Raw genomic sequence first — 88,719 nt, 5'->3', positions numbered from 1 at the left:
GTACAGCAGTGCGGATGTTCCGAGACCACCTCCAACGACTATCGTTGTCGTTGTCGTAATCGACGATCGGACTAGGATCAGGACAACGACAACGAACAGCCTCGGGATTTCTGAAGTGCTGCACTAGTGATCTACCGGACCGCGGTCCGCGCTCGGTCGCCCGCAAGCGGGCTCCCACGGCCCGAGCGAATGTAGCAGCCCCCTTGCGGGCGACCTGGCGTCCGCACGGCCGACCTCGCGCCCGCTTAGATCCGCGCGATCGCCGCCTCCATGTCGGTCTTGATCGCCGCGCCGGCGCGTTGCGGATCGGCGTCCTGGACGTCGAGCCAGTGGATGTACATGTCCTGGCCGTCCATCTCCAGCGTGATCGTGCCGGGCGTCAGCGTGATGCTGTTGGCGAGGATCAGGCGCTGGTAGGGTGCGGTCAGGTCGGTGCGGATCCGGACGATGCCGGGGTTGATCGGCAGGCGCGGGTCGAGCACGCGCCGCGCGACGTCCAGGTTCGCGAGGATCAGGTTCTTGAGGAAGATCGGCACATAGGCGATGAGCCGGGGGAGGCTCCAGGGCCGCTCGCCCGCTCGATTGCCGCCCGGGATGGCCAGCCAGACGACGGCGGCGGCGATCGCGGCGCCGGCCATGAGCTCCTGGATGTCGGCCGAGCCGGTCAGGCCGAGCCAGATGAGGAAGAGGACGAAGCCCCACTGGAGTCGTTGCATCGGTTTATCCCTGAGTCTTTATGGCGGGTCGCGAAGCCTCGGCTTCGCGAGTAGCCGTAGGTCGGGTTAGGCGCGCCAGCACGGCGCTTGCTAAACCAAGGACAGGCCCGTGCGCGCCGTAACCCGACAGCAGCCTCGCTGGGCGCCGCATTGCCGACCGTCGGGTTACGCCCTGAGGGGCTAACCCGACCTACGGCCGTGCCGATGGTCGCCTAACGCGACGGGCCGGTCCGCCGGTTCGCTCGCGCCGTCACTTGGCCTTCGGCATGTAGAGAAAGCTGTCGGCATCCGGGCTCGCGTAGATGCAGTCCGCCTCCAAGCGCAGCGAGTCTGGGCCGCAGACGTCGACGCACAGGCCGCACCAGCAGCAGCGGCCGTAGTCGATCCGCGGGACCAGGCCGCTCGCGTTCTTGCGGTTGATCTCGCCGAGGGCCTTGACCATGTCGATGGCCTCGTTCATGCAAATGTCTTGGCAGTTGCCGCAGCCGACGCAGGTCGCGAGGTCGTTGACGTGGAAGCCGCGGTAGCCGGTCACGGCCTGGCGCTTTTCGCGCGGGTAGTCGATCGTGTGCGGCGGGCGGACGCTGAACTTCAGCGCGCTGAAGGGGCCGATGATGCCTTTGATGTCGAGGCTCCAGGTCATGGCGATGTCCTCAGGGAAAGTGGGTGGTCGCGGCGCGCGGGGAGCCGTAGGGTCCGCTGCGCGGACCTCCTGCGATGGACTTCTTGGAACTACGAAAGACCGAAACACGCGAAAAGGTGGAATAGACAGCGGAGCACGTGCTGTTTTTCGCGTGTTTCGTGTATTTCGTAGTTTCTTATCGTCCGCGCGCTCGTGTCGGTTGTTTCCGAGCCGTTCCTTAGGGTCCGTTGTACGGACCGTTGCTAGTGGCCGCTGGCGAGCTCCATCGCGAAAGGTCCGCGCAGCGGACCCTACGCGTTCGGAAGGCCGTGGGTTGTCGCTGTGCGACATCAGCGCTCGATCTCCGGCGGGCAGATCCCGAGCGAGGTCATGATGAGGGCGACGTCGGCGAGCTGGGCGCCCTGGAGCAAGGGTTCGAGCAGCGTGAAGGCGTGCACGAGCGAGGGTCCGCGCACCTGCAGGCGGCGCAGCCGTTCGCTGCCGTCGCCGGCCATGAAGTAGGCGAAGGCGCCGCGCGCCGATTCGCTCTGGACATAGGTCTCGGCCTTCGGCAGCTTGAGCTTGCGGTGCGGCGGCAGCTTGCACTGGATGGGGCCGTCGGCCGGCATCCGCTCGGCGACCTGGCGCAGGATGCGCAGGCTCTGGTACATCTCGGCGCGCCGCACCAGGGCGCGGGCGTAGGCATCGCCGGCGGTCTCGGTCGGGATGTCGAACTCGAGCTGGTCATAGACCAGGTAGGGGGCGTCGCGGCGCACGTCGCGGGGGAGGCCGCAGGCGCGGATGACCGGCCCGGCGTAGCCGTGGCGCAGGGCCTCGTCGGGGTCGACCACGCCGACGCCCTGGAGGCGCTTCTTGACCGCGGTGTTGTCGAAGAAGATCCGATCGTACTCGGGCAGGCGCCGCTCCAGATCGTCGACGAGGTCGCGCAGCCGATCGAGGAAGCCCTCGGGGGGGTCGCGCTTGACCCCGCCGGGGTAGATGTACATGTGGTAGACGCGCCCGCCGGTCAGCTCCTCGAAGAGGTCGAGGATGTAGTCGCGCTCGCCGACGGCCCACTGGGGCACGACGCCGTGGCCGATGGACCCGCCCTGGCCGGCAAGCCACAGGTAGTGGGCCTGGAGCCGGGCGAGCTCCAGGACCATGACGCGGATGTACTTGGCCCGCTCGCTGATCCCCAGGCCGAGGAGCTCCTCGACGCCGCGGGCGAAGTTCTCCTCGTTCGGGTCCGGTTCGGGGACGCAGATCCGGCAGACGATCGTGAAGGCCTGGATGACGGTGCGCCGCTCGATCAGCTTCTCGAAGCCGCGGTGCAGGTAGCCGACATGGGTCTTGGCCGCGACGATCGTCTCGCCGTCGAGGTCGAGCTCCATGCTCATGTTGCCCGTGACCCCCGGGTGCTGGGGGCCGTGGAAGATCTTGATCGTGTCGGTCATCGCGTGTCCCCGGCGCCCGGCGGCGTCTGGGTCTCGGGTTGGGCTTCCGCGTTGGCTTGGGCCTTGGCCTGCGCCTCGGCGGCCTTCCTGGCCTCCTTGCGCTTGCGGATCTCGTCGCGGACGTCGAGGTTGTCGTCGCGTCCCTCGCGCATCACGAAGGTCTCCTCGACGAACTTCAGCGTGTCGAACTCGCGGCGCATCGGCGGCGTGTCGGTCCAGCCCTCGAGCATGAAGTCGCCGAGGCTCGGGTGGCCGTCGAACGGGATGCCGTACATCTCGTGCAGCTCGCGCTCGAAGATCTCGGCCTGCGACCAGAGCGGGATCGCGGTCGCGAGGCCCTCGCCGTCGCGCCCGATCCAGGTCTGCACACCGAGGCAACGCTCGCGTGCGGCGCCCTCGAGCAGGTAGGTGAGGCAGAAGACCCCGTCCTCGATCCAGTCGGTGCAGCCGATCGTCTGAAGCGTGACGAAGCCGTGCTGCTGGCGCAGCAGCCCGAGCAAGGAGAAGAGCTCCCCCTTCGGCACGCGCAGGAAGGCGAGGTCGGGGCGTCGCTGCACGGGGTCGAGGATCTCGAAGCCATGCAGCCGCGGAAGCAGCGCATCGAGCATCAGGCGATGCCTCCGGCGTGGTACCAGTCGTAGGTGTAGTCGGGGAGCATGTTGTCGCCCAGCACGCGGCGCTGGTTGGCCTTGTACCAATCGATCCGTTCGCGATAGCGCTGATAGCCGCCCGGCTCGCCACGCGCGATCCGCCCCTGGAGGGCGACGAAGCCCTCGATCAGGGCCTCGGGGCGCGGCATGCAGCCGTTGATGTACATGTCGACCGGCAGGTAGCGGTGGACCTGCTTGACCGTGTTGTAGGAGTCCCAGTACATGCCGCCGTTGATCGTGCAGCTGCCGAGCGCGATGACGTATTTGGGCTCCTGCATCTGCTCGTAGCTGCGGATGACCCGCTTGAGGGTCTTGATCGCGAGGTAGCCGCTGATGACCAGGACGTCGGCCTGGCGCGGCGTCGCCGCGTTGACGATGCCGAAGCGCTCGGCGTCGAAGCGGCTCGTCATCAGCGGGCGCATCTCGATCGCCCCGCAGCCGGTGCCGAAGGCGAGCACGAAGAGGCTGCGCTTGCGCATCCAGGCGACGAGCTGCTCGAGTGGCCCGAGCCCGCCCTCGGGTCCCGCGAGCCCGAGCTCCTGGGCCGTCGGGTCCTGCTGGAACCCTTCGCAATGACTGTGGCGATACATGATGCCCCCTATTGCAGCCAGACGGTGGCGACGACGCCGACGACCCCGAGGCCGAGCGGCACCTTCCAGAAGAAGTCGACGGCCTGCTCGGTCTTCAGGCGCGGGAAGACCGCGCTGATCGAGGTGATGAGCAGGAAGAGCGCGAAGGCCTTGGCAATCAGGATGAAGAGGTTGGTCGCCCCGCCGAGGAAGAGATCGACCAGCAGCACGAGCTTGCCGACCGAGAGCATCATGTTCTGCGTCATCAGGACGCCGAGGAAGCGCCCGCCGAACTCGACCCGCGGCCCCGCGTAGACCTCCTGCGGCGCACCGACGACGTCGAAGGGCGCGGCGTTCATGCTCGCGATGAAGGGCAGCAGGATGACCAGGAAGGCGATCGGGTTGGTGACCAGGGTCCACTCGCCGATGCTGCTCTGGGCGGCCATGATCGCGTGCACCGAGACGGTCTCGTACTGGAGCATGACCAGGGCCAGACCGAGGAAGAAGGGCACCTCGAGGCCCATCAGCCGGGTCAGGCCGCGGGTCACGCCCATGACGCCGAACGGGTTGCCGCTTGAGCCGACCGCCAGCGCGTTGCCGAGCGGCCCGAGGACGAACAGGTAGATGATCAGGATCAGGTTGCCGTGCTGCGAGAAGCCCTGGAGCCAGATCGAGTCCTTGAGGAACGGGATGAAGAGGACGGTCGTCACGGCCCCCGAGACGATGATCATCGGCCCGAAGAAGAACATGGGCCCGTGGCTCAGGGTCTCGGACTTGAATAGGAACTTCAGGTTGTCGTAGAGGTTCTGGAAGATCGACGGCCCCCAGCGGCGCTGGATGCGCGCGTTGTACTGGCGGTAGAAGCCGTAGAAGAGGAAGCCCAGCACGTAGCTGGTGGCGATCATCGCCGGGATGTCGAGGAGGTAGTGCATCAGATCCCCCCAGCCAGGAGCTGGACCGTCAGGGCGGCGGCGAAGACGAGCACCGCGAGCAGGATCCAGACCTGCGGGCGGCCCGAGTAGAGCCCGGCGAGGAGCCCGGCCGCGGCTTGGGTCTGGCGCACCAGGCCGGCGTAGAGGCCCTGCGTGCTGTGGCCGAGGATCCAGGCGACCAGCGGGATGCGGCGCAGCTCGCGGCCCATGCCGGCGCCATAGTGCAGCGGCGTGGTCTCGTCCGGGACCTCGCCGGCGTAGCTCAGGTCATAAGGGCTCGCCGCCTGGCGCATCCGCCCGCGCAGCAGGAAGAAGAGCGAGGTCACGACGACGAAGGCCCCGCCGAACACCGCCATCACGACGACCCCGTCATAGCCGCCGTAGGGCGTCGCGAGCTCGCCCCAGGACGGGCTGCCGAGCGGGGTCAGGCCGAGCGCGGTCAGCACCGGGTCGACGAACAGCCGCACGCCCAGACCCGGGAAGAGGCCGAGGGCGACCAGCAGGCCCATCAAGACGACCTCCGGGACCAGGTACTGCCAGGGCGCCTCGGTCGCGGTGCGCGCCTGCGGCGAGTTGGCGTGGCCGAGGAAGGGCGCATAGATCAGCCGGTAGCAGTAGAGGAAGGCCGCCGTGCTCGAGAGGATCATGGCCGCGAGCAGCAGCAGCCAGCGGGCGTCGATCAGCGAGACGAAGATCAGGTACTTGGACGCGAAGCCCGGCAGCGGCGGCATCCCGGCCAGGCCGATGATGCCGATCAGGACGCCGAAGAAGGAGATCGGCATCCGGTAGATGAGCCGGCCGAGGTCCTTGAACGAGCGCAGCCCGGTGCGCAGGACGATGCCGGCGATGGTCGTGAAGAGCAGCAGCTTGATCAGCGTGTGGACCAGCGCGTGGAACAGGGCGCCGCCGATCGCGAGCGAGCTGCCGACGCCGATCGCCGTGGTGATGTAGCCGACCTGGGCGATCGATGAGTAGGCCAACAGGCGCTTCATGTCCTCCTGCGCGATCGCCTTGAAGGTCGCGACGATCGAGGTGATGACGCCGATCCAGCCGAGCACGTAGCCGGCCGCCGGGCCGTCGAGCAGGTGGCCGTAGAGGCCCCCGAGTCCCCCGGAGAGCCCCCCGGCGAGCCCGCCGGGGAGCAGGGTCAGGAGCAGGATCAGGCCGTAGATGCCCATCTTCGAGAGGAGCGCCGAGAGGACCGCGCTGAAGGTGTCGGGTGCCTCGTCGTAGCTGCACGGCACCCAGAGGTGCAGCGGCACGGTGCCGACCTTGATCAGGAAGGCGAGGGCGAGTGGCCCGATCAGCGCGAGGCCCTGCCAGGGCCCCAGATCGGCGACGGCCTGGATCGCGAAGCCCCCGGTCAGGCTGTAGTAGACCAGGATCCCGCCGAGCAGGGCGAAGGCCGAGAGCAGGTTCAGCAGGATGTAGGATTGGGCCGTCGCGAGCGTCGTGCGCGGCGAGCGCAACAGGAGAAGATAGCTGCTCCAGGTCATGATCTCCCAGCCGACGAAGAGGCCGATGAAGTCCCCGGCGAGGAGCAGCACCTGCATGCCGACGAGCAGCAGGGCGTAGAGGGCGTAGGTCGGCCACTCGGCGTCGTCGCGCAGCATCGGGATCGCGGCGAGCGGGGCGCCGAGCGCGACCAGCAGCAGGAAGAAGGCCGACAGCGGCGCGAGGTCGAACAGGAGCGTGACGTCGCCGAAGAGCGGCCAGGCGAGGGCGCCGTCCCAGACGAGCAGGGTCGCGGCCGGGCTCAGCGAGGCGGCGAGGAAGAGGAGCTTGACGAGCGCGGTCATGGCTGAGCTCCGAGTACACGCGTAGGTCGGGTTAGCGCAGCGTAACCCGACATCGAAGTCCGAGTTGTACCGCTCGTTCTTGAATCGTTCCTAGGCGCGGTCATGGTTGAGCTCCGAGCACGCCCTCGATGGTCGCCGCGCGATCGAGGAGGGCCTGGGCCGCGCCGACCAGGTCGGCCTCGAGCAGGAAGGGGGCGGCGCCGAGCAGGAGCAGCAGGGCGGCGATGAGGAGGAGCGGCAGATAGGCCGAACGGGCCGGGGCCGGAGCCGGGCCGCGCGCGACCGGCGCATCGCCGGTGGCGTAGAGGGCCTTGACCCAGCGGAAGTAGTAGCCCGCCTCGAGCAGCGCGCCGAACAGGATCAGCGCGATCGGCCAGAACACCTGCGCCTCGGCGAAGCCCGTGAGGATCCAGAGCTTGCTCGCGAAGCCGGCGAGCGGTGGCAGACCCAGCACGCTCAGGCTCGCGAGGACGAAGAGCCCCGCGGCGAGCGGCATCTGCCGCCCGAGACCGGTCAGCGCCTCCAGCCGGGCCGAAGCGGCACGGCGGATCAGGAGCCCCGCGACCAGGAACAGGAGCAGCTTGGCCAGCGTGTGGTTGACCATGTGGAAGAGCGCACCGGCCGTCGTCGCCTCGCTCGTGAAGCCGAGCGCGAGGGCGATCAGACCGATCTGCCCGAGCGAGGAGTAGGCGAGCATGCGTCGCAGGTCCGGCTGGCGCAGCGCGACCGTCTCGGCGACGAGCAGGGTCGCCGCGCCGAGCCCCATCAGCCAGACCTGGGCGACGCGCGGGTCGGCGAGGAGCAGGAAGGCCAGATGGAAGAGGACGAACAGAAAGGCCTTGACCAGGACCCCGGAGAACAGCGAGGCGACCGCCGGGTCGCTGCCCTGGTAGATGTCCGGCACCCAGAAGTTGAACGGGAAGAGCTCGGCCTTGATCCCCAGGCCGACGAGCAGCGAGAGCCCGATCAGGACCTGCATCGGCGCCGGGATCGCGGCGAAGTCGGCGGCGACGGCGGCGATGTTGAGCTGGCCCGTCTGCAAGTAGATCAGGACCACGGCGAAGAGGAAGAAGACCGCGGCCACCGAGCCGATGACCACGTACTTGAGGCCGGCCTCCAGCCCCGCGCGGTCGCGATGCAGCGCGCTCAACGCGTAGGCGGTGACCCCGGCGATCTCCAGGAAGACGTAGAGGTTGAACAGGTCGCCGGTCAGGACCATGCCGTCGCAGCCGGCGACGAGCAGCAGGAGCAGGACGAAGGGGCGCGGGCCGCGCAGGTGCGCCACGCCCTCGTCGAGCCAGACGAACAGCGCGAGCAGGGCCGCGGCGCCGTGGAAGAGCGTCACCAGCAAGAGCGCCACGGCATCCAGATGCAGGTGGATGCCGAGCGGTGGGGCGATGACGATCGTCTCCAGGAGCGGCGCCTGGCGCACCGCCGGGACGAGCGCGGCGGCCAGCGCCAGCAGGACGACCTGTGCACCGAAGAGCAGCGGCAGCAACAGGCGCAGCCGCGCCCACAGGGGGGCGAGGAACGCGAGCAGCAGCGGCAGCGCGATGAACCAGATGGGGGTGAGCGGCAGGGCCATCGTCAATCCTTCAGCTCGGTCATCGCGTCGATGTCCCGGATGCCCGTCAGGCGGTGGTAGTGGATGGCGAGGGTCACGCCGAAGGCCAGCACCGCCATGCCGATGACGATGGCCGTCAGCGTCAGGGCCTGCGGCACCGGATCGGCCATCCCGGCGAAGCGCGTCAGGCCGTCGGCGAGGATCGGCGCCGTCTCGCCCGGCGAGGTCGCGAGCGCGATGAAGAGCAGGTACACCGAGAGTTCCATGATGGCGATGGCGATGAAGATCTTGATCAGGTGCCGCCTGGCCAAGAGCCCGTAGAGCCCGATCGAGAACAACGCCATGCTCCCCAGGACGTAGATGGTGTGCACCATCCCTGGGCTGTCGAGAAGGTCCAACATCGGGTCAGGTCTCCTGCTTGGGGTCTGGCTCGGGCGCTTGTTCGACCATGTCCTGGAAGATGGCCCCGACCTCGGCGCCGACCTTGATGCCGACGAGGATATAGATCAGCGGGATGACGCCGGCGCTCAGCAACTGGCCCATCGCCGCGACCGGGTGCGGCAGGAAGTTGCCGAGGAAGGTCCCCGTCGCGACCAGGGTCAGGCCCGCCAGCCCGAACAGCACGAAGCCGCTGCCCGAGAGGGATTCCAGGAGGCGTACCCAACCGTGGTCGAGGAGGAAGTCGGGATCGGCGAGCATGCGCAGGAAGAAGGCCGTGGCGATCACGACGCCACCCTGGAAGCCGCCACCCGGCGACAGGTGGCCGTGCACGACGATGTAGACGCCGAACAGCACCAGGACCGGGAACAGGAGGCGGATGCCGGTCACCATCATCTCGTTCGGCGGGCGGCGCCGGGCGCGCGGCTGGGCCGCGCGGCCGCCCGGGTGGGCGCCGAAGAAGAGCGCGATGCCGGTCGCGGCGAGGAAGAGGACGGTCACCTCGCCGAGCGTGTCGAAGCCGCGGTAGCTGACGACGACGGTCGTCACCGCGTTGGCCGAGGCCATCTCGGGGGCCTGGGCGAGGAGGGCGTCGCCAACCGTCCCGGAGAGGTCGTCCCGACCTTGGCCGAGGAGGATCGCGGCCTGCAGCGCGAACAGCCAGCCGCAGAGCAGGCTCAACAGCAGCGGGCGGACGCGGATGCGCTTGCGCAGTGGTGCGCCGTTCATTTGGAATCCTCGTCGCGCCCGAGCTGACGCACGCCCATCAGCAAAACGAAGCTGCTCGCGGCCACGCCGATCGCCGCCTCGGTCAGGGCCACGTCGGGGGCCTGGAGCAGGAAGAACTGGCCGACGGCGCCGAGGCTGACCAGCGACAGGCCGACGACGGCCTGGAGCAGGTCGCGCTGGAGGATCGCGAGCAGGGCGCCGCCGATCATCCAGGCGAAGAGCAGGATCGCGAGGAGCCCGGTCATGCGCGGGCCCCCTCGGCCGTCGGCGCCGGCGGTGCGGGCGGCTCGGCCGCGGCGTCGCGCTCGGCGAGGGCATCGTGCGTCATCGCCACCGTATCCGTGCCGCTGCGATGGGCCGCGCGCGCCAGCACCGAGGCGCTCAACGGGTTCGTTGCGAGCGTGAAGACGGCCAGGATCAGCAGCTTCGGCGCCCAGGCCGGGGCCAGGCAGGCGGCCCCGAGCAGCACCAGCAGCGAGCCGAGCGTCGTCGCCTTGGTGCCGGCGTGCATCCGCGTGAAGAGGTCCGGCATCCGGATCAGCCCGAGGCCGCTCACCCAAAAGAAGAACAGCCCGCCGGCCATCAGCAGGTAGCCGAGATAGGTCATTCAGACCCCCTTCTCGAGGAACCGGCCGAACAAGATCACCCCGGCGAAGCCGACCATCGCGAAGACCAGGGCGACGTCGAGATAGATGCTGCGCCCGAAGAAGAGGGCGAGCAGCGCGAGCAGCGCGATGACCAGGATCGTCAAGGCGTCGAGGGCGAGGATCCGATTGGCCGCGTCGGGACCCCGGAAGAACCGCCAGAGGATCATCAGGATCGGGGGGACGAGCAGGAGGAGGAACAGCGTGAGCATGGAACACAGACCTTGCGCCGAACAGATGGCGAGCGCGAGTGTACGGGAAGGTCGTTACAGGATCGTTGACAATTGTGGTGCCCAAAACCGCGGCGGGCGCAGGGAGATCGACCTCGGCAATGCAGGGTCCCGCACCATCCACCACGCCGCCGGGCGCCGTGCCCCGCCGGTGCGATCAGCGGCGACACGCCGGGTCACGGCCCAACGACGTAGGGCGGGTGAGGCGCCCCACCGAGCGCGTCCCGCACCATCCACCAGGCCGCTGGGCGCCGTAACCCGCCGGTGCGATCAGCGGCGATACGCCGGGTCACGGCCCAACGACGTAGGGCGGGTGAGGCGCCCCATCGAGCGGGTCTCGCACCATGCACCACGCCGCCGGGCGCCGTAACCCGCCGGTGCGATCAGCGGCGATACGCCGGGTCACGGCCCAACGACGTAGGGCGGGTGAGGCGCCCCACCGAGCCCGTCCCGCACCATGCACCACGCCGCTGGGCGCCGTAACCCGCCGGTGCGATCAGCGGCGATACGCCGGGTCACGGCCCAACGACGTAGGGCGGGTGAGGCGCCCCACCGAGCGCGTCCCGCACCATGCACCACGCCGCTGGGCGCCGTAACCCGCCGCTGGGATCAGCGTCGATACGCCGGGTCACGGCGCAGCGATGCAGGGTGCGCTACGCGCCCCATCGAGAGGGCCTGCGAACTGTGCCAGGGGTGGGCGTGTGCTAGGTCTCGGGAAACCAAGTGAAAGATAGGGTTATCGAGGCGACCCGGCCGGCCGAGCCTGGGGTGACCGATGGAACCAGGCAGAATCTGTCTATGCTCAGTGGAGCTGCATTCTGTCTGCCCAGCCGGAGTCTGTGAATACGGCCACACTTGGGGCGTTTGCCGCTGGAGTAACGAATGATGAAGATATCTTTCACCCACTGGAAGGCGTCGGATGGAAAATACCTGGGATACCTGAACGACTATCCGGATCATTGGGCGCAGGGAAATGACTTGAATGACCTGAAGGACCACTTGGCAGACCTTCATGATCTGTTTGCCTCCGAAAATGTTCCCGGCATCAAGCGGGTCGGTGAACTGGAAGTAGCGGCTCTTCGGCCTCGATCCCAAGCGTCTGCTCATCAGCCGGCCTCGTCCGGCGCTGATCTGCCCCGCCTGCGGCACACCGATGATCATCGTACAAACCCGCCTCCCACCACGGGCCGGGCCGCCACCAACGGCCACGGCCACGGGGCCCTCGCGATGTGACGCGCACCGACCAAGCCGCCTCCCTGCACTTCGGCTGTCGTGTGCCGAGGCCCACGCTCGCGCACAATCCGGGTATCAGGACCACTGGCGAGCGCCTCATGACGCAAAAAACCGCCGCTGCGGCTGTCTGGCACCAGGACCCTCGGGCCTCGATACACACCACGGGCCCGCGGCTCCCCGCACCTCGCGGGAGATATTTTCTAAGCCCCGCCGCCTCGCTTCCGCTCCCTCCCACGGGCTCGTCCAACAAACGGTTCAGATCGTCGCTCGCTTCGCTCGGACGATCTAACCTTATTCGTTAAGTGCTCTTCATTTGCTTTAACAGGGCATTGTAATCAGAATGTGAGCCTACCCAGAACCAAACTATCTTTTCATCTTTCAATATGCCGACAGCTCGATAATCCTTCGTGATACGCGCGGAATATACAGGAAGGCTAGAATGCACTCTTTTAAAATATAGACTCGGATACCAAGGATCATTCTAAAAAATCAGGTAAGCTTCCTTTGCTCTTTTCCTTACATCCGCCGGTAGCTCGCGATAGCTCTTCCAAAACTTGGCTGTTGCTTTGAAAATCACAATTTATCAGGATCCAGCTTTGTTGTCTTTCCTTGTTCTTCTTCGGACAAAGCTTCCAAAGCCAGTACCCTTAATGAATCTTCCGACTCAGCGAAAAGCGCATCCCATTTTCTATCCGATTCGATTTCTGCGAGCACCCACCTTGCAAGTGCATCTTGTTCAATATCCGGTAATTTCGATGCTTCGCTAAAAGCCTTTTCAAGCATGCTTGTCATATTTTGACACCTCTTGGTCTTGTCGCACTTAACGTTTCCGCTCAGCCGCCGCGAGCGAGCGTAGCGAGTGAAGCGTCGGCTGCAGCGGCTCGTTGGACGACCTAACCTTATTCGTTTTAGGCATCCTGGTCGCCCTTGAATCGGTTCAAGCCGCTAGCCGGCCTGCGATTTCAGCAGGGCGCGGAGAACGTCTTCATGCACGGAATCGCTGAGCCAAGTAAGTCGTTCAAGATTCACCGTAGAACCACAGGCCAATTCTGTAATCGCAACCCAGAAACATGCTGTCGATATACACGTTCAGACAGCCCTGGTCGTCTACAGTCCAATCTGTCCCGCCCTCCGAATGATAAGCCGGATGGAGCCAAGAGAAGATGTAATCACCGTCGGGAGAATGGCAGCGAAACTTGATGTCGATCAGAAATTCGCCGCTCGACAGTGCCTCTGAACAATAGTCGAGGCCACAACCGGGCTCACAACGCTCCCACCCGGAGTCGAAATCTGGGGCTGGCATCCTTTCCGGTCCCGCCGGCCCTTCCGGTCCTTGTTCCCCGGCGGGTCCGGTGAGATTCCAGGTCAGGTACGTTTCTCTGTTCTTGCACTCTGCCTGCGCCTCGACGATTCGCAGCCGGCCTGCCTTGCCGACGCACGCATGGATAGCACCGTTCTCCTCGGCAAGTGGCGATTCCACGCCAACAGCTAAAGCTATTGTCGTGCTGGCGCACAATACGAAGATCAAAGATTCGCGCTTCATCCTACGAAACTCCGTGCTTGACCCGGAGCTGGCGCAACCGGGAATAGAAATTCAACCGCCCCTTCGAATTTGGCACCCAGGGCTTGCCTGCGCCGTGGCACCCACGTGATCCCCCACGGCCGTGGGGCGCACGACAGAGCCGGGAGCTGCTGCCCCTCAGAACAGCCCATCGAACCAGGTCCCCAGCCAGCGTCGCACCCGATTGAGCTTGATTCCCTTCTCATGCAGCGGACACTTGTCCTCGAAGAAGGCGACGGACTTGCGCTCGGCGGCATCGAGCTGGACGGCGTACTTGTCCCACACTGCCTGACGCGCTTCGAAATACCAGGTGCACAATTGGCGATGTTCGGCGGGAGCCACAGGTAGACGTCCTGATCGCCCTTGGAGCGGTTCGAGACGTTGTAGACGGCGACGAGGTTGTTCGGATCGTTGAGGAAGGCGGTGCGCTCCCCGAGGGACCAGGCGCTGGCGCCGGCGACATCGACCTCGCCGAGGGCGAGCAGATGGTCGATGTCGCCCGGATCGGTCACGACGCGTCCCGTGTAGGGTCGCACCCGGAGACCCGTCTTGACCCAGCCGCGCTCGTCGAAGGTCACCGACACGCGGCTGTCGCGGACGAGGATCTCCTGGCGGGTGTCCTGGCCGTCGCCGTCGAGGTCGACCCAGTGCGGGTTGTCGTCGCGGTTGTAGGCGAAGGCGACGCCCCACAGGTATGCAGGAGCGAGCAGAGCCAGGCCAATCACCTCGGAACATGGCGCTCAGTCCCCTCCTTCTCCAGTGTTCGCTCGACCCAGCGCTCGATGCCTGCCCCAGAGGATTGCTGGGACTGCGGCCAGTGAACCGTCGGGCTGTCCCGCCGAGGGCATTCCGTCAGATTATAGGCGATGCCCTCGGCCGGTGGGATGGTGTGACGCCTAACGATCTCACACGGGCAGATGGCTCGCCGATTCTCAGCGCAGTTCGCTATTGCAAAAGCGGGGTCACGTGCAAAAGCGTGCAAAAGCGGGGTCAAGTCTTGCGATCGCGCATTGCGTGATTGCAAGACTTGACCCCGTATCCAAGGTTTGCGAGTCGCGGTTTCGAACAATCAGGAGCCCCCAGGGGTCACCCCTGTAACGCCATCGACTGCGGCCGCGTCCTCGTGCCGCTTGACCGCCCGACTGACGGTCATTCGACTGACGCCGAAATGCTCGGCGATGGCCTGCATGCTGTAGGCGCCCGCGCGATACGCCTCGACCATGGCGCGATCGCGGTCACGATAGCGGGCGGCGTATGCCCCGAGGGGCTTTGTTGAACCGCTCCCAGACATCGCCTAAGAGCTCCAGCCAAGCGCCGCGGTCCGCATCGTCACGATAGATGGCCTCACGCCGATCGCCGCGCGAGGTAACGTGGTAGAGCCCGCCGGCTAGCTCGATACGAAGGGGTCTGGCCATGGCCCAAGTGTAGTCGGGCGGTGCTGGATTGCAAGACCTGACCCTGGCGGGCTGGATGCCGCGCTCATCTAGGACAGGGAGCGACCAGAACCCGGCGAAGGCATCGTGGCCGTTGCGATTCAAATCGACATCCGGGAAGAGAACGAAGATGGGCCGGCCGTCTCGCGTGACGATGGACAGGCCTCCCGATTCGGCTTCTCGGATCAGGTCGTCGATCCGGTCCGGCAAGTCAAGGGTTTCAAAGGTTTGCGAGTCGCGGTTTCGAACAATCAGGAGCCCCCAGGGGTCACCCCTGTAACGCCATCGACTGCGGCCGCGTCCTCGTGTCGCTTGACCGCCCGACTGACGGTCATTCGACTGACGCCGAAATGCTCGGCGATGGCCTGCATGCTTTAGGCGCCCGCGCGATACGCCTCGACCATGGCGCGATCGCGGTCACGATAGCGGGCGGCGTATGCCCCGAGGGGCTTTGTTGAACCGCTCACAGACATCGCCTAAGAGCTCCAGCCAAGCGCCGCGGTCCGCATCGTCACGATAGATGGCCTCACGCCGATCGCCCCGCGAGGTAACGTGGTAGAGCCCGCCGGCTAGCTCGATACGAAGGGGTCTGGCCATGGCCCAAGTGTAGTCGGGCGGTGCTGGATTGCAAGACCTGACCCCCAGGATAAACATGCGCGCCGATACTGGAGAGGGTGAATGGGCGGCCCAACGTCAAGCACAGCTCGGCTGCGTGCGCCGGGCTGGTGCTCTAGTTAGGCGATTGCGCGTCGAAATCATGCACTCAATCATCGCTTCGCCTAGTGAGAATAGCCCCACCAACGAGAAGAAACGCCGTAAAAACAAGAAAGCCGAATTCTTCGTCTAAGCTCAACAGTTCGGAGATGAGCTCTGAAAGCCAGAAACTTACCATTACCAAACCGACGAGAAACACAACTCCTGTGAAGAAATTCTTCATTTGTTCGAACCATATATCGGTGTAAGCCCTAACCAATATAGCTTGTATCCGGCGCCAGATTTCCCGCGGCATCATCATCGCCAACGAACGCGTCGCGATTGCGTTGCAGCTCTGCCAACTCGGGAATTGCCGATGCCCAATGCTCAATCTGGTAAAGCTCCGGGTCGTCATAATGCGGGGGTGTCGCAAAGATGCAGATGCCCTTTCCGGTTTTACGGTGCAGAGTAGAGTTTTCGAGCAGGATAGATTGGGGATAGTGCGCCAAGGCGACGGGCTTACCGTTGATGCCTCTCCAAGCTCGCAACTCTCCGAAGTCAGTGAATATCGCTTCCATTTTTTGCCTTCACGTTGTTGATAAGTGTTGCTGATGACGAGCCTAACGTTCAGCACAGCCCGGCGCTTGGCCCGCCTGGCAGCGACGTGCAACAAAAGACGGAGCTCGACGCGGGGCAAGCGCTCGGGCTGGCGCACTCGTTAGCCCTTATTGAGGTTCTCAAACAATCGTTACGATGATGTGTAAGTGGCGTACGCCTAAGCCATTCTAATAAGTGCGCCATCGTCAGGATGCCATCCAACGTCCCGCGTCATCCTTTCTTCGAGTCGTTCCGCGTATGAAAGAAACACCCCAACAGTCCCAACCGAATAATACCAATGCGCTGCTGTTCTGCCGCTTTTGTTTTCCAGTTGTATTGGCCCAACGTGTATTGCATAGCGTGAAGAACCAGGAGGGATATGGACAAATATCAACCGAATATTCGGGTGGGGCTCTCCCTTAACAATGCTCTGCGCAAATTCGGTGACCGGAAGCGGTGCTCCATGCTCGACAGCAGTGCAGCCAAATAGCTTGGTAAAGAACAAATGTATGTTGCGGACCTGGGCTTCTGCGTTACCAGGAAAAAAGCAATCGATAGGAATTATCGCTCCTGGATATAGGGGCGGGTCAAGTTCGCGGATGCCGCGGGACATTATCTCCCAGGCTTTGTCGTGCGATTGGGTTCGCGAATTATTGCAGTGAGCACAAATGGAGCGAGAGAATCGCAAGTTTTCTGATCGGATGCCTGGAACGGCAAGATTGGGCTGATCGGATGAGTGACGAAAAATTGGGCTGTATTGGGTTATATGGCCGAATACTTGACGTACGTCAGACGCCTTCACCATATGCTCTGAGCTGTCTGCTGGGCGTCCGCAAATCCAGCACATGCAATGTGTATAGGGGGCGGTCGTGATCATTGGGGACCGGAAGATTTCGCCTGTTCCGCTTTGGCCCAGGCCCGTCCTGCATCAGTAATCTCCCAGACACCGAAGCGGCTATCTGATTTCAGAAGTTTTTCATCCTTCAGATTCTTGCGAGCCCACATCGCTGTGTTCCGCCACCGAGGCATATTCTGCGACTCCAAGATTTGGAGATCGGCTTCCTTGAGTCCGTGTTTCATCTTTTCGTAAACTTTGTCCAACACCTCGGCAACTGGAGCAGACCCATTCAATTCGATTAAACTTGTGAGAATAGAAAGGTAGAACTCTTCTTCACGAGTTCTTTGGCCGCGAGCGAGACGACGCGTAGGCAAGGGTTGCTGTGAAACGGGTTCCTCATTTCTTGGAGCGGCTGGGTGTTCCACCATCACGCCTTGAAGGGAGCGCCATTCCTTGCGTATCGCTGCTACTCTCATGCGGAAGTCAGAAATCTTTTCGGCATGCTCTAGGATTTTCCTAGCCTCGGCAAAGTTTCTTTCGGAGCTGGCAGGCCCTAAAGCATCCAGATACTTGCTGACATCCTCCTCGATTACTTCCAAAAGGATTTCGAAGGCTTCGTCTACGTCGCTAGGGATGGATTCCATCGGCCCTCCTAGAGAGGCTAACGAATAAGCGTTTGTCTGGTCTGCGCGCGACACCGAGGCGGCCTGTTGTCGCGGGGCTCCCGCGCGCAGACCAGATAAACGGTTGTTGGACTAATCCGCTCCCGGCACGGCGTGTCCGTCTGCTCGGGCACTCTCTAGAAAGAGGGGATTGTATTGTCGCGGCCGGTTCGCGCGGCAACGGCGCGTGGGCGTGGCCAGGGGTCGAGTAGGGGCAGACGACGGGGTGAAGGGCATCGGCATCGGTCCTTGAGGGGTGAAGGCCACGTCTCTGCGGGCAATCTTAGGCCATTTTCCGGATTTCAGGCGAGCACAAGCGCCGACCGTTGCGGGTCGGTCCAACGAGAGGAGGCGACGCCGCTGGTCTCAGGCGCGCAAGGCGGCACCTCCTCCCGGGTCGCGGCACCGGGCACTCAGGCGCGCGATCACGCGCAGCCGACCAGTGCGACACTTCGGGCACGGATAGCCGGCGAAGGGGGCCTTGATCATCGTTTGGTCCACCTAGCCGAACGGAGGAAGACGTCCCGGCGTAAGGCGCTGATTATCCAGCTAAGATGGCAGCTATCGTTACGCTCGCACTGGGTCTTGGACCAAGCGATGATCAAGGCCGCGAAGGGCGTACCCTCGCTCGGCTCAGTTGCCTGCGTCGGGGGCGGCGCGGCGGCGATCGCGGCGCGGATCTCGGGCAGGCGTCGGGCACGGCAGCGGTTGGCCAGAAAGCCGTAATGCCTGACGCGCATGAAGCCTTTCGGCAGCACATGCAGCAGGAAGCGGCGCAACAGCTCTTCCCCGCTGAGGCGCATGACCTTCCCGCGCGCGCCGTCGCGGTAGTCCTTGTAGCGCAGGGTCACCGATTCGCCGTCGAAGTCGACGAGGCGCGCATCGCTCAGCGCAATGCGGTGGCTGTGGCGCCCGCCGCCTTGGGATCAGGCTGTCGACGACCGTCTCGGTCTGGGTCAGACAGGGCTTGGAGTAGACCACCCAGTCGCGGGCCATCAGGTCGTCGAGGATCCGGTCGATCTCCGCGGCATCGAGTCGAGCCAAGCGCCCATCGTCGACGGCACGGCGCAGGCGGCTGACGAAGCCGCCACGAAAGTGCCGCGCGAGCGCCCGCACCGGGAACAGATAGGTGCTCTTCGCCGGACGCCAGCGGCCGTCGGCGCCGCGCGCCCCGCCGGGCACCAGGCAATGCAGATGAACGTGGCGCACCAGGGTCTCACCCCAGGTGTGCAGTACCGCGGTCATGCCGAGCTGTCCGTCGAGGCGCTTGGGGTCGGCGCCGAAGGCCGACAGGGTCGCCCAGACGGTCTCGAAGAGCCGATCGTAGAGCTCCTTGGGGTGCACCTCGACCCAGCCGTTGAGGACATCCGGCAGGGTGAAGACCAGGTGATGATAGGTGACCGGCAGGACCGCCGCGCGTTGGCGCGCGCACCAGGCGAGCGAGGCCAGGCGCTGGCAGCGCGGGCAGTGGCGATCGCGACAGGCGTAGTAGAGGAGCGCCGACTCCCCGCAGCCGTCGCATTCGAGCCGCAGGCCGCCGAGGGCCTCGGTGCGGCAGGTGCCGATGTGATGACAGACCTGCCACTGGCGGGGGCTCAGCGGCTGGCTCCTCGCCAGGTCAGCCAGGCAGGCGTGGATGACCGCTTGCAGGGACGGCTTAGCCATCGGCCACCTCCAACTGGGCGAGCAGATCGCGTTCGCCTTCGCCCTCGCTGGCGCTGGGCAGCCAGTGCAGGTAGCGCAGCGTGGTGTGGATGCTGGAGTGGCCCATCAGGCGCTGCAGGCGCTCCACCTTGAGGCCGGCGGCCAGCTGGTGGGTGGCGTAGGCATGCCTCAGCCCATGGACGCCGCCGACCTTGCTCACCCCGGCGCGGCGCTTGGCCGCCGTGAAGGCCTTCTGCAGGCCGGTCGGGCTCAACGGGGCACCGCCCCGCCCGGGGAACAGCCATTCCTGGGGGCGGTACAGGCGCCAGTAGGCGCGCAGCTGCTCGAGCAGGCTCGGTGAGAGCACCACCAGGCGGTCCTTCGCCCCCTTGCCCTGGGCGATGCGCAGGAGCTTGCGCTCCCCGTCGATGTCGGCGACCCGAAGCCTGAGCACCTCGCTCAGGCGTAGCCCGGCCCCGTAACACAGCCCGAGCATGGTGCGATAGCGCCGATCGCCACAGGCGCCCAGGATGGCCCCCACCTCAGCGCGCGTGAGCAGCTCCGGGATGCGCTGGGCGCGCTTGGGCAGCGTCACCTCCAGGTCCACCGCCGGCCAGGCGAGGACCTGCAGGTAAAAGAAGCGGATCCCGTTGTAGGCCAGGCGCACGCTGGCCGGGGCCAGCCCACGCTCGCGCACCAGGTACTCGAAGTAGCGCTTTAGATCCTCAGTCTGAAGGGTGTCCGGCGATCGGCCGGTGTACTTGGCCAGGCCGCGCACGGCGGCCAGATAGCTCTCATGGGTGCGGGCAGAGAAGCCATGCATCTGCATGGCCGCGATCATGCGTTGGCGCAACGCGCTCATCGTCGCATCCTCGGTCAACGACCCCGATTGGGTCATGATCGAGTGTGGTCGATGGCACGGAACAGGCGGTGGACAGGGACTTCGGCGTGACGCCGGCTGCCCGGCTTTGCCGGTCGAGAGACGGCGTATCGGGGGGCACTTCTCCGAGCCCCGCGGAGCGGATTAGTTCAACGTTGCAAATCAGGCGACCCAAATGCGCGCTTACACAGAAGCAGGAAGAAAACTGCGAGCTCGACGCGCGCTTTTGGGGTCGGCTGCATTTGCCTTGTTAGCTGAGTTCATTCTTTCGTATAATCCAATAATCTGGTTTACGATGACTATGTGAGATAGCAAGAATCCATAATATTTCTTCGTGAATCATATACGCAATATAGTAAGGAAATGTTTTCAGATTTACTCGGCGATACCCGCCCTCTCGAAGCCGAGGAAGTGTAGGATTTTTTGTAATCCATCTGACATGATTATCAACCTCTTCCATCATGCGCAATCCTAACCCGTCTTGTTCCCCTTCATAGTAATCTACAGCGTCCTCTAATTCTCTATACGCTTGCTGAAGAATTGTTACTTTCATTATGCAAAGCGATTTGTTATTTGTTTTATTGCTTTTTCGTAATCAATACCAACAGCTGTTCCATCTTCTACGGCATGAACTCTATCTCTGATTTCTTGTTCCCATTCAGAGCTGACACTAGTGGAATCAGAAGAGCGATTATCCAATAAAAGAAGAAATCTGGCTATTTCCAGCCTTTCTCTTCTGGGCAGTCGGATTAATTCTGCCGTAATTTCTTCTATTGATCTTTGCATGAGTTCTTTAGCCTTTCGTTGCAAGGTAAAGGATTGGGGTTTGTCCAACGGTTGACTAGGCTGTCTCCTATGGCTTGCGTGCTACACTGTAGACAGCCTAGCACATTATTCGAGCTTTCCAATGTCGACCAAGAAGTCAACGAGCTCGCCAGGTTCCGCGTCGTCTGCCGGACCTTGGGCCAGGAGAGAGCAGACAGGGCGAGTTATCGCATTGTTGCATTCGCAGACAGGGACGCCGCCATTCCTGGGGCTGGAGGGACCGGAGCCTTCGCCTATCGCGGGATCGACGGGGGCTTCGACCAGTGATCGTCGCACCCCCCTTGGCCTTGGCCTTGGCCTGGCGCATCTACGCGGTGGGCTTGCTGCAGCGTACCACGAGGTCGGCCGGACGCTAGGGAGTTCAATCTGACGGCTTTCACGCACTTTTCGGCCCCTCGATCTTTTGACGGAGAAATCATGCCATGAGATCGGCAAGACATTGAACTGTATAGCGAATCAGTCCGTGCAGGACCGGACGAAAACTGCATGAGCGAAACGAGGGTGAGACCAGCCAGATTGAACACCCTAGCCGGACGCCCGAGGCGGCGCTCCAGCTCCGCACGCAACGTCTGGCGAGGGAGGAGCAGGTTCTCCGGAAGCGGGCCGGCGGGTTCGATGTAGATGTCGATGTCACCGCCCCGGGTATCGTCGTCGAGTCGCGAGCCAAGCAGCCACACTTGGCTCCCAGCGCCGAGATGCGTTTGAACGGCGTTGCGGATGCCGGCGATGTCGTCGGTGGTCTGGCGCATGGCTGGGCTCCGGTACGGCGGTCGCGCACATCGTGGCCGGTGAGGTCCACTGGGCCTTGCGGTCGGATCCCGCGATCCCGCAGACCACTCGCTAACGCATCCCAAACGACGGAGACTGCGAAGGGATCTCCGAACGGGGTCGACCGCTGAGGTATCCCCGGAAAAATGGCCTAAACCGCAGTGGCTCAGGTCGACATCCCGACGGAAGCCGGCTCTCGCGATCTGAGCCATCTCGCCTTCGCGCGGCTGACTGGGAGCGCCGGCTTTCCAGCCGGCTCGTCGCCGTCGCGGCTCGATGCCGCGTTGGCGGCGTCTGGGCCGGGAGAAGGGCACGTGCGCAGCGGCCATCCAGCGGCGCTTATGGGTGATCTCCTGGCTCCAGTGCCGAAGGTCGTGCGCCGGGTCATCGAGCCCCTCGCGCGCGAAGCCGGCTGAAAGCCGGCGCTCCCAGTTCGTACCGACTCGCCGTCGAGGCCGATTTTGTGGGGATACCTCAGGCTCGACCGAGGTGCGGACCGGGTCGGGTTACCGCGAAACATGCGGTCGCCTGTCGGGTTATGCTGTGCCCACGAGCATGCAGGCGGTACGGCACGCCGAGCGATTCTTCAGGGGGCTGGCGCAGGCGGGTGTATTCGAGGTCGGTCGCCAGGCGATGGGTTCGGTCGGTGGCGACCATCGAGTGTGATCCGCCGTGAGCCGACCACTGGTCGAGACGATGGGGGAGAGCGACACGTGAAGGCAGCGACCCAATCAGGCCCGGCGGTCCGCGTCTTGCTGGCCAGCCTGGCCATTCTGGGCCTCGGGGCGTGCGGATCGGCGGATCAGAGCGGCGAATTCTACACCGATTGGGATGAGGCCGGCGGCTGCACGAGCGATCGGGGGGCCGGCCCCGCCCGCATCGCGGCATCCGGGGAGGAGATCGATGTATGCGCATACCCGGGCGACTTCGTCTGGATCAGCTATGTTGCACCCTGGTGTTCGGCGAGCGCCGCACAGGCACCCCACTTCCGCGCGGCGGCGCAGGTGCCCCTGACGCGGACGCGCTTCGTGATGAGCCTGACGAGCGGTCGCGAGCCCTTCACGGCGGCCACGCGACAGGATGCCCTGGCCTGGGCGGACCGCTACGGCCTGGACCGGCGCATAGTGGCCGCCGAGGGGCATTCGGTGCGCACCATTCCCCAGCACGCGTTGATCGGGCCGGACGGCCGCACCTGGTACCGCTACATCGGCCTGCTGAACGAGGACGAGATCTATGCGCTCCTCACCGATTTTCAGAACGGGGCACGCGAGCCAAGGCGTTTCGACTGACCGGCGCCGGCGATCGCACCGATGGCCCCATCGCACGGCCAGCCTCGGGCTCGAGACCGGCAGAGGGTGGCCGCGGGGTCATGCATCATCCTAGAAGCGGCCGTTGGACGGTGCCCGACGTGCATCGGGCGTCGCAGCGGGCTTTGCCTAGCTGTGAGCAGAACTCGGGTAAAGTGCTTCTTTATGGCGTTTCTCCCTTCCTGGGAGGGGGGCGGCTCCGTTCTCCGGCCTTTTCGAGATGCTTGGACGGTTGACGGTCGATCCGTGTTGGGGGGCGCTGGGGGATCCCGCCTTACCCGGGGGAATCGAGTCGGCATTGGCCGCCTCCTGCCCGGAGCGCCGCGAGCGGGCTCCGGCGCTGGCGACGCCCGCGGAGACGGCTGTCGGGTTACGGCGCGCGCGGGCCTGTTGCTGCTCGGCGACCGCCGTGCCGGCGCGCCTCACCCGACCTACTGGCCGTGCCACAGACGCGGCCGTGCCGGTCTACGCCGGGGCCGTAGGTCGGGTTAGCCCCCTGGGGGCGTAACCCGACGGCCTATACCCCGACGACTTGACTCGAAAGACGCTATCTCCGGGCTCGCGCAGAGACGCAGAGGCGCAAAGTGAAGAGAGGGCATTGGTCGATGTCACCGGTACGCTCCTCTTCTCCTTCTCTGCGCCTTGGCGTCTCTGCGCGAGATCTCTTTTTCGGGTGCGAGAACGTAGGGCGGGAAAGCGCAGCGCATCCCGCCGTGTCCTCGGGGCGTAACCCGACGGCCGCCAAAGCGGCCCCACCGAGGCCGCTGTCGGGTTACGGCGCGCGCAAGCCTTCGCTTTCATTTGTCCGCCCTGCCGGCGCGCCTAACCCGACGTGGGGCTGCCGTAGGAGGCGGCTTGTCGACGATCGGTCGTCGCTCTGCCGAGTGGACAGCCGGGGCAGGAGAACCCTTGGCCTCTGCTCGACGAGTCCCTTGTTTTCTCCCGCTTGTGTCGGTCGTTTCGACGTCGCCGTCAGTCGCGCAAGGCCTTGGGGCGGGTGAGGGCGATCAACTGGCCGCAGCCGCGCTCGAGGCCGTCCCATGCCTTGGGCATCTCGATGCGGGCGACGGCGGCGGTCGGGAGGAGCTTGCCGTCGTCGGGCTCTTCGAGTTCGTCGCCGATCAGGTAGCGCAGCAGGTCTTCGAGGCCCGGGTTGTGGCCGATCAGGAGCACCAGACGGGCCGTCGCCGGGCAGTCGGCGAGGACCGCGAGCAGGCGCGCCACGTCGGCCTCGTAGATGCGTTCGTCCCATGCGACGTTGCGGGCCTTGAGCTCCATGGCCTTGCAGATCCGGGTCGCCGTCTGGCGGGCGCGCTGTGCGGGGGAACTCACGACATGGTCCGGCACCAGCCCCTCGCGGTAGAGCCAGGCGCCGACCCGCGGCGCATCGGCCTTGCCGCGCTTGGCCAACGGGCGGTCGAAATCCTTGGCGCCGTCTACCCCCCAGTCGGACTTGGCGTGGCGCAGCAGCAGCAGCTCGCGGGGGGTCTGACTGACGAGATCGAGGTGGTTCAAACGCATGCCATCAGCGGGGAAGCGGTGATGGAACCGGTTTGTAACACATCGGCAAGAAAAGCGTCACCGCGCCGCCTTCGCGATGGGGCGTCGGCGTTCGGTCGGGGCTGGGCAGGGCGTCGATCGCCCAGGGCGCCGGGTCGCCCCGGGTCGATCGCTCAGCCGATCTCGGCCAGGAGCCGCTCGATCATGCCCTCGGCCTGGGCGAGGTAGCCGCCGCCGAAGAGGTTCAGGTGATTGAGGATGTGATAGAGGTTGTAGAGGGTTTTGCGCACCGCGTAGCCCGGCGCGAGCGGCCACGCCTCGCGGTAGGCGGCATAGAAGTCGCTGCCGAAGCCACCGAAGAGCTCGGTCATCGCCAGGTCCGCCTCGCGGTCGCCGTAGTAGACGGCCGGGTCGAAGATGACGGGCCGGCCTGCCGCATCGAACCCGAGGTTGCCGCCCCACAGGTCGCCATGGAGGAGCGAGGGGCGAGGGGCGTGGTCTATCAGTGCCCCGAAGCCTTCGAGCAGGCGGGCGCCGCGTTCCTGCACGCGGCCGCGGTAGCCGCTGGCCGCCGCCAGGCGCAGCTGATGCCCGAGGCGTCGCTCGCGCCAGAAGACGACCCAGTCCGGTTCCGGGGCATTCGGCTGCGGGGTCGAGCCGATCGTGTTGTCGCGCTCCCAGCCGAATGCCGGGGCGCTCGCCCGGTGCAGCGTGGCGAGCAGGCGGCCGGCGGCGGCCTTGCCGTCCGCGCCGGGACGCCCGCCGAGTGGGATATACTCCATCGCCAGGAAGGCCTCGCCGGCGCTGACGCCGGTGCACAGGGGGCGCGGCACGCGCAGGGTCGCGGTCGCCGCGAGTGCCGCGAGACCGGCCGCCTCGGCCTCGAACATCGCCAGTTGACTGGCGTCGTTGAGCTTGACGAAGTAGTCGCGACGCCCGTCGCCGAGGCGCACCGCCCGGTTGATGCAGCCCCCGCCGACGTGTTGCGGGGGGCGCAGCGCGAACGGCTCGCCGGTCGCGGCCGCGATGCGCGCGGCGATGTCCTGCCAATCGGGCATCGGTGCGTGGACCTACGCGGAACGGGGGCGGCGCTTCAGCAATGGACTGGTGCGCGGGAAGTGGGCGTGGAGAAAGGCCATCTGATCGGCGAGCACATGGCGACCCATCAAGAAGATGTATTCGGCGTGGGTCGGGATGAAGGGCACCGCGAGCAGCTCCATCCCGGCCGCCTCCGGGGTGCGGCCGGCCTTGAAGTTGTTGCAGCGCACGCAGGCGGTGACGACATTGGTCCAGCAGTCGGCGCCGCCCTGACTGATCGGGCGAACATGGTCGCGCGAGAGGTTGCGCGCCGAGAAGCGCCCGCCGCAGTAGAGGCAGAGGTGGTCGTCGCGCTGGAAGAGGGCGCGGTTCGTCAGCGGCGGGACATAGTCGCCGCGCTGCCTGTGCAGCGCCTGGTGGGTGCCCTGGGTGGCGATGATCGAGTGGATCTCCAGCATGCTGCGCTGGTGGGTCGCCGAGTTGATGCCGCCGCGCAGCCGAAGGAGGGTGTCGCCGCAGGCGTAGGCGACCTGCCCGAGCACATAAAGGCGGGCCGCTGCCCGGTAATCCACCCACTCGAGGGGCATACCGGCCAGATCCGTGCGCAAGACCTGCTGGCTGATCTGCAACATGTTTGGCTACGGCGTCGATGACCGCAGCCATAATACATAACTACTTGGGTGGCGCAAGCGGCAATCGTACCGGGTATGCGCCCGCGCGGGGCCGACCAGGGCGCTCCGGGGACGGCGCGTGAGCGGGGCCTCCCCCGTCTTGCGGGTGGCCGTCGCGGCCCCGGTGCCGGAGCCGTTCGACTACCTGCCGCCGAGTGCGCCGGGCGCGCCGTTGCCAGGTCCGGGCCAGCGGGTCCTCGTCCCCTTCGGGCGCGGCCGGCGCGTCGGTCTGATCGTCGCGCTGGCCGAGGTCGCGAGCGTCCCGCCCGAGCGGCTCAAGCCGGTCATCGAGGTCCTCGACGAGCGCCCGTTGCTCGCCGAGGCCGATCTGGCCTTCCTGTGCTGGGCCGCGGACTACTACCAGCACGCGCTCGGCGAGGCGCTCTTCAGCGCGCTGCCGGCGCGGCTGCGCCGATCCGCGCCCTGTTCGGGGTCCGCTGCGGCGCCCGGCGAGCGCGGCTGGCGGCTGACCGAGGCCGGCACCGCGGTCGTCCTCGACGACATCAAACGCGCCCCGCGCCAGGCCCAGGTCCTGACCCACCTGCGCGCGCTCGGCGGTGAGGCGCCCGCGGCCGACCTCGCCCGCGACCTCGGTGAGTGCGCGGCAGTGCTGCGCGCGCTCGCGCGCCGCGGCTGGGTCGCGCCCTGCCGGATCGAGGCGGGGACCCCGCCGCCGATGCTCGGTGCTGGGCCGACGCTGAACGCCGACCAGCAGGCGGCCGTGGACCAGGTGGGCGGCGCCTTCGGTAGCTTCGCGCCCTTCCTCCTCGAGGGGGTCACCGCGAGCGGCAAGACCGAGGTCTATATCCGCCTGCTCGAGGCGGCCATCGCCGCGGGCCGGCAGGCCCTGGTGCTGGTGCCGGAGATCGGGCTCACGCCGCAGCTGGAGCGGCGCTTCGCCGCGCGCCTGGGCGGCACGATGGCGGTCCTGCACTCGGGCCTTGCCGAGGGCGAGCGCGAGCGGGTCTGGCGGCGCGCCGCGGCCGGCGAGGTCGACCTGCTGCTCGGCACCCGCTCGGCGGTCTTCGTGCCGCTGCCGCGCCTCGGCCTGATCCTGGTCGACGAGGAGCATGATCTGTCGCTCAAGCAGCAGGAGGGGTTTCGCTATTCCGGGCGCGACCTCGCCGTGCGTCGCGCCCAGCAGGCCGCCTGCCCGGTCGTGCTCGGCTCGGCGACCCCGTCGCTCGAGAGCCTGGCCAACGCCCATGCCGGGCGCTACCGCTGGCTGCGGCTGCACCGCCGGGCGAGCGGCGCCGCCGCCCCGAGCGTGACCCTGATCGACATCCGCGCCCAGCCGCTCGAGGCCGGCCTCTCGCCGCCGTTGATGCAGCTCGCCGCGGAGCAGCTCGCCGCCGGCAACCAGGTGCTCCTGTTCCTCAACCGCCGCGGCTTCGCGCCCGTGCTGACCTGCCACGATTGCGGCTGGGTCGGCGAGTGCCCGCGCTGCGATGCGCGCCTGACGCTGCATCGGGCGAGCGGCGAGTTGCGCTGCCACCACTGCGGCCTCATCCGCCCGGCGCCGGGGCGCTGTCCGAGCTGCGGCCGGCCGGATCTGCGCCCCCTCGGTCAGGGGACCGAGCGCGTCGAGGAGATCCTGGCGCGGCGCTTCCCCGGCCTGCCGCTGGCCCGCGTCGATCGCGACAGCACCCGGCGCAAGGGCGAGCTGACGCGGCTCCTGAGCGCCGCGCGGCGCGGCGAGTACCGGCTGCTGCTCGGCACCCAGATGCTGACCAAGGGCCACCACTTCCCGGGCGTCACCCTGGTCGGCGTGCTGGATGCCGACGCTGGCCTCTACGGCGCCGACTACCGCGCCCCGGAGCGGATGGCCCAACTGCTGGTCCAGGTGACCGGCCGCGCCGGTCGCGCCGAGCGGCCTGGGCGGGTCGTCGTGCAGACCCGCCACCCCGAACACCCGCTCCTCGTGTCGCTGCTGCGCGAGGGCTACCCGGCCTTCGCCGAGGCGGCCCTGGCCGAGCGCCGCGCCGCCGGGCTGCCGCCGTTCAGCCATCAGGCCCTGCTGCGGGCCGAGGCCGGGGCGGCCGACGAGGCGTTGGCCTTCCTGCGCGCGGCTGCGGCCGCTGGCGCACCGGACGCCGGCGAGGTCGTCCTCTGGGGGCCGGCCCCGGCGCCGATGGAGCGACGCGCCGGGCGCTGGCGCGCCCAGCTGCTCGTCCAGGCGCCGCGGCGCGCGGCGCTGCGCCGGTTCCTTGCCGACTGGTTGCCCAGGGTGCGGCAGGTCGAGGGGGCCGGGCGGGTGCGCTGGTCGATCGACGTCGATCCGCAGGAGATGGCCTGAGCGGGGGCCGGGCTTGCGCGGGACGGGGCTTTTTTGCTCCCATGCCGGGCATGCCCAAGCCGATCCGCCTGCTCTCTTCCCAACTCGTCGACCAGATCGCCGCCGGCGAGGTCGTCGAGCGTCCGGCCTCGGTCGCCAAGGAGCTGATCGAGAACAGCCTGGATGCCGGGGCGCGGCGAATCGAGATCGACCTGGAGCAGGGCGGGGTGAAGCTGCTGCGGATCCGCGACGACGGCCACGGCATCCCGGTCGAGGAGTTGGCGCTGGCGCTGGCGCGCCATGCGACCAGCAAGATCGGCGGGCTGGCCGACCTGGAGGCGGTCGCGAGCCTGGGGTTTCGCGGCGAGGCGCTGCCGAGCATCGCCTCGGTCTCGCGCCTGACCCTGACCTCGCGCGCCGCCGGCGCCGAGCGCGCCTGGCAGGTGCGGGTCGATGGCGAGGGCCGGGTCGGCGAGCCGCAGCCGGCCGCCCACCCCACGGGCACGACGGTCGAGGTCCGCGACCTCTTCTTCAACGTGCCGGCGCGGCGCAAGTTCCTGCGCACCGAAAAGACCGAGCTCGGCCACCTCGAGCAGGTCGTGCAGCGCATGGCGCTGGTGCGCCCCGATGTCGCCCTGCGCCTGACGCATGCCGGCCGCGGCCTGCTCGATCTGCCGGCCGCGGCCGACCCGCCCGGCATCGAACGCCGCCTCGAGGCGCTGCTCGGCGCGGCCTTCCTCGAACACGCGCTGCGCCTGGACGCCGCGGCCGTCGGCCTGCGTCTGCACGGCTGGTTGGTGCGCCCGGCCTTCTCGCGCAGCCAGGCGGACCGGCAGTTCTTCTTCGTCAACGGCCGGGCCGTGCGCGACAGGCTCGTCACCCACGCCGTGCGTCAGGCCTTCCAGGACGTCCTGCACCAGGCCCGCCATCCGGCCTACCTCCTCTATCTGGAGCTGCCGGCCGGGCTCGTCGACGTCAACGTCCACCCCGCCAAGCACGAGGTCCGCTTCCGCGAGGGCCGTCAGGTCCATGACTTCATCTTTCGGACCCTCCAGCGGCGCCTGGCCGAGGGTGGCCTCGCCGGCACCGAGGCCGAGCCGGGCGCGCCGTCGCCCACGATCGACCAGCGGCCGCTGGTCGGCGGGGCGCCGCCGCCGGCTGGGACGCCGCGCCAAGCGGCGATGCCGCTGCGGCTCGGTGATGAGCGGGCCGGCTACCGGTTCAGCTTCGCCGCCCAGCGGCCGCCGGCCGCGCGCGCGGACGCCGCGCCGCCCCCGGTGGCCGAGGAGTCCACCGCCGAGGGCGGGGCACTGCCGCCGCTCGGGCTCGCGATCGGCCAGCTGAGCGGGATCTACGTCCTCGCCCAGGCCGAGGACGGCCTGGTCATCGTCGATATGCACGCGGCCCACGAGCGCATCGGTTACGAACGCCTGAAGGCGGCCTGGGCGGCCGGGCGGGTCACGAGCCAGCCGCTCCTGGTGCCGGTGGTCGTCGCCGTGAGCGCCGCCGAGGTGGCGCTGGTCGAGACCCACCAGGCCCTGCTCCAGGGGCTGGGGCTCGCCGTCGATCCGCTCGGCCGCGACCGGGTCGCGGTGCGAGCGATCCCGGCCCTGCTCCAGGGTGCCGACGCCGAGCGCCTGTTGCGCGACCTGCTCGCGGATCTCGCGGTCCACGGCGATGCCGGGCGGATCGCGGCCGAGATCGACCGGGTCCTCGCGACGCTCGCCTGCCATCGGGCGGTGCGCGCCCATCACCGGCTCGGCCTGGAGGAGATGAACGCGCTGCTGCGCGACATGGAGCGTACCGCGCGGGCCGATCAGTGCAATCACGGTCGCCCGACCTGGGTTCGGCTGACCCAGCAGGACCTCGATCGGCTCTTCTCCCGTGGCCGCTGACGACCCGACAGCACCGGCGGCGGACGCGTCCGAACGGCCGCTCGCGGTCTTCCTGATGGGGCCGACGGCGGCGCGCAAGACCGAACTCGCGGTGCAACTCGTCGAGCGCCTCCCGTGCGAGATCGTCAGCGTCGACTCGGCGATGATCTACCGCGGCATGGACATCGGCACCGCGAAGCCGGGGCCCGAGGTCCTCGCGCGCGCGCCGCACCGGCTGGTCGACATCGCCGAGCCGAGCGAGGCCTATTCGGCAGCGCGCTTTCGCGAGGACGCCTTGCGCGAGATGGCTGCCATCGTCGCGGCCGGGCGCATCCCGCTGCTGGTCGGTGGCACCCGGCTCTACTTTCACGCCCTCCAGCACGGCCTGTCGGTGTTGCCGCAGGCCGATGCGGCGGTGCGCGCGCGCCTCGACGAGGAGGCTCGGGCGCTCGGCTGGGAGGCCCTGCACCGGCGCCTCGCCGAGGTCGACCCGGTCACCGCCGCCCAGGTGCACCCGAACGATCCCCAACGCATCCAGCGGGCGTTAGAGGTCTGGGTGCTCGCCGGCCAGCCGATGAGCGCCCTGCTCGCGGCCGGTGAGGCCCGCGTCGTGCTACCCTATCGCCTGGTGAAGCTGGTCAGGGCGCCGCGTGAGCGGGCCGTCCTGCACGCCCGGATCGCGACGCGTTTCGAGGCGATGCTCGCCGCCGGATTCGAGGACGAGGTGCGCGGGCTGCTGGAGCGGGGCGATCTGACGCCGGAACTCCCGGCGATGCGCTGCGTCGGCTACCGGCAAATGTTGAAATATCTCGACGGTGATTATAATTACGAGGAAATGGTGCAGCGCGGCATCGCTGCGACCCGCCAGCTCGCCCGGCGGCAGCTGACCTGGCTGAGGGCCGAGTCGAGCTGTGAATGGATCTTCGACGAGGCCGATCCCCTCGCGACCGCATTGACGATGATCGAGCGCGGACGCCGCAACGCGGCGCCCGCCGGCTGAACCTCCCGGGGCGGGTGAGGTCTTCCAATAGCGGCTCGATCCGCGTCCGCCTTCCCGACCATAATAACGATTGCAGAACAACAAGGAGCTACTCCATGTCCAAGGGTCAAAGTCTCCAGGACCCGTTCCTCAATGCCTTGCGTAAGGAGCGGGTGCCCGTCTCCATCTTCCTCGTGAACGGAATCAAGTTGCAGGGGCAGATCGAGTCGTTCGATCAGTTCGTCGTGCTGTTGAAGAACAACGTGAGCCAGATGATCTACAAGCACGCGATCTCGACGGTCGTGCCGGCGCGCAACGTCAAGCTGCCGTCGGCGGCCGAGGCCGGCCAGCCGGAGCCCGGCAACGTCTAAGCCGATTCTCGATCCGCAAGCGCGCGTGCTGCGCCCCCGGTCCCTGGCCGGGGCGCGCGGCCCCTCTGCGCCCGCGCAGGTCTGCCCGTGATGCTCGAGCGCCCCCCGAACGGCGAGCGCGCCCTGCTCGTGAGTCTCACGATCGGCCCGAACGACGGCGAGGCGGCCGCCGAGGAGTTGCGCCAACTCGCCGGCGCGGCCGGGGCGCTCTGCGTCGGCACGCTCGGTGGCACCCGCGTGGCGCCGGACGCGCGGCTCTTCATCGGCTCGGGCAAGGCCGAGGAGCTCAAGGGCCTGGTCGCCGCCGCGGGGGCCGACCTCGTGATCTTCAATCACATCCTGTCGCCGGCGCAGCAGCGCAACCTCGAGCGCGAGCTCGGCTGCCGGGTCGTCGACCGCACCGGGCTCATCCTCGACATCTTCGCCCAGCGGGCGCGCTCGTTCGAGGGCAAGCTCCAGGTCGAACTGGCCCAGCTTCAGCACCTGGCGACCCGCCTGGTGCGCGGCTGGACGCACCTGGAGCGGCAGAAGGGCGGTATCGGTCTGCGCGGGCCGGGCGAGACGCAGCTGGAGACGGATCGTCGCCTCCTGGACAAGCGCATCGCGGTCCTCAAGCGCCGCCTGGAGCGCATCGGCGCCCAGCGTGACCAGGGCCGGCGGGCGCGGCGCAAGGCCGAGCTGCCGGCCGTGGCCCTGGTCGGCTACACCAACGCCGGCAAGTCGACCCTCTTCAATCGCCTGACCGGGGCCGGCGTCTACCAGGCCGATCAGCTCTTCGCGACCCTGGACCCGACGCTGCGCCGGCTGCCGTTGCCGAGCGGGCAGGTGGTGACGGTGGCCGACACGGTCGGCTTCGTCAGCGATCTGCCGCACGAGCTGGTCGCCGCCTTCCGTGCGACCTTGGAGGAGACGCGCAGCGCCGATCTCCTGCTGCACGTGATCGATGCCTCGGCGCCGGGCCGCGATCGGCAGATCGAGGACGTGACGGCGGTCCTCGCCGCGATCGGCGCCGACGCGGTGCCGCAGCTCGAGGTCATGAACAAGATCGACCTGCTCCCCGACAGTGCGCCGCGCGTCGAGCACGATGCCGAGGGGCGCCCGGTGCGGGTCTGGGTCAGCGCCGGCGATGGGGGCGGGCTCGACCTGCTGATCGCGGCGATTGCCGAGCGCTGCCGCGGGGCCGATACCCGTCGGCGCCTGTGCCTCGGACCGCAGGACGGGCGCGTGCGGGCCTGGTTGTTCAGCCACGCCGAGGTCCTCGTCGATGCCGAGCGGCCCGACGGCGGCTGGGAGATGGAGGTGCGGATCCCGGCGCTCGCGCTGTACCGGCTGCGCGGACGCGATCCGGTCGCCGCCGCGGCCCTGGAGGCGGCGCCGGATGGGGCGGCGGGCGATCGGTCAGCCCAGTGGATCGGTTGACTGGCGCGCTGCGCGATGGCCTGCGGTTTGCCCCGATCGATCGGCCTCCCTACAATAGGCGGCCCGCCTGTTTCGTGTGCCGGCGCGTCGCGTGCCCGGCGGGGCACCGCGTCGAGAGGGTCGCCGAAGTGGCTTCGGCACCTGAACGATGCGTGTCTTGGGCGCCGCGCGCCCGCCTCTCCCGCGTGGAGGGGCTCGGGCGACGGAGACCCGGCGCGGCGCGGCGCGGCGCGCGCGTTGCGCCGTGCCGGTTGACATGGGCGTCGTGCCGGGTCAGGGAATGGTTTCGAGACCTGGCTGTCAACACTCGTGGTGCCCGCTCGCGGGCCGCGCTGGAAGTTCATCGCGGTGGCGCCCGCGCGACGGCTCGCCCTCGCGCGGGCGCCACCGCACCGACCAACGATCCTTATCGGTCACTGACGGCAACGGAGTAGATATGGCCTGGAACGAACCAGGTGGAGGCAATCGAGACCCCTGGGGCAATAAGGGCGGCGAGCAAGGGCCGCCCGACCTCGACGAGGTCGTGCGCAAGCTCCAGGACAAGCTGGGTGGACTCTTCGGCGGCAGGCGTTCCGGCGGCACCGGCGGCGGTGGCGGAAGCGCCGGAGGCTTCAACGCCCGGCTCATCGGCATCATCGGCGGCATCCTGCTGGCGATCTGGTTGGCGACGGGCATCTACATCGTCGGTCCCGCCGAGCGCGGCGTCGAGCTGCGTTTCGGCGCCTACACGACGACGACCGGCCCGGGTCCGCATTGGCACATCCCGTATCCGGTGGAGTCGGTGGTCAAGGTGAACGTCGACGAGGTCTCGACCTTCACGCACCAGGCGGCGATGCTGACCAAGGACGAGAACATCGTCGAGCTCGAGCTCACCGTGCAATCGCGCATCCAGGACGCGGCCGACTTCCTGTTCCAGGATCAGGATCCGAACAAGACGCTGCGCGACGCGACCGAGACGGTCGTGCGCACGACGATCGGCGCGAGTCGGCTGGACTTCATCCTGACCGAGGGCCGCGGGGCGATCGCCGTGCAGATTCAGGAGCGCGTCCAAGATCTGATGAACGGCTACCGGACCGGGTTGCTCGTGACCTCCGTCAACATGCAGCCGGCGCGCCCGCCGGAGCAGGTCAAGGACGCCTTCGATGACGCGATCAAGGCGCGCGAGGACAAGGAGCGCATCGAGAACACGGCCGAGGCCTACGCCAACGAGATCCTGCCCAAGGCGCGCGGCGAGGCGGCGCGCATCGTCGCCGATGCCAAGGCCTATCGCGATCGCGTGGTCGCCGAGGCCGAGGGCCAGACGGCTCGCTTCCTCGCGGTCCTGACCGAGTACCGCAAGGCGCCCGACGTGACCCGCGAGCGCCTCTATCTGGAGACCATGCAGGAGGTCTTGGGCCGCAGCAGCAAGGTCGTCGTCGACGTCGCCGATGGCGATAGCGTCATGTACCTGCCCCTCGACCAACTCCTGCGTCAGTCGCGTGACAAGGCGGCCTCGGCCTCGACATCGTCGGACGGCCAGGTCCAGCCGTCGGTCCAGGGCACGTCCGCCCTCACCCCGAGCCGGGCGGTCAATCGCGAGCGGAGCGTACGTTGATGAATCAAGCGAAAGCCTTTGTCCCGGTCGCCGTCGCGGCCCTCGGGCTGCTCCTCTACACCGCGACCTTCATCGTCAACGAGTGGCAGTTGGCCATCAAGCTGCGCCTCGGCGAGATCATCCGCACCTACGATGAGCCCGGGCTGCACTTCAAGGTGCCGTTCATCAATAACGTCGTGACCTTCGATCAGCGCATCCAGACGCTCGATGCGCGTCCGCAGCGCTTCCTGACGATCGAGAAGAAGGACGTCATCGTCGACTCCTATGCGAAGTGGCGCATCGCGGATGCGGCCCAGTTCTACCGCTCGACAGGCGGCGACAGTGCGCGCATCGCGCGACTGCTGTCCGAGCGCATCAACACCAGTCTGCGGGACGAATTCGGCAAGCGCACGATCCAGGAGGTCGTCTCCGAGGACCGCAAGGAACTGATGATCCAGCTCACCCGGGACATCGACCGGCGCGCGGCCGACCTGGGCGTCGAGATCGTCGACGTGCGCGTGAAGAAGATCGACCTGCCGGCCGAGGTCAGCGAGTCCGTCTACGCCCGCATGCGCGCCGAGCGCGAGCGGGTGGCCCGCGACCTGCGCGCCCTTGGTTCCGAGGCGGCCGAGCGCATCCGCGCCGACGCCGACCGACAGCGTACGGTGACGATCGCCGATGCCTACCGCGAGTCCGAGATGCTGCGCGGCGAGGGCGACGCCCAGGCGGCGGAGATCTACGCGCTCGCCTACACCCAGGACGCGGACTTCTATTCCTTCTATCGCAGCCTGGATGCCTACCGCGGCGCGTTCGGTCAGGGCGATGGCCTGATGGTCCTCGAGCCGGACTCGGATTTCTTTAAATACTTCAAGCAGATGACGGCCCCTTGAGGCCGGGCGCGCGGCGCCCGGATCGAATCCGCCCGCCGCCGGGCGGGTTCGGTCCTCAGCGGTCCCGCCGCGCCCTCGATCCTCCCGTCCCGTATCCGAATCGCTATCATGTGGCACGCCTTGCTGGTCGCGCTCGCGCTCTTGTTCGTGATCGAGGGGATCCTGCCGTTCCTGAGCCCCGGGCGCTTCCGCCGGGCGCTGTTGGAGGTCGCCGGGGCCGACGATCGGACGCTGCGCATCACCGGTCTCGTCAGTATGCTGATCGGCGTCGGCTTGCTGTATCTCGTCAACTGAGGGGGAGGGATGGACGCTGAGCGCTGGCTGTTGCCGGTCGGGATCGAAGAGATCCTGCCACCCCGGGCGGAGGCCGTCGAGGGCCTGCGCCGTGAGCTCCTCGACCTCTATCGTGGCTGGGGCTACGAGCTCGTCTTCCCGCCCTTCATCGACTATCTGGATTCGCTGCTGACGGGCACCGGGCACGATCTCGACCTCCAGACCTTCAAGCTGACCGATCAGGTCACCGGCCGGATGCTCGGCGTGCGTGCCGACATGACGCCCCAGGTGGCCCGAATCGACGCCCACGAGCTGCGCCGCGAGGGTCCCGCTCGGCTCTGCTATCTGGGGACGGTGCTGCGGACCCGCCCGGACGGTTTCGCCGGGACCCGCAGTCCGCTGCAGGTCGGCGCCGAGGTCTACGGCCACGCCGGGCCCGAGAGCGATGTCGAGATCCTGCGCCTGGTGATGCTGACGCTCGGCGCCGCCGGCATCGACTCGGCCTATCTGGATCTCGGTCATGTCGGCATCTTCCGCGGTCTGGCGCGCCAGGCGGGGCTCTCCCCCGAGCAGGAGACGGCCTTGTTCTCGGTCTTGCAGCGCAAGGCGTTGCCCGAGATCGAGGCCCTGATCGCGACGCTCGGCGTCGCCGAGCCCTCGGCCTCGATGCTGCTGGCGCTCGCGGAGCTGTGCGGCGATGATGCGTTGGAGCGGGCCGCGGGTATCCTCCGGGCGGCCGATCCCGGGGTGCGCGAGGCGCTCGATTATCTGCGCCGGGTCGCCGACGAACTGCGCGGCTGGCTGCCGGAGGTGCCGATCCACTTCGACCTGGCCGAGCTGCGCGGCTATCGCTACAAGACGGGCGTGGTGTTCGCCGCCTTCGTCCCGGGTTGGGGTCAGGAGATCGCGCGCGGCGGGCGCTACGACGACATCGGCCGGGTCTTCGGCCGGGCGCGTCCGGCCGTCGGCTTCAGCGCCGATCTGAAGGATCTGCTGCGCCACGGTGCACCGGCGCCCGCGCAGGCGGGTGGGGCGGTCTTCGCCCCCTGGTCGACCGATGCGGCGCTCCAGGCCGAGATCGTCCGGCTGCGCCGCGCCGGGCGACGGGTGGTGACGGAGCTGCCGGGGCAGGCGGTGACGCCGGCGCAGCTCGGGTGCGAAGAACGACTGGTCCGCGAAGACGGACTCTGGATATTAACTCCCTGTGATTGACGGACGGGACGAGAGCATGGGCAAGAACGTTGTAATCATCGGCACCCAGTGGGGTGACGAGGGCAAGGGGAAGATCGTCGACCTGTTGACCGATCAGGCGGCGGCTGTCGTGCGCTTCCAGGGGGGGCACAATGCCGGCCATACCCTGGTCATCAACGGTCACAAGACGATCCTCCACCTGATCCCGTCCGGGGTGCTGCGCGACGACGTCCAGTGTCTGATCGGCAATGGCGTCGTGCTCTCTCCGACGGCCCTGTTCGAGGAGCTGCTGATGCTCGAGCAGGGGGGCGTCCCGGTGCGCGAGCGGCTGCGCATCAGCGCCGCCTGTCCGCTCATCCTCCCTTACCACATCGCCCTCGACCAGGCGCGCGAAAAGGCCCGCGGCCAGCGCGCCATCGGCACCACCGGGCGCGGCATCGGCCCCGCCTACGAGGACAAGGTCTCGCGGCGCGGGATCCGCCTCGGTGAACTGCTCGATACCGAGCACTTCAAGGAGCGGCTGCGCGAGGTCCTCGACTATCACAACTTCACGCTGGCGCATTACTACCGCGCCGACGAACTCGACTACGAGCGGGTCCTCGACGAGACCCTCGCCGAGGTGCCGGCGTTGGCGCCCCTCGTGGCCGACATCCCCGGGATCCTCCACGGGCTGCGCGCCGCCGGCAAGAACGTCCTGTTCGAGGGGGCGCAGGGCTCGCTGCTCGACATCGACCACGGCACCTACCCCTTCGTGACCTCCTCGACGACGACCGCCGGCGGGGCGGCGAGCGGCAGCGGCGTCGGCCCGCGCGACCTCGACTATATCCTCGGCATCGTCAAGGCCTACGCGACCCGTGTCGGCGGCGGCCCGTTCCCGACCGAGCTCTTCGATGCCGCCGGAGATCACCTCGGGACCCGCGGTCACGAGTTCGGCGCGACGACCGGGCGCAAGCGGCGTTGTGGCTGGATCGACATGGTCGCACTCAAGCGTTCGCTCGCGATCAACAGCGTCTCGGGTATCTGCATCACCAAGCTCGATGTCCTCGACGGCATGGAGGCCGTCAAACTCTGCGTCAGCTACGACCTGGACGGCGAGGAACTCACGGCGCCGCCGGTCGGGGCCGACCTGCTCGCCGAGTGTCGGCCGCAGTTCATCGAGATGCCCGGCTGGCAGACCTCGACCGTCGGCATCCGTCGCCTGGAGGACCTGCCCGAGAACGCCAGGGCCTATCTGCGCAAGTTCGAGGAACTCACCGAGCGCCCCATCGACCTGATCTCGACCGGGCCGGATCGCGAGGAGACCGTCGTCCTGCGCCACCCGTTCCTCGATTGACGAGACCGGTCGAGCGGGCCTGCGGCCCACGCGCGACGCGGACCCGTTCCGGCCCGGCGGTTTGACCGAGGGGCACCGGCGGACTCCGCGGCCGCGCAGGTCGGGTTGGGCGCGCTGGCACGGCGTTCCATGCGACCGGGCGGGTTGCGCGCGCCGTAACCGACATGGGCCTCGCTGGGTGCGCGTCGCCGGCCGTCGGGTTACGCCCTGAGGGGCTAACCCGACCTACGGCCCGACGAATGCCGGCACGGCGGTCGCCGGGCAAGGACAGGCCGGTGCCTACCGCAGCCCGATACCTCGGACGATTCCGTACAGAGGCCGGAGAGGAGATCGCCGTGGCGGCCAAGGCCCTGAAGCTTGACAAAAATGACGCGAAATAAGTAAGCTGCGCTGCTTATGTTTGTCGCGCTGCCTGATCGAGTCGACTTTTGGCGTGCCGTCTCCGGGGGGGCGTCGTTCCGTGGCGAGTTGGCCCTCGGCGAGTTGCCGCGGCTGCGTACGCTCCTGATGGAACCGCATGGGGTCGTGCGCTTCGGGTTCGATTTCGGTCGCGACCCGGACGGTCGGGGCGTCGCGCGTGCCACCTTGGAGGCGGTCCTGCGGCTGCAATGCCAGCGTTGCCTCGAGGTGATGGACTACCCGGTGAGCGCGACGCTGACGATGGCCGCGGTGGCGAGCCTCGATGAGGTCGACAGACTGCCCGAGGGCTATGATCCGCTGCTCCTCGACGACCGCCACGTGCGTCCGCGCGATCTGATCGAGGACGAGCTGCTGCTCGCCCTCCCGCTGATCCCGCGCCACGCCTCGCCGGACTGCCTCGACGCTGGGCTGCTCGGCGACGCCCAGATCGAGGGTGAGGCGCTCGGTGGACCCTTCGCGGCGCTGGCCGATTGGCGACAGCCCCATTCACACTGACATGATCGAACGGAGGCCCAGATGGCAGTCCAACAGAATCGCAAGACCCCTTCGAAGCGCGGCATGCGGCGCTCGCACGATGCCCTGACCGGTCCGACCCTGTCGACCGAGCCGACGACCGGGGAGACCCATCGTCGTCACCACGTGTCCCCGGACGGCTTCTATCGCGGCCGCAAGGTCATCGACAAGAGCGACGTCTGAGCGTTGGCCGGCCCGCATCCTGCAAAGCCGGTGCTAGCCGTGCCGATGCGCCCCTCCTGCGCGCGGGTGCCCCGGTGAGTGCCCCTCTGACCATCGCCCTCGATGCCATGGGGGGGGACTTCGGGCCCAGCGTCGTCGTCCCGGCCGCGCTCGATTTTCTCGGCGAGCGCCGCGACCTCGCGCTGATACTCGTCGGCAACGAGGGGGCCATCCGCGAGCAGCTGCAGGGGGCTGCGAGCGACGAGCGGGTGACCATCCGTCACGCCTCCCAGATCGTCGCGATGGACGAGTCGCCGTCGCGGGCGCTGCGCAACAAGAAGGACTCCTCGATGCGGGTCGCCATCGAGCTGGTCAAGGACGGCGTCGCCCAGGCCTGCGTCAGCGCCGGCAATACGGGCGCCTTGATGGCGACCGCGCGCTTCGTGCTGAAGACACTGCCCGGCGTCGATCGCCCGGCGATCATCACGGCCGTGCCGTCGCAGCACGGCTCGACGCACCTGCTCGACCTCGGCGCCAACGTCGACTGCTCGGCGATCCACCTCTTTCAATTCGCCGTCATGGGCAGCGAGCTCATCACCGCCGTCGAGGGTGTGACGGCCCCGAAGGTGGGGCTGCTCAACATCGGCGAGGAAGAGATCAAGGGCAACGAGCAGGTCAAGCAGGCGCACGAACTCCTGGTCGCGAGCGACCTGAACTATGTCGGCTATGTCGAAGGGGACGACATCTATCTCGGCGACGTCGACCTGGTCGTCATGGACGGCTTCGTCGGCAACGTGGCCCTGAAGACGAGCGAGGGGCTGGCCAAACTGCTCGGTCGCCTGCTGAGTCGCAGCTTCAAGCAGAACTGGCTGACCCGCATCTCCGGCCTCGCCGCGCTGCCGATCATCAACCGCTTCCGACGGACCTACGATCCGCGCCAATACAACGGCGCGAGCCTCCTCGGTCTGCGCGGCATCGTGATCAAGAGCCACGGGGGGGCGGACCGCCTCTCCTTCAAGAACGCGATCCGCATCGCCGAGAAGGAGATCCACAGCAACGTGCCCGAGCGCATCGCCCAGCAGGTGGCCGTGCATCTCGACCAAGAGCGAAGAAGGGCAGCCGGATGACGGTCTACTCGCGCATCCTGGGTACGGGCGGCTGTCTGCCCGAGCGGGTGGTGACGAACTTCGATCTCGAGAAGACGCTCGATACGTCCAATGACTGGATCGTCGAGCGCACCGGGATCCACACCCGCCGCGTCGCCGCGGAGGGCGAGACCTGCTGTGACCTGGCCGAGCAGGCGGCTCGCCGGGCCATGGCGGCGGCCGGGTTGGGGCCCGAGGCGATCGATCTGATCGTCGTCGCGACCACGACCCCCGACCAGATCTTCCCGAGCACCGCCTGCCTGCTCCAGCAGCGCCTGGGCATCCACGGTTGTCCGGCGTTCGACGTGCAGGCCGTCTGTACCGGCTTCATCTACGCCCTGACCGTCGCCGACAAGTTCGTCCGCACCGGCAGCGCCCGTCGCGCGCTCGTGGTCGGCGCCGACACCACCTCGCGGATCCTCAACTGGGAGGATCGCGGCACGGCCATCCTGTTCGGCGACGGTGCCGGCGCGGTCGTCATCGAGGCCTCGTCGGACCCCGGCATCCTCTCCACCAAGCTCCACGCCGACGGCGCCTACAAGGACCTGCTCCAGGTCCCTGGCGGGATCGGCAACGGCGGGGCCGGCGCACCCTACATGGAGATGCGTGGCAACGAGGTCTTTCGGATGGCCGTGACCATCCTCGGGCGCATCGTCGACGAGGCGCTCGAGGCGGCCTCGATGACGCGCGCCGATCTCGACTGGCTCGTGCCGCATCAGGCCAATATCCGCATCATCCAGGCCACCGCGCGTAAGTTGGACCTGCCGATGGAGCGGGTCGTCGTCACCGTCGGCCAGCATGGCAACACCTCGGCGGCCTCGGTGCCGCTCGCGCTCGACGTCGCGGTGCGCGACGGGCGCATCCAGCGCGGTCAGACGCTCCTGATGGAGGCCTTCGGCGGCGGCCTGACTTGGGGTTCGATCCTGCTGCGCTATTGATTCCGGGAGCATCCTGACCATGTCTGCCGCGCTCGCTTTTCTGTTTCCCGGCCAGGGGTCGCAGGCCGTCGGCATGCTGCGCGACCTGGCCCAGGCCCATCCGCTCGTCGGCGAGACCTTCGCCGAGGCCTCGGAGGTGCTGGGTCGCGATCTGTGGCGTCTCGTCGACGAGGGGCCGAAGGAGGAGCTCGACCGCACGGAGAACACCCAGCCGGCGATGCTTGCCGCCGGGGTCGCCGTCTGGCGGGTCTGGCAGGCCGCAGGCGGCCCCGAGCCGCAGGCCGTCGCCGGCCACAGCCTCGGCGAGTACGGTGCGCTGGTCGCCGCCGGTGCGCTCAGCTTCGTCGATGCCGTCGCGGTCGTCGCCGAGCGCGGCCGCCTGATGCAGGCCGCGGTACCGCCGGGGGCGGGGGCGATGGCGGCCATCATCGGGGCGGCCGATGCCGACGTCGTCGCGCTCTGCGAGGCCCAGGCCCAGGGCGAGGTGCTGGAGGCGGTCAATTTCAACGCCCCAGGTCAGGTCGTGATCGCCGGCGCGCGCGCCGCGGTCGAGCGGGCCTCGGAGGCGGCCAAGGATGCCGGGGCGAAGGGCGTGGTGGCGCTGCCGGTCAGCGTGCCGGCCCACTCGTCGTTGATGCGCCCGGCCGCCGAGCGGCTCGCTGAACGGCTCGCCGGCGTCGCGCTGGCGGCCCCCCAGATCCCAATACTGCATAACGCGAGCGTCGCCCCCGAGCCGGACCCGGTGCGGATGCGCGAGCTGCTCGTGCGCCAACTCTACAGCCCGGTCCGTTGGGTCGAGACGGTGCAGCGCCTGGCCGGCGAGGGCGCCGGGCTCGCGATCGAGTGCGGTCCGGGCCGCGTCCTGACCGGCCTTGGTAAACGCATCGATAAGCGATTCAAGACCTTGCCGGTCTTCGATCCGGACACACTTGCTACCGCACTGGAGGCTGCCAATGCTGCTTGAAGGGGAGATCGCCCTGGTTACGGGGGCGAGCCGGGGGATCGGTCGCGCCATCGCGCTGGAACTCGCCGCCCAGGGCGCAGCCGTCGCCGGGACCGCAACCACCGAGGCGGGCGCCGCCGGGATCGGCGAGGCGCTGAGCGCCGCGGGCGGTCGCGGCCTGGGGCTGGTGCTCGATGTCGCCGACCAGGCCTCGATCGATGCGGCCCTCGCCCGCATCGGCGCCGAACTCGGCGCCCCGACCATCCTCGTCAATAATGCGGGGATCACCCGTGACAATCTGCTGATGCGGATGAAGGACGAAGAATGGGCCTCGGTCATCGAGACCAATCTCACGTCGATCTATCGGCTCAGTAAGGCCTGCCTGCGGGCGATGCTGAAGGCGCGCAAGGGGCGCATCGTCAATATCGCCTCGGTCGTCGGGCTGAGCGGCAATGGGGGGCAGGCGAACTACGCCGCCGCCAAGGCCGGGATGCTGGGCTTCTCGAAGTCGCTCGCGCGCGAGGTCGGCTCGCGCGGCATTACCGTCAATTGCGTCGCCCCGGGGTTCATCGACACGGACATGACGCGGGCGCTCGGCGAGCCCGAGCGTGAGGCGCTCCTCGCGGGGATCCCGCTGGGGCGCCTCGGACGGGCCGAGGAGATCGCTGCGGCCGTCGCCTTCCTTGTCTCCCCGGCGGCCGGCTACATCACCGGCGAGACCCTGAGCGTCAATGGCGGGATGCATATGGCCTGAGTCTGAGCGGGCGTTTGGTCTTTCTGTTAAAAAGTCTGCAAAACAAGGGCTTGGGCTCTGGCGCCGGCGGTCTCGGTGCCTTTCATCGACAAGCGATTGTCACTAAAATACGCCGGACCCCGGGGTTTGGGGTTCGGCTATCAAACCGATGAGGATTCAATACAATGAGCAGCGTTGAAGAGCGGGTTCGCAAGATCGTCGTGGAGCAGTTGGGGGCGAAGGAAGAGGACGTGACCCCCGAGGCCTCCTTCGTCGACGACCTGGGGGCCGATTCCCTCGATACCGTCGAACTGGTGATGGCCCTCGAGGAGGAGTTCGAGACCGAGATCCCGGACGAGGACGCCGAGAAGATCACCACGGTGCAGCAGGCGATCGACTACGTCAACGCCCACCTCGGCTGAGGCAAACCCGGACTGGGCAGGGGTGCGATTCTGCCCAAGCCTGCCGTCGACCGGGGGCGCGGCAGGGGTCGCCTCCCACCGTTCTTCACGGGCACGCAATGCAGAGGCTGGGGCGGGGAGGCGACTCGCCGGCCCTGGGCCTCGACCCACTGCGCCGACCGGGGATGTCCGGTCGTCCACGCATCTATCTGAGCGAAGGGGTGTATCCCAATGGCAATGAGAAGGGTAGTGGTCACGGGGTTGGGTCTCGTGGCTCCCGTCGGCACCGACGTGAAGTCTGCTTGGGAGGGCATTCTCGCAGGCAGGAGTGGTATCCAGCCCATTACCCATTTCGACATTGGGTCCTTCAGCACCCGCTTCGGCGGCCCGATCTACGGCTTCGATCCGCTGCAGTACATCGCGAAGAAGGACATTCGCAAGATGGACAAGTTCATCCACTACGGGATGGCGGCGGGGATCCAGGCGATCGAGGACTCCGGCATCGAGGTCACCGAGGCCAACGCGCGGCGCATCGGTGTCGCCGTCGGCTCCGGGATCGGCGGTATCGGCGGCATCGAAAGCAACTACGAGGCCTACCGCACCGGCGGGCCGCGCAAGATCTCGCCCTTCTTCGTACCGGCCAACATCGTCAACATGGTGGCCGGCAACCTCTCGATCAAGTACGGCCTCAAGGGCCCGAACTACTCGATCGTCTCGGCCTGTAGCACCGGCACCCACAACATCGGCGAGGCCGCCCTGATGATCCGCCACGGCATGGTCGACGTCATGCTCGCCGGCGGCGCCGAGATGGCGACGACACCGGTTGGTCTCGGTGGTTTCGCCGCGGCCCGCGCGCTTTCGACCCGCAATGACGACCCGGCCGGCGCCAGCCGTCCGTTCGACAAGGAGCGCGATGGCTTCGTGCTGAGCGACGGGGCCGGCATCGTCGTCCTCGAAGAGTACGAGATGGCCAAGGCGCGCGGCGCCAAGATCTATGCCGAGTTGGTCGGTTTCGGCATGAACTCCGACGCCTACCACATGACGGCCCCGTCCGAGAACGGCGAGGGGGCCTGCGATTGCATGCGCCAGGCATTGGCCGACGCCGGCCTGAACCCGACGGACGTCGACTACATCAATGCCCACGGCACCTCGACCCCGGCCGGCGACATCGCCGAGACACGCGCGGTCAAGGCGGCCTTCGGCGACCACGCCTACCGGCTCGCCGTCAGCTCGACCAAGTCGATGACCGGGCACATGCTCGGCGCCGCCGGCAGCGCCGAGGCGATCTTCTCCCTGCTGGCGCTGCGCGATCAGGTCGCCCCGCCGACGATCAACTACACGACGCCGGACCCCGATTGCGACCTGGACTATGTGCCCAACGAGGCGCGGCAGATGAAGCTCGACGTCGTGCTGAGCAACTCCTTCGGCTTCGGCGGGACCAACGGGACCCTGGTCTTCCGGCGCGTCTGACCCGCCCGTGCCCGCCTCGACGAGCGGCGGGCCGAGCAACGGCCGTGGTCCGCTGCGCGCGCTGATCGATGGCGCCCGCGGCGACCGACTCCCGATCGGCGACCGCGGGCTCCAGTACGGCGACGGCCTGTTCGAGACCATCGCCTTGCGCGGCGGGCGTCCCTGCCTCTGGGACCTGCACCTCGCACGGCTGCGCGAGGGTGCCGCGCGCCTCGGCCTGCCGCTACCCGACCCTGCGTGCCTGCATCGCGAATGCCTGGCGCTCGGTGCCGAGCTGCCCGACGGGGTGGTCAAGCTGATCGTGACGCGCGGCGACGGTGGGCGCGGCTACCGGCCGCCGGCGATGCCGCACCCGCGGCGGATCCTGACGCTGCATGCCCGGCCCGCGCACCCGCGGTCCTGGGGCGATGACGGGGTCGCGGTCGTCCTCTGTCGCACGCCGGTCGGGCAGAGCCCGGCCCTGGCCGGTCTCAAACACCTCAACCGCTTGGAACAGGTCCTCGCCCGCGCCGAGTGGGACGACCCGCAGATCGCCGAGGGCCTGATGGCCGATGCCGACGGCCATCTGGTCGGGGGCACGATGAGCAACCTCTTTCTGCTTCGCGGCCGCGCGCTGCTGACCCCGCCGCTCGACCGGGCCGGGATCGCCGGTACGGTCCGCGCGGCGCTCGTGCGGCTCGCCCCGGGGCTCGGCCACCGGGTCGTCGAGACGCGCCTGCGCCGCGCCGATCTGGCGGACGCCGACGGCGCCTTCCTGACCAATGCCGTCATCGGCCTCTGGCCGATCCGCCGCTTCGACGGCCGCGACCTGGGACACGACCCGCTGCCCGGCGCGCTCGTCGCCGCGGTGCGCCGGGCGGTGGCCGACCCCGACTGGAGATGACATCCCGATGAAGCGGCGCCTGCTCTTCCTCGCCATCCTGACGCCGCTGTTCGTCGCCGGTCTCGTCGGCGGGGCCCTCTGGCTCGACTACCGCGCCTTCCTCGACGAGCCGCTGCCGGCGCGCGAGGCCGAGCCCTATTTCGTGATCCCCAAGGGCACCTCGCTGCGCGGGGTCGCCGAGCGACTGGTCGCCGACGGGCATCTGCGCCAGCCCTATTACTTCCTCGCGCTGGCCCACCTCTCCGACCGGGCGGCCCGCATCCAGGCCGGCGAGTACGGCTGGCCGCCGGGGACGAGACCGGCCGAGCTCCTCGAACGCTTCGCGAGCGGGCGGGTCGTGCAGCACTCGATCACCCTCGTCGAGGGTTGGACCTTCCGTGAGGCCGTGGCCGCGCTCGTCGCCGAGGAACGCCTCGCCGGCGACCTCGCCGGCCTCGATGACGGCGAGATCATGGCACGCCTCGGGCGCCCGGACGACCACCCGGAGGGGCGCTTCTTCCCGGACACCTACAGCTTCCCGCGCGCCACCGAGCGTCTCGCGGTGTTGCGCCGCGCGCTCGCGCGGATGGACGAGGTCCTGGCCGCCGAATGGGCCGAGCGGGCCGGGGGAGGGCCGCTCGCGACACCGTACGAGGCCCTGATCCTCGCCTCGATCATCGAGAAGGAGACCGGGGTGGCCGGCGAGCGGGCCGAGATCGCCGGCGTCTTCGTCCGGCGCCTGCGCCGAGGCATGCGCTTGCAGACCGACCCGACCGTGATCTACGGTCTGGGCGAGGACTACGACGGGCGGCTGCGGAAGGTGGACCTGCGCACCGACACCCCGTACAACACCTATGTCCGCGACGGCCTGCCGCCGACCCCGATCGCGCTGCCCGGGCGCGCCGCCCTCCACGCGGCCCTGCACCCGGCCGACGGCGAGGCGCTCTACTTCGTCGCCAAGGGGGATGGCAGCCACCAGTTCTCGGCGACCCTGAGCGAGCACAACCGCGCCGTCAGGCGCTACATCCTCGGTCAGGGCGAGGGCGAGCCGGCGACGGGAGGAGACGAATGACCGGAAGAGGGCGCTTCATCACGCTCGAGGGCATCGAGGGGGCCGGCAAGACGACCCAGATCGAGGCGGTCTGCACGCTCCTCGCCGAGCATGGTCGGGCGGTCGTGCGCACCCGTGAGCCGGGCGGGGCACCACTCGCCGAGCGGATCCGTGCGCTGCTGCTCGATCCGGAGGCGACCGGCATGGCCGAGGACACCGAACTCCTGCTGATGTTCGCCGCCCGCGCCGAGCACCTGGCCCGCACCATCCGCCCGGCCCTCGCCGAGGGCGCCTGGGTCGTCTGCGATCGCTTCACCGATGCGACCTATGCCTACCAGGGCGGCGGGCGGGGCCTGCCCGCGGCCCGGATCGCCGTCCTCGAAGAGTTCGTCCAGGGGCCGCTGCGCCCCGATCTGACCCTGTTCTTCGACGTGCCGGTCGCGGTCGGCCTGGCGCGGGCCGCGCGCCGTTCGGCCGTCGATCGTTTCGAGGCCGAGACGATCGACTTCTTCGAACGGGCGCGCGCGGCCTACCTGGCGCGGGCAGTCGCCGACCCCGGGCGGATCCGCCGCATCGATGCGAGCGGCGATCCGACGGGGGTCGGCGCCGCGGTACGCGCCATCGTCGCCGACTTCAGCGCCCGGCATCCGGGATGATGGAGAGGCGCCGATGAGCCCCGCGAGTCCGTCACCGGCCGACGCGCGCCGTCCGCCGCCCTGGTTGCAGCCGGCCTGGGAGGCCTTGACCCGGGCGCGCGCCGCCGGGCGTCTGCCCCAGGCGCTGCTCGTCAGCGGTCCGGCCGGGATCGGCAAGCGCCGCCTGGTCGTCGCACTGGCCGACGCCCTGCTATGCAGCGCGCCTGGATCGGATCGCGGATTCGATCGCGGCTCGGGCGCGGCCGGTCTCGCCTGCGGCGCCTGCACCGATTGCCACCTGCTCGAGATCGGCAACCACCCCGATTGTGTCACCGTCGGGCCAGACCCCGAGGCCAAGAGCGGCGAGATCCGCATCGATGCGATCCGCGATCTGATCGAACGCGAAGGGCTCACGCCACATCGCGGGCGGCGCAAGATCGTCATCATCGATCCGGCCCACCAGCTGAACCGGGCCGCCGCCAACGGCCTGCTGAAGACCCTCGAGGAGCCCTCGCCGACGACTCTGCTGATCCTGATCAGCGAGGAGCCCAGCCGACTGCCCGCGACGATTCGCAGTCGCTGCCAGCGCCTGGCGCTCGCGCCGCCGGGGGAGGCGATGGCCCTCGATTGGCTGGCGGGACGGGTCGCCGAGCAGGAGCCGCGGCGGCTGCTGCACCTGGCCCACGGGGCACCGTTGCGGGCCTTGACCTATCTCGTCGACGGGCGGCTCGAGCGGCATGAGACCCTCTTCGTCAGCTTCCGCGGGGTGCTGGCCGGGGTACGCGATCCGGTCACCGAGGCCAAGGGTTGGAGCGAGCCGGAGCCGCGACTATCATGTGAATGGTTGGCCGGTTGGGTCAGCGACCTGCTGCGCCTGACGGTCGATCCCGCCTGCCGTTGGCTGGTCGACCTCGACAGGCGGCAGCCCCTGCTGGAGCTCGCGCAGGGGGTTGCGCTGGAGCCGGCGCACCATTATATGAGGCGGGTGTTCGAGGCCCGCGCGCGGGTCGAGTCGACCCTCAACAAGCAACTGCTCTTCGAATCGCTCCTCATCGGGCTGGCGCGGTTGCGCCGTACGGGACCCTAGCGAGATCGCCCAGATGGAAACACCCTCACTCGGCGGACAGCAGCGGATCCTGAGCTTCGCGATCCGCGACAAGAACGCCCTCTACCAGGCCTTCATGCCGTTCGTCGACAATGGTGGGCTGTTCATACCGACGACCAAGCGCTACCAACTCGGCGACGAGATCTTCCTGCTGCTCCAGTTGATGGACGAGCCCGATCGCATCCCGGTCGCCGCCAAGGTCGTTTGGGTGACGCCGCCGGGGGCCGAGGGCAACCGCGTCGTCGGCGTCGGCGTCCAGTTCAACGCGCAGGACAAAGGCATGGCCCGCGCCAAGATCGAGCAGTATCTCGTCGGCATGCTGAACAGCGAGCGGCCGACCCACACGATGTGAGCGGCCCGGCGCCTCACCCCCATCCGCATTGCCGATAGTCACCGATGCTCGTCGACTCCCACTGCCACCTCGACCGGGTGGACCTCGACCCCTACGACGGCGATTTCGCCCGCCTGATGCAGACGACCCGCGCCGCGGGCGTCGCCCGGCTCCTGTGCGTCGCGATCGACCTGGAACGCTATCCGGCGATGCGCGCCCTCATCGAGCCCTTCCCCGAGGTCTCGGTGTCGGTCGGCGTGCACCCGAACGAGCGCGACGGTCATGAACCGAGCGCCGACGAACTGGTCGCGCTGGCCGGCGATCCGCGCGTCGTCGCGATCGGCGAGACCGGCCTCGACTACTACCGCAGCACCGGCGACCCGGGTTGGCAGCAGCAACGCTTCCGCCGGCACATCGCCGCTGCGCGCACCGCCCGGCGGCCGCTGATCGTCCACTCGCGGGCTGCGCGTGCCGACACGATCCGCATCCTCGCCGAGGAACGGGCGGGCGAGGTCGGCGGGGTCCTGCACTGCTTCACCGAGGACTGGGAGACGGCCCGCCGGGCCTTGGATCTCGGCTTCCACATCTCCTTCTCCGGCATCGTCACCTTCAAGGCGGCCGACGAACTGCGCGAGGTCGCCCGGCGGGTGCCGCTCGATCGGCTGCTGATCGAGACCGACTCCCCGTACCTCGCGCCGGTGCCTCACCGCGGTCGCTCGAACGAGCCCAGGTACGTCGCCGCCGTCGCCGACTGCCTCGCCGGGCTGCGCGGCTTGGCGCCCGACGCGCTGGCCGCCGCGACGGGGGAGAACTTCTTCCGCCTGTTCGAGCGCGTGCCCCGCGTCCTGCCGGGCGAGGCCGCCCCGAGCTGACCGCCGCCGCCCGGTCCGGTCGCTCCGCCGGCGGCGTTCTCGGGTATCATCGCGGGGACAGTCCCGCCGCCAGGGCGCCAGCGCCATCGCGGCCCGCGCGCCAGCCGATGGGCGGCCAGTCCGCAGATCGATATCGAGTCCAGGAAGAGATCACCATGCCCCAGTACCGCTCCCGCACCACGACCCATGGTCGCAACATGGCCGGCGCCCGCGCCCTGTGGCGCGCCACCGGCATGAAGGACGGCGATTTCGACAAGCCGATCATCGCGGTGGCCAACTCGTTCACGCAGTTCGTCCCCGGCCACGTCCACCTGAAGGACCTCGGCCAGTTGATCGCGCGCGAGATCGAGGCGGCCGGCGGCGTGGCCAAGGAGTTCAACACCATCGCGATCGACGACGGCATCGCGATGGGCCACGACGGCATGCTCTACTCGCTGCCCTCGCGCGACCTGATCGCCGACTCGGTCGAGTACATGGCCAACGCCCACTGCGCCGACGCCCTCGTGTGCCTGTCGAACTGCGACAAGATCACCCCGGGCATGCTGATGGCGGCCCTGCGCCTGAATATCCCGACCGTCTTCGTCTCGGGCGGGCCGATGGAGGCTGGCAAGGTGATCCGCCAGGGGGCCGAGCAGCACCTGGACCTGATCGATGCGATGATCGCGGCGGCCAATCCGAACGAGAGCGACGCGGCGGTCGCCGAGCTGGAGCGCTCGGCCTGTCCGACCTGCGGTTCCTGTTCGGGCATGTTCACGGCCAACTCGATGAACTGTCTGACCGAGGCCTTGGGCCTGAGCCTGCCGGGCAACGGCTCGCTGCTCGCGACCCACCGGCGCCGCCAAGACCTGTTCTTGGAGGCCGGGCGGCTGATCGTCGCCCTGGCGCGGCGCTGGTACGAGGAGGACGACGCGCGCGCGCTGCCGCGCTCGATCGCCTCCCGGGCGGCCTTCGAGAACGCGATGAGCCTCGACATCGCGATGGGCGGCTCGACCAATACGGTCCTGCACCTGCTCGCCGCCGCCCACGAGGCCGAGGTCGACTTCACGATGGCCGACATCGATCGTCTGAGCCGCCAGGTGCCGAACCTCTGCAAGGTCGCCCCCGCGACCCAGCGTTACCACATGGAGGATGTGCACCGCGCCGGCGGCGTCATCGGCATCCTCGGCGAGCTCGAGCGCGCCGGCCTGATCCACCGCGACGTGCCGACCGTGCACGCCGCGACGCTCGGCGACGCGATCGACCGCTGGGACGTCACGCGCAGCGACGACAGCGCCGCGCGCCAGCGCTACCTGGCCGCGCCCGGCGGCGTCCCGACCCAGGTCGCCTTCAGCCAGGAGCGCTACTGGTCGACTCCGGACCTCGATCGGGCCGCCGGCTGCATCCGCGACCTCGAGCACGCCTACAGCCGCGACGGCGGCCTCGCGGTGCTGTTCGGCAACCTGGCCGAGCAGGGCTGCATCGTCAAGACCGCCGGCGTCGAGGCCGAGAGCCTGGTCTTCAGCGGCCCGGCGCGGGTCTTCGAGAGCCAGGACGCGGCCGTCGCGGCCATCCTCGGCGATCGGGTCCGGGCGGGCGACGTCGTCGTCATCCGCTACGAGGGGCCGAAGGGCGGGCCGGGCATGCAGGAGATGCTCTACCCGACCAGCTATCTGAAGTCCAAGGGGCTGGGCAAGGCCTGCGCGCTGATCACCGACGGGCGCTTCTCCGGCGGCACCTCGGGCCTGTCGATCGGTCACGTCTCGCCGGAGGCGGCCGAGGGCGGGCTCATCGCGTTGGTCGAGGACGGCGATCCGATCGCGATCGACATCCCGCAGCGGCGCATCGCGCTGGAGGTCGCCGACGAGGTCCTGGCCGAGCGGCGCCGGGCGATGCAGGCCCGGGGCGCCGCGGCCTGGCGGCCCGTCGCCCGCGCGCGGACGGTCTCGAAGGCCCTGCAGGCCTATGCCGCCTTTACGACGAGCGCCGCGCGCGGCGCGATCCGCGACCTGTCCGTGCCCCGTTGAGGCGATGGTGACGACAGGCGGTGCGGACAACGCGCGGTTGATCTGCGCCGCGCTCTTGTCCAGACTGGGAATCCCCTCTTTGCCGAACCCCTCCCGAGTCTCACGATGCCGACACCGCCGATGACGGACTGCCGCGCCCCGGGCGCCGCCCTGCGGTGCCTCGAGGAGTGGTACGCGACGCCGCTCGGACGGGAGCTCGCGGCCAAGGAGGGCGCCTGTCTGGAGCGGATGCTCTGCGACACCTTCGGCTACTACCTGCTCCAGGTCGGCCTGGTCGATGCCCTCGACGGCGTCCTCGCCGGCTGCCGCATCCGCAACCGCATCCTGCTGCCCGACGGCCCGGCCTCCGGGCGCGCTGGCCAAGGGGGGCGGGTCCAGGTCATCGTCGACCCCGGTCGGCTACCGATCGCCTCAGACAGCATCGATGCCGTGGTCCTCCCGCACGTGCTCGAATTCGCCGACGATGCGCGCCAGGTCCTGCGCGAGGCCGAGCGCGTCCTGATCCCGGAGGGGCGCGTCATCATCCTCGGGTTCAACAACCTCAGCCTCTGGGGCCTGCGCCGCCAGCTCGCCCGCGGGCAACGCCAGCGGCGCGTGCCCTGGTGCGGCAGCTTCCTGACCCCGTTTCGCGTCGCCGACTGGCTGTCGCTGCTCGGCTTCGACGTCGAGATCGAGGAGCGGATGATGTATCGCCCGCCGTGGCGACGCACGCTATTTCCGGATTCGACCCTCTTCGATGCCATTGGCGAGCGGCTCTGGCCGACCTTCGCCGGGGTCTTCGCGATCCGTGCCGTCAAGCGGGTCTCGACACTCACACCGCTGAAGCCCTCCTGGCGCCAGCGCCGGGCACTCCTCTCCGGGCGCCGACCGGTCCGCCCGACGGTACGGCTCGTGCGCCGCCCAGGTGGTGCGGCGGCGCCGCGCACGACCGAACGCGGCCCGGCGCGCTGAGGGTGCGATCAACCGCTTCGACGACTGAACCGATGACCGACCTGATCGAGATCTACACCGACGGGGCCTGCAAGGGCAATCCGGGTCGCGGCGGCTGGGGCGCCTTGCTGCGCGCCGGCCCGCACGAGAAGGAACTCTGTGGCGGCGAGTTGGAGACGACCAACAACCGCATGGAGCTGATGGCCGTGATCCGCGCGCTGGAGGCGCTGAAGCGCCCGAGCGGGGTGCGCATCACGACCGACTCGCAGTACGTCAAGCGCGGCGTGACCGAATGGATGGCGCGCTGGAAGCGCAACGGCTGGCGTACCGCCGCGCGCGAGCCGGTCAAGAACCGCGACCTCTGGGAGCGCCTCGACGAGGCCCTCGGCCGCCACCAGGTCGAATGGCAATGGGTGCGCGGGCACAACGGCCATCCCGACAACGAGCGCGCCGACCGACTGGCCAATCGGGGGATCCCGACGACCGGGCGCTGACCGAGCCGCCCGTCGGGTTACGGCGCGCACCAGGCTTGTCTTTGTCGGCTGCGCGGCGCTCCTTCTCTGCGCCTTTGCGTCTCTGCGCGAGATCTCCTTTTTGGGTGCGAGAGCGTAGGGCGGGAAAGCGCAGCGCATCCCGCCGTGCCCTCGGGGCGTAACCCGACGACCGCCAACGCGGCCTCCACCGAGGCCGCTGTCGGGTCACGGCGCGCACCTGGCTCGTCTTTGTCGGCTGCGCGGTGCTCCTGCTCTGCGCCATTGCGTCTCTGCGCGAGATCTCTTTGTTCGGGTGCGAGAGCGTAGGGCGGGAAAGCGCAGCGCATCCCGCCGTGCCCTCGGGGTGTAACCCGACGACCGCCAACGCAGCCTCCACCGAGGCCGCTGTCGGGTTACGGCGCGCGCAAGTCCTTCTTGCTAGAGACCGCTGTGCCGGCGTGCCTCACCCGACGGGCCGCGCCGATCTGCGCCGGGGCCGTAGGTCGGGTTAGCCCCGCGGGGCGTAACCCGACGGCCAGCGACGCGGCCCCCGCCGAGGCCGCTGTCGGGTTACGGCGCGCTTGTCTTTGTCGGCTGCGCGGCGCTCCTTCTCTGCGCCCTTGCGTCTCTGCGCGAGATCTCTTTGTTCGGGTGCGAGAACGTAGGGCGGGAAAGCGCAGCGCATCCCGCCGTGCCCTCGGGGCGTAACCCGATATCGGGGTGCGCCTCTCCAACGCCGGGCGAGGCCCCGGCTTCGTCATCGGGCTCGCACCACATAAGGGCAGTTCTTCGGATCGAGGCGCGCCGCGACGGTTCGCGGCCGCGGCGCCGGCGTCCCTTCGCGCCCGCCCGGGCGATTTCGGCGGCCTCCGCTGGCCCAATCCCGGCGCTCGAAGCACGTCGCGTGCCGGCCCTGCTTGCCTCGCCGCGGCAAAACGCCTTACTCTTCGCCGCACCGTTTTAAATCCTAATAATAGGGAAGCGCATGCCAGAGGTTAGCCGTAGCGATCGCGCACGCTTCAACATGGTGCAGCAGCAGATTCGTCCCTGGGGCGTCATCGACGAACGGGTCCTGACGGCCCTCACCGAGGTGCCGCGCGAGTCCTTCGTCCCCGATGCCTATCGCAGCCTGGCCTATGCCGACATCGAGGTGCCGATCGCGGCTGGGCGCCAAATGCTCGCGCCCAAGATCATCGGACGGCTGCTCCAGGCCGTGCAGGCGCAGCCTGGCGACAAGGCCCTCGTGATCGGCGCCGAGAACGGCTATCTAGCCGCCTGCCTGGCCCACCTCGGGGCGCGCGTCGTCGGCCTGGAGGACGATCCGGCCCTGGCGCAGGAGGCCGAGGCCCGTCTCGCCGCGAGCGCCGTCCCGGGCGTCGAGGTGCGGGTCGGCGACGGGTTGATCGACCCGGTCCCCGGCGGGCCGTTCGATGTCATCGTCGTCACGGGTTCGCTGCCGACGGATGCGCCCCTCGCCGCGTTGCAGACGCAACTGGCCGCGCGCGGCCGCCTGTTCGCCGTCGTCGGCCGACCACCGCTGATGGAGGCGCTCCTCGTGACCCGCACGGCGATGGGTGACTTCCGCCGCGAGGCCCTGTTCGAGACCCGCTCGGCGCCGCTCGCCCGGGCGCCCGAGTCGGACGTCTTCGTCTTCTGACCCGGGGCGGGCGATGCGCCAATGGACCCCGGTCGAGCTCGAGGCGCGGCTCCGGGCGGCCGAGCCCCCGCCGCTGCTGCTCGATGTCCGCGAACCCTGGGAGTACGCGATCTGCCATATCGACGGCGCCGTGCTGCTGCCGATGCATCGGCTCACCGAACGACTCGACGCCCTCGACCCGGAGCGCGAGACGGTCGTCATCTGTCATCACGGCATCCGCAGTTACCAGGTGACCCACTATCTGACGCAGTTGGGCTTTCGTCGGGTCATCAACCTCCAGGGCGGGCTCGCGGCCTGGGCCAGGGACGTCGACGCGACCATGCCGACCTATTGAACGGCCGGCCGTGCTGGCCGGCCGTCTCCTTTGCGATCCCGCTTCGCCTGAGGCTGCGCGGCGAGCGAGGCGCGCGGGCGCCAAGACCAATCGACGCTAGTGACACCACGAACCGGAGGACACGATGAATACCCATCAGGCCGACTTCCCGCTCTGTCAGAGCCGCTTATCGATGCTGCTGATCATCGACGCCCAAGAGCGGATCGCCGCCGCGATGCCCGAAGAGGACCTCGCCGAGACGGTGACCAACATCAACCGGCTGTCGCAAGCGGCCCAATTCCTCGACATCCCGATCATCTGGGCCGAGCAGAACCCGAAGGGCCTCGGGCGGACCGTCGAGGCGATCCGCCGCCACCTGCCGGCCGATGCCGCGCCGACCGAGAAGAACTACTTCTCCAGCTGCACGGCGCCCGGCTTCGAGCGGGCACTGACCCAGGAGCCGGATCGCAAGCAGGTCATCCTGGTCGGTATGGACGCCCATATCGGCGTCGCCCAGACCGCCTCCGGGTTGCGCCGCTGGGGCTACCAGGTCTTCATCGCCGAGGACGCGATCTGCTGCCGCCGGCGCGCCCTCAAGGTCAACGCCCTGGAGCGGATGCGCCACTGTGGTCTGCAGGTGACGAACGCCGAGTCGATCGCCTTCGAGTGGCTCGGGGACTCCTCGCACGCGCGCTTCAAGGAAGTCCTCGCACTCTTCAAATAGCCCTGCCATGCTCGGCGGCCCGGCCCGAGGCCGGGCCGACGCAGCTCGCCGTAGGAACGCTCGCACCTCAGCGTGCAGGCGGTGCGCGTCGCACCACGCAAGGACAAGGTCGTAGTGGCCTCTGGAATCGGGACAACACCTGAGGTATCCCCACAAGATCGACCGCGACGGCGAGTCGGTACGAACTGGGAGCGCCGGCTTTCAGCCGGCTTCGCGCGCAGGGGGCTCGATGCCCTCGGCGCGCGACCTTCGGCGCTGGAACCAGGAGATCACCGATAAGCGCCGCTGGATGCCGCTGCGCACATGCCCTTCTACCGGCCCAGACGCCGCCGACGCGGCATCGAGCCGCGACGGCGACGAGCCGGCTGGAAAGCCGGCGCTCCCAGTCAGTCGCGCGACGGCGAGATGGCTCGGATCGCGAGCGCCGGCTTCCGTCGGTCAGTCGACCTAAGCCACTGCGGTTTAGACCTTTTATCCGGGGATACCTCAGGGACAACACCCGTTGAAAGACCCGGGAGCCGCTCGCCCATGGACCCGATGCGCGTCATATCCGACGACGCACCGGCCCTCATTCCGGTCCCGGGTGGAATGCGGCAGCGTCGGACCGAGGTCATTTTCTGGACGTCAAAACGCAGCTGCGGCGATGCCTACCCGTGGGGGCCAGCGCCGAAGTTCCCCGCTGGCCACTCCTGCGGGGAAGGTTGGCGAAATCAGCGACCTCATGTGCGGGGTCCAGTCAAGCTAAGATTGTGGGTGCCTCCTCCGAGAGGGACCACGAAGAAGGCAACGGCTGCGAAAAGCTCAGTACATCAACAAGCGCACTGACCAGTGCATGGCAGTCGACGGAGAATTCCAGCCGCCTTCTCGTGGCAGCGTGAAGCGCGCTATCATTCTCCCGTGATCGAATCGTTACTCGACCAGGCTACCGAAGACATATTCAACGGCGTCAACTCTAAGGCCGCCAGGAAGACCTGCCCCGCGATTCTGTGGCCGATCGCGGCCAGAGAGCTCGACCAGCTCGACTCGGTGACATCGCTCGAAGAGCTGAAAGCTCCGCCCGGGAATCGTTTAGAGATGCTCTCAGGTAATCGCAGAGGGCAATATAGCATTCGCATTAACGATCAGTACCGTATCTGCTTCTCCTGGGGGAACGCCGGGCCGACCGGAGTCGAGGTTACCGACTACCACTGAAGGTGCAGACGATGTTGAGAATACCAACCGACCGGGCACCCACTCATCCCGGCGAGATGCTCCGGGAGGAGTTCCTCGCGCCTTTGAATATCACCCAGCGTGAGCTGGCGCGAGCCATTCATGTGCCCTATCGACAAGTAAACGATCTGGTCAATCGCAAGAGGGGCGTTTCTCCCAGTACAGCGCTACGTTTGGCTAAATTTTTCGGTGTATCGGCGGACTTTTGGCTGAATCTCCAGATGCGCTGGGACCTTTTTCGGGTGGCCGCATCGGAAGCGGACGCATTGAAGGCCATAGAGGATTTCCATCATCTCTAGAGGACTGCCTGACGCCGGCAGCCCGTGCTTTCCTCGCGTGGTCGAGCCACGCAAGTCGAGCGCGATAAATGCCCCTGACTCAGCTCCCTTTTTCGTGTGTGTTGAAGTTCCCGCCGCGCTTCGCACACCAGTTCGTGGAGGTCACGCTCTATCAGGCCCAAGAAGGGGGTCACCCAAGAAGGGGGTCAAGTCTTGCAATCACGCATATGCTCGATCTCAAGACTTGACCCCTTTCCCCGACGCATCAAGGCCGCACCAGACTGCAACGCGCCGGTAGCCGCAAGCAAGCAGGGTGCTTGAATGCAAGACTTGACCCTATTGTGCTATTGTGCGGAGCCCCGCGGACCCGCATTAGTTCAACAACTTTTCCGCTAACAGTAACCATCCCCCGGCAGAGCCGGGGGATGGTTATTGCCATAGCTTGGGGATGAGTTGGATGGTTACTGTGACGGGTTCCGTCACTTCACAACCATTCTTATTGCTTACATTGTCATTTCCTATGACAACATTGCCAGACGAAATAAATACTTCGCCATCCCGGGCTCCATTCACACGAATGGTTCCGGTCTGGCTGTAGCGAACATCCGCTGTAGCGCCAGATCCGTCCGAGCAACGGTAGCGGTATATTGCTCGTCCGTGAGGAATGACGTGTATTTTCCATTTTCCCGGAGCAAGCGTGTACGTTTTCGTCTTGTTGAATGCGACGGTGTATGCTACTTGCTGCGGGGTCCGCCCGTCGATAAGTTTTATCGCGAGTTCTTCGTTGAGAAGGAGAATGGCAATAAAACCCCCGGCGAGAAGAAGGATTACAATGCCGGCAATCCACGGTGTCGCCTTAGTCTTCCCTCCGAGTAAGGCCAGCAAGAAAACCACCGCCAACGCAATGCCGCCGATCCACACTCCACGCTTGTCCCCCGCGAGCCCTTGCTGGACTTGCGACGCGCCACTGCTGGCTATCGTCGGAAGCGAACTCCACTTCCCATCGCGGCCGGCGAAATAGGCGTCCAGGTCGTCCTGACTGTAGCCGTATCGGCCGGTATTGGCCCGAAGGACATCATCCGTGACCGCACCATGCTGTGAGAGCTTCTCGATCCCTCGACTGACTCGCTCGATCGATTGCGCCAGGGCTCTCGCCGAACTCTTTTCTTGACGGGCCTGCGCGACGGCGATCTGCTTGTAGGCCTCGCCCGACCAGAACGCCCGCCCGGTGAGGAATTTCGCCACGTCCGGGGACAGCGAAACGGCCAGCGCGCCGAGCGAGACGGCCACCAGCACGAAGAAGGCCGCCTGGCGAGGCCAGCGCAACGAGCCGGGAAACACGAGGGCGTACTGTCCCCAGGCGAGCAGCAGCAGGCCCACGAACAGGTAGGTCGCGATGTTGAACTGATAGTCCAGCAGGAACAGCGACAGGATCATCAGCGTCACGGCGTGGGAGATGCCCTGCGAGATGCGGATGTACCCGGCAACGGCGGAGGCGGCGCCCGAGCCGCCGTTCTGTCCGGTCTGTGGCGCCGCGCCCGCGGCATAGCCGCCGATCGCCAACGAGAGGATCGGCAGCAGATTGAGCAGGACGGCGTAAGCGAACCCCAGGTGCAGCAGCAGGGCGAGGCCGATCAGCAGATCGCTGCCGACCTTGCCGAGCCAGGCGATGAGCAGGAAGATGACCTCGACCGCCAGGAAGAGCAGCACCCCGCCCGCCGAGCCCAAGAACAGACGTTGCAAGCCTTTCATATCACCCACCGACCCCGTGCCGGGGACGGGCCTCCTTGAACGGCGGTCAATAGGGGGCGAAGAGGTACGTGGCGATCACGGCCAACACGAGCAGGCCGGCCGCCGCCCCGCCAAGCGCCAGCCAAGTCCGCCGCTGGAACAGCGCCTCGGGCAGGATCCCGCCGCCGGTTAGGCTCTGGACCGTCCGATCGACGGTTGCGGCCATGGCCTCACGGCCCTGGCAGGCACCGGTCGCCACAAGCGAATCGACGATCGCGCGCAGTGCGTCCGGATCGTCGCCGAGCGACGCGACACGAGACGCAAGCTGGCCAAGGTATCGGGCCTGCATCGAGGCATCGATGTGCACGACCGTTCGGCGAAATTGCGCCTGCTGCTGTGGCGGCAGTTGCCCCAGCAGACGCTCGATGGCGGCCTGTTCAGCGGCCGGCAAGCCGGACAGGATGCCGAGGAAGGCGCCGCTGTCAGCGCGCGATTGGCCGGGCCAGCGCAGCGAGTCCCTGGTCAGATCCGTCGCGACATTCGCGATGGTGCTGCCCAGTGCCGATTCCATCACTCCCTTCTTCGTAACCATGTCGCATCTCCCTCGTGTGCACGGACTGGAGGTTACATTCTCGAAATCCCGGTCACAGTTTACCCTTCTCCAATCTGCCCGTGACTCGTTGCGAAGTAGCGCTCGACGCCCAAAAGCGCCGAGCTTCGAAGCGCTTCGCGGTCCGTGGGCAATAGCCGCCCCCAGAGCGCTGGGGCGAATCTGACTCGCGAAAGGTCGCGCGCATAATGGACGAATCCCCGCTGCGCGAACTTCCTGAACGGCATCTCCAGGATCAGCCGTTGGATCTCGGAGTCCGTCAGATCGGCGACCCGCGACATGCGGGCCGCCGGCTTCTCGGCGGGCAGTCCGCGGGCGAGGCGATCCAGATAGAAATCGCGGAAGGCGAGGGTGAGTGTGGCGATCGGTACGGAGCCGTCTTCGTCGACGGTGTCTAGCAGGCACCGCAGCAGCACTGGCTTGTAGGACGCCGACATGTCCATCTCCTTGCAGAAGGCGAGGAAGCGGTCGCGGATGTTGGCGGCGGTGACGGGCTTGAGGCCGAACTGTTTGGCGATCTCGGCTTGGCGGTCCTTGCGGAAGTAATGGTAGGTGCGGGTGCCGATCTGGAAGCTGTGGTCCGGGGCCAGCTCGCCCCGCTGGACCTTGCCGCGCAGATAGCCCTCGGAGGCCGCGAGCGCCAGCTCCAGGTCGGCCACGGAGAGCATGCCCTTGACCTCCGACTGCCAGTCGAAGATGTCGATCTCTTCGAACCGGTCGGCCCAGACGCCGATGTTGAGGACGACGGGTGCCGGCGCCCCGCGGGCCTGCTCGTCGGCGACGCGCTCATCGGGCGCGAAGACGTAGCCGCCGGGGCGGTAGGTGCGGGTCTTGGCGAGGCGGTGTAGGCTCCAGCTCTGGCCGTAGCGGCCCGCGTTGTCCACGAAGTCGAAGACGATCAGCGACTCCTTGCCTGGGGCCTTGCGGGTGCCGCGGCCAAGCTGTTGCATGTAGACGATCTTGGACAGGGTCGGGCGGGCCATGAGCAGGACCTCGACGTCCGGGCAGTCCCAGCCCTCGTTCAAGATGTCGCAGGCGCAGAGCATCTTGAGCTGGCCAGCGGCGAAGCCCCTCAGAATCGCCTCCCGCTCGTCGGCGCGCATCGCCCCCGAGACCGACCGCGCCGGGATCCCGTGGGCGCGAAAGCGCTCGGCCATCTCGTCGGCGTGCTGGACGTTGACGCAGAAGGTGACGCCCTTGCGGCCGGGGACGTGGCGCAGGTAGGCGTCGACGATCAGATCGTTGCGCGCCGGCACCCGGATGCGCTGCTCCAGGTCGTGCCGATTGTACTGGACCTCGTTGAAGCGGACCTTGGTCAGGTCGATGTTGGTCTTCACCCGCACGCAGCGGATCGGGACCAGCTCGCCGCGACGGATGGCCTCTTCCAGCGTGAGCCGATGCGCCGCGTCGCGGAAGATCTCCAGGATGGGACGACCGTCGGGCCGGTCCGGCGTAGCGGTGAGTCCGAGGGTGAATCGGGGCGTGAAGTGGCCGAGCAGCGCCTGGTATCCGGGCGCGGCGGCGTGGTGCGCCTCGTCGACGATGATGTACCGGAAGGCGTCCGGCGGCAGGTCGGCCAAGCGCTTGCCGATTGACTGGATGGAGGCGCAGACGACATCCCGGTCGGGCTCCCAGATGCCACCGGCGATTCGGCCGAGGCTCGCCTCGGGCCAATGGTGCTGGAACTCCCGCGCGGTCTGCTCGACCAGCGGCTTGCGGTGGGCGACGTAGAGGACGCGGGGACCGATGCGCTGGGCGTCCCGGATGGCGGTGACCGTCTTGCCCGAGCCGGTCGCGTGCTCCAGGAGCGCGATGGTCTTGCCGTCCGCGCGGATCTTCTCCAGCCAGTCCAGGGCGTATTGCTGGTGGGTGCGGAGGTTGAATTGGGCCGAGGCGCCGGATTGCTTCGGTAGAAAGTCCGCCAGCTCCAGCAGACCGGGCACCCGCTCCAGGAAGAGCGCGAGCTGATCCTTGACCCGCTCCGGCTCGCGGGCGAGCTGGCGGTCGGACCAGCGGAAGACCTGCCAGCCCTGGTGGATGAGGCTGTTCTGGCGGCCGAGGTCATCCTCGAATTTGTCGAGATCGAAGTCCGGTGGGGCATAGTGGCTGGGGCCGTCGATCTCGAAGGCGATGAGGTGCCCGGCGCACTTGAGCGCAAAGTCGATGAAGCGCGTGGCGCCGTCGATGTCCTGAACGGGGTACTCCGGGGCCAGGAGCTGGGTCTTCTCGATGCCGAAGACCTGGGCGAACAGCTCGACGAAGGCGTCTTCGGGCCGGCTGGACTCGGCGGCGCGCGGATTGACCGCCGGGCCGGTCACTCGGGCCTCGGCGTCCAGTAGTCGGCCAGCTCGGGGAAGATGCGCCGGATGCCGCCGCGCGGATCGGGCTGGTCGCCGCGGTAGCGGGGGATGAGATGGACGTGCAGGTGCATCACCGTCTGGCCGGCGGCGTAGCCGACATTGACCCCGACGTTGAACCCGTCCGGGGCCTGCTCGCCGGTCAGCTCGGCGGCGGCCGTGCGCAGGGCCTGCCAGATCTCGGCGGCCTCGGCGTCGGTGGCCTCGAAGAAATCGGCGAAGTGGCGCTTGGGGATGACCAAGGTATGACCGGGCGAGACGGGGAACCCGTCGCGGATGGTCTGCGTCAGCGCCGTCTCGGCAACGATGCGCGCGGGGTCGATGCGGCAGAATGGGCAGTCGTCCATGGGGCGTGCGTTAGGACTCGGGATTGGCCAGCCGGTGGCGCATACACTGCCCCAATGGAGGAAGTGGGGCAAGTCGGAGGTTGACTGTCCCTGTTGGATCGAGGGTCCCCTATACTTGAGTCCAACCCGCGAGCCCGGTCGCGACCGGCGTTCGGTGCCAACGGAGTACCTGCCATGCCCCAGCTCGCCCTCGAAGGCGACCGCTTTACTTACGGCGACTACCGCCGCTGGCCGGATGACGAGCGGTGGGAGCTCATCGACGGGCGGGCCTACGACATGTGTCCCGCCCCGACGCGCAACCACCAGCAAATGGTGCTGGAGATCGCCGCGCAGGCCCACGCCTTCCTGCGCGGCGGTCCCTGCGAGGTCAATGTCGCTCCCTTCGATGTCCGCCTGCCCAAGACCGACGAGGCCGACGACCGGGTGGACACCGTGGTTCAGCCCGACATCGCCGTGATCTGCGATCCCCAGAAGCTCGACGACGCCGGCTGCCGGGGTGCCCCTGACTGGGTGGTGGAGGTCTTGTCCCCGCGCACCGCCGCCAAGGACCAGCGCGAGAAGCGCGATGCCTACGAGCGCGCCGGGGTGCGGGAATACTGGCTGGTTCACCCGACGGATCGGACCCTGATGATCTATCGGCTCACCGAGGGTGCCTACGGCCGCCCCGAGGTGCAGCCACTGGTTGGCGAGACCGCGGTCTCTGCCATCGCGGGGCTGGGCATCGCCTGGCCGTCGGCAACGACCGAGGTCGATGGGCCGGTCGGCCCGTGAGCCTGGAGTCCGTGGGGCGAATGCCTGCCTCGGGGATCCGCTTCATCCGGGCCCGGTCGACCCTCTGGTGTCGGTCGATTCGGAGCAGCGACGCGATTGCTGCCAATCATCGTCGGGTCGACGTCGGCCGAACGAGGGACGTGATGCGACTCACCAAAGACCAGATCGCTGCGATCTTGGAAGTGAACACCGGCATCGCTGGTCGGGGCGCGGCGGTGCTGCTCTTCGGCTCGTGCCTCGACGATGCGGCGCGCGGGGGCGACGTGGACTTGGTGATCGAGACCGAGGCCGGCCTGTCGGTGCGGCAACGGGCGGAGCTCAGGACGAGGCTCGAGGCCAGACGGGGTTGCCGGTGGACATCGTCGCCGTGGCGCGCGGGGCGGCGCTCAGGCCCTTCCAGCCCGTCGCGAGATCCCGCGCCGTGCGCATCGAGGCTGCCACGTGAAATCGGATAGCACTTCAGCGGTTGAGGTGACCAATGTCTCCAGGCATGGTCTATGGCTTTTCGCCGAAGGGCGCGAGATCTTCCTCGCCTACGCCGAGTTTCCGTGGTTCAAGGATGCCCCACTCTCTTCGGTCTTCAACGTGCAAGAGCCGAGTCCCGGACACTTCTACTGGCCGGATCTGGATGTAGACCTAGGCATCGAAACCATTGAGCATCCGGAGCGCTTCCCGCTGAAGTATCGACGAATCTAATTGAGGTCACGCCCGCAGAAAAGGGCGCTGTGCATCGTGCGCCGTCACGGCGCATCAGGCACTTGCAACGTCGAGCGACCCAGAACCAAAGAGACATGGGTAATGGCACGGGGCCGTCATGGGATCCGCAGTGACCGCCGGCTCGGCGGCGTCCGCATCCATGATCCCGACATACCGCAAGACAGTCGTCTATTGCGGATCACGACGACTTCAAAGCCAGTGCCGAGCATCAATTTCGAGGGTTCCGACAATGAGCTATGCGGAAAGAATCGGCGTAGAGCCGGGAAAACGCGGGGGGCGCCCCGTCATCCGCGGTCTGCGCATCACTGTCTACGATGTGTTGGGCTGGCTTGCAGACGGCATGACGCCGGATGAGATCCTGGAGGACTTTCCAGAATTGGAGAGGGCCGACATCCAGACTTGTCTCGCCTATGCGGCGAACCGGGAGCGCCACGCGACCGTTTTGCCGGCCTCCTCATGAAGCTGCTGCTTGACGAGAACCTGTCGCGCCGTATTGTCGACAATCGAAACGATGTTGGCCGACGCCGAAGTTGGCTGCATAGAGATCGAGTAGCGGTCGCCCCGACGCGATGCGGCTGCCTCTCATGACGTCGCGCGACTGGTTGGGGTGGACGGGACTCGCGATTTCCCTATGACTCGCACTCTCGGCAAGGCGGTCGCCGATCGCCTTTATCTACACGCCGACTATCTCGGCGATGCGGAGCCCGAGGTCCGCGGCCGAGTGGATTCCGCGGCCGCGCTTGCCGGCCTGAGCCGCGCGGCGTTCAATCTCGCGCGGCTCGATTCGGCTTGCCCGTCTGTCGCCCTGCTCCATTACCCGAGCTTCTTCGACGACGCCTTCCCGGCCCTGGCCGCGAGTTGGCTCGTCGACCCGGACGCGGGTAGCGTCGCTTTCCGGACCTACGCCGACTCGCTGAATCCCCCGATCCTGCACCGCAAAGAGCTGCTATTGCCGGCGGACCACCCGCGGCGGGCGGAGTTCGCGGCCTTGACCGAGGCCTGCGAGTCGATCGGCCTCTTCGACCAGCCCACCCGCATCGGCTATCAGTGCCAGTGGGAGCAGTTGGTGCGGGAGAAGGGTTACCGCATCGTCGGGCATCAGTTGGTCCCGCTCGGGAACGACGACTCGCAGGAGGCCGCCGGCGAACTCGCCCCGCTACATGCTGGCTGGAAGGCGGCGCGGCAGCTCACCGCCTTGCAGCGCTACGGGTTTTCAGCGCCGGTGCAGTCGTTGGCTCGCTACGGGTTCCTGGACGGCAAGCGGAGCGTCTTCGATTACGGCTGCGGTCGGGGGGACGACGTCCGGGGGCTACGGGAGAACGGACTGGTGGCGGCCGGCTGGGACCCCTATTACGCGCCGAATAGCCCGATCCGGTCCGCCCAGATCGTCAACCTCGGGTTCGTCGTCAACGTGATCGAGGACTTCGACGAGCGGCTGGAGGCGCTGACCCGCGCCTGGTCCCTGGCGGAGCAGCTCCTGGTCGTCTCGGTGATGCTCGCCAACCAGAATGACCCAGGTGGGGAGCGCTTCCGCGATGGGGTCATGACCCGCCGCCGGACCTTCCAGAAGTATTACACCCAGGCGGAGATCCGGGCATTCCTGGCCTCGGCGCTGGACGAGGAGCCGATTCCGGTCGCGCCCGGGGTCCTTTACGTCTTCCGCGACAAGGACGAGGAGCAACGCTTCCTGATGGACCGGTATCGCAGCCGGCGTAATCGGCTGCGGGAGCCGTCGCTGCGGGCGCGGGTACGCGAGCCGCGGGTGCGTCGGGACCGGGCCGCGGAGCGCTACGCGGCCTACCGGGAGCCGTTGGACCGGCTGTGGGAGCTGTGGCTTGGGCTTGGCCGGCGGCCGGATCCGTCCGAGGTGGCCGACCTTGAGACCCTGACCGAGGGCTTCGGCTCCCTGCCAAAGGCGTTGCGCTTTCTGGCCGAGCGGCACGATGCGGAGGAGCTGGAGTCCGCCGCCGCCCGACGCTCGGCGGATCTCGGCGTCTATCTGGCGCTGACTCAGTTCGAGCGCCGCCGGGCCTATCGGCATCTGGAGCCGGGCCTACAGCGGGACATCAAGGCCTTCTTCGGCGACTACGGCGCTGCCCAGGCCGAGGCGCGCGAGCTGCTGTTCCGCATCGGCGACACCCAGGCCATCGCGGATGCCTGTCGCGGCGCGGCCGAGCGTGGGCTGGGCTGGCTGGAGCCGGGCGAATCGTTGCAGCTGCATACGAGCCTGATCGAGCAGCTTCCGCCGCTGCTGCGGATCTATATCGGCTGCGCGGCGGTGCTGTACGGGGATCTGCGCCATGCGGATCTCGTGAAGGTGCACATCGGATCCGGCAAGTTGAGCCTGATGCGCTATGACGACTTTGCTGGCCGCGCCCTGCCGCGGATGATCGAGCGGGTGAAGATCAAGCTGCGCGAGCAGGACATCGATTGGTTCGCCTACGGTGAGGGCACGGGCTATGCGCCGCCCTATCTGTTCCGCAAATCCCGCTACCTGAACGAGGAGTTTCCCGGCTATCCGGAGCAGCTGGCCTTCGACGAGGCGTTGGAGGGCCTCGGGCTCTTCGATCTCTCGGGCTATGGGCCGGACCCCGAGACCTTCGACCGGACCCTGGCACGCCACCGTTGGCAGGTCGATGGCTTCAAGCTGGTGCGTCCGGCGACGCCCCCCGCGCTCGATGACCCTTGCGGGCGCTTTCTCACCTTCCGCCAGCTCATCGAATGCGGCGAGACGCAGGCGCGCACCGGGCTCGCGAACCGGCCGCGCGAGGCGGAGAGCTGGAATGCCCTGCAAGACCTGGCCGAGCAGGTGCTCGATCCGGTCATCGATTGGTTCGGCATGATTCGCCTGACCTACGGCTTCTGCTCGCCGGAGCTCGCGCGGGAGATCCCCGGCCGCATCGACCCAAAGCTCGACCAGCACGCTGCCCACGAGCGTAACCGACGCGGCGCGCCGATCTGCGCGCGATTGGGCGCGGCGGTGGATTTCGTCGTCGACGACGAGGACATGATCGAGGTGGCCCGCTGGCTGGCTGCCAACACGCCCTTCGACCGGCTCTATGTCTACGGCCCAAATCTGCCGATCCACGTGAGCTACGGACCGGCTCACAGTCGGCAGGTGGTGCGGATGGTGCCTGGCGGGAATGGCCGTCGCATGCCGCGTTGCGTCTCGGTGGAAGAGTTCACGTCCGAATTGTCCCGTCATCTACGGCGCGATACCGGCCCGATCAGCCAGCGGTGATCGGATTGTCTTGTGCCTCGGAGCTGGGGGCGGTCTGTGGCATGCAGGTTTCGTAGGATCCACATCGGCTAGTGCATGCCGAACGCAACGGGCAGCGACTACCGCGCTCGGTCCCCTCGGTGACGACGACCACCTTTCCCGATAAGTCTTGCCCCCACAATCGTCTTTTTCATGAGGGAGAGGGGTGGGCCTCCCTCCGACGGATCTTCCAGCCACAGAACAGGCGTCTTACGCCATAACCAGGCGCCGGCTGGGCTCGTGCCACGCCCGGGGCGGGCGACTGGGCGCCGTAGGAGCCGGCTTGCCGGCGGTGGCTGCCAGTAGGCTTCTCGTCTCGCCCGGAGCGGATCCGTCCTGTGGGCCCGGCCCGTGGTGGGATGGCGGCAGGGTGGTGTCCTTCGTTACCATCGGCGGTCCGATGAGCGACACGACCCGATGAGCGTCTGATCCCGAGCCAATGCGCATCCTCCATGTCATCTGGCAGCCCGCTGCCGACGCCGACGCCTTCGTCCAGGGCGGTGCGATGCGCCTGTGGGCCGAGGCGGCCCCGGTGCGTCGGGCGAAGGCGGGGCGGGGCGAGGCCGTGCATCCGTTCGGGCTGTCGGCGGACGCCTGGCCCGATCTGCTCGGTACCCTGGGGCTGTCGCAGCCCGCGTCGGGGCGCATCGGGCGCTGGCCGGTGGCGCTACCGAGCACGGCCGACGGCCCGTTGCCGTCGCCGGAGCTGGTGCGGTCCCTCGGCGATGCGCCGCCGGCCGTCGAGTCGGCGGGGCTGGCGACCTGGCAGGTCGAGGGTTGCGACCTGACCGATCCAATCGGGCAGTTGAACGCCATCCACTACTTGATCGACCAGCAGGACGGGACGCTCCGCCCCGGCCACGATCTCCTCTTCTGGTACTGGTTCACCCAGTCGCTCCGGCGCCTGCTGTTGCGCGATCAGTACCTGCCGGCCTTCGTCTATCGCACGCCGCCGAAGGGCAAGGGCCGCCGCCGGCCGCCGCCGGCCGAGGTCCACGGCGGCTGGCAGTGGGCCTCGCCGGACTACGAGTCCCTGATCGCGCGGGCCGCCGCCTGCCTACCGGCCTCGGCCGCGGCCGGGGTCGCCGGGCTGGCCCACCCCGAGACGCTGGTGCGCCACTGCGCCGAGGTGCTGCTCGACCGCGCGGTGCGCGGCGCCCGCTGGCCGGCCGCGTTCACGAAACGCGTCGAGGGCACGCCGCTGGCGGCCTGTCTGGCGCCCGAGCCGGAACCGGCCACCGCGCCGGGCGGGGCCGAGACGCTCTATCGACAGTGGCGGGGCTGGCGGCGGCGCCTGGCCGGCGGCGACCACGAGGCGCCCTTCACGCTCGGCCTGCGCCTCGCCGAGGCGGCACCGGATGCACCGGACGAGTGGTCGCTGCGCTTCGTCGCAGTGCCCAAGGACGACCCCTCGCAGCGCCTGGAGCTCGCCACCTACTGGGCGCGCCCCGAGGCCGAGCGGCAGGCGCTGGAGCCCTGGCTCGGCGCCGACTTCGAGCGGGCGCTGCTGCTGAACCTGGGGCTCGCCGCGCGGATCTACCCCAGGCTCTGGGACGGGTTGGAGACGGCGACGCCGCACGGCGTCGCGCTGGACCTGGACGAGGCCTTCGCGTTCCTGAAGGAGACGGCCTGGGTGCTGGAGGATGCCGGCTTCAAGGTCATCGTCCCGGCCTGGTGGACGCCGCAGGGGCGGCGGCGCATCAAGATCCGTCTGCGCACGAGCGGCAGCGCGAGCACCTCGGGGACCGCGACGCCGACCAAGAGCGGCCTCGGCCTCGAGCAGCTCGTCCAGTACCGCTACGAACTCGCGATCGGCGACCAGGTGGTCACCGAGGAGGAATGGCGCCGCCTCGTCGAGGCCAAGACGCCGCTGGTGCTGTTCCGCGGCCAGTGGATCGAGCTCGACCGCGACAAGATGCAGGAGATGCTGGCCTTCTGGCGGCAGCAGGGCGGTGAGACGGCGCAGATGGGCCTCCCCGAGCTGCTCCAGAAGACGGCCACCGACGAGGACTTCGAGATCGACCGCGGCGAGGCCCTGGCCGAGATGCTGGCGCGGCTGCGCGACCAGCGCCGCCTGGAGCCGATCGCCGACCCTGCCGGGCTGCGCGCGACGCTGCGCGACTATCAGCGCCGCGGGGTCGCCTGGCTCGGGCTCTTGGAGGACCTCGGCCTGAACGGCATCCTCGCCGACGACATGGGCCTCGGCAAGACGATGCAGGTCATCGCCCGCCTGGTCCAGGAGCGCGAGGCCGAGCGCAGCGCGGGCGGCGGCCCGGGACCGACCCTGCTCGTCGCGCCGACCTCGGTCATCGGCAACTGGGCCAAGGAGATCCGCACCTTCGCCCCCAGTCTACGTACCCTGATCCACCACGGCCCGGGGCGCGAGTGCGACGCGGCGGCCTTCCGCGCCCGTGCCGCCGAGCAGGATATCGTGATCACGTCGTTCGCGCTGGTGCGCAGCGACCAGGCACTGCTCGGCGGTTGCGACTGGCACCGGGTCGTCCTCGACGAGGCCCAGAACATCAAGAACCCGAAGGCCGCCCAGACCAAGGCGATCGGTAAGCTCGCCGCCCGCCACCGCCTGGCGCTGACCGGCACCCCGGTCGAGAATCGCCTGATGGACCTCTGGTCGATCTTCCACTTCGTCCAGCCGGGCTACCTCGACACCCAGGCACGCTTCCGCAAGGCCTTCGAGCTGCCGGTGCAGCGCGATGCCGACCCGGTCAGGACGGCGATGCTCAAGCGCCTCGTCGAGCCCTTCATCCTGCGCCGGGTCAAGACCGACAAGGCGATCATCGCGGACCTGCCGGAGAAGGTCGAGGCGCGCCAGTACTGCAATCTGAGCAAGGAGCAGGCGGCCCTCTACGAGTCGGTGGTGCGCGACGTCGAGCACCAGCTCGAGGCGAAGGAAGGCATCGAGCGCCAGGGCCTGATGCTCTCGACCCTGATGCGCCTCAAGCAGATCTGCAACCACCCGGCGCAGTTCCTCCAGGACGGCAGCCCCTTCTCGCCGGAGCGCTCGCACAAGCTCGAGCGCCTCGATGCGATGCTCGAAGAGGTCACGGCCGCCGGCGACAGCGTGCTCATCTTCTCCCAGTTCACCGAGATCGGCGCCCAGCTCGAGCAGTTCCTGCGCCGCACGCGCCACTACAAGACCTACTATCTGCATGGCGGGACGTCGCGCGCGCGGCGCGAGGCGATGATCGCCGACTTCCAGGACCCGGAGGGTGAGCCGGCGGTCTTCGTCCTGTCGCTCAAGGCCGGTGGCGTCGGCATCACGCTGACGAAGGCCAACCACGTCTTCCACTTCGACCGTTGGTGGAACCCGGCCGTCGAGGACCAGGCCAGCGACCGGGCCTTCCGCATCGGCCAGCGCAAGACGGTCTTCGTCCATAAGATGGTGACGCTCGGCACGCTGGAGGAGCGCATCGACGAGATGATCGAGCAGAAGAAGGCGGTCGCCGGGGCCATCGTCGGCAACGACGAGTCCTGGCTCGCGCAACTCGACAACGAGCACTTCAAGGCCCTGATCCGGCTGAACCGCGAGGCGGTGGTGGACTGATGACCAGACGACCGGCACGGACCTGGTGGGGGCAGCGCTTCCTCGCGGCGCTGGAGGGCTGTACCGACGCGGGACGGCTCCAGCGCGGGCGCGGCTATGCCGGGCCGAGCCGCATCTTGGCGTTCGCGATCGATGAGACGGGCGTGAGCGCCACCGTGCGCGGCAACGTCAACCCTTACTTTGGCGTCTACGAGGAACCGCGCTACGAGACCCGCATCGAGTTGACGCCGATCCCACCCGCGGGCTGGGACCAGGCGATCGCCTACCTCGGCGAGCGGGCCGGCTTCGTCGCCCAACTGCTGATGGGCGAGATGCCGGACGACATCGAGGCGGCCTTCGCCGACCTGAGGCTCGCGCTGCTGCCGAGCAGCCGACGCGACTTCCGCCTGACCGACTGTTCCTGTCCCGACTATGCGAACCCGTGCAAGCACATCGCCGGGGTCTACTACCGCCTCGCCGCCGAGCTCGATCAGGACCCCTTCCTGCTCTTCGAGCTGCGTGGGCTGCCGCGCGAGCGATTGCTCGAGGGTCTGGGGCGAACGCCGCTCGGTCGCGCCCTCGTTGGCCTGATCGCCGAGGAGGACGGGCCGATCGAGCCGGCCGACGCCTTCTTCACGCGGCCGCTGCCGGCCCCGGCGACCCCGGACTACGGGACCTTCTGGAGCGGCCACCGCCGCCTGCCCACCGACCTCGCCCCGGCCAGCCCGGCCGCGGTGCCGGCCCTGCTGATCAAGAAGGGCGGGGACTATCCGCCGTTCTGGGACAGGGATGGCTCCTTCCTCGCGCTGATGGAGGAGCTGTACCTACGCGTGCGCAGCGGGGGGCGGCGCCCCCGTTGATGCGCGCGGTTTACCCTTCGAAACGGTTCAGAAACGGCGGACACAAGCGCGCGGGGGACAAGAAACTACGAAATACGCGAAAGTCGCGAAAATCCAGGGCAAAGCGGATGTTCCTGTGTATATTCAGCCCTTTCGCGTTTTTCGCGTGTTTCGTAGTTGTTAGAAGCTGTGCCGGTTGTTCTTGAATCGTCACTCGCCATCACCTCGCCCGCTGGAGCCCTTGCCGATGTCCGCTACCCTCGATCTCGCGTGCGATCTGATCGCCCGCCGTTCGGTCACCCCGGCCGATGCCGGCTGCCAGGAACGGCTCGCCGAGCGGCTCGCGGCGCTCGGCTTCCGCATCGAGCCGCTGCCGTTCGGACCCGTCACCAACCTCTGGGCGCGGCGCGGCGAGGCCGGGCCGCTCTTCTGCTTCGCCGGGCACACGGACGTGGTGCCGCCGGGGCCGCTCGATCAGTGGCATTCCGAGCCGTTCGCCCCCGAGGTCCGCGACGGGCTGCTCTACGGCCGCGGCGCCTGCGACATGAAGGGCTCGGTCGCGGCCATGGTCACCGCCGTCGCCGACTTCCTCGCCGAGCACCCGCAGCCGCGCGGCTCGATCGCCTTTCTGATCACGAGCGACGAGGAGGGGGCGGCGGTCGATGGCACCGTGAAGGTCGTCGAAACGCTGACCGCGCGCGGCGAGCGCATCGACTATTGCCTGGTCGGCGAGCCCTCGTGCCGCGAACGGCTCGGCGACACGATCAAGGTAGGCCGCCGCGGCAGCCTCAACGGCTACCTCACCGTCCACGGCCGGCAGGGTCACGTCGCCTATCCGCAGCGCGCCGAGAACCCGCTCCACGCCTGCGTCGCCCAGCTCGCGCGGCTGTGCGCCGAGACCTGGGACCAGGGCAACGACCACTTCCCGCCGACGAGCTTCCAGATCGCCAACCTGGCGATGGGCACCGGCGCCGAGAACGTCATCCCCGATCGGCTCGAGGCCCAGTTCAACCTGCGCTTCTCGACCGAGCTCGACGTGCCGACGATCGAGCGTCGGGTCCGGGCGATCCTGGATGAGGGTGGGTTCCGCTACGACCTGCGCTGGGCCTCCTCGGGCGACCCCTTCCTCACCGCCTCGGGCGAGCTGGTCGCGGCCACTCGGGCGGCGATCGCCGCCGTCACCGGCGTCGACGCCGAGCTCTCGACGGCGGGCGGCACCTCGGACGGGCGCTTCATCGCCCCGACCGGTGCCCAGGTCGTCGAGTTCGGGCCGATCAACGCGACCATCCACCAGGCGAACGAGTGCGTCGGCGTTGCCGAGCTCGACGAGCTGGCGGCCATCTATCGGAAGATCCTGGTCGGCCTGCTGGGTGCCGATTCCTGACGTGCGCACGCGACGCCGGCGGAGGCCGCTGTCGGGTTACGGCGCGCGCGGACCTATTCCTTCTCGGCGACCGCCGTGGCGGCGCGCCTAACCCGACCACGGGCCGTGCCGATGTCGCCGGGGCCGTAGGTCGGGTTAGCCCTCGGGGCGTAACCCGACGGTGGGCGACGCGGCGCCGGCGGGGCAGCCGGTACGCCGCGTCGGCACGCTCCTGCCGATCAGGCGGTCGCCGGCGATTCCGTCCGCTCGAGGAGCTCATCCATGAGCAGCGGCGGCGAGATGCCGAAGCCTTGGCCGAAGTCGACCCCGATCTCGGTGACGCAGCGCAGGATCTCGCTGTCGGCGACGTATTCGGCGATGGTCCGTTTGCCGAGGATATGGCCCATATCGTTGATCGACTTGACGACTGCGAAGTCGTTGCGGTCGGCGCCGATCCGCCGCACGAATGCCCCATCGATCTTGACCCAATCGACGGGCAACGCGCGCAGGTACGAGTAGGAGGCGAGGCCGCTGCCGAAATCGTCGAGCGCGGTGTGGCACCCCAGGGCCTTGAGATCGCGAAGGATCCCGGAGCTGACCGACAGGTCGGCGACGGCAGCCGTTTCGGTGATCTCGAAGCTCACCCAGGCGGGATCGACCGCGTGGCGCCGGAAGTGCTCGCGGACGAAGTCGACGAAGGTTGGGTCGCTCGCAGTCTGCCCGGACAGGTTGACGGCGAAGTTGTGGAATCTGGTCATGAACGCGCGGTGTTCGGCGATCCATTCGATGACAGTCCGGGCGACCCAGCGATCGACTGCGCGCATCCGCTTGTAGCGTTCCGCCGCCGAGATGAAATGGGCGATCGACAGGGGCTCGTGGAGGGTGTTCGTCACACCCAGCAGGACCTCGTAGTGCGGTCTCAGGTCGTGCGCCGTTTGGAGCGGCACGATCGGCTGACAGCGCAGCCGCAACTGGCCGCCATCGAGCGCCCGATCGACCTCGGCGACCCAGTGGATCGATTCGCGGTGCTCGATCATGTCGGGGTCGTCGTCGCGGTAGGTATAGACCTGATCTCCGCCGCGGTGCTTGGCCGCCCGCGTCGCCTGCTCCGCCGCCTGCCACAGGGTGCTGAGGCCCTGCTGCGCCAGCGCAGTGCCCACCAGTCCGATCGATATGCTGAGCCGCCCCCCGTCGCCGGGCCAGTCGAACGGCATGTCGCGGACGGATACGCAGAGCCGCTCGGCCAATCGCTCGCCGTCGGGGACTGCGATCTCAGGCAGCAGCACTGCGAAGCGGTCGCCGCCGAGGTGCCCGAAGGTGCCGGCACCGATGCTCTGGCGCAGCACCTGTGCGAGAGCGATCAGCAGGCGATCGCCGGTCTCGTAGCCGTGGATCGCGTTGATGAGGCGAAAATGGTCGACGTCGACCATCAGCATGACGCCCCCCTCCCAGGAGCGATCCGACCCGGCGAGCGCCTGGTCGAGCGCCGCGTGAAAACCGCGCCGGTTGGCCAGGCCGGTGAAGGATGCCTCCGGGGAGAGATGCGGGAGCCGTGCCTCCATGTCTTCGAGCATCGCGTCCAGCATCCGATTGGTCATCGGTCGGCCGTCGAGGGAACTGACCAGGATGCGTCCTCGATGCAGGCCGAGCGCCAGGTCTGCCCGTGCGAGGTCGCAGGCCTTCAGGCCCCGAGGGTCGACGAGCACGAACAGGCCGCGGTCCTCGCGTACCCAGGCGACGCGCAGATCGCATCGTTCCTGCGGCTCGTCGAGCAGGCGCAGCCGGTCGCCGGGACGGATCGCCGCGCAACGCGCCAGGGCCTGTGCCCACGCCTCGTCGGACAGCCCATCCGGGCACCCGGTGGCGTCGGGCGCATCGCGGCCATCCTCCTGGATGGGCATCGTGACGAGGGTCGGCGCCGGGCCGTCGCCAGGGGCGAGCAACGCGCGTCGCAGCCGCGCCTCCATCGCCGTGCGGCGGAAGGGGTCGAACGCGGCGGCGCCCAGGGTATCCAGGACCCGCTCGAGCAGATCGGCCGGAGGCGGCGGCGGGGCGGTCTCGACGGCGCGGCCCCCCAAGGCGCCGATCAGGGCGTCGAGCAGCGCCAGCCTCGCCTCGAGCGGCCCGCTCCCGCCTCGGCCATTGAGCCAATCGCGCTCCAGCAGGGCGCGCCAGCCCATGTCGAGGAGCTCGGGGACCATGGCAGGCACCGGGGCGTCGGCGTACCGTCGGTTGAGCTCGTCGGCCACTGCCTGGCGGGCGCGCCGCGTGAGGTCGCGGGCCTCGCAGGCGGCGTTGAGGAGCTCCACGCGGCGCTGATACCGACGGCTGAGCTCCATGGTCAGGGCCGCGATCGCGGCCACCATCGAATGCAACGCGGCGCTATCCGCGCGGCCGTCGCGCACTGGCTCGAGCAGCGCCGCGAGGCGCTGGCGCAGCCCCTGCTCGGCGGGGCTCGCGTCGGCCGAGTTGCGAAAGAGTTGGAGATGCGCCAGCCCGTCGATGATGGCCCGCAGCGGGTGGTCGTGGTCCTGGAAGAACCCCGGATTCGCCCTGGTCTCCGCGATCAGCGGCCCTTCGAGCTGGGCGAGCCAGTCGGGACGACCGGCGGGGAGACCGATCGTGTCACCAATGCGGGCCATCATTTCGTGCACGAGGTTGGAGCCGGGCTCGGAGATCGCCGCATCCTGGTCCCGCGTTGGCTGGTCGGCCGAGGGTCGCGATGGGAGATGAGCCGCGCGTCCTTTGCGAGGCCTGTCGCCGGTCCGCCTGACCGGACTGCGGCGGGCCGCGTTCGGACAACCGGTGGCCAGGCGTTCACGCGGGGGCGAGGCCGCGGGGATGCCGAGGATGTCGAGTTCGGCGTCTAGGGCTCGGTACAGCGGCGGCAGCCGGTCGCACATGACCCGGAGGCTGCTCTCGAACAGGACCTGCCGAGTCGGCGTGCAGAGTTCCAACTGCCTGGCGAACTCGTCGATGGCGCTGGCGAGAAGCTGCGGCGCGACCAGGGCTGGGAGGCGATCGGTTTCGCGACCGCCGTCGGCCCCCAGGAGGCGTGCACCGATGGTCGTATGGGCGAACTCGACCCGACTGGCGAGCAGGGCGGTGATGCGCGACACCTCCAGCCACCGTTCGAAATCGTCTAGTTCGACCAACGCGAACCCCCCCGAGGAGGGCTCCGGCTCCGGCTGCGGTGGGCGGCAGCAGGCATCGAAGGCCCGGGTCAGGAGGACCTGGGCCAGCAGTTCTCGCGCCTCGGCGCCCTCGAGCGTCTGCGACTCCGTCCAGATGCGCTGCCGGGCGGCGATGGACTCCTCGCCGTCGGCGGCCGCCGGCAGGCCGGCGAGCGTGTCGTTCAGGATCTCCTGCGCGAGGTCGGGCAGGGCGCTCGCCGTGATGTAGCGCAGCCTCGCCAGGCAATTGGTCAGATCCATCCGGCGCGGGGCGCCCCTGTCCGTGAGGCCTGTGTTCTTCTCGCGGTCATAGGCCTGCAAGGCGGTGGTGATGGTCGTCGACGGATTGGTGAAGGCGATGCCGGCATAGAGCCCGCGTGCCCAGGCGATCTGCCCCTCGATGCGAAGCCGGCGGGGGCCACCGACATCGAGCAGTTGGATGTCGAGCCGGACCTTCCCCCCGACCGCGGCGCCCGGTTCGTCGTTCCCTGGCTCACCGAGTTGAAGGAGTGCCCCGCCGTTGCAGTAGTCGCGGACCATGCAGGCGCGCGACATGCCATCCGCGGCCTTGACGCGGCCGGGGATTTGGATCTGATGACGTGGGAAGACCCTGCGCTCCGCGGGGTCAGCCGTCCCGTGCCCTGAACCGATCTTGGGTCTGTCCACAGCCACTTCCCTACTGCTTTCCATCGATAGGCCGTTCGGCCCCAATCCTATCCGGGGGCGTCCTACGGTGCCCCGGTCGGACCCCGCCCCGCACCTGCGCTACGGCGGTTACGCTGGGGGCTAGAATCCCTCGTCATTTCACCGGTCCCGAAGGCCCCGTGCCACTTATCCTAAGGCGTTGTCGAGGTCGAGGGCCAGGCCTGGGCGGCCCGGATCGGGACCACGCCTATTCGGCCCGGCCCACCCCCCGAGGGTCCGCCCGGGGGGCGCTCAAGGGTGTCGTCCGGCGCGCGTGGTCTCGAAACGGAAGGGGGCGATCCAGAGTCCATCGGGCATATGCAGCATCACCTTCGCCTCCCACTCCATCCGCGCCCGTGCGCAGACTGGCAGCATCGCCCGACCCGTGTAGACCTCGGGGGCGGCCGCCGCCAGCGCCACGCGGTTGAACCCCATGTCCATGTCGGTGCCGGCGAAGTCGACCTCGATGAGGGTCGGCGCGAGGCCCTCGGTCTCGACCCTCAGCGTCAAGGGCTCGGCCGCAGGCAGCGTGGGTGGCGCGATGGCGAGGCGCACCAGGCCGCCGCCGGGGAACCGGGCCAGGCAGGGGCCGGCGCGTAGGTCGCAGCCCGGATCGAGCGGCGCGAGCCGCTCGCCCGACGGGAAGAGCAGCGGCCAGCCGCGGTGCAGCGCGAGGGCGATCAGGGCGGCGATCAGCAGGCCGGTCACGGCCCAGATGATTCTAAGCTTCATGATCGTCGATCCGAAACGGTGGGCACCCCGCGAGCGCGTGGTGGCCGATGATGGCGCCGGCCGCGCTCCAACCTTGGTGGCGGGTGCCGCCAGGCGTCAGGGCTTGACCGTGGACGTATTCCGGGAAGGCCCAGGGCTGCCCCTCCATCGCCAGCGCATTGGCCTGATGGATCGCGCGCAGGTGGCGCCGGGCGGCCTCCTCGCGACCCCGGGCGGCGAGGTCGGCGACGTAGAAGCCGGTCACCATCGGCCAAAGCCCGCCGTTGTGGAACTCGTAGGGCCGATTCTTGAACGTGTAGGAGAACATGACCTGGAGGTCCTTCCAGTCCTCGTCGACGGGTTGGATGACCGGATGGAACGCGGGCAGCAGGGGCAGGGCGTCGAGGGTCGCCCGGGTCGCGATGAAGTCGTCGACCTCGCGACGCTGGTCGTCGTCGGCCACCTCCAGGAGCGAGACCAACACGTTGGCGAAGGCATCGAAGCGATAACCGTAACCGCTGGGGGAGAAGGAGGCCATCCAGTGCTGGCCGCCACAATGGTCGGCTGCCTGAAGACCCTTGCGGTAGAGGACCTCGTGATAGGCGTCGTCGGGGATCCGGTCGCCGTCGAACCAGTAGTTGGCGCGGATCAGGTGGCGTAGTCGGCCGATGCGCTCCTTCAAGCCGTGGTCCGGCGAGCCGTGCAGGTCGCAGTGGATGGCGGCCAGCGTCCGCTGCGCCTGCAGATACAGGACCTGGTCGTAGAGGACGTAGCCGCTCTGCAGGTACTCATCGGCCCAGTCGCCGGTCAGCGGGACGTAGAGGAGCCCCCGGTTATTGAACTCCCAGGCCCCGAGCAGGAAGCGGACCTTCTCGATCGCCGGCAGCAGGTGTGCGAGGAAGGCCTGGTCGCCGGTCGCCCGCCAGTATTCGCCGCACCCGATCAGGAACCAGAGGTCGGCGTCGATGCGCCCGGTCGTGCCGCCGTAGCTGACCCGCTGCGTCAGCGGATCGACATTGCTCGGGATCTCGCCGTGCGGGCCCTGGTGATTGGCCAGCGTCACGAAGGTGCGTCGGGCGGTCGCGATCAGTTCCTCGTCGTCGGTGAGGAGCGCGGCGAGGGCGAGGATGGCGCCGTCGCGGCCCCAGATGCGGCGGTAGTTGTCGTTGTCGGTCGGCGAGGCGAGGAATCCGTCCGGGGTGCTGCACGCATGGAGCAGGGCGAGGGCCTCCGGGAGCCCGCGCTCGGCGGCCTCGTCCGCCTCCACCCGCGGCGGGGCGGAGTCCTGGGTCATGATTCGCCTCCGTGAACGGTGCATCGCGCCTCAAGAATCGGCTTCACGACAGGGTCAGCAGCGATGAGAATATAGGCATCGGGACGCCGCTGCCAGAGGGCAGGTCAATGCACCGGATCGACGAGCGGATCGCCGAGGGGCCACGCCGTTTGCTGCTCGATCTGCTGGTGGCGGCCTTGGCCGCCGTCGACGGACGCGCCTGCGTGGCCCGTGCCCTCGCTGCCCGACCGATCGGCGGCCCCGTTCGGCTGGTTGCCCTCGGCAAGGCCGCCCAGGCGATGACCGAGGGGGCCGTCGCCGCGCTCGGGCCGGCCGTGCGGAATGGGCTCGTCGTCTCCAAGGCAGGCCACCTCGACGAGCCCTGGCTCCGCGCACGAGGTCTCGCGGTGGTCGTCGGCGGCCATCCCGTGCCGAGCGCCGGTAGCCTGGCGGCGGGCGAGGCGCTCGGCGCGACGCTCGCGGCGCCGGGCGAGGGCAGTTGGCTCTTTCTCCTCTCGGGCGGTACCTCGAGCCTGGTCGAGGCGCCGGCCGCCGGGCTCGGCCTGGCCGAGCTGCAACGGGCCAACGACTGGCTGCTCGGGAGCGGGCTGCCGATCGCGGCAGTGAACCGGGTGCGCAAGGCCCTGTCGCGGATCAAGGGTGGCGGGCTGTTGTCCCGGCTCGGCGGGCGGCCCGTGCGGGCGCTCGCGATCTCCGATGTCCCGGGCGATGACCCGGCCGTGATCGGCTCGGGCCTGCTCGTGCCCGAGCCCGGACTCGCCGAGCGGCTCGCCGCGCTCGACCTGCCGGCCTGGTTGGCCGACTGGGGCCGGCGAGGGCTGGCCGAGCGCGGGGCGTCGCTCGGCGAGGCCCCGCCGATCGAGCTGGTCGCGACCCTCGATCAGGCCTGCGCCGGTGCGGCGGCCGCCGCCCGGGTGCGCGGCCTCACCGTGCATCGCCACCCGGTCTTCATCGCCGGCGATGCGGCGGCACGCGGCGTGGAACTCGGTCGCTGGCTCGCCGGCGCGCCGCCCGGCGTGCACATCTGGGGTGGCGAGACGACGGTGCGGCTGCCCGAGCGGCCCGGGCGCGGTGGGCGCAATCAGCATCTGGCGTTGGCGGCGGCCACGGCGCTCGCCGGGCGCGTGGACTGCTGGCTGCTCGCGGCCGGGACCGACGGCAGCGACGGGCCGACCGACGCCGCCGGGGCATTGGTCGATGGTGCGACGCTGGCGCGGGCGGCCGACTGCGGCCTGGCGGCAGCGACGGCCTTGCGCCGCGCCGATGCCGGTACCCTGCTCGAGGCGAGCGGCGACCTCGTCGATACCGGCCCGACCGGCACCAACGTCATGGACCTGGTCCTGGCCTTCAAGCGCTGAGGCGCCCGCGGGCCGGATCGCCCGCAAGCAGGTCCCCATCGAGCGCAGGCGACGCTTGCGGAGGCCGCCGTCGGGTTACGGCGCGCGCTGGGCTGTTGCTGCTCGGCGACCGCCGTGCCGGCGCGCCTGACCCGACGCGGATAGGCGGTGAAGGGCGCCGCCGCCGCGATCACCCACGAGGTCGGTAACGGCTTGACCCGGTCCGGCTCTGGCTCTAGCCTTCGGGCGTCGCCCCGCCACCCCCGTGGACCCCGCCCTGTGTATTTGAAGTATTTCGGCCTCAAGGAACCGAGCTTCTCGATCGCACCGGATCCGGAGTTCCTCTACCTCAGCGAGCAGCATCGCGAGGCGCTCGCCCATCTGCTCTACGGGGCCAGCGCGAGCGGCGGCTTCGTGTTGCTGACCGGCGAGGTCGGGACCGGCAAGACGACCGTCTGTCGCGCCCTGCTGGAGCAGATCCCGGCCGAGGTCGAGATCGCCCTGGTGCTCAACCCGGCGATGGACGGGCCCGAGTTGCTGCGGACCATCTGCGAGGAGTTCCACATCGAGGTCCCGCCCCGGGAGCAGTCGACGAAACGGCTGATCGATCGCCTCAACCAGTATCTGCTGGAGGCCCATGCCAAGGGTCGCCGGCCGGTGCTGATGATCGACGAGGCCCAGACGCTCGGCCCGCGGGAGTTGGAGCTCGTGCGGCTGCTGACGAATCTGGAGACCAACAAGCACAAGCTGTTGCAGATCTTCCTCGTCGGTCAACCGGAGCTGCGCGCGCTGATCGACAGCGACGAGCTGCGTCAGCTCAGCCAGCGCATCACGGCGCGCTTCCACCTCGGGGCGCTGACGGCCGCCGAGACTGCTGCCTATGTCCGCCACCGCCTGGCCGTGGCCGGCGTCGAGCGGCCCTTGTTCTCCCGCCAGGCCCTGCAGCGGATCCACGCCCTCTCGGGCGGGGTGCCGCGCCTGGTCAACATCCTCTGCGATCGCGCCTTGCTCGGGGCCTGCGTCGGGCGCGACCTCCAGGTGACGCGCAGTCTCGTCGAGCGCGCCGCGAAGGAGCTGCGCGGCTCCGAGACGCCACGGGGCCGATCGTCGCGCCCGCCACGCCGGGCCTTCATCGCGGGCCTCCTCCTGACCCTGCTGCTCGCCGCGGGCTGGACGGGCTGGCAGTGGCTCGCGGGCAGCGGTCCGGAGGATCTGCGCCGCTGGCTGGTTGTGCGTCTTGGCGGGGCGTCGGAGCCGGCTTCGCCACCGGCAGTGGTCGCGCCACCGCCCGAGGCCCCGCCGGCCGAGGGGGTGGCCGATGAGCCGGCCGGCGCAGCGACCGGGCTGGAGGGCGAGTCGGTCACGGCGGTGGGGGCCATCAGGCCGCTGCCCTCCGAGGCGACGGAGTCGTTGTCGCCGCCCGTTGAGGCAGCGGCCGCTATCGAGACCTTGGGGCGCACCGAGGCCCTGCGCGTGCTGCTGCGCCGCTGGGGGGTCCAGGTTGCCGACCTGGATGCCGCCGACCCCTGCGGCCGGATCGCCGCCTTCGGGCTGCGCTGTCAGGTCGAGGAGGCCGGGACTTGGGGCAATCTCAGGTTCTTCGATCGGCCAGCGCTCCTGGAGCTCGATGCCGGCCGTGGGTCCGAGGGCTTCGTCGCCCTGGGCGCCCTGGCCGGGGAGACCGCGACCCTCGATCTCCCCGACGGGCGGTCGGCGCAGATCCCCGTCGCGGACCTGGCCCGTCGCTGGTCGGGTCGCTACCTGCTGCTGTGGCAGCCGCCGCCAGTCGGCACGCCCCTGATCGGCCCGAGTTCCTCGGCCGAGGCCGTCCGCTGGTTGCGCCAACTGCTCGCCCAGGCGCCGGGCCTTGGGTTCGCGGGGGGCGACTCGGGGCGCTTCGATGCCGACCTGGATGCGGCCCTGCGGCGCTTCCAGGAGGGGCGGGGCCTGGCGCCCGATGGCCTCGCCGGCTACCGGACCCTGATCCAGCTCCACAATGTCGTCGGGATGCCCGGCATCCCGAAGCTTCTCGAGGCCAGCTGAGCCATGTCCTTCATCCTCGAGGCACTGAAACGCTCCGAGCAGGAGCGGGCCCTCGGGCAGGTCCCGCGGATCCATACCAACCTCCTGATCGAGGAACCGCCCGCGTCGCGGCCGAATCCCTGGGTCCTGCTGGCCGTCGGGCTGGCCTTCCTGGCGGTCGCGATCGCCCTCTATGCGGCCCTGCGTGCGCCGGTGCCCAGCCCGGCGATCTCGCCCGCCCCCGACATGCTCGCCGAAGGCCGCTCCAGCAGCCCACCCGCGGCCGTGGTCGGCGCGCAGCCGGCCCAGGCCGTCGTCACCGAGGAGCAGCGCTACGGCCCGCTCGCCCCCGGGGCCGAGCCTCCGGCCCGCCCGAGCCCGCCACCGCCCGAGGTGGTCGCCACCGCCCCCCGGCCGATGGTGGCGTCGCCGCCGATCCCGGCCGATCTGGTCGAGGACATCGCCTCCTTCAAGGAGCAACTGCGGCACGAGCAGGGGCTCGGTGTCGGTTCGTCCGACCAGCCCGCCGCCACGCCCGAGAGCGGTGCCGGGACGACGCCGGCCGATGATCCGCGGCAACGGCGCCTGCCGGAGGCGTTGCAGGCCGGCCTACCGGCCTTCCGAGTCACGGCCCACGTCTACGATCCGCTGCCGCCGCGGCGTTTCATCGTGATCAATTCGCTGCGTTACGGTGAGGGCGAGCGCACCCGCGAGGGTTTCGAGGTGCTGGAGATCCTGCCCGACGGGGTCCTGCTCGGCTATCAGGGGCACAGCTTCTTCGCCCGACGCTGACGGGCGCGGCGCCGCCCGTCAGCCGATCCGCCCGACCCAGTCGCGGGCGAATTGCCAGGCCGTGCGCCCGCTGCGCGAGCCGCGCTGTTGTGCCCACTGGAGCGCCGCGCGCTCGACCTCGGCAGCGGCCTGCGCGCCGGCCGGCGCCCCCAGCCGGGCGAGCCAATGACGCACGATCTGGAGGTACTGATCCTGCGTGAACGGATAGAAGGACAACCACAGGCCGAAGCGGTCGGAGAGCGAGATCTTCTCCTCGATCGCCTCGCCGAGGTGGATCTCGCCGTCGACGACCCGCGCCTGGCGGTTCTCCTGTTGGAACTCCGGCAGCAGGTGGCGGCGATTGGACGTCGCGTAGATCAGCAGGTTGGCCGGTGGTGCGCTGATCGAACCGTCGAGGACGGCCTTCAAGGCCTTGTAGCCGGACTCGCTGGCCTCGAACGAGAGGTCGTCGCAGAAGACGATGAAGCGCTCCTCGCGGTGGCGGATCAGGTCAAGGATGTCGGGCAGGTCGATCAGGTCGTCCTTGTCGACCTCGATCAGGCGCAGGCCCTCGGCGCGCAGCTCGGTGAAGACGGCCTTGATCAGCGATGACTTGCCAGTGCCCCTCGAGCCCCACAAGAGCAGGTTGTTGGCGCCACGCCCGGCCAGGAACTGGCGGGTGTTGCGCAGGATCTCGGCCTTCTGGCGATCGAGACACCGGATGTCATCGAGCGGCAGCTCGTGCGGCGCGTGCACGGCCTGGAGCCAACCGCGCCCGTTGGCCGTGCGCCAGCGAAAGGCGTGGGCGTCCCAGTCCGGAGCGGTTGGGATCGGCGGTAGGAGCTGTTCGAGGCGTTCGATGAGCTGGGTGGCGCGATCAACGACTTGATGCAGATTGGACATCGCTGGCGGTGGTGGGAAAGCGGATTTGGAAACCATCGACGGGCAGGGCGGCGCCGACCCCGTAGCCTTGGGCGTAGTCGACGCCCAGCGCGCGAAGGGCCTCGATCGCGGCACCGTCCTCGGCCCATTCGGCGATCGTCTGCAGGCCCAGGACGTGACCGATCTGGTTGATCGATTCGACCATCGCCCGATTGACCGGGTCGTCGCTCAGGCCGCGCACGAAGGCGCCGTCGATCTTCAGAAGGCTGACGGGCAGGTCGCGCAGATAGCCGTAGGAGGAGAGCCCGGTGCCGAAATCGTCGAGGGCGAATCGGACGCCGAGGCCGGCGAGTTCCTCCATCAGCGCCCGCGCCCGTTCGAGGCTCCGGACGGCGGCCGTCTCGGTGATCTCGAAGCAGATGCTCGCGAACGGCACCGCCCAGTCGGCGAACTGGCGTTTCAGATAGCTGAGGAAACCCTCGTCACCGAGCGACGTGCCCGAGAGGTTGATGGCGAACAGGAAACGGTCCGGATAGCGGGCGTGCCAGGCGCGCAGGTTATCGGCCTGGGTGCTGAGTATCCGATGAATGACCCAGCGGTCGACCGCCGGCATCAGGATGTAGCGCTCGGCGGCCGGAATGAAGCGACCGGGTATCACGACCTGGCCGGTCTCGTCGAGCATCCGCACCAGGATCTCGTAGTGGGGCGGCTCGGGTGTCTCGCCCTGAAGGGCGACGATCGGTTGGGCGACGAGCCGGAAACGCCCGTCGCTCAGCGCCCGGGTGATGGCCGAGACCATGTGCATGTCGCCGTGGTGTCGGATCAACTCGGCGTCGCCGTCGCTGTAGACGTGCAGGCGGTCGCGGCCGTTGTGCTTGGCCGTGTGGCAGGCGATGTCCGCCTTGCTCAAGGCCGAGGAGGCGGTCTCCTCGTCGGCCGTGAAGGCGATCAGGCCGATGCTGACCGCCACGTCGAACGACTGGTCGCACCAGGTGAACAGGAAGTTGCGTACGGTTTGCTGCAACTCCTCGCAGATGGCGAGGACCTCATCGCCGTCCCGTCCGCTGAAGAAGGCCGCGAACTCGTCGCCGCCGATGCGAGCGAGGGACGTCTTCTCGCCGAGTCTGTTCTCGATCAGTAGCGCGAGTTGCTGGAGCAGCCGATCGCCGGCAGCATGTCCGCAGGTGCTGTTGATGATCTTGAACTGGTCGACGTCGAGGTGGCAGAGGGCCCGCGGTTGGCGTCGCCCGGCCGGATCGCGCAGCGCGGCCTCGACGCGTCGCTCGAACTCGCGGCGATTGAGCAGTCCGGTCAGCAGGTCGTGGCGGCGCAGGTAGGCCGCCTGGCCCTCTTGTTGCTCGTGCATCGCGAGGTCTTCGGCGAAGATCAGCACCCGGCGGTGTCGACCGGCGTCCAACCGGTGCAGCCGCAGGCGTGCCGGGAAGGGCCGATCGCCGTGGCGGCGGGCCTGCGCTTCGTGCACGGCGTGGCCGTCGACCTCGGCGGCGAGCAACGCTAGGGCGAGCGGGGTCGAATCGTCCGGGCTGTGGTCGACGAGGCTGTCGAAGTGCTGGCCGACGACCTCCTCGGCGAGACAGCCGAAGAGCATCTCGGCGGCCGGGTTGAAGATCTCGATCCGGCCGTTGGTCGCGCAGAGGATGATCGCCTCGTTGGCTGCGCGCAGCATGGCGGTGAGGGTTTCGCAACGAGCGCAGCGCGCATCCGGCGCGGGGCTGGCGGTCGCGACCGCCGGCACGGCCGGCGGCCTGGGGCGCGCTCGCCGGCGGCGCAGCAGACCGAGCCCGAGCGCTGCGAGGAGGCCCGATGCCCCCGCGACGAGCAGCGGCGGCTCGGCCAGGGAGGCGGCGGGCGGCCGCTCGACGAACGCCCAGCCGATCAGTGTCAGCGATGGTGCGAGGGCCACCAGGCCGAGGCCGAATGGCGCGAATCTCCGCGCCGGTCTTTGCGACATCGGGCCGCGCTCCGCCTCGGCAGCGGGCCGCGGTCGGTCTCGGGCGCGTGGTGCGGATTCTGACATGGCGGCTCTAGCCGGCAGGTCGCCAGCCTGAGGGCCGGGGAGGCGTCGTGGTGGGGGCGCCAAGTCGAACGCCGGGTCGCGCGACGCCGCATGGGACCAATCGCGTCGGTGCCACGATCTTGTTTGCGCAATCTCGTGTACGGCTGTGTTGGGTCATGGACGTTGCGGATGTGGGCAGGGCACGCCGGCGTGGACCGCCGCAGTGTCCCGGGTCGCGATGGGACGATTGTGCCCGCTCCGGGCGCCAAAGTCCAAGGGCCACGCAGGTGGTGCGGCGGCGGGCCCGGTCAGCAGGTCGTACGATTGGATTCTCAGGCGGTGGGAATGCGCCATCTGCGTTAGAATGCGCGGCCATGAAGCCACGCCTCCATCCCCTCTATACGAAGCTCCTGCTGCTCGCGATCGTCTTCGGGCCTTTCTACTGGCTGGTCTTCACCGATGATGGCCAGTGGCGCACCGATACGGTGTTGTTGATGCTGTTCGGCAAGCCGGCGTTGAACCTGGCGCCCGAGCGGCTCTACGCGGGGTTCGACGAGGCCGCCGTGCGCGAGCGCTTCCCCAAGGTCGATCTGCGCTGCGGGGCGGCGGCGACGCCGTTCGGCAATCGTCTCTGCGGGGCCGAGATCGGCACCTTCAACAGCATCCCGTCACGCCGCCTGGTCCTCTACTATGGCGATGAAGGCCTGATGGCGGCCAAGATCGACTACCGCCGCGGCTACCACGCCCGGCTCCTCGCCTGGCTGACGCGCCGCCTCGGGGCGCCCGAGACCGGGGCTGACGGGACGACCGCGACCTGGCCGGCGGACGAAGGCCTCGTCGTCGCCCGTGCCGGCGAACTCGGCGCCGACGAGGAACCGACGCTCCTCTGGCTATCGCACGCGGCGCTCGCCCAGTAGCAGACCGGACCCTGATCCCCGCGACGGTGGTTGACCCGGTTCAATCAGGTGAGAGGTTGAACCACAGAGGACACATCGGTTGAGAGATTGAACCACCGAGGGCACATCAGGTAAGAGATTGAACCACAGAGGACACAGAGAACACAGAGCAGGAGCAAGATCGTTATTTCCCATTCTCTGTGCGCTCTGTGTCCTCTGTGGTGAAAAAAATCAAAGGTGAAAAAAATCAAAGCTTGAAACGCTGCACGCCGTCGGCCAACCGCGTCACGTTGAAGTTGATCAGCAACCCTGTATTGACGGAGGCCAAACGCATGTACGTCAAGATCTGCGCGGTTTGGATCGGCAAGACCCGGTCGACGGCCTTTAGCTCCAGAAGTAAGCGGTCTTCGACCATGATGTCGATTCGATAGCCGCACTCCAGGCTGACACCCTTGTAGAGAACCGGCAAGGGTACCTGGCGTTGAATTTCGATGCCTCGCTGTTGCAACTCGTGGGCGAGGCATGCTTCGTAGGTCGATTCCAGCAGGCCGGGGCCCAGATGCCGGTTTACTTCGATCGCGGCTCCGATCACGGAGGCGCTTAGCGGATCCTTTTGCACGTTCTAGCTTCCCTTCTTGCTTCGCCTTCAGCTCCATAAGTTGCCCAGATCGAGCTGCAGGGCGTCGAAGGGCGCGACCGCAATGGTGTCGTTGCCTGATGCCTCGGTGAGCAGGTGCCATTCTCCGTTCGTGAGCGCGTAGGCCTCCAGGGTGTGTCGCTTGGGGTCGACCAGCCAGGCATGGGCCACGCCGTAATGGGCGTAGAGGGGCATCTTGATCTCGCGATCCTTGCTCTCTGTCGAGGGAGACAGGATCTCGCACACCCAATCCGGGACGACCTCGAAGCGATGACCTTCCGGGATCCGCGGCATTCGTATGCGCCGCCAGCCGGCGAGGTCGGGCACCGCCACCTCGACGTCGCGCACGAAGTGCACCTCGGGCTCGATGAACAGCCACCAGCCGCCCGGGCCGTCGCCATCGTCATAGCTGCGACCGATGAGGCGATCCAGGACGACGCTCGCGCGCCCATGCGGGCCGGATGGGCGTGGTTGCGCATGCAACTGCCCATTGAGGATTTCACCCGTCAAGCCCTCGGGTAGCGATTCGAGCTGTTCGTACAGCGTTTGCTTGTAGGCAGGTTGCATGGCAGTCGTCCATCCCTCCGGGTCTAAGCTCACCCCGAAGACCTCGAAGCAAAAGAACGATTCATAGGAACGCTGCATGAACAACCGATACAAGCCCGCGGAAGACAAGAAACTACGAAATGCGCGAAAATCGCGAAAGAAAACGGCAGATTCTCCCGCGTGTATTCTGCCCTTTCGCGTGTTTCGTAGTTCAAAAGAAGATGCGCCGGTTGTTTTTGAATCGTCACTTAGTGGTCTTCGCGTCTTCGGTAGCTACCCGATTCAGCTCCAGAGGTTGCTCAGATCGAGCCGCAAGGCGTCGAAGGGGGCAACGGCGATGGTGTCGTTCCCGGATGCCTCGGCGAGCAGTTGCCATTCTCCGCCATCGAGCGCGTAGGCCTCCAGGGTGCGGCGCTTGGGGTCGACCAGCCAGGCATGGGCCACGCCGTAACGGGCGTAGATAGTGCCTGGAAGAAAACCCCGTTGAATTCAAAAAAACCGCTGGCCTCATGCCGCCCCGGCGGCGGCTTTTCATTCGGATCGAGGCCGTCAGCGAGGAATACGGGGGGGCGATGTGAATTGCTTTCATCTTCCGCGTCCATTGGACAGACCCGTCCCTCGGATCGGCCCCGATGGCCCGCGCGAGGCGCTCAGGCGGCGCGCTTTCGTCGGCGCCGCTCGGCCTCCGCCTTGTCGTTGGCCAGCAGGATCGCCCCGAGGCGATGGAGGTTGCGCGCCACCACCGCCAAGGCGACGTAGCGCATGAAGCCGTCGAGGCCGTGATCCGGGCAGCGGTCCAGGCCGTGGGCCTCCAGCGCATTGATCGCCGACTCCACCGCCGAGTGGCGCCGGCGCAGGCGCTGAAAGCGCG

84 protein-coding genes and 6 pseudogenes are annotated in these 88,719 nt (G+C 68.3%); 46 read left to right on the top strand and 44 right to left on the bottom strand.

What is annotated here, in order from left to right; translation table 11 throughout:
- Positions 1 to 245 precede the first annotated feature (245 nt).
- From CKO41_RS05905 to CKO41_RS05845, 13 genes are all read right to left on the bottom strand, one after another.
- Complete coding sequence (locus CKO41_RS05905) at positions 246 to 716, bottom strand: Na+/H+ antiporter subunit E (RefSeq protein ID WP_200381529.1); 471 nt, start codon at positions 714 to 716, stop codon at positions 246 to 248.
- 250 nt (positions 717 to 966) lie between these two features.
- Positions 967 to 1,359, bottom strand: coding sequence for a 4Fe-4S dicluster domain-containing protein (locus CKO41_RS05900; protein WP_200254735.1), 393 nt, complete (start codon positions 1,357 to 1,359; stop codon positions 967 to 969).
- A gap of 329 nt (positions 1,360 to 1,688) precedes the next feature.
- Entirely contained in the window at positions 1,689 to 2,792 is a 1,104-nt protein-coding gene (locus CKO41_RS05895) for an NADH-quinone oxidoreductase subunit D (RefSeq protein ID WP_200381528.1), read from the bottom strand.
- Entirely contained in the window at positions 2,789 to 3,400 is a 612-nt protein-coding gene (locus tag CKO41_RS05890) for an NADH-quinone oxidoreductase subunit C (protein ID WP_200381527.1), read from the bottom strand. Before CKO41_RS05890 ends, CKO41_RS05895 begins: the two co-directional genes overlap by 4 nt.
- Positions 3,400 to 4,032, bottom strand: coding sequence for an NADH-quinone oxidoreductase subunit B (locus CKO41_RS05885; protein ID WP_200381526.1), 633 nt, complete (start codon positions 4,030 to 4,032; stop codon positions 3,400 to 3,402). Before CKO41_RS05885 ends, CKO41_RS05890 begins: the two co-directional genes overlap by 1 nt.
- A gap of 8 nt (positions 4,033 to 4,040) precedes the next feature.
- Complete coding sequence (locus CKO41_RS05880; protein WP_200381525.1) at positions 4,041 to 4,943, bottom strand: respiratory chain complex I subunit 1 family protein; 903 nt, start codon at positions 4,941 to 4,943, stop codon at positions 4,041 to 4,043.
- The gene (locus CKO41_RS05875; protein WP_200381524.1) at positions 4,943 to 6,742 is read right to left on the bottom strand and encodes a proton-conducting transporter transmembrane domain-containing protein; all 1,800 of its coding nucleotides are present in this window, start codon (positions 6,740 to 6,742) and stop codon (positions 4,943 to 4,945) included. Before CKO41_RS05875 ends, CKO41_RS05880 begins: the two co-directional genes overlap by 1 nt.
- Positions 6,743 to 6,842: 100 nt before the next feature.
- Complete coding sequence (locus CKO41_RS05870) at positions 6,843 to 8,327, bottom strand: complex I subunit 5 family protein (RefSeq protein WP_200381523.1); 1,485 nt, start codon at positions 8,325 to 8,327, stop codon at positions 6,843 to 6,845.
- 2 nt (positions 8,328 to 8,329) lie between these two features.
- The gene (locus tag CKO41_RS05865; protein ID WP_200381522.1) at positions 8,330 to 8,707 is read right to left on the bottom strand and encodes a sodium:proton antiporter; all 378 of its coding nucleotides are present in this window, start codon (positions 8,705 to 8,707) and stop codon (positions 8,330 to 8,332) included.
- Positions 8,708 to 8,711: 4 nt separating this feature from the next.
- Positions 8,712 to 9,473, bottom strand: a complete 762-nt coding sequence (gene mbhE, locus CKO41_RS05860; protein WP_200381521.1) for a hydrogen gas-evolving membrane-bound hydrogenase subunit E — start codon at positions 9,471 to 9,473, stop codon at positions 8,712 to 8,714.
- On the bottom strand, positions 9,470 to 9,718 hold the full coding sequence (locus CKO41_RS05855) for a Na(+)/H(+) antiporter subunit B (RefSeq protein WP_200254098.1): 249 nt from the start codon (positions 9,716 to 9,718) through the stop codon (positions 9,470 to 9,472). Before CKO41_RS05855 ends, mbhE begins: the two co-directional genes overlap by 4 nt.
- On the bottom strand, positions 9,715 to 10,080 hold the full coding sequence (gene mnhG / locus CKO41_RS05850; protein WP_200381520.1) for a monovalent cation/H(+) antiporter subunit G: 366 nt from the start codon (positions 10,078 to 10,080) through the stop codon (positions 9,715 to 9,717). The genes CKO41_RS05855 and mnhG overlap by 4 nt, the downstream gene beginning before the upstream one ends.
- Entirely contained in the window at positions 10,081 to 10,329 is a 249-nt protein-coding gene (locus CKO41_RS05845) for an MrpF/PhaF family protein (protein WP_200254094.1), read from the bottom strand. It lies immediately after the preceding gene.
- Positions 10,330 to 11,422: 1,093 nt separating this feature from the next.
- Here CKO41_RS05845 and CKO41_RS19100 point away from each other — a divergent pair.
- Positions 11,423 to 11,557: pseudogene (locus CKO41_RS19100) on the top strand (IS91 family transposase); the annotation flags it as partial.
- Positions 11,558 to 11,878: 321 nt separating this feature from the next.
- On the opposite strand, the pseudogene CKO41_RS19095 reads toward CKO41_RS19100, so the two are convergent.
- The 15 genes and pseudogenes from CKO41_RS19095 to CKO41_RS05775 form a co-directional block, all read right to left on the bottom strand.
- A pseudogene (locus CKO41_RS19095) lies at positions 11,879 to 12,043 on the bottom strand (ParE family toxin-like protein); the annotation flags it as partial.
- A 110-nt stretch (positions 12,044 to 12,153) separates the two neighbouring features.
- Positions 12,154 to 12,372, bottom strand: a complete 219-nt coding sequence (locus CKO41_RS05835; RefSeq protein WP_200254084.1) for a hypothetical protein — start codon at positions 12,370 to 12,372, stop codon at positions 12,154 to 12,156.
- A gap of 226 nt (positions 12,373 to 12,598) precedes the next feature.
- Positions 12,599 to 13,123 carry a hypothetical protein gene (locus tag CKO41_RS05830; RefSeq protein WP_200381518.1) on the bottom strand — a complete coding sequence of 175 codons (525 nt, stop codon included), beginning with the start codon at positions 13,121 to 13,123 and terminating at the stop codon, positions 12,599 to 12,601.
- Between the two features lie 156 nt (positions 13,124 to 13,279).
- Positions 13,280 to 13,483 (bottom strand): hypothetical protein, encoded by a 204-nt coding sequence (locus tag CKO41_RS05825; protein WP_200254080.1) that lies wholly within the window; start codon positions 13,481 to 13,483, stop codon positions 13,280 to 13,282.
- A gap of 727 nt (positions 13,484 to 14,210) precedes the next feature.
- Entirely contained in the window at positions 14,211 to 14,363 is a 153-nt protein-coding gene (locus CKO41_RS05820; protein WP_242464005.1) for a helix-turn-helix domain-containing protein, read from the bottom strand.
- 49 nt (positions 14,364 to 14,412) lie between these two features.
- Positions 14,413 to 14,556: pseudogene (locus tag CKO41_RS05815) on the bottom strand (addiction module toxin RelE); the annotation flags it as partial.
- Positions 14,557 to 14,825: 269 nt separating this feature from the next.
- Positions 14,826 to 14,945 carry a helix-turn-helix domain-containing protein gene (locus tag CKO41_RS18580; RefSeq protein WP_242464003.1) on the bottom strand — a complete coding sequence of 40 codons (120 nt, stop codon included), beginning with the start codon at positions 14,943 to 14,945 and terminating at the stop codon, positions 14,826 to 14,828.
- Positions 14,946 to 15,027: 82 nt separating this feature from the next.
- Positions 15,028 to 15,171, bottom strand: a pseudogene (locus CKO41_RS18575) (addiction module toxin RelE); the annotation flags it as partial.
- 166 nt (positions 15,172 to 15,337) lie between these two features.
- Positions 15,338 to 15,511, bottom strand: coding sequence for a hypothetical protein (locus tag CKO41_RS05805; protein ID WP_200381517.1), 174 nt, complete (start codon positions 15,509 to 15,511; stop codon positions 15,338 to 15,340).
- Between the two features lie 28 nt (positions 15,512 to 15,539).
- Complete coding sequence (locus CKO41_RS05800; protein ID WP_200381516.1) at positions 15,540 to 15,845, bottom strand: hypothetical protein; 306 nt, start codon at positions 15,843 to 15,845, stop codon at positions 15,540 to 15,542.
- 892 nt (positions 15,846 to 16,737) lie between these two features.
- A complete protein-coding gene (locus tag CKO41_RS05795; protein ID WP_200381515.1) occupies positions 16,738 to 17,346 on the bottom strand; it encodes a winged helix-turn-helix domain-containing protein in 609 nt (202 codons plus the stop codon).
- A 662-nt stretch (positions 17,347 to 18,008) separates the two neighbouring features.
- Positions 18,009 to 19,029, bottom strand: a pseudogene (locus tag CKO41_RS18890) (IS91 family transposase); the annotation flags it as partial.
- Positions 19,022 to 19,906: a tyrosine-type recombinase/integrase gene (locus CKO41_RS05785; RefSeq protein WP_338115545.1), complete on the bottom strand. Its 885-nt coding sequence runs from the start codon at positions 19,904 to 19,906 to the stop codon at positions 19,022 to 19,024. The gene CKO41_RS05785 and the pseudogene CKO41_RS18890, both read right to left, overlap by 8 nt.
- Positions 19,907 to 20,138: 232 nt before the next feature.
- Positions 20,139 to 20,441, bottom strand: coding sequence for a type II toxin-antitoxin system RelE/ParE family toxin (locus CKO41_RS19090; RefSeq protein WP_200381513.1), 303 nt, complete (start codon positions 20,439 to 20,441; stop codon positions 20,139 to 20,141).
- Entirely contained in the window at positions 20,441 to 20,674 is a 234-nt protein-coding gene (locus CKO41_RS05775) for an addiction module protein (protein ID WP_200381512.1), read from the bottom strand. Before CKO41_RS05775 ends, CKO41_RS19090 begins: the two co-directional genes overlap by 1 nt.
- Before the next feature lie 1,520 nt (positions 20,675 to 22,194).
- Between CKO41_RS05775 and CKO41_RS05770 the strand changes: the two genes are divergently transcribed.
- Complete coding sequence (locus CKO41_RS05770) at positions 22,195 to 22,770, top strand: TlpA family protein disulfide reductase (protein ID WP_200381511.1); 576 nt, start codon at positions 22,195 to 22,197, stop codon at positions 22,768 to 22,770.
- Positions 22,771 to 23,760: 990 nt separating this feature from the next.
- Here the strand turns inward: CKO41_RS05770 and CKO41_RS05765 are convergent.
- The 3 genes from CKO41_RS05765 to CKO41_RS05755 all read right to left on the bottom strand — a co-directional run bounded on the left by CKO41_RS05765 (position 23,761) and on the right by CKO41_RS05755 (position 25,958).
- On the bottom strand, positions 23,761 to 24,309 hold the full coding sequence (locus CKO41_RS05765; RefSeq protein WP_200254387.1) for a SixA phosphatase family protein: 549 nt from the start codon (positions 24,307 to 24,309) through the stop codon (positions 23,761 to 23,763).
- A gap of 152 nt (positions 24,310 to 24,461) precedes the next feature.
- The gene (locus CKO41_RS05760) at positions 24,462 to 25,346 is read right to left on the bottom strand and encodes a fructosamine kinase family protein (protein ID WP_200381510.1); all 885 of its coding nucleotides are present in this window, start codon (positions 25,344 to 25,346) and stop codon (positions 24,462 to 24,464) included.
- Positions 25,347 to 25,358: 12 nt separating this feature from the next.
- Positions 25,359 to 25,958, bottom strand: coding sequence for an HNH endonuclease (locus tag CKO41_RS05755; RefSeq protein ID WP_200254383.1), 600 nt, complete (start codon positions 25,956 to 25,958; stop codon positions 25,359 to 25,361).
- Positions 25,959 to 26,076: 118 nt separating this feature from the next.
- Here CKO41_RS05755 and CKO41_RS05750 point away from each other — a divergent pair, with 118 nt between their 5' ends.
- The 32 genes from CKO41_RS05750 (at position 26,077) to CKO41_RS05595 (ending at position 57,364) form a co-directional block, all read left to right on the top strand.
- Positions 26,077 to 28,293: a primosomal protein N' gene (locus CKO41_RS05750; RefSeq protein ID WP_200381509.1), complete on the top strand. Its 2,217-nt coding sequence runs from the start codon at positions 26,077 to 26,079 to the stop codon at positions 28,291 to 28,293.
- A gap of 41 nt (positions 28,294 to 28,334) precedes the next feature.
- A complete protein-coding gene (gene mutL / locus CKO41_RS05745; RefSeq protein WP_200381508.1) occupies positions 28,335 to 30,167 on the top strand; it encodes a DNA mismatch repair endonuclease MutL in 1,833 nt (610 codons plus the stop codon).
- Positions 30,168 to 30,222: 55 nt separating this feature from the next.
- On the top strand, positions 30,223 to 31,146 hold the full coding sequence (gene miaA, locus CKO41_RS05740) for a tRNA (adenosine(37)-N6)-dimethylallyltransferase MiaA (RefSeq protein WP_200381534.1): 924 nt from the start codon (positions 30,223 to 30,225) through the stop codon (positions 31,144 to 31,146).
- Between the two features lie 95 nt (positions 31,147 to 31,241).
- Positions 31,242 to 31,496 carry an RNA chaperone Hfq gene (hfq, locus tag CKO41_RS05735; protein ID WP_200250643.1) on the top strand — a complete coding sequence of 85 codons (255 nt, stop codon included), beginning with the start codon at positions 31,242 to 31,244 and terminating at the stop codon, positions 31,494 to 31,496.
- 90 nt (positions 31,497 to 31,586) lie between these two features.
- The gene (gene hflX / locus CKO41_RS05730; protein WP_200381507.1) at positions 31,587 to 32,915 is read left to right on the top strand and encodes a ribosome rescue GTPase HflX; all 1,329 of its coding nucleotides are present in this window, start codon (positions 31,587 to 31,589) and stop codon (positions 32,913 to 32,915) included.
- Between the two features lie 436 nt (positions 32,916 to 33,351).
- The gene (hflK, locus tag CKO41_RS05725; RefSeq protein WP_200381506.1) at positions 33,352 to 34,509 is read left to right on the top strand and encodes an FtsH protease activity modulator HflK; all 1,158 of its coding nucleotides are present in this window, start codon (positions 33,352 to 33,354) and stop codon (positions 34,507 to 34,509) included.
- Positions 34,509 to 35,378, top strand: coding sequence for a protease modulator HflC (gene hflC, locus CKO41_RS05720; RefSeq protein WP_200381505.1), 870 nt, complete (start codon positions 34,509 to 34,511; stop codon positions 35,376 to 35,378). Before hflK ends, hflC begins: the two co-directional genes overlap by 1 nt.
- A gap of 108 nt (positions 35,379 to 35,486) precedes the next feature.
- Positions 35,487 to 35,672, top strand: coding sequence for a DUF2065 domain-containing protein (locus CKO41_RS05715; RefSeq protein WP_200250636.1), 186 nt, complete (start codon positions 35,487 to 35,489; stop codon positions 35,670 to 35,672).
- Between the two features lie 9 nt (positions 35,673 to 35,681).
- A complete protein-coding gene (locus CKO41_RS05710) occupies positions 35,682 to 36,863 on the top strand; it encodes an ATP phosphoribosyltransferase regulatory subunit (RefSeq protein WP_200250635.1) in 1,182 nt (393 codons plus the stop codon).
- A 16-nt stretch (positions 36,864 to 36,879) separates the two neighbouring features.
- Positions 36,880 to 38,175, top strand: a complete 1,296-nt coding sequence (locus tag CKO41_RS05705; protein WP_200381504.1) for an adenylosuccinate synthase — start codon at positions 36,880 to 36,882, stop codon at positions 38,173 to 38,175.
- A gap of 396 nt (positions 38,176 to 38,571) precedes the next feature.
- On the top strand, positions 38,572 to 39,090 hold the full coding sequence (locus CKO41_RS05700) for a YceD family protein (RefSeq protein ID WP_200250632.1): 519 nt from the start codon (positions 38,572 to 38,574) through the stop codon (positions 39,088 to 39,090).
- 21 nt (positions 39,091 to 39,111) lie between these two features.
- The gene (gene rpmF, locus CKO41_RS05695; RefSeq protein WP_200250630.1) at positions 39,112 to 39,291 is read left to right on the top strand and encodes a 50S ribosomal protein L32; all 180 of its coding nucleotides are present in this window, start codon (positions 39,112 to 39,114) and stop codon (positions 39,289 to 39,291) included.
- Between the two features lie 74 nt (positions 39,292 to 39,365).
- Positions 39,366 to 40,397 carry a phosphate acyltransferase PlsX gene (plsX, locus tag CKO41_RS05690; protein WP_200250629.1) on the top strand — a complete coding sequence of 344 codons (1,032 nt, stop codon included), beginning with the start codon at positions 39,366 to 39,368 and terminating at the stop codon, positions 40,395 to 40,397.
- Positions 40,394 to 41,353 carry a beta-ketoacyl-ACP synthase III gene (locus CKO41_RS05685; RefSeq protein WP_200381503.1) on the top strand — a complete coding sequence of 320 codons (960 nt, stop codon included), beginning with the start codon at positions 40,394 to 40,396 and terminating at the stop codon, positions 41,351 to 41,353. Before plsX ends, CKO41_RS05685 begins: the two co-directional genes overlap by 4 nt.
- Positions 41,354 to 41,372: 19 nt before the next feature.
- Positions 41,373 to 42,317 carry an ACP S-malonyltransferase gene (gene fabD, locus CKO41_RS05680; protein ID WP_200250626.1) on the top strand — a complete coding sequence of 315 codons (945 nt, stop codon included), beginning with the start codon at positions 41,373 to 41,375 and terminating at the stop codon, positions 42,315 to 42,317.
- Positions 42,310 to 43,050, top strand: coding sequence for a 3-oxoacyl-ACP reductase FabG (fabG, locus tag CKO41_RS05675; RefSeq protein WP_200250648.1), 741 nt, complete (start codon positions 42,310 to 42,312; stop codon positions 43,048 to 43,050). The genes fabD and fabG overlap by 8 nt, the downstream gene beginning before the upstream one ends.
- Positions 43,051 to 43,214: 164 nt before the next feature.
- A complete protein-coding gene (gene acpP, locus CKO41_RS05670) occupies positions 43,215 to 43,451 on the top strand; it encodes an acyl carrier protein (protein WP_015281248.1) in 237 nt (78 codons plus the stop codon).
- Positions 43,452 to 43,661: 210 nt separating this feature from the next.
- Positions 43,662 to 44,900: a beta-ketoacyl-ACP synthase II gene (gene fabF, locus CKO41_RS05665; protein ID WP_200250624.1), complete on the top strand. Its 1,239-nt coding sequence runs from the start codon at positions 43,662 to 43,664 to the stop codon at positions 44,898 to 44,900.
- A 7-nt stretch (positions 44,901 to 44,907) separates the two neighbouring features.
- A complete protein-coding gene (gene pabC / locus CKO41_RS05660; protein ID WP_200381502.1) occupies positions 44,908 to 45,783 on the top strand; it encodes an aminodeoxychorismate lyase in 876 nt (291 codons plus the stop codon).
- 7 nt (positions 45,784 to 45,790) lie between these two features.
- Positions 45,791 to 46,834, top strand: coding sequence for an endolytic transglycosylase MltG (mltG, locus tag CKO41_RS05655; protein ID WP_200381501.1), 1,044 nt, complete (start codon positions 45,791 to 45,793; stop codon positions 46,832 to 46,834).
- Positions 46,831 to 47,469 (top strand): dTMP kinase, encoded by a 639-nt coding sequence (gene tmk / locus CKO41_RS05650; RefSeq protein ID WP_200381500.1) that lies wholly within the window; start codon positions 46,831 to 46,833, stop codon positions 47,467 to 47,469. Before mltG ends, tmk begins: the two co-directional genes overlap by 4 nt.
- A 13-nt stretch (positions 47,470 to 47,482) precedes the next feature.
- Positions 47,483 to 48,535, top strand: a complete 1,053-nt coding sequence (gene holB, locus CKO41_RS05645; protein ID WP_200381499.1) for a DNA polymerase III subunit delta' — start codon at positions 47,483 to 47,485, stop codon at positions 48,533 to 48,535.
- A gap of 13 nt (positions 48,536 to 48,548) precedes the next feature.
- On the top strand, positions 48,549 to 48,905 hold the full coding sequence (locus CKO41_RS05640; protein ID WP_200250613.1) for a PilZ domain-containing protein: 357 nt from the start codon (positions 48,549 to 48,551) through the stop codon (positions 48,903 to 48,905).
- Positions 48,906 to 48,949: 44 nt separating this feature from the next.
- Positions 48,950 to 49,756: a TatD family hydrolase gene (locus CKO41_RS05635; protein WP_200381498.1), complete on the top strand. Its 807-nt coding sequence runs from the start codon at positions 48,950 to 48,952 to the stop codon at positions 49,754 to 49,756.
- Positions 49,757 to 49,911: 155 nt separating this feature from the next.
- Entirely contained in the window at positions 49,912 to 51,759 is a 1,848-nt protein-coding gene (gene ilvD / locus CKO41_RS05630) for a dihydroxy-acid dehydratase (protein WP_200381497.1), read from the top strand.
- A gap of 105 nt (positions 51,760 to 51,864) precedes the next feature.
- Entirely contained in the window at positions 51,865 to 52,710 is an 846-nt protein-coding gene (locus CKO41_RS05625; protein WP_242464001.1) for a class I SAM-dependent methyltransferase, read from the top strand.
- A 32-nt stretch (positions 52,711 to 52,742) separates the two neighbouring features.
- The gene (rnhA, locus tag CKO41_RS05620; RefSeq protein ID WP_200381496.1) at positions 52,743 to 53,183 is read left to right on the top strand and encodes a ribonuclease HI; all 441 of its coding nucleotides are present in this window, start codon (positions 52,743 to 52,745) and stop codon (positions 53,181 to 53,183) included.
- 964 nt (positions 53,184 to 54,147) lie between these two features.
- Positions 54,148 to 54,819 (top strand): protein-L-isoaspartate O-methyltransferase family protein, encoded by a 672-nt coding sequence (locus CKO41_RS05615; protein ID WP_200381495.1) that lies wholly within the window; start codon positions 54,148 to 54,150, stop codon positions 54,817 to 54,819.
- A 13-nt stretch (positions 54,820 to 54,832) separates the two neighbouring features.
- The gene (locus tag CKO41_RS05610) at positions 54,833 to 55,153 is read left to right on the top strand and encodes a rhodanese-like domain-containing protein (protein WP_200250601.1); all 321 of its coding nucleotides are present in this window, start codon (positions 54,833 to 54,835) and stop codon (positions 55,151 to 55,153) included.
- A gap of 124 nt (positions 55,154 to 55,277) precedes the next feature.
- Positions 55,278 to 55,856 carry an isochorismatase family protein gene (locus CKO41_RS05605; RefSeq protein WP_200381494.1) on the top strand — a complete coding sequence of 193 codons (579 nt, stop codon included), beginning with the start codon at positions 55,278 to 55,280 and terminating at the stop codon, positions 55,854 to 55,856.
- 897 nt (positions 55,857 to 56,753) lie between these two features.
- Positions 56,754 to 57,047 (top strand): type II toxin-antitoxin system RelE/ParE family toxin, encoded by a 294-nt coding sequence (locus CKO41_RS05600; RefSeq protein WP_200381493.1) that lies wholly within the window; start codon positions 56,754 to 56,756, stop codon positions 57,045 to 57,047.
- Positions 57,048 to 57,058: 11 nt separating this feature from the next.
- Entirely contained in the window at positions 57,059 to 57,364 is a 306-nt protein-coding gene (locus tag CKO41_RS05595; protein ID WP_200381492.1) for a HigA family addiction module antitoxin, read from the top strand.
- Between the two features lie 408 nt (positions 57,365 to 57,772).
- On the opposite strand, the gene CKO41_RS05590 is transcribed toward CKO41_RS05595, so the two are convergent.
- Genes CKO41_RS05590 through CKO41_RS05575 form a run of 4 tightly spaced genes read right to left on the bottom strand, consistent with a single transcriptional unit; the run spans position 57,773 to position 62,388 of the window.
- Positions 57,773 to 59,095 (bottom strand): hypothetical protein, encoded by a 1,323-nt coding sequence (locus tag CKO41_RS05590; RefSeq protein ID WP_200381491.1) that lies wholly within the window; start codon positions 59,093 to 59,095, stop codon positions 57,773 to 57,775.
- Between the two features lie 46 nt (positions 59,096 to 59,141).
- Positions 59,142 to 59,666, bottom strand: coding sequence for a hypothetical protein (locus CKO41_RS05585; protein WP_200381490.1), 525 nt, complete (start codon positions 59,664 to 59,666; stop codon positions 59,142 to 59,144).
- A gap of 59 nt (positions 59,667 to 59,725) precedes the next feature.
- Positions 59,726 to 62,002: a DEAD/DEAH box helicase family protein gene (locus CKO41_RS05580; RefSeq protein ID WP_200381489.1), complete on the bottom strand. Its 2,277-nt coding sequence runs from the start codon at positions 62,000 to 62,002 to the stop codon at positions 59,726 to 59,728.
- On the bottom strand, positions 61,999 to 62,388 hold the full coding sequence (locus CKO41_RS05575) for an HIT family protein (protein ID WP_200250596.1): 390 nt from the start codon (positions 62,386 to 62,388) through the stop codon (positions 61,999 to 62,001). The genes CKO41_RS05580 and CKO41_RS05575 overlap by 4 nt, the downstream gene beginning before the upstream one ends.
- Positions 62,389 to 62,562: 174 nt before the next feature.
- Between CKO41_RS05575 and CKO41_RS05570 the strand changes: the two genes are divergently transcribed.
- The 8 genes from CKO41_RS05570 (at position 62,563) to dapE (ending at position 72,899) form a co-directional block, all read left to right on the top strand.
- Positions 62,563 to 63,159, top strand: a complete 597-nt coding sequence (locus CKO41_RS05570; protein ID WP_200381488.1) for a Uma2 family endonuclease — start codon at positions 62,563 to 62,565, stop codon at positions 63,157 to 63,159.
- A gap of 143 nt (positions 63,160 to 63,302) precedes the next feature.
- Complete coding sequence (locus CKO41_RS05565) at positions 63,303 to 63,614, top strand: nucleotidyltransferase domain-containing protein (RefSeq protein ID WP_200381487.1); 312 nt, start codon at positions 63,303 to 63,305, stop codon at positions 63,612 to 63,614.
- A complete protein-coding gene (locus CKO41_RS05560; RefSeq protein ID WP_338115544.1) occupies positions 63,601 to 63,855 on the top strand; it encodes a DUF2442 domain-containing protein in 255 nt (84 codons plus the stop codon). The genes CKO41_RS05565 and CKO41_RS05560 overlap by 14 nt, the downstream gene beginning before the upstream one ends.
- A 250-nt stretch (positions 63,856 to 64,105) precedes the next feature.
- Positions 64,106 to 64,336 (top strand): DUF433 domain-containing protein, encoded by a 231-nt coding sequence (locus CKO41_RS05555; RefSeq protein WP_200381486.1) that lies wholly within the window; start codon positions 64,106 to 64,108, stop codon positions 64,334 to 64,336.
- Positions 64,337 to 64,507: 171 nt separating this feature from the next.
- On the top strand, positions 64,508 to 67,117 hold the full coding sequence (locus tag CKO41_RS05550; protein ID WP_200381485.1) for a DNA phosphorothioation-associated putative methyltransferase: 2,610 nt from the start codon (positions 64,508 to 64,510) through the stop codon (positions 67,115 to 67,117).
- Positions 67,118 to 67,574: 457 nt separating this feature from the next.
- Positions 67,575 to 70,697, top strand: a complete 3,123-nt coding sequence (locus CKO41_RS05545) for a DEAD/DEAH box helicase (protein WP_200381484.1) — start codon at positions 67,575 to 67,577, stop codon at positions 70,695 to 70,697.
- The gene (locus CKO41_RS05540) at positions 70,697 to 71,536 is read left to right on the top strand and encodes an SWIM zinc finger family protein (RefSeq protein WP_200381483.1); all 840 of its coding nucleotides are present in this window, start codon (positions 70,697 to 70,699) and stop codon (positions 71,534 to 71,536) included. Before CKO41_RS05545 ends, CKO41_RS05540 begins: the two co-directional genes overlap by 1 nt.
- Positions 71,537 to 71,762: 226 nt before the next feature.
- Positions 71,763 to 72,899, top strand: coding sequence for a succinyl-diaminopimelate desuccinylase (gene dapE / locus CKO41_RS05535; protein WP_200250583.1), 1,137 nt, complete (start codon positions 71,763 to 71,765; stop codon positions 72,897 to 72,899).
- A 218-nt stretch (positions 72,900 to 73,117) separates the two neighbouring features.
- Here the strand turns inward: dapE and CKO41_RS05530 are convergent, their stop codons facing one another.
- The 3 genes from CKO41_RS05530 to CKO41_RS05520 all read right to left on the bottom strand — a co-directional run bounded on the left by CKO41_RS05530 (position 73,118) and on the right by CKO41_RS05520 (position 78,740).
- Positions 73,118 to 76,741 carry a DUF1631 family protein gene (locus CKO41_RS05530; protein WP_338115543.1) on the bottom strand — a complete coding sequence of 1,208 codons (3,624 nt, stop codon included), beginning with the start codon at positions 76,739 to 76,741 and terminating at the stop codon, positions 73,118 to 73,120.
- A 246-nt stretch (positions 76,742 to 76,987) separates the two neighbouring features.
- Positions 76,988 to 77,467 carry a hypothetical protein gene (locus CKO41_RS05525; protein ID WP_200250581.1) on the bottom strand — a complete coding sequence of 160 codons (480 nt, stop codon included), beginning with the start codon at positions 77,465 to 77,467 and terminating at the stop codon, positions 76,988 to 76,990.
- Positions 77,457 to 78,740: an amylo-alpha-1,6-glucosidase gene (locus tag CKO41_RS05520; RefSeq protein ID WP_200250580.1), complete on the bottom strand. Its 1,284-nt coding sequence runs from the start codon at positions 78,738 to 78,740 to the stop codon at positions 77,457 to 77,459. The genes CKO41_RS05525 and CKO41_RS05520 overlap by 11 nt, the downstream gene beginning before the upstream one ends.
- Before the next feature lie 107 nt (positions 78,741 to 78,847).
- On the opposite strand from CKO41_RS05520, the gene CKO41_RS05515 reads away from it, so the two are divergent.
- The 3 genes from CKO41_RS05515 (at position 78,848) to CKO41_RS05505 (ending at position 82,891) form a co-directional block, all read left to right on the top strand.
- Positions 78,848 to 80,098, top strand: a complete 1,251-nt coding sequence (locus tag CKO41_RS05515) for a DUF4147 domain-containing protein (RefSeq protein ID WP_200381481.1) — start codon at positions 78,848 to 78,850, stop codon at positions 80,096 to 80,098.
- 258 nt (positions 80,099 to 80,356) lie between these two features.
- Positions 80,357 to 82,120 (top strand): AAA family ATPase, encoded by a 1,764-nt coding sequence (locus CKO41_RS05510; protein WP_200381480.1) that lies wholly within the window; start codon positions 80,357 to 80,359, stop codon positions 82,118 to 82,120.
- A gap of 3 nt (positions 82,121 to 82,123) precedes the next feature.
- Entirely contained in the window at positions 82,124 to 82,891 is a 768-nt protein-coding gene (locus CKO41_RS05505) for a general secretion pathway protein GspB (protein ID WP_200381479.1), read from the top strand.
- Positions 82,892 to 82,909: 18 nt separating this feature from the next.
- On the opposite strand, the gene CKO41_RS05500 is transcribed toward CKO41_RS05505, so the two are convergent.
- Entirely contained in the window at positions 82,910 to 83,773 is an 864-nt protein-coding gene (locus CKO41_RS05500; RefSeq protein WP_200252910.1) for an ATP-binding protein, read from the bottom strand.
- Positions 83,748 to 85,724 carry a putative bifunctional diguanylate cyclase/phosphodiesterase gene (locus CKO41_RS05495; protein ID WP_242463998.1) on the bottom strand — a complete coding sequence of 659 codons (1,977 nt, stop codon included), beginning with the start codon at positions 85,722 to 85,724 and terminating at the stop codon, positions 83,748 to 83,750. The genes CKO41_RS05500 and CKO41_RS05495 overlap by 26 nt, the downstream gene beginning before the upstream one ends.
- Positions 85,725 to 86,143: 419 nt before the next feature.
- On the opposite strand from CKO41_RS05495, the gene CKO41_RS05490 reads away from it, so the two are divergent.
- The gene (locus CKO41_RS05490) at positions 86,144 to 86,686 is read left to right on the top strand and encodes a hypothetical protein (protein ID WP_200381477.1); all 543 of its coding nucleotides are present in this window, start codon (positions 86,144 to 86,146) and stop codon (positions 86,684 to 86,686) included.
- 226 nt (positions 86,687 to 86,912) lie between these two features.
- Here CKO41_RS05490 and CKO41_RS05485 read toward each other — a convergent pair whose 3' ends face one another.
- The 4 genes and pseudogenes from CKO41_RS05485 to CKO41_RS05470 form a co-directional block, all read right to left on the bottom strand.
- Complete coding sequence (locus CKO41_RS05485) at positions 86,913 to 87,284, bottom strand: GxxExxY protein (RefSeq protein WP_200381476.1); 372 nt, start codon at positions 87,282 to 87,284, stop codon at positions 86,913 to 86,915.
- 27 nt (positions 87,285 to 87,311) lie between these two features.
- Entirely contained in the window at positions 87,312 to 87,869 is a 558-nt protein-coding gene (locus CKO41_RS05480) for a Uma2 family endonuclease (protein WP_200381531.1), read from the bottom strand.
- A 261-nt stretch (positions 87,870 to 88,130) separates the two neighbouring features.
- On the bottom strand, positions 88,131 to 88,310 hold the full coding sequence (locus CKO41_RS05475; RefSeq protein WP_338115546.1) for a Uma2 family endonuclease: 180 nt from the start codon (positions 88,308 to 88,310) through the stop codon (positions 88,131 to 88,133).
- Between the two features lie 188 nt (positions 88,311 to 88,498).
- Positions 88,499 to 88,719: pseudogene (locus tag CKO41_RS05470) on the bottom strand (ISNCY family transposase); the annotation flags it as partial.

It is taken from the genome of Thiococcus pfennigii (assembly GCF_016583835.1).
In the GTDB taxonomy this organism is placed as follows: Bacteria; Pseudomonadota; Gammaproteobacteria; order Chromatiales; family Chromatiaceae; genus Thiococcus; species Thiococcus pfennigii.
The sequence above is the reverse complement of the archived record's forward strand: the minus strand, read 5'-3'. Positions and strand labels throughout refer to the sequence as shown.

Coding starts and splice junctions, on each gene's coding strand:
- CKO41_RS05870 (WP_200381523.1), bottom strand. CDS start 8,327: ATGGCCCTGCCGCTCACCCCCATCTGGTTCATCGCGCTGCCGCTGCTG.
- CKO41_RS05595 (WP_200381492.1), top strand. CDS start 57,059: ATGTTGAGAATACCAACCGACCGGGCACCCACTCATCCCGGCGAGATG.
- mnhG (WP_200381520.1), bottom strand. CDS start 10,080: ATGACCTATCTCGGCTACCTGCTGATGGCCGGCGGGCTGTTCTTCTTT.
- CKO41_RS05570 (WP_200381488.1), top strand. CDS start 62,563: ATGCCCCAGCTCGCCCTCGAAGGCGACCGCTTTACTTACGGCGACTAC.
- CKO41_RS05865 (WP_200381522.1), bottom strand. CDS start 8,707: ATGTTGGACCTTCTCGACAGCCCAGGGATGGTGCACACCATCTACGTC.
- CKO41_RS05635 (WP_200381498.1), top strand. CDS start 48,950: ATGCTCGTCGACTCCCACTGCCACCTCGACCGGGTGGACCTCGACCCC.
- CKO41_RS05700 (WP_200250632.1), top strand. CDS start 38,572: ATGTTTGTCGCGCTGCCTGATCGAGTCGACTTTTGGCGTGCCGTCTCC.
- tmk (WP_200381500.1), top strand. CDS start 46,831: ATGACCGGAAGAGGGCGCTTCATCACGCTCGAGGGCATCGAGGGGGCC.
- CKO41_RS05765 (WP_200254387.1), bottom strand. CDS start 24,309: ATGCGTTTGAACCACCTCGATCTCGTCAGTCAGACCCCCCGCGAGCTG.
- CKO41_RS05880 (WP_200381525.1), bottom strand. CDS start 4,943: ATGCACTACCTCCTCGACATCCCGGCGATGATCGCCACCAGCTACGTG.
- CKO41_RS05800 (WP_200381516.1), bottom strand. CDS start 15,845: ATGGAAGCGATATTCACTGACTTCGGAGAGTTGCGAGCTTGGAGAGGC.
- CKO41_RS05710 (WP_200250635.1), top strand. CDS start 35,682: ATGGACGCTGAGCGCTGGCTGTTGCCGGTCGGGATCGAAGAGATCCTG.
- CKO41_RS05590 (WP_200381491.1), bottom strand. CDS start 59,095: ATGAAAGGCTTGCAACGTCTGTTCTTGGGCTCGGCGGGCGGGGTGCTG.
- CKO41_RS05755 (WP_200254383.1), bottom strand. CDS start 25,958: ATGTTGCAGATCAGCCAGCAGGTCTTGCGCACGGATCTGGCCGGTATG.
- CKO41_RS05565 (WP_200381487.1), top strand. CDS start 63,303: ATGCGACTCACCAAAGACCAGATCGCTGCGATCTTGGAAGTGAACACC.
- CKO41_RS05490 (WP_200381477.1), top strand. CDS start 86,144: ATGAAGCCACGCCTCCATCCCCTCTATACGAAGCTCCTGCTGCTCGCG.
- dapE (WP_200250583.1), top strand. CDS start 71,763: ATGTCCGCTACCCTCGATCTCGCGTGCGATCTGATCGCCCGCCGTTCG.
- CKO41_RS05805 (WP_200381517.1), bottom strand. CDS start 15,511: ATGAAGAATTTCTTCACAGGAGTTGTGTTTCTCGTCGGTTTGGTAATG.
- CKO41_RS05525 (WP_200250581.1), bottom strand. CDS start 77,467: ATGAAGCTTAGAATCATCTGGGCCGTGACCGGCCTGCTGATCGCCGCC.
- CKO41_RS05545 (WP_200381484.1), top strand. CDS start 67,575: ATGCGCATCCTCCATGTCATCTGGCAGCCCGCTGCCGACGCCGACGCC.
- CKO41_RS05875 (WP_200381524.1), bottom strand. CDS start 6,742: ATGACCGCGCTCGTCAAGCTCCTCTTCCTCGCCGCCTCGCTGAGCCCG.
- CKO41_RS05605 (WP_200381494.1), top strand. CDS start 55,278: ATGAATACCCATCAGGCCGACTTCCCGCTCTGTCAGAGCCGCTTATCG.
- CKO41_RS05520 (WP_200250580.1), bottom strand. CDS start 78,740: ATGACCCAGGACTCCGCCCCGCCGCGGGTGGAGGCGGACGAGGCCGCC.
- CKO41_RS05540 (WP_200381483.1), top strand. CDS start 70,697: ATGACCAGACGACCGGCACGGACCTGGTGGGGGCAGCGCTTCCTCGCG.
- CKO41_RS05585 (WP_200381490.1), bottom strand. CDS start 59,666: ATGGTTACGAAGAAGGGAGTGATGGAATCGGCACTGGGCAGCACCATC.
- CKO41_RS05785 (WP_338115545.1), bottom strand. CDS start 19,906: ATGACCCAATCGGGGTCGTTGACCGAGGATGCGACGATGAGCGCGTTG.
- rpmF (WP_200250630.1), top strand. CDS start 39,112: ATGGCAGTCCAACAGAATCGCAAGACCCCTTCGAAGCGCGGCATGCGG.
- CKO41_RS05685 (WP_200381503.1), top strand. CDS start 40,394: ATGACGGTCTACTCGCGCATCCTGGGTACGGGCGGCTGTCTGCCCGAG.
- CKO41_RS05615 (WP_200381495.1), top strand. CDS start 54,148: ATGCCAGAGGTTAGCCGTAGCGATCGCGCACGCTTCAACATGGTGCAG.
- CKO41_RS05820 (WP_242464005.1), bottom strand. CDS start 14,363: ATGGTCGAGGCGTATCGCGCGGGCGCCTACAGCATGCAGGCCATCGCC.
- CKO41_RS05795 (WP_200381515.1), bottom strand. CDS start 17,346: ATGGAATCCATCCCTAGCGACGTAGACGAAGCCTTCGAAATCCTTTTG.
- CKO41_RS05900 (WP_200254735.1), bottom strand. CDS start 1,359: ATGACCTGGAGCCTCGACATCAAAGGCATCATCGGCCCCTTCAGCGCG.
- hflK (WP_200381506.1), top strand. CDS start 33,352: ATGGCCTGGAACGAACCAGGTGGAGGCAATCGAGACCCCTGGGGCAAT.
- fabD (WP_200250626.1), top strand. CDS start 41,373: ATGTCTGCCGCGCTCGCTTTTCTGTTTCCCGGCCAGGGGTCGCAGGCC.
- CKO41_RS05640 (WP_200250613.1), top strand. CDS start 48,549: ATGGAAACACCCTCACTCGGCGGACAGCAGCGGATCCTGAGCTTCGCG.
- CKO41_RS05575 (WP_200250596.1), bottom strand. CDS start 62,388: ATGGACGACTGCCCATTCTGCCGCATCGACCCCGCGCGCATCGTTGCC.
- CKO41_RS05760 (WP_200381510.1), bottom strand. CDS start 25,346: ATGCCCGATTGGCAGGACATCGCCGCGCGCATCGCGGCCGCGACCGGC.
- CKO41_RS18580 (WP_242464003.1), bottom strand. CDS start 14,945: ATGCAGGCCATCGCCGAGCATTTCGGCGTCAGTCGAATGACCGTCAGT.
- mltG (WP_200381501.1), top strand. CDS start 45,791: ATGAAGCGGCGCCTGCTCTTCCTCGCCATCCTGACGCCGCTGTTCGTC.
- CKO41_RS05855 (WP_200254098.1), bottom strand. CDS start 9,718: ATGACCGGGCTCCTCGCGATCCTGCTCTTCGCCTGGATGATCGGCGGC.
- CKO41_RS05515 (WP_200381481.1), top strand. CDS start 78,848: ATGCACCGGATCGACGAGCGGATCGCCGAGGGGCCACGCCGTTTGCTG.
- CKO41_RS05610 (WP_200250601.1), top strand. CDS start 54,833: ATGCGCCAATGGACCCCGGTCGAGCTCGAGGCGCGGCTCCGGGCGGCC.
- mutL (WP_200381508.1), top strand. CDS start 28,335: ATGCCGGGCATGCCCAAGCCGATCCGCCTGCTCTCTTCCCAACTCGTC.
- CKO41_RS05905 (WP_200381529.1), bottom strand. CDS start 716: ATGCAACGACTCCAGTGGGGCTTCGTCCTCTTCCTCATCTGGCTCGGC.
- CKO41_RS05505 (WP_200381479.1), top strand. CDS start 82,124: ATGTCCTTCATCCTCGAGGCACTGAAACGCTCCGAGCAGGAGCGGGCC.
- holB (WP_200381499.1), top strand. CDS start 47,483: ATGAGCCCCGCGAGTCCGTCACCGGCCGACGCGCGCCGTCCGCCGCCC.
- acpP (WP_015281248.1), top strand. CDS start 43,215: ATGAGCAGCGTTGAAGAGCGGGTTCGCAAGATCGTCGTGGAGCAGTTG.
- CKO41_RS05530 (WP_338115543.1), bottom strand. CDS start 76,741: ATGGAAAGCAGTAGGGAAGTGGCTGTGGACAGACCCAAGATCGGTTCA.
- CKO41_RS05835 (WP_200254084.1), bottom strand. CDS start 12,372: ATGACAAGCATGCTTGAAAAGGCTTTTAGCGAAGCATCGAAATTACCG.
- CKO41_RS05885 (WP_200381526.1), bottom strand. CDS start 4,032: ATGTATCGCCACAGTCATTGCGAAGGGTTCCAGCAGGACCCGACGGCC.
- CKO41_RS05555 (WP_200381486.1), top strand. CDS start 64,106: ATGAGCTATGCGGAAAGAATCGGCGTAGAGCCGGGAAAACGCGGGGGG.
- CKO41_RS05550 (WP_200381485.1), top strand. CDS start 64,508: ATGACTCGCACTCTCGGCAAGGCGGTCGCCGATCGCCTTTATCTACAC.
- CKO41_RS05715 (WP_200250636.1), top strand. CDS start 35,487: ATGTGGCACGCCTTGCTGGTCGCGCTCGCGCTCTTGTTCGTGATCGAG.
- CKO41_RS05625 (WP_242464001.1), top strand. CDS start 51,865: ATGCCGACACCGCCGATGACGGACTGCCGCGCCCCGGGCGCCGCCCTG.
- CKO41_RS05500 (WP_200252910.1), bottom strand. CDS start 83,773: ATGTCCAATCTGCATCAAGTCGTTGATCGCGCCACCCAGCTCATCGAA.
- ilvD (WP_200381497.1), top strand. CDS start 49,912: ATGCCCCAGTACCGCTCCCGCACCACGACCCATGGTCGCAACATGGCC.
- CKO41_RS05495 (WP_242463998.1), bottom strand. CDS start 85,724: ATGTCGCAAAGACCGGCGCGGAGATTCGCGCCATTCGGCCTCGGCCTG.
- miaA (WP_200381534.1), top strand. CDS start 30,223: ATGGGGCCGACGGCGGCGCGCAAGACCGAACTCGCGGTGCAACTCGTC.
- hflX (WP_200381507.1), top strand. CDS start 31,587: ATGCTCGAGCGCCCCCCGAACGGCGAGCGCGCCCTGCTCGTGAGTCTC.
- hflC (WP_200381505.1), top strand. CDS start 34,509: ATGAATCAAGCGAAAGCCTTTGTCCCGGTCGCCGTCGCGGCCCTCGGG.
- CKO41_RS05845 (WP_200254094.1), bottom strand. CDS start 10,329: ATGCTCACGCTGTTCCTCCTCCTGCTCGTCCCCCCGATCCTGATGATC.
- rnhA (WP_200381496.1), top strand. CDS start 52,743: ATGACCGACCTGATCGAGATCTACACCGACGGGGCCTGCAAGGGCAAT.
- CKO41_RS05890 (WP_200381527.1), bottom strand. CDS start 3,400: ATGCTCGATGCGCTGCTTCCGCGGCTGCATGGCTTCGAGATCCTCGAC.
- CKO41_RS19090 (WP_200381513.1), bottom strand. CDS start 20,441: ATGAAAGTAACAATTCTTCAGCAAGCGTATAGAGAATTAGAGGACGCT.
- CKO41_RS05830 (WP_200381518.1), bottom strand. CDS start 13,123: ATGAAGCGCGAATCTTTGATCTTCGTATTGTGCGCCAGCACGACAATA.
- CKO41_RS05705 (WP_200381504.1), top strand. CDS start 36,880: ATGGGCAAGAACGTTGTAATCATCGGCACCCAGTGGGGTGACGAGGGC.
- fabF (WP_200250624.1), top strand. CDS start 43,662: ATGGCAATGAGAAGGGTAGTGGTCACGGGGTTGGGTCTCGTGGCTCCC.
- CKO41_RS05480 (WP_200381531.1), bottom strand. CDS start 87,869: ATGCAACCTGCCTACAAGCAAACGCTGTACGAACAGCTCGAATCGCTA.
- CKO41_RS05775 (WP_200381512.1), bottom strand. CDS start 20,674: ATGCAAAGATCAATAGAAGAAATTACGGCAGAATTAATCCGACTGCCC.
- mbhE (WP_200381521.1), bottom strand. CDS start 9,473: ATGAACGGCGCACCACTGCGCAAGCGCATCCGCGTCCGCCCGCTGCTG.
- hfq (WP_200250643.1), top strand. CDS start 31,242: ATGTCCAAGGGTCAAAGTCTCCAGGACCCGTTCCTCAATGCCTTGCGT.
- CKO41_RS05895 (WP_200381528.1), bottom strand. CDS start 2,792: ATGACCGACACGATCAAGATCTTCCACGGCCCCCAGCACCCGGGGGTC.